Here is a 114,928-nt window from a genome sequence, read left to right as displayed (position 1 = left end):
ACGGTGGCGGCGAGGGCACAACAGCTCAGGGAGGCGGCAGCGGCCGCGCGCAGCAGGGTTTTCATGGTGATTTCTCTTCCGGCAGGTGTGGTGTTGTCCGGCGATGGTAGTGAGCGCCGGGCGCGCCGGCATGCGGCTTTGGCAATGCGGGTTGCCATTTCGGCAATGGGCCGGAATGGTGCAGTTGGACGCACAAATGTGGGTCGAAAATCGACGGAGTTCGCTCCCGATTCTGCGCGCGAATCGACAGCTAAGACGCGTCCTAATCCGCCCGCTGCGCCGCCGCCCGCCAGAACGCCTCCGCCAGCGCGCGCATCGACGCCCGGGGCCGGTAGAGGCGGATGTCGAGGGCGAGGTCGGAGGCGTCGCCGCCGTCCAGATCGGCCCGCACCAGACGGCCCGTGTGGAGGTCGTCGGCAATCAGCCGGGCGGGCAGCCAGGCCAATCCCATCGACTGGCGCACCATCTCATGCACCGATTCGGCGAAATCGCTCACGGCGATCACATCGAGCCGCGCAGCCAGCTTCCGGCGTGCGATTTCCTGATTGACCATGCGGCCCATGGTCAGCGTCTCGGCGTAGGCGATCATCGGCACGGGCGCGGTACGCGCGGCGGTCTTGGCCCGGTGCAGCCGATAGGCCGGGCCGCCGCGCGCGTCGGCGGCGGCCACGCAGACCAGCCGCTCCACGCCCACCGGGTGGAAGGTGTAGCGCGCGTCGTCCAGCATCACGGGCAGGTCGTGCGGGCTGTAGCAGAGCAGGAAATCGACGTCACCTTCGGTGAACAGCGCGAGGGCGTCGTGCGTGGCATGGGTGGAGATGCGCGTGCGGAAGCCGGCGCCGGCCGGGTCGTCGCGCAGCGCGTGGCGCAGGCCGGCCAGCCACGCCGGCACCATCGAGCGGGCCAGCGTCTTGCCGGTGGCGATGGTCAGCGTTTTGGCATCGGCGCGATGCGCGGCCCGCAGCGACAGGCGCGCTTCGTCGAGCGTGCGCAGCGCGGCTTCGGCGGCTTCAAGGAACTGGCGGCCCTCGGCGGTCAGCCGCACGGGAAACGCGCTGCGGTCGATCAGCGGCGCGCCGGCCCAGACCTCCAGCGCCTGCATGCGCCGGCCAAACGCCGGCGGCGTGACATTGCGCAACTCGGCCGCGCGCGCCAGGCTGCCGGCCTGCGCCAGGCAGACGAAGTCTTCGAGCCAACGGATGTGCATGGGGGGCGGCGGGCGGGGCAGGCGGGAGATCGGGCATTGTAGCGCCGGCCCCTGCGCGACTCGGTTAGAATTTTCCCCCATGGCCACCGAACCGCGCGGCGCCAAGCCGCCGCATCCCGAATACACGATCGACGAACTGGCGCGCGCGGCCGGCACCACGGTGCGCAATATCCGCTCGTACCAGGATCGCGGCCTGATCGATCCGCCCGAGCGGCGTGGCCGGGTCGGCATCTACACGCCAACCCATCTCGGGCGCCTTCGCCTGATCCATCACCTGCTGGCGCGCGGCTACACGCTCGCCAACATCATGGAGCTGCTCAAGGCCATCGTCGAAGGCCACGACCTGCGCTCCATCCTCGGGCTGGAGACGGCCATCAGCAGCCCGTGGAACAGCGAGGCGCCGCGCCATTATTCCTACCTCGCACTGGCCCGGCTGTTCGGCCGTGCGGTGTCGCGCCCGGCGCTGGCCAAGGCCATCGCGCTGGGGCTGCTGGAGCCGGACGGCTTCGGCTACCTCGCGCGCAGCCCGCGCGCGCTGATGGCCGGCGCGGAGATCGCCCGGGCCGGCTTCGGGCTGGAAGACGTGCTGGACATCATCGAGCATTCCCGCAGCCACTTCCAGGCCGTGTCCGACCGCATCGTCGGCATGGTCGTGCGCGAGCTGGACCGCTTTGGCGAAGGCCAGCTGCCGCCGCCGGCCGAGGTGCCCCGGCTGGTGGACATCCTCTGGCGCATCCGCCCGCTGGCGATGGTGGCCGTGGAGACCGAGATGATGCGTGCGCTGGAAATCTCGGCCAACAAGTACCTCGGGGACCGCGTCGCCGCGATCCTTGAACACCTGCACGATCCCGCCGCGCCTCCCTCGGAACCTCCCGCCGAGCCCCGCAGCTAGGCCGCGCTGCGGATCGACGGCGCGCGCGTGCTGGCCCCGGCCTGCAGCGCGGTCTGCTCGATCTCCTCGATCAGCGGCCCGATCCGGTTCAGTTCGGCCCGGTTGTCCTCGTCCCACGGATGGAAGCCCGGCCGGAAGTAGTCGAACCATTCCGGGATCATCTTGCGCAGCACACCCGGCGCGCCCCAGAGGAAGTTGACGACCTTGCCGAAGCCGGGCAGCTTGTGGCGGCAGGTCTTGTCCGCCATCACCAGCCGCACGTGGAAGACGAAGACCAGCGCCCAGAACGTGACCGTGGTGGTCAGCATGGTGAACGCGCGCAGCAGGTAGCGGTACGGGCCGGGCTTCATCACGGCGTTCCAGACGTCATAGGCCACGGCCTTGTGCTCGGTTTCCTCGAGCGCGTGCCAGGTCCACACCTGCCGGTAGCCCGGCTCCGAACGGCCCATGTGGCGCGGGTCGGACAGCATGCCGCCGGCCAGCATCGCCGTGTAGTGCTCCAGCGCGATGGTGTGCGCGAGCTGCCACGAGTGCGGCAGGATCTTGCGCAGCAAATTCAACAGTTTTGATACGAAGTTGTCGAGCTGGCTCGCCGGCAGGCCCGCGTCGTCGAGCAGCCGGTTATAGAGGATGTGCTCGCGCGTGTGCATCGCCTCCTGGCCAATGAAGCCGGCCACGGCGCGCTTCAGCTCCGGGTCGGTGAGCTGGTCGCGGTAGTGGCGCACGCTGTCCATGAAGAAGCGCTCGCCGGCCGGGAAGAAGATCGACAGCGCGTTGATGAAGTGGGTGACGTGGGGGCCGCGCTCGTGCCAGTCGCTGATGCGGGCTGGCGGGAGGTGCGGATGCACGTCGCGACGGACTGGCATCATGATGTGAGCTCCTTGATCGAAAGCGGACGGCCTGCGCCGGCGGCGTCCAGGAACGGCAGGAGGTCGGTCGCCACGCGGTGCGGGTCTTCCTCCATCGGGATATGGCCCAGGCCGGCGTAGCGGCGCAGGGTGGCGTTGGGCAGCCGCGCCAGGAAGGCGTCGGCGTGCGCGGGCGGAATCCAGCGGTCGCGGTCGCCCCACAGCACCAGCGTCGGCGCGCGCACGCCGGCCAGCAGGTCGGTGGCGAGGTCGGCGAAATCGAGCTTCGGCACCATCCGGCCGATGGCCTCGCGGCTGCCCTCGGCGTAGAAGAAATCGACATAGCGCCGGAAGGTGGCCTCGGGCACGCGCGAGGCATCGCCGTACACATCGCGCGTGGCCGCCCGGATGATCCACTCGGGCAGCAGGCGCGGCGCCGACCAGCGCACCAGCGCGTGGCGGAACAGATCTATATAGATAGGGAGTTGCATCGGGAAACCGGCCGCATCGATCAGCACCAGCCGGTTGACCAGCGAGGGGCGGCGCACGGCCAGGTCCCAGGCGATCAGCCCGCCCAGCGAGTTGCCGATCAGCGTGGCGCGCGAGACCTGCACGGCGGCCAGGAAGGCGTCGATGAAGTCGCGGTAGACGTGGATGTCCATCGTCACCACGCGGCCGCGTGCGTCGCGCAGCGGTCCGGTCAGGCCGAACGGGGCGATGTCGAGCCGCAGCACGCGGTAGCGCTGGCGCAGCGCGGGCATCAGCCCTTCCCAGGTGTGCAGGGACGCGCCGAAACCATGGATCAGCACCAGCGGCTCGCCCTCGGGCACGCCCTCCTCGGTGTAGTGGACCAGCGCGCCCATCACCTGCACCCAGCGCGAGGCCGGCAGCGCGTAGCGGCGCGCCAGCGTAGCGCGGGACAGGCTGAAGAAGCCCACCCGCCCCTGCCCGAACCAGCGCGTGAACGCGCCCGGCGGCGCCTGCAGCGCGGCTTCCCGCGGCAACGCGGCGCGGGTCATGCGCGCTCTCCTTCGCTGGCCGCCGCCGGCGTGCCGTCCGGCATCAGCGTCTTGCGCTTGCGGCGCGTCTCGCGCACCACCAGCGACTGGTACGCCGCCGGCAGCAGGCGCGCCATGGCGTCTGCCGCGTACGCATCGGGCCCCACCAGCACGCGCCGCTTGTTGGCGCGCACGCCGTCCAGGATGATGCCGGCGGCCTTCTCGGGCGTGGTGATGAAGAACTTCTCGAACTCTTCACGGCCCTGCTGGGCATCGCGCACAAGCAGGCCGTTCACGCTCGGCGAGACGCGGCTGTCGCGCGCGATATTGGTCTTGATGCCGCCCGGGTGCACCGTGGTGGCCGAGACGCCGCAGTCCATCAGGTCGAGTTCCTGCCGCAGCGACTCCGTGAAGCCGCGCACCGCGTACTTGCTGGCGTTGTACGCGCCCATGCCGGGCTGCGCGAAGAGGCCGAACACGCTCGAGGTGTTGACGATGTGGCCCTCGCCGCTGGCCTTGAGATGCGGCAGGAAGGCCTTCGTGCCATGGACCACGCCCCAGAAGTTGATGCCGATGATCCAGTCGAGATCGTCGTACTGCATGCCGTCCACGGTGCTGGACAGCGCCACGCCGGCGTTGTTGAAGATCAGGTTGACACGGCCATGCGCGGCGGCCACGTCGTCTGCCCAGGCGTGGACGGCGGCGCGGTCCGCCACATCGACGAGGTGCGCCGTTATCGTCACACCCGGCGCATGGCGCGCGACCTGCGCAGCGGTTTCCGCCAGCCCCGCCTCGTTGCAATCGGAAATCGCCACGTGGCAGCCCTCCTGCGCGAGCTGGATCGCCAGGCATCGGCCCATGCCCGAACCGGCGCCGGTGATGGCGGCCACCTTGTTTCGAAACACCTTCATGCGGGTCTCCTCTTTTATTTGGCGTGTGGGGCTAGACGCGGATCGCGTCGGCGTCCTCGGGCTGCGGCATGCCAGTCGGCTGCCGTGCCGGCCATCGCTCGTAATCGGCCGGTTGGAAAGCCTGCGTGGCGCGGCGGAACTGCCAGGTGAAGCCCGGCCACAGCGTGGTGTTCTTGCCGTTGCGTGGGTCGATGTACCAGCTGGCGCAGCCGCCGGCGCTCCAGATGGCGTGGCCGAGCTTCTGCTGGACGTTGCGGTTGAAGGCGGCCTGCACGGGCGGGCGCACGTCCACGGCCTGGAGGCGGGCCTGGCGCATGTGGCGCAGCGCGTCCAGCACGTAGTTCACCTGCGACTCGATCATGAACACCATCGAGCTGTGGCCCAGGCCGGTGTTTGGGCCGACGATCAGGAACAGGTTCGGGAAGCCGGCCACGGTGGTGCCGAGGTAGGCCTGCGCGCCATCGCGCCAGGCATCGAGCAGGTCTTCGCCGTCGCGGCCGACGATCACGCCGCGCGGCAGCGGGTCCGTGGCGTGGAAGCCGGTGCCGAGGATGATGCAGTCCGCCGGGCGGCGCGTGCCGTCGCGCATGACGATGGCGTCTGCCTCGACGTGGTCGATGCCGGTGGTCACCACGTCCACGTTGGGCCGCATCAGCGCCGGGTAGTAATCGTTCGAAATCAGCACGCGCTTGCAGCCGATGGTGTAGTCCGGCGTCAGCGTGGCGCGCAGGGTCGGGTCCGGCACCTGCCGCCGGAGATGGCGGCGCGCGATGCGCTCCACCGCCTTCATCAGCTTCGGATGGAGCACGAAGCCGAGCACGCGCGATTCGAGCATCCAGTAGATCCCCGTGCGCGCCAGCGCCTGCGTGAACGGCAGGTGACGGAACAGCCAGCGCTCGGTGGCGGAGACCGGCCGGTCCGGCTTCGGCATGATCCACGGCGGGGTGCGCTGGTAGAGGTCGAGCTGATCGACGAGCGGCGCGATCTGCGGCACGAACTGGATCGCGCTGGCACCGGTGCCGATCACGGCAACGCGCTTGCCGGCCAGCGGCGTGTCATGGCGCCACTGCTGCGAGTGGAACATCGCGCCCGCAAAGGTATCGAGGCCGGGAATATTGGGGATCGATGGCCGGCTCAGGCCGCCCATCCCCGACACCAGCACCCGCGCCCGCACGCGCCGGCCATCGGCCATGCGCAGGCGCCAGCAGCCTGCCGGGGCGTCCCAGGTGGCCTGCTGGAGCGAATGCCCAAGGCGCAGGTGAGGGCGCAGGCCGAAGCGGTCCGTGCAGTGTTCCAGGTAGGCGCGGATTTCCGGCTGGGTCGAGAACATGCGCGACCAGTCCGGGTTCGGCGCGAACGAGAACGAATAGAGGTGCGATTGCACATCGCAGGCACAGCCGGGGTAGTGGTTGTCGCGCCAGGTGCCGCCCACCGCCTCGGCCTGCTCGAAGATCAGGAAATCGTCTTCGCCAGACTGCTTGAGGCGGATGGCCATGCCCAGCCCGGCAAAGCCGCTGCCGATGATGGCGATGTCGCAGGTGACTTCGGTGCCAAGACCGGCCGGCAGGTCCACGGGTGCGTTCATAGAGGGCGTTCCGGTGGGTGCGCTGGCGGCGCCGGCTGGCGGCGGTTCGTTAGCGACACCGTTTATTGTGACATTGGTCGATGTCATCATAGGTAGCGCTTCCGGGGCCGGTCAATCCGATGGCTTGAAGGATTGCTCTATTTTTGGGGGATTTCCAGTGTCGTAGCCGTCACATAAAACGACGGCACGGCGATGGGCGCAGCAGTGGGTACGGTTGTCAGCCGCGCGTTTGAAACCGAAGTGGAAGTCGAAATTATTCTCGGGCGCTTAGGCAGAATCGCAACGCCGTCATCCCAAGAACAAAAACGGAGACACCGCATGCCCCGACCAGCTTCCCTCGCCCCACCCCAACGACCCGCGCGTCGCGCATTCCTGAAGGTTGGCGCCGGCTTCTCGGCGGCCATCGCCTGCTCGGCGCTGTTCCCGGGGCTGACCGGCTGCACGCCCGCCGATGCGCCGGAGGCCGGCATGGCGTTCCTGCGCCCGGCCGATGTGACCCTGTTTCGCGCCCTGCTGCCCGCCATCGCCAGCGATCTGGCCACGGTGGACGCCGCCACGCACGAGACGCGGCTGGCCGCCGCCGTAAGGAACATCGACGGAACCATCGCCGCGATGGATCAGAACGGGCGCGGGGAACTACGCAAGCTGCTTGACCTGCTGGCCAGCACGCCGCTGCGCTGGGCCGTGGCGGGCGTTCGGTCGCCGTGGGAGCAGGCCACGCCCGATGCGGTGCGCGCCTTCCTCGCGCGCTGGCGCGCCAGCCGTTTCGAGACGCTCAACGCGGGCGGCGTGGTGCTGGTCAAGCTGGCCAGCGTCGCCTACTTCGTGCTGCCGGGCACCTGGGCTGCGAGCGGCTATCCCGGCCCGAATCCCGCGGTCTATCGCGCCCTCCACAGCTAAGGCTCCCGCTCATGGCCATCGACGATATTTACAGCGCCGGCATCGCGTCCGGCTGGAAGGTGCTGGACGCCGCCACATTCACCGCGCCGCGCACGCTCGACACTGACGTGGCCATCATCGGCACCGGTGCGGGCGGCGGCATGGCCGCCGAAATCCTCAGCGAAGCGGGCCTGCGGGTGCTGCTGCTCGAGGAAGGCGGGCTGCATACCTCGAACAGCTTCCGGGACATGGACGAGGCGCGCGCCTATCGCGATCTCTACCAGGAGGCGGCCGCCCGGGCGACGTCGGACGGTGCGATCGCCGTGCTGCAGGGACGCTCGGTGGGCGGCAGCACCACGGTCAACTGGTCGTCCAGCTTCCGCACGCCGTCCCGGACGCTGGCGCACTGGGCCAGCGAACACGCGGTGACGGGCCACAGCGAGGCCGAGATGGCGCCGTGGTTCGCGCGCATCGAGGCCCGGCTCGGCATGGCGCCATGGGCGATGGCACCGAATCCGAACAACGCGGTGCTCAAGCGGGGCTGCGACCAGCTCGGCTGGGAATCGCACGTGATTCCGCGCAATGTGAAGGGGTGCTGGAACTCCGGCTATTGCGGCTTCGGCTGCCCGGTCAACGCCAAGCAGTCGATGCTGGTGTCGACGATTCCTAACGCGCTCGCCCACGGCGCCACGCTGATCCACCGCGTGCGGGTACGCAAGCTCGACCATGACGGCAAGGCCGTGCACGGGCTGACGGGCGAGGCCCTCGGCTTCGACGGCTATACGCCGACCGGCGTGACGCTGACCGTGCGGGCACGCCATGTGGTGGTGGCGGGCGGGGCCATCAACTCGCCGGCGCTACTGCTGCGTTCGGGGGTGCCGGATCCGCACGATCTTGTCGGTCGTCGCACGTTTATTCATCCGGTGAATTTGAGCATTGCGGAAATGCCGGAGCTTATCGAACCGTACTATGGGGCGCCCCAATCCATCGCCTCGGACGAATTTCAGTGGCGCAATGGCGCCACCGGCCCGATGGGCTACAAGCTGGAGGTCCCGCCGATGTTCCCCGGCATCAGCGCTGGCGTGCTCAACAATTTTGGCGATGCGCTGCGCCGCGAGATGGCCGCGTTGCCGCACACCAACGCCATGCTGGCGCTGTTGCGCGACGGCTTCGTGCCGGATAGCCCCGGCGGCCGGGTGCGCGTGGCCGACGACGGCAGCCCGGTGCTGGACTACGCGCTGAGCGACTACGTCTGGGACGGCGTGCGCCGCGCCTGGCTGAGCATGGCCGAGGCCCAGTTCGCCGCTGGCGCCAAAAAGGTGCGTCCCGCCCATCTGGACGCCGCCTGGTACACCAGCTGGCCGCAGGCGCGCGACGCCATCCAGACCCTGCCCCTGAAGCCGTTCCGTGCCCTGCTGTTCACCGCCCACCTGATGGGCGGCTGCGCGATGAGCGACGACCCGGCGCACGGCGTGGTCGATAGCCAGGGCCGGCATCACCATTTGTCCAATTTGTCTGTGTGCGACGGGTCAGTGTTTCCTACGAGCATCGGGGCGAATCCCCAGTTGTCAGTTTTCGCATTGACGGCGCAAAATGGTATGTCGCTAGCAGCTCGCATCACGGCGTGATGGGATCGGCGGCGGCCCGCTCGGGGGGGCGGTAGCGTTGGGTTGGGGATCGCGCAGCGGAGGCAAACCGCCGCCAGGCTTGGCATCACAAGGCATGGCGGAGGCCCGGCGACTGTGGCGACCCTACGGATTCGCGTAGGTTTTCTGCCTGGCGGATCGGTACTCGCGGTCTAGAGGAACTCTTCGAAAATTGCACTTGTGAAACAGTCGAGGCGGTGAAGTAGGCTTCGTACAACCGTTTCAAGCATCCGTACGCCGACAGAGCAACGGAGCCACAGTGGTAGTGGATATTTGCAGGGGTCCACAGCAGTAATTTTGCGAGAGACACCCCATGAAGACCGGCAAAAGCACGGCAGGCGATACCAAGGCGCGGATCCTGGATGCGACCGAGAAGCTGTTCATCGAAGTGGGCTACGAAGCGACCTCCCTGCGGCAAGTCACGTCGCGGGCGATCGTCAATCTCGCAGCCGTCAACTACCACTTCCGCAGCAAGGAAATGATGATGCAGGCGGTGCTCGGCCGCCGGCTGGATCCACTCAACACGCGGCGACTGGCGCTCCTCGATGCCTGCGAGGCCCGCTGGCCCGGCCACGCCATCCGCTGCGAACACGTGATGGGCGCGCTGTTCGTGCCCGCGCTGCAGATGGCACGCCAGCCCGAGATCGGCGGTCCGTCCTTCCTGCGCCTGCTCGGGCGGGTGTACTCGGACACCTCGCCATTCATCCAGTCCTACCTGATGGGGCACTACGCTCCGGTGTTCGGGCGCTTCTTCGAAGCCTTCGCCCGGGCGCTGCCGGACGTGCCACGCCAGGAACTCGGCTGGCGCCTGCATTTCGCGCTCAAGGCGCTGGCCGGCGTGCTGGCCGGCGACGAACTCGGCAACCTGATGCCGGCGTTCACGCAGGGCAAGAGCATGAGCGATGCGCACGTGCTGGCCCAGCTGACGTCGATGGTGGTGGCAGCCCTCAAGGCGCCCTCGCCCGAGACGCAGGAGCTGGGCGCGCTGCAGGACGTGTTCGACATCGGCGATGCTCAGCAGGCCGATGAGCAGGCACATATGGCGGCCCTGGCCGCCACCGTGGAGGACGAGGCCCACCAGGCCGCCGTTGCCACGGCCGCCGCCGTGAACCGTGCCCGACGCGGCACGCGCACGGTACGCAACGAAGGGGCCACGCGCGCGGCCACCGCCAGCCTGGCGGTACGCCGCGAGATGTGTCCCGCTTTCCCCAGCAATCCGCTCGACGACTGGATGCGCACCCGCTCCAGAAACTAGCCGTGCGCGGCGGTCTCCATCGGGACCGCCGCCCTGGCACCGAGCGCGCGACGACCCGCGTCGCGCCGGGATTGCCCTGATTCGAGATCGATTCTTTTCGCCACGCCACCGCGAGGCGTGACGCCCTGCGCGCCCCGCACGGGCGCCCTGCTGCCCGCCATTTGCCCACGCCTTGCACAACAACAGACAAGAGACACGCGATGAAGCCATTACATCTGGTCGCCGCCATCGGCGCCGTCATCGGCCTGCTGGCCACGCAACACGTTGGCCTGCCGCTGGCCCGCGCCCAGACCGCGCCGCCGGCCGCCCCAACCATGAGCGCCCCCGCCGCAGCACCGGGTACGCGCGCCGCCACGCCCTATGACGGCATCCCGGCCGCCCAGCAGTCGGCGCTGTTCTCGAAGCAGGTTGCCAGCGGCGAGCTGGCCGCGCTGCCCGATGCGCAGCTACTGGCCACCTTCGACGCCCTGCAGCCCGAGACCCTGCTGATGTGGGCGCGCGCCGAGATGAGCCGCTATCCCGAATACGAATACTGGATGACCCGCCAGGAGCGCCTCAATGGCCAGTGGCAGGACACCCCGGCGCGGATGATGATCCGCTACCGCCACCAGCCGCGCCAGCTCTACGCCAAGTGGCTGCCCAACGGCGTGCAGTCCGGGCAGGAAATTCTCTATGACGAGACCCGCCGCAAGGACGAGATGTACGGCCACCTGGGCGGCATCATGGGCTTCACGTCGATGTGGATCTCGCTCGATGGCACGCTCGCCAAGTCTCAGTCGAACCATACGGTCCGCGACTTGGGCTTCCAGTTCGTGCTGTCGATGCTCGAACGCGACGCGCGCTCGCTGCGCGCCGCCGGCCTCTCCGAAAAGTACAACCGGGCCGAGATCGTGCGCGAACAGGGCGTGCGCATGGTGGCGCTGACCTGGGACCTCCCCGAGGGCGCGCCCAAGTACTACGCCAAGAAGGTGCAGCTGATGCTGGATCTCAAGCACCCGTGGCCGCGCGTGGAAACCGCGTGGGATGCGGACGGCAACATGGTCGAGAAGATCGTGTTCGAGCGCGCGGTGAAGAAGACCTTCGACGCCGCCACGTTCGACCCCGCCAACAGCGAGTACAAGTTCTGACCGCCGCGCGAGTGCGTACGCCGGGCGTTTGAATGTGGACGCAGGGGCCTCCGCACACGGTTTGAACGCTGGGCCCCCGCGCTTGCACGGCAACGCTGACAGACCGGCCACCGGTGTTTGGAACGAGCGCTCTATTGACGCTCAAACGCGCCAGACGCGAGAGTCCGACCCACCGCGAGAGATCCGCAACAAGCGGACCGCCGGTCATAACAACATGGAGACAAGTCATGTCCGAGCTGCACCTTCGGCCCGCGCCACATCGCGCCCCTAACAGCGCCCTTAGCTTCGCCGCCACCCTGGCTGGGGTAAGCCTGACGCTCACGCTGGCCGCTTGCGGCGGCGGGGGCGATGACCCGGGCACCGCCGCGCCCGCCGCCGCCCAGCAGTGCGGCGCCACCAACAGCTGCCCCGCCACCGGCCCCACGCAGAACCAGCCCGTGGCCGCGCTGTGCCCGGACACGCTCGACTACAACACCACCTACACGGGCGGCTCCGGCGCTGGCGAACTCGTGAAGATGCAGTTCGACTCCACGCAGGGCACCTACCGCATCCAGATCCTCGAATCGGCCGTGCCGAAGGCCACCAACGACATCTACCCGACGCGCGGCGGCGTGACGCTGACCGGCACGATGGCGCATCCCACGCGCCCGCTGCCCACCCCGGCGCAGAACCAGTGCGCCTACGAGCTGAAGACGGCCACGGCCTCCGACGGCGTCTCCCAGGCGCTGATCGACCCGGCCAACCCGCCGATCATCTTCGTCGGCAACGGCGTGGCGGGCGGCGGCATTCCGGGGGCGACGATCGAGTACGCCGGCATCTTCGGCATCGGCGCGATCCCGAAGACCACCTTCCCGATGTACCCGGTGCTGGCCTTCGCCCAGACCGAGACCGACTTCGCCAAGGTGGCCGGCACCTACAACGTGCTCGGCTACCACCTCGTGCCGTCCGGTGGCGAGCTGTCCCCGGCCGGCTACTTCCTGCCTGCCACGGCGCAGACCGTGGAGACGCTCAATGCCGATGGCACCTGTCACGCATCGAGCGGCAACTGCGTGACCACGGGCCAGCCGTGGAAGCTGCGCGGGGGCACCGACGGCGCGTTCGACAGCGACAACGCCAATAGCACCCAGCCCTACCCGCATTTCTTCGACAAGGCCTTCCTGCAGGACCCCAACAGTCTCGCCAAGGGCGTGCTGGTGGTCGGCAAGCTCGACGGCGCGCAGGTGCCGCTGCTGATCCGCGTCGGCTATGCCCGCATCGACCTGGCGGCGAACATCCTCAGCGTGGATGACGAATCGGGCCTGGCGCTGCTCTCGCCCACCACCGCCACCACGCAGGCGGCGATGCAGGGCAGCTACATCGGCTCGGGCAGCGACTTCAAGTACCTCTCGTCGATCGTCCACGACAACCTCGTCGCGCTGATCGATCCGCAGGACTCGTCGCTCAAGCCGGTGGGCGGCTTCCAGATGGACTTCACGCAGGCCACCCAGCCCGGCGTAGTGGCCACCACCGACAACAGCGGCGTCACCGGCAAGCTGATCACCACCGGCCCGGTCTACGCGCACCTGTTCGGCACCGCCGCGAGCCCCACGTTCCGCGTGAGCGCGCTGGCCAGCCGCTGATTCCGCACCCCACACCATAAGAAAGACCAAGGAGACGCCTCATGCCCCAACTGCCCTCCCCGCTTCCTGACTCGCTCCCCGTCCCCCGTCGCCAACCGTGGCTGGGCCGGCTCGCGCTGGTACTCGGCGCCACCGCCCTGCTCGCCGCCTGCGGTGGCGGCGGGGACAGCGGCGGTGGCACCGCCACGCCGGCCGCCGCGCCGGTGCGGCTGTGCCCGAGCGCCATCGACTATTCCACGCCCTACATCGGCGGCACGGGTTCGGGCGAACTGGTCAAGGTGCAGATCGATACCACCCAGCGCACCTGGGCTGTCACCTTCCTCGATTCATCGGTGCCGCGCAACACGGGCACCATCAAGCCGACCCGCTCCGACCCCACCGGCGGCAAGAACGTGATGACCGGCACGCTGGCCAAGGAAACCGGTCTGCCGACGGAGAAGCTCAACCAGTGCGCGTTCCAGCTGCTCGGCGCCAGCCTCGACCCGGCCCGGCCGGCGCGGCTGTTCATCGGGCAGGGCGTGATGGGCGGCACCATCCCGGGCGCGCGCATCCAGTTCAACGGCATCGCCGGCGCGGGCTCGGTGCCGGATACCACCTTCCCGTTCTTCCAGTTCATCGGCTTCGCGCAGACCGAGACCGACCTGACCAAGATTGCCGGAAGCTACAACGGCTCGGGCTTCCATGAGGTGCCATCGAAGAAGTTCCAGATGGTGGCGCAGGACTACCGCATGGCGCTGGCGGCCGATGGCTCGTTCACGGTGTGCGACAACAAGGCCGGTGGCACCTGCAAGCAGCGCGGCGACAAGTTCGTGCCGCAGGACAACGGCACCCTGCTCTCCACGCGCTACGAGGGCGAACTGCCGCCGACGCTGGGCGCCGTGCTGGGCCGCGCCTACCTGATCGTCGGCAAGCTGGCCGGGCACCTCGTGCCGATCATGATCCGGGTGGGCTTTGCCAACGACGACTTCACCCAGTTGCCGGTGGGCGCCGATGACGAGATCGGCATCGGCATGATGGCGCAGGCGGTCTCCGCGCCGCAGGGCACCTACAACGCCGAGTACGTGGGGGTGGACAGCAACTTCGAGTACCGCGTGACGGCACTGGTCGATGGCGACGCGGCCATGCTCGACCCATTCCGCGCCTCGGACGCCACGCTGGCCACGGCGATGAAGCTCGACTTCTCGCAGACGGTGCCCGGCGTGGTCACCACCACTCGCAAGGACGTCGGCGCCAGCGGCCCCAAGGGCAAGTTCATGTTCACCGGCCCACGCGGCGTGTTCGGCTTCGTCGAGGACCGCAACGGCTCGCCCTACTTCACCGTCGGCGCGTTTGTCGAATAACGGACAGGAGACACAACATGACCCTGCACCGCCTGTTCGCCCGCCTCGCCACCATCGCCACGCTGGCCGCGTGCGCCGGCATGCCGACCGCCCACGCCCAGAAAGCCGGGGACAACGTCGTCTCGGCGGGCTGGTTCCATATCCAGACCCACGGCACGAGCCCGCCGCTGACCACCAGCGTGGTGGACGTGCCGATCAACTACCCGCTCGGCCTGCCCTCCACGTTCACGGCGCCGGGCAGCGGCCTGTCGACGTCGAATGCCGATACGCTGGGGCTGACCTTCAGCCACTTCGTCACGGACAATATCGCCGTGACGGCCGTGGGTGGCATTCCGCCCGAGTTCAAGCTGTACGGCCACGGCGAGCTGATCCCGCCGGGGCCCGCCGGCGCACTGGGGCGGCAGAGCCTGGGCGATCCGTCGCTGAACCCGATCATCACGCGCGCCCGCCAGTGGAGCCCTGCCGCGATGGTCCAGTATCACTTCCTGGAGCCGGGCACGCGCTTCCGGCCGTTCCTGGGGGTGGGCGTGTCGTACAACTTCTTCACCGATATCCGCGTGAATCCGGCCTTCGCGGAGTCGGTCAACAACAACCTCGGCGCGGTGCTGGCGGCCGGCGCCGGTATCCCGGGGCCGACTTCGGTCCATGCCGATGCCTCGTCGTCGTGGGCGCCGGTGTTCAACGTCGGCGGCACCTACAACTTCAACGAGCACTGGGGCGTGACGGCGGCGGTGACCTACATCCCGCTGAAGAGCACCTCGACGATGACCATCAAGGCGTCTGACGGCACCACGCTGTCCACCTCGAAGACGAAGCTCGAACCGAATCCGATCATCTTCTTCCTGGCGGCGACGTACAAGTTCTGATCCGGCGCTCCCAAGCAAAAAGGGCGAAGCTCGCGCTTCGCCCTTTTTGCATCTGCGTTGCCGCAGTCCTTACTGTGCCGAGGTGCCCGTCGGCGGCGTGGTGGCCTGCGCCACTGCACCCGTCTCGGTCAGCCCGCCGCCCAGCGCGCGGTACAGGTCGATCGAGTTGACCAGACGCAACTGCCGCGCCTGGATCAGCGCCTGCTCGGCGGAGAACAGCTGGCGCTGCGCGTCGAGTTCGTCCAGATAGCTCGCCACGCCGCTGCGGAAGCGCAGCCGGGACAGCTCGTAGCGCGCCGATTCCGCGTCGCGCTGCTGCTGCTGGCCGGCCACCTGCTCTTCAAGCGTGCCGCGCGCCACGAGGGCGTCGGCCACTTCGCTGAAGGCCACCTGGATGGTCTTCTCGTAGTTGGCCACCTGGATGTTCTTGCGCACGTTCGCCAGGTCGAGGTTCGACAGATTGCGGCCGTAGTCGAAGATCGGCAGCACCAGCTGCGGCGAGAACGACCAGATGTTGGCGCCGGAGTCGAACAGGTTGGTGAACGAGGTGCTGATGTTGCCGGCGCTCGCGGTCATCGTGATGCGCGGGAAGAACGCCGCCCGCGCCGCGCCGATGTTGGCGTTAGCCGACAGCAGGGCCTGCTCGGCCTGGCGGATGTCCGGACGCTGCGTCAGCAGATCGGACGGCAAGCCTTCCGGGATGTCGCTGATGATGTGCTCGTCGGACAGCTGCATCGGTGCCGGCAGGTTGGCAATCTCGCCGATCGGCTTGCCCACCAGCACTTCCAGCGCGTTCTGCGCCTGCGCACGCTGGCGCGCCAGCTGCGCGGCGGCCACGCGGGCCTGCGCCACGAGCGACTCGTTGTCGCGCAGATCCAGGGCCGAGGTGGCCCCCGCATCGAAACGCCGCTTCGCCAGCTCGAACGTGCTCTGGCGCGCTTCCAGCGTGTTGCGGGCCAGGTCGTACTGCTCGGCCGCCGCGCGCTCGGCGAGATAGGCCTTGGCGACTTCGGACACCAGCGAGATGTAGGCGGCGCGATGGGCCTCCTCGGTGCTCAGGTACTGGGCCAGCGCGGCGTTCGACAGGCTGCGGACGCGCCCGAAGAAGTCCAGCTCCCACTGGGTCACCGACAGGCCCACCTGGTAGATGTTGCCCGTGAACGATTGATCGACGCCCGAGGTTGCCCCGGAGAACCGGCCGCGCTGGAAGCTCGCGTTGCCGTTCAGGGTCGGCAGCAGGTCCGCGCGCTGGATCCGATACTGCGCGCGCGCTTCCTCGATACGCAAGGCCGCCGTGCGCAGGTCGCGGTTGTTCTCCAGCGCCGTGGCGATCAGCCCCTGCAGGCGCGGATCGGTGAAGAAGTCGCGCCAGCCGATGTCCGTGGCGCGGCGGGTCTCGCCGCTCTTCACCTCGGCCGATGCGTAGCCCTCCGGCGCCGCCGGAAAGCCAGCCGCGACCGGCGCGGCCGGACGGTCATAGTGCGGCGCCAGCGTGCAGCCCGTCAGCACGCCGGCCACCAGCAGCAGTGTGGTCAGTGTCTTGGTCATGTCAGTTTTTCTCCTGGGCTTCTTCCAGGCGCGCGCGTTCCCGCTCGTGCTGGCTCGCGCTGCCCTTGAAGCGGCCGCGCACCACCACGAAGAATACCGGCACCAGGAAAATCGCCAGCACCGTGGCCGTGATCATCCCGCCCATCACGCCCGTCCCGATGGCGCGCTGGCTGCCCGAGCCCGCGCCGGTGGCAATCGCCAGCGGCAGCACGCCCAGGATAAATGCGAACGACGTCATCAGGATCGGCCGGAAGCGCAGGTGCACCGCCTCGAGCGTCGCCTCGACCAGCCCCTTGCCCTGGGCCTGCAGGTCCTTGGCGAACTCCACGATCAGAATGGCGTTCTTCGCCGAGAGGCCGATCGTCGCGATCAGGCCCACCTTGAAGTACACGTCGTTGGGCATGCCGCGCAGCGTCACGCCGAGCAGCGCGCCGAGCACGCCCAGCGGCACCACCAGCAGCACCGCCACCGGGATCGACCAGCTCTCATACAGCGCGGCCAGGCACAGGAACACGATCACCAGCGACAGCGTGTAGAGAATCGGCTCCTGCGAACCGGCCAGGCGCTCTTCATACGACTGGCCCGACCACTCGAAGCCGAAGCCCGGCGGCAGCTTGGCGAAGTTTTCCTCCATCACGCGCATGGCCTCGCCCGTGGACTTGCCCGGCGCAGCCTGGCCAGCCAGCTTCACGGCCGGCATGCCGTTGTAGCGCTCCAGGCGCGGCGAGCCCATGATCCACTGCGACGTGGCGAACGCGGCAAACGCCACCATGTCGCCATTGGCATTGCGCACGCGCAGCTTGGTCAGGTCGTCCGGCAGTTGCCGGTCCGCGCCCTCAGCCTGCACGATCACGCGGCGCACGCGGCCTTCGTAGATGAAGTCATTCACGTACGAGGAACCGAAGGCGATGGTCAGCGTGGCGTTGATATCCGCCACCGTCACGCCCAGCGCCCGCGCCTTTTCGCGGTCGATGTCGATGCGCAGCTGCGGCGCGTCTTCCTGGCCCTCCGGGCGCACGCCCTGGAGCACCGGATTCTGCGCCGCCATGCCGAGCATCTGGTTACGCGCTTCCATCAGCTTGGCGTGGCCCTGCCCCGTGCGGTCCTGCAGGCGGAAGTCGAAGCCCGACGAATTGCCGAGTTCCGAGATCGCAGGCGGGTTCAGCGGGAAGATGATCGCATCCTTGATGAACGACAGCGCGCCGAATGCCCGGCCCACCAGCGCCTGGGCGGTCTGGTCCGCGCCGGGGCGCTCCTTCCAGTCCTTGAGCCGCACGAAGGCGATACCGCCGTTCTGGCCACGGCCGAAGAACGAGAAGCCCGCCACCGTGATCATCTGGTCGACGACCTTCGACTCCTTCTGCAGGTAGTAGTCCTCGATCTGCTTGAGCACGCCGATGGTGCGCTCCTGCGTGGCGCCCTGCGGGAGCTGCACGACCGTGATCATGTAGCCCTGGTCCTCATCGGGCAGGAACGACGACGGCAGGCGCTGGAACAGCAGCACCACGCCGGCGATGATCAGCGCGTAGATGATCAGGTAGCGGCCCGAGCGCTTCAGGATGCGCGCGACCATGCCCTGGTAGCCGGTGGACGCCGTGGCGAACGTGCGGTTGAACCAGCCGAAGAAGCCCTTCTTCTCTTCGTGATGGCCGGCCTCGACCGGCTTGAGCAGCGTGGCGCACAGCGCCGGGGTCAGCGTCAGCGCCAGCACGGCCGAGAACGCCATCGAGGCGATCAGCGACAGCGAGAACTGGCGGTAGATGTTGCCGACCGAGCCCGAGAAGAACGCCATCGGGATGAACACGGCGGTCAGCACCAGCGTGATGCCGACGATGGCGCCCGTGATCTGGCCCATGGCCTTGCGGGTGGCCTGGCGGGGCGAGAGCCCCTCCTCGCTCATGATCCGCTCGACGTTCTCGACGACCACGATGGCATCGTCCACCAGGATACCGATGGCCAGCACCATGCCGAACATCGTCAGCACGTTGATGGAGAAGCCGAAGGCCAGCATCGCCCCGAACGTGCCGAGCAGCGCCACTGGCACCACCAGCGTCGGGATCAGCGTGGCGCGGAAGTTCTGGAGGAACAGGTACATCACCAGGAACACCAGCACCACGGCTTCGAGCAGCGTCTTGACCACTTCCTCGATCGAGATCTTCACGAAGGCGGAGGTGTCGTACGGCACGCTGAACTCGTAGTCCGGCGGGAAGTAGCGTTGCAGCTCTTCCATCTTCGCGCGCACGGCGGTGGCCGTGGCCAGCGCGTTACCCGTGGGCGCGAGCTTGATGGCGATGGCCGACGCCGGCTTGCCGTTGATGCGGGCCAGCGTGGAGTAGTCCGCGCCGCCCAGTTCCACACGGCCTACGTCCTTGATGCGCACCGACGACCCATCCGGGTTCGTGCGCAGCAGGATGTTGGCGAACTGCTCGGGCGTGGTCAGCCGGCTTTCCGTGCTCACCGTGGCGTTCAGCTCCGTGCCCCGGGGCGACGGCGTGCCGCCCAGTTCGCCCACGGCGACCTGGATGTTCTGCTCGGAAACCGCCGCGGTCACGTCCAGCGGCGTCAGGTTGTAGCCGGTCAGCTTGGCCGGATCCAGCCAGACGCGCATGGCGTACTCGGTACCGAACAGGTCGGCCGAGCCCACGCCGGGCACGCGGCGGATGGAGTCCACCACCTGCGCGGAGACGAAGTTACCGAGTGCGATCGCATCCGTATTGCCGGACTTGGACGAGACCGTGATGAACATCATGTAGTTGTTGCCGGCCTTGTCCACCTTCACGCCCTGCTGGCGCACCTCCGCCGGCAAGCGCGCTTCCACGCGCTTGAGGCGGTTCTGCACCTCCACGGAGTTCAGGTCGACGTTCGAGCCCGGCGCGAACGCGATGTTGATCGACGCCAGCCCGGACGCCTCGCTTTGCGACTCGTAGTACAGCAGGTTCGGCGCGCCGTTGAGTTCCTGCTCGATCACGGACACCACCGAGTCCTCGATGGTCTTGGCGGACGCACCGGGGTAAGTCGTGGTCACCGAAATGATCGGGGGGGCGATGTTGGGGTACTGGGCGATCGGTAGCTGCAGGATCGCCAGCACCCCGCCGAGCGCGATGATCAGCGCGAGCACCCACGCGAACACCGGCCGGTCGATAAAAAACTTGGCCATGAATCTGGCTCCCTATCTATTACTTATGGTGCGATGGCGCGGGTCAGCCTTGGGTGGCCGGGGTCGACGCGGTCTTCGGCGCCTGGAACGGCACGGCCTTGGCGGGCGCGCCCGGCTGCACCTTCTGCAGCCCTTCCACGATCACCTTCTCGCCGCCCTTCAGGCCTTCGGTGATGATCCAGCGGTCGTCGATCGCCTGCGGTGCCTTGACCGGCACCACGGCCACCTTGCCGTCGGCGCCCACCACCATCACGCTGGCGCCCTGCGCCGTGCGGATCAGCGCGCGCTGCGGCACGGTCAGGGCGTTCTCGTCCACGCCCTGCTCGATCTTCACGCGCACGAAGGTGCCCGAGAGCAGTTCGCGCTTGGCGTTCGGGAACTCCGCGCGCAGCGTGATCGAGCCGGTGGTCGGGTCCACGGTCATGTCCGTGAACAGCAGCTTCCCGGTCTGGCTGTACTCGCGGTCGCCCGCCTCGGGGAACAGGTGCACACGGGCACCGCCATTCACACCCTTGACCTGACCATTCTCGATGGCCCGGCGCAGGCGTGCCACTTCGGCGGCAGGTTGCGTGAACGTCACCCAGATCGGATCGACCTGCTCGACCACCGTCAGCTTGGTGGCTTCGCCCTTGCCGACCAGCGCGCCTTCGGTGACCAGCGCGCGGCCCACGCGGCCGGAGATCGGCGCGGTGACCGTGGTGTAGCCCAGGTTGATCTGGGCCGTGGTCACGGCAGCCTTGGCGGCGGCGATGTCGGCATTGGCCTGGCCGGCAGCGGCCACGGCGTCATCGAACTCCTGCTTGCTGACCGCGTTGGCGGCCACCAGCGGCTTGTAGCGCTCGGCCTTCTGACGCGCGGAGACGGCGTTGGCCTCGGCCCGCTCCAGCTGCGCCCTGGCGGACGCCAGCTGGGCCTGGTACGGGGCCGGATCGATGCGGAACAGCACCTGGCCAGCCTTCACTTCGCCGCCTTCGGTGTAGTTGCGGGACAGCACGATGCCTTCCACGCGGGCGCGCACTTCGGCGGTCCGCACGCCTTCCAGGCGGCCCGGCAATTCATTGATGACGGCAACAGCGGACGGTGTGACGGTAACCACACCCACTTCGGCCGGCGGCATGGCGCCGCCCTGCGGGGCCTTCTGGCCGCAGGCGGACAACGCCAGGACCGCCACGGCGGCGGCAACGCAATGGATACGTTGGGACTTCCTCATCGATAACCCCATGATGATGTTTGAGATCTGCCGCACTGGCCGCATGTGACGGCCGGACGGGCGCGCCACTGCGTGGCGAGTGCGGAAAAGCGTAATGCGCACCGCAAGCCGGCCCCCTTGAGCGGGCGCATGGCTAGCGGCGTTGGTGCGTTAAAACTGGCAGGTTGGTGCCCGGCGCGTCGGCCGTGACGTCACTTTGCGTGCAGGGCGTCACTGGATCTTGGGCTGGCCGACGATCGAGCAAGCGCGTAGTATATATACATTCAAGCATGTATGTTAAGTCCGGCACGCAAACAGCGCCTTTTACAACACTTTGAAGCGCAGCCTTTTTGACGCAATCTTGACGATTTGCGTCAACAGTGAGCACGAATATTGCGGGCAGGTTAGGATGCGCCCCGCCGATGGCGGTGTCGCCATGAACAAATGAGAGGTTGTCGTCACAATCGTGTGGCACAACGGAGACCTGGGCGGATAAGCGTCCGCTGGCAGGAAAGAGGAAATGGTCAGACGTACCAAGGAAGAAGCGCAGGAAACCCGCAACCGGATCCTGGATGCCGCCGAGGCGGTGTTCCACGCCCGTGGCGTGGCGCGCCCGTCACTTGCAGATATTGCCGAAGCGGCCGGCGTCACGCGCGGCGCCATCTACTGGCACTTCAAGAACAAGAGCGATGTCTTCGCGGCCATGTGCGACCGCGTGAACCTGCCGGTGGAGGCGCTGATCGCCCCCGAGCGGCGTGCGCTGCGCGAGGATCCGCTGAACAGCATCCGCGACATCTGCGCCTTCGTATTCAAGCAGACCGTGGTGAACCCGCAGTGGCGCCGCGTCTTCGAGATCATCTTCCACAAGTGCGAGATGGTGCAGGACAACGGCGCGATCTTCGAACGCCAGCGCCAGTCGCACAAGGAAGGGCTGGTCAAGATGCACGAGCACCTGCGCATGGCCGTGGAATGCGGCCAGCTACCGGAGGATCTCGACATCCCGCTGGCCGTCAACGCCTTCCACGCGGCCATTGGCGGCGTGCTGGCGCACTGGCTGTTCTCGCCCGAGGATTTCGAACTTAATCACGAAGCCGAGCGGCTGGCCGACGCCATGATCGACATGCTGCGTTTCTCCACCGCGCTCCGGAAAGGCTACGTGCCGCGCCCGATGGGGCCGATCGACGCCGAAATGGCCACGTTCTGCGGGTCGTCCACGCCACAGGCCCTGGCCGAATAAGCCTCCCCAGCCCTATCCCCGCAGCGCCTCGCGCCAGCGCGCCAGGAACGCCCGCTTGCGCAGGGCGTCCTGCGCGGCCAGCAGGCCGGGGCCCACGCTGATCGGCTTGAGCGCATAGCCGAGCCGCTCCGCCAGCGTCTGGGCCGTGTAGGCGCTGTCAGTATCGGTGCGAATCGTATAGAGCTGGGAAGTCGACTTGCCGAGCTGCGCCTGCCCCTCGCGCGAGAGCACGAAGTCCAGCCACAGCCGCGCCGCATTGGGCCGGGGCGCCTGCCGGGCGATAAACGCCACGCGCGACATCACCAGCGTGTAGTCGCGCGGCGCGATCACGCCGATGCTGGCGCCGCGCTCCATCAGCGACAGCGCGTACGACCCCAGCAGGTTGTAGCCGAGCACCAGCTCGCCGCTGGCGATGCCTTCGATCATGTCCGCCGTCGAGGCCGACAGCTTCACGCCCGCGCGACCCAGCGCCTGCGCCAGATACCAGAACTCGCTGCCCATGCGCGCGTCCTGCTGCGCAAGCAGGTAGCCCACCCCCGAACGCTCCACGTCATAGGTCACGATGCGCCCGCGCCACTGCGGCCCGCGCTCCTGCAGCAGCCGCGCCAGCCCGCTGCGGCTGCCGGGCACATGCGCGCCATCGAAATACTTGCGGTTGTAGACGATCACGGCCGGCTCGAAGGTCGTGCCCCAGGCCTCGTCACGCCACACCGCCCAGCTCGGCAGGCCGGCGCGCTCGGGCGAGTTGTAGCGCTGGGCATAACCGTCGTTGACAAGCTTGATCTGGAGGTCCATCGCCGTGCTCCACAGCACATCGGCGAACGCCGCGTCGCGCGGCGCGCGCGTGGCGCCCAGCGCGGCGCTCTCGGCCAGGAATCGATCGTTCAGCTCCACCGTGTTCAGGTCCGCGTAGCGCACGCGCACGCCGGGGTAGCGCGCTTCGAAGGCGGCGATCAGCGGCTGGACCACCGCGAGATCCGTCGACGCGTAGACCGCCACGGCGCCCTCACGCTGGGCCCGTTCGATGATGCCGGCGTACTCGGGCGGATAGCCGTCCGGCACGCGCGGCGCGGCCTGGGCCAGTGCGGGCAGGGCGGCCATCGCGGCACCCGCGCGCAGCAGGTGCCGGCGCACCGGCGATGCGGGCGCGGAGGACGGCGTCGGCAGGGGCGATGTCAGGACGCGATTCGGCAAGGCGGAACGGAGGGCGATGAGGGACAGGCCGCCGACACCGGCGGGCAGGGCGGAGGTATTATAGGCGCCCTCGGGACGCGCCCGCGCCCTCGATTCCCGATCCGGCAGAGGAGGTCCGGCATGCGTATCCTGCTGGTAGAAGATGAGGTGGAACTGGCCCGCTGGGTGGCCCGCGCGCTGGAGCAGGGCGGCTTCGTCATCGAGCACGTGGCGGACGGCCTGCAGGCCGAAGCCCGGCTGATGGCCGAGGAATACGACGCCGTGGTGCTCGACCTGCGCCTGCCCGGCAAGGACGGCCTGGCCGTGCTCAAGGCCATGCGTGGCCGCGACGACCGCACGCCGGTGCTGATCCTGACCGCCCAGGACACCCTCGACGAACGTGTGCGCGGCCTGAACCTCGGCGCCGACGACTACCTGCCCAAGCCCTTCGCCATCGCCGAACTCGAGGCGCGCATCCTCGCCCTGATCCGCCGCAGCCGTGGCCGCGCTCATCCCCGCCTGCAATGCGGCACGCTGGTATTCGATGGCGAGACGCGCAGCTTCACCCTCGGCGGCGCCCCGCTGGCGCTCACGCCACGCGAATCCACGCTGCTCGGCGCGCTGCTGGCCCGCAGCGGCCAGCCGCTGACCAAGGCGCAACTGCTCGACAAAGTCTTCTCGCTCGATGCCGACGTGAGTCCGGACGCCATCGAGGTGCTGGTCTACCGCCTGCGCAAGAAGCTGACCGGCCATGGCGTGACCATCGTCACGCTGCGCGGCTTCGGCTACCTGCTGGAACCCGAGGCCGAGGCCTGACATGAGGCGCCGCCGCCCGCGCACGCCAACGCCGGCGCGGCCCTGGCTGCGCGGCAGCCTGCGCCGCCAGCTACTGATCCTGCTCGTGCCGGCGCTGGCGCTGATGATGGCGGTGGACAGCTGGTTCACCTACGGCACGCTGCGCCACGCCGCCAACACCGCCTACGACCGCTCGCTCTACGGCTCCGTGCGCACCATCGACAACGCCATCGGCATGGCCGGCGAGAGCGTGCAGCTGACGCTGCCGGATGCCGCGATGGAGATGTTCGAGACCGCCGCGCAGACCCACGTGTTCTACCGGGTGTCGATGGAGCGGGCAGGGCGCGTGGAGACCGTGACCGGCTATGACGACCTGCCGCTGCCGGCGGGCACCCTCGTCAACAATCAGACCCGCTTCTACGACGCCACCTATCGCGGCGAGCCGGTGCGCATTGCGGCGATGGCCCGGCCGGTCTACCGGCCCGACGCGCGCATCCGCGTGATCATCCAGGTGGCCGAGACCGCCGAACCCCGCTCGGCGCTGATCGCCAATGTCTGGCGCAGCGCGCTGCTGCGCGACCTGGCGCTGATTGTGCTGTCGGCCCTGATCCTGGTGGGCGGCGTGACCTATGTGCTGCGTCCGCTGCAGCGCGTGCGCGACGATGTGCGCGCGCGCTCGCCCCAGGACCTGACGCCGCTCGAATTCGACCGCGTGCCGGTGGAAGTGCGTCCGCTGGTGGACGCGGTGAACCTGCACGTCTCGCGCTCCGAGACCATGGCGCAGTCGCAGGCCCAGTTCATCGCCGATGCCGCGCACCAGCTGCGCACACCGCTGGCCATCCTCAAGACGCAGGCCGAGTTCGCCCAGCGGCAGCTGGCGGCCCGCCACAGCGAGGCCGGGCGCGAGGCGGCTGGCGAAGCGGTGGGCGGCATCGTCACGCAACTGGAGCAAGCCGCGCGGCTGACGAACCAGCTACTGGCGCTGGCGCGTGCTCGGCAGCCAGTGCGCGAGGGCGGCGGGCCGGCCGAATTCGTGGCCGAGATCGACGCGGTGACCGTGGCAGAACAGGTGGCACTCGACTACCTGCCGCTGGCGCGCGGCAAGCAGCAGGACTTCGGCTGGGAACGGCCGACGGACCTGACGCTGCCGGTGCGCGCCGACGCCGCGCTGCTGCGCGAGGCACTGGCCAACCTGGTGCACAACGCGATCCAATACTCGGGGCGCGGCAGCCGCATCACGCTCTCCGCCGCGCGCGTGGGCGGCGATGCACTGCTGGTGGTGGAAGACGACGGCCCCGGCATCCCCGAAGCCGAGCGCGAGAAGGTGTTCGCGCGCTTCTATCGACGGGTGGAAAACACCGAACCGGGATCCGGCCTGGGCCTCGCCATCTCGCGGGAAATGGCCGCACGCTTCGGCGGCACCGTGGTGCTGCGCGAAGGCGTACAGGGCAGGGGGGTGCGAGCGGAGTTGAGATTGCCGATGGCTGGCGACGCGTAGACGCGACAGCGATTTTTCGAACTAGTACGATTGTAGTGCCCACTTCGACGCTTCTAGCATGGCCCCTACGCAACTTTTCCGGGCTGCGCGGGCAACGGAGCGAGAATCATGGCGCGGCAGTCGTATTTCCTGAAAGTCCCCGGTGCGACAAGCGCCGCAGGGTTGTCGGTGGTGTCATTCGAGGCGGTGGAGCGGCTAGGCGAGCCCTACGAGGCCATCGTCCAACTGACACACCCTCTTGAACTGGACCGCGCCGATTATCTCGGCAAGCCGGCCACATTCCTGATCGACCCCGGCGATGAATCCGAGCCGCGCACCTTTGCCGGCTGCATCACCCGCTTCTCCAAGACGGCGCAAACACCGGACTTCCATGCGTATGAGATGGTCGTGGAACCGCTGGTCGCCCGCCTGTGGCTGACGCGCTCCACCCGCATCTACCAGCACCAGACCGCGCCAGAGATTATCGAGGCGATTCTGCGGCGGCATGAACTGGTCGGGCATCAGTTTTCCTTCAGGCTTCGACGCCAATATCCCCAGCACGCGTTCCGCTTCCAGTATCAGATGTCCGATTGGGAAACCATCCGCCTGCTGATGGAGCAGGAGGGGTTGTATTCCTATTTCCTTCCCGGCAAGTTCGGCGAGATGGTGGTGTTTGGCGATGACATCGACCATTACCTCTACCAGCCTGAACTGCGGGTGCCGTACCGGGAGACGGCGGGGCTGGAAGCGGGCATCGAAGCGGTCTTCGCCCTTCGTACTATTGCGAAAACCGTCCCCGCATCGTTTCTTGTGGCGGACTACAACCCCGATCTGGCATGGGAGCCGCTGAAGGGCGAAGCCAATGTCGCGAGGAAGGACAAGACCACCTACGGCCAGCCTTATGTCTTCGGCACTCATCATCTGGATTTCGAAGGCGCCAAGTGGGAGGCGCAGCTTCGGCATGAGGCGGCGGTGGCTTCGCAGGTGGTGTATGAGGGCGAAAGCAACGTGCTGGAACTGCGTCCGGCGCGGATTCTGCGGATGGATCTTGCGCTGGCGGATGCGCCGAATGGGCAGGTCATCACCGAGGTCATCCACACCGGCGCACGCGACGCCGCGTATCGCAATACCTTCAAATCGATCCCTTCGGATCGGCGCTTCCGGCTACCGCTGGACGAGGCCAACTGGCCGAAGATTCAGGGCACGCTGAGTGCGCGCATTACCTCCCCGAGCCAATATCCATATGCCTACCTGACCCAGCAGGGTTATTACACCGTCCGCTTTGACTTCGATTTCGAGGACTGGCCGGGCGGTGGGGAATGCGTGCCGCTGCGGCTGGCCAAGCCATTCGCCGGGGCACTGCAAACGGGATTCCACTTCCCGCTGATCGACGGCACCGAAGCGGCTATCGCATTTCGGGACGGTAATCCCAATAAGCCGTATATCGCCCACGTTCACCATAACAGTCGTCAGACGGATCTGATTACTAATCAGGATCGCTGGCTGTCCCGCAACGTCATCCGTACGCAGAGCGATAACAAGCTCGAATTCGAGGATTGGGAGGGGCAGGAGCACATCAAGCTGTCCACCGAGCATTCGGGGAAGAGTCAGCTGACGCTTGGCCACATGGTGGATGGGAAGTGGAAGCGACGGGGTGAGGGCTTCGAACTCAGGACTTCCGGCTGGGGGGCGATCCGGGGCGGCAAGGGGCTGTTCATCACCGCCGACGATCAGCCAAAGGCCACAGGACAGCAACTCGACATGGCCCCAGCCCAGCGCCTGCTCGAACAAGCGCTCCAGCAAAGCCAGGCACTGGCCGAGACCGCCAAGACCGCCCAGGCCCTCGCCGCCGACTGCGAGCGCCAGCAGGCCTTGCTCAATGACAGCCTCAAGCAACTGCGCGCCGCCGGCCTGCTCGCCAGCGCCCCCGCCGGTATCGCCCTGGTGTCTGGCGCGGACCTGCAAACCAGCGCGGCGAACCATCTCATCGCCACCGCCGGGGGCAGCGCGGACATCGGCGTGATGAAGCGCTTCACCGTCGCCGCCGGCGACGCCGTGTTGCTGTTCGCGCAGAAGCTCGGCATGAAACTGTTCGCGGCGCGCGGCAAGGTCGAGATCCAGGCGCAGGGCGATGAATTGCAGTTGGCGGCACTTAAGGACGTCACCATCAGCAGTACCGACGGGAAGCTTGTTCTTACCGCAGACAAAGAGGTCTGGATCGGTGCCGGAGGATCCTACATCCGCATCACCGGGGAGCGCATCGAGAACGTCACGCTGGGCGACATCTACGAAAAGTCGGCGTACTGGAGCACCCAGGAACGCGCGTCGATGACCGTTCCGCTGCCTCAATTCCCCCGTACCACATGCAGAAGCTGCCTGCTCGACGCCATGCGCCGGGGTACGCCTGGCGTCATTCTCAAATAGGGAATTCCGATATGGACTATCGATTTGCACTGATCGACTCGAGCCAACAGATGCGATTTCACCGAAGACTGGACCGCTCGGGCGCCACGTACCAGTCCCTCTTTGCCGGCTATCCGGAAGAATCGTTGCTAGACATGGCGCCGCTCCTGATCGATTTGAACCGAGATGACGAACTCCGCAAAAACCTACTCGCGGCAGCCGAGCACCTGGGCAAACTGAAGCCCTGCGTCAGCCTCCTCATCGCCTCGGTGCCATTTGACGAGCTTGCCGAGCATCTTCGCCAGTTCCATCTGACCGAGATACCCAACGGCCGGGAAATGATCGTGCGCTGGTACGACGGCCGCATCCTTCCAGCCTGGCTGGAGATTCTGGGGGCTGACCAGCGCGCCCTTTTCACGCGGCACGTCTCGGCATGGACCTACTTCGACCGTTTCGGCGAGCCACAACAACTACCCTTGCCTGCAGCGGGCGCGACGGAACCGCCGCCAGCCCCTATCCGCCTCGATGACAACCAGCTTTCAGCGCTAATGAGCGCATGCGAGGCCGACATGATGATCGTGGATCTACGCGAGGTAAATCGGGACGAACTCCGGTCCGTACCGTATCGCACGCTCTATCCGTTCGTCCAGGAGCACCTGCTTGTCGCGCGGCAGCACGGACTAACCGCGAGGCCAGACCGTCTGCAACTCCTGACCCTGGCGCTCCATACGTCCGGACGTTATGTCGACCATCCTCGGGTTGCGCAGCGCCTGTCGATGCCTGCGCCCGCCCACGAGGAAGCCTTCAAGGACTGGCTGGCTGGCCTTGGGGACGACATCTTGGATATTGCAAGACCGCTGTGGGACACGATCGATGACAACCGAGGAGCAAGCCATGAACCATAACGCCATCTCAATGACAAGCACTGCCACTGCCGGTTGGCGCCCGAGGTTTCGAACATTTCTGGTGGTAATGCTGGCAGCAGGGTCTGTCGCACTGTCCGGCTGTGGCGAAGACCCTATGACACTGGAAGTGGTTGGCTACAACCATACCGACGAAGGCATCTACAGCTTCTCGGTGAACGGCTATGGCGGTGCGTACCTAGGTCCGCACTCGGGGGGCGGGAAGTTCACGTGTTGCGCCAGCATTTCGCGAATTTATCGGCCCGGCATGACACTGAACGTCGAATGGGTCAACAACGTTAAGGACACTCCGAAGCAACGTAAGGTGATGGTGCCGTCCTATCGGCCCGAAGACGGAGGAATGCTGTCCGTACATTTTCTGCGCGACGGGAACGTCAAGGTCTTTGTGACGATGGTCGGACCCCGCCACCCTGCCTATCCCCTACGAGGGGACGAAACCCGCCTGTAACACGCTGGATGGAGAAAAAACTTGCCTTACAGCATCTCGCCACCCTCACCAATGCCTAATAGCGGCATGCGCAAGCTCACCGTACGTGAATCGCTGCAGCGCTGCCGAGCAATCACGTGCCCAGAAGAATGCCGCCCTGTTCAATGCAACGGGCAGGTGTATGTCAATCTATTCTTCGATGGTACCGGCAACAACAAGGACTGGAAGGAGCCCGGCCTCAACGGCACTCAGACATCCGTCGGTAAGCATAGCAATGTTGCCCGCCTGTATAACGCGAGCATTGATAGGTTCGAAGATGGATTCTTCTCCCACTACGTACCGGGACTCGGCACTCCGTTCGAGAAAATCGGCGATCCCGGCGGACACAAGGGCATGGCGGGGGGCTACATGGGTGCGGACCGCATTAACTGGGCGATCACGCGCATTCTGAATTCGGTGCACTACTACCTGACCGAGGCGCTCCTTCTCGATGACGAAACGGCAAGAACCGTCGTCAACAACGCAAGTTCCCTCTTCGCGAATATGGGCCTCGAGGGACCATACCGCCGCATGGTGCTAACCGCCTGGGAGCAAAAACTCGAAGCCATCATAAGAAGCAGCCAGCGTCAGGTCACCCGGATCAACGTTGCAGTGTTCGGCTTCTCACGTGGCGCGGCCATAGCGCGGGTATTCGCCAACTGGCTGCTCCAGTTGATGGAGCAGAAGGATGGCGCCTATCGGCTGGCCAGCGTCCCGATCCGGATCTACTTCATGGGCCTGTTCGACACCGTAGCGTCGGTCGGCGTGCCAGACATCGTGCCGGGATTCAATGGCCATCTGGACTGGGCCGAGGGCTACATGGATATCAGCCCTGCGGTAGATCAGTGCGTGCACTTCGTTGCGCTGCACGAGCAGCGTGCAAGTTTCCCTCTCGAACTCGCCGCGCGTGCGCGGCAGGTCGGCTATCCCGGCATGCATTCCGACGTCGGTGGCGGCTATCGCCCCGGGGAGCAAGGCAAGGCAATGCCCGAATGGGGCGCATCGCCACATCTGTCCCAGATTCCATTGATCGACATGCATCACGCCGCCTTCAGCGCCGGGGTGCCGTTGATGACCATGGCGGAAATCAGGCAAGCGCCCAACCTCGCCGTCGACTACCACTGCTCACCGCGGCTCGTCAGCGCGGCGAACGACTTCTTCAAGACCTGCGGCATCGACACCACGGCAACAGGCAAGGCTGGAGTCACCGGGGTGCTCAAGTCTCACACGCTGCAATACCTGCAGTGGCGCGGGGAACTGATGGCGTACAAGGATCCGCTGAAGACGCGGCGCTTCTACCTGGACGCGAAGCTGGGCGCGGACCGGGCCAGACTACAGGAGGGCGTCGATGATTTCGCCGAGCACATTACGGCCCTGCGCCGCCGCTTGCAGCATGCCGGGTCGTCGCAGACTGACCTCGTCGGCACCCTTAACCCCATCGGCGCTGCCGTCCTGCGCGTGTTGCAGGATGACGTAACCGAGCCCGTGGACGCCGAGACTCGCCACATGCTCGAGCATGCCACCCATTCGCTCGCCGTGCCCCCGGCGGTTCGCACCTTGATGGACGACTACGTCCACGACTCCCGATGCGGATTCCGGATGGGTGGGCTCATGGAGCCCCGGCGCGTAACCAACGGCTACTTCCGCTACCGACAAGTGTATTGAGCCCCAAGTTAACCCAAAGTTGTCCGATTCCTACACCGATATCAGCCTTAGCTCGCCTTGGTTGTGCCGCCTGCGGTGCCAGCCCTCATCGACGGCGGACCGTGGCCGATGAGATCAGCCACGAATCAAACGCCTACCGCGGCTTCGCCACAGCCTCCTTGCACGGATCCTTCCGCTCGACGGGGGCCACGCGCACCACCTCGTCGAAGCCTTCGGCGCGGCTGCCGTCCTCCAGATAGCCCACGCTGAGCACCTTTGCGGCGTCGCCGTGGAGCCAGCGGGGCACGCCGAGGTCGCGCCGTACGTGGCCGTTGCCGGCGATCAGTACCGCGCCGCGGCTGGCGTAGGGGGCGAGCGTGCGGGCCATTACGGCGTCGCGGGCGGCCTGGGCGTTGAGCATGCCGGGCAGCATCGCCTTGGGGAAGTTGCCGCAATGGCCGGCATCGAGCGTCGCGGTCTGCGCGGCCACGACTTCCATCGGCAGCGGCTTGTCCAGCCCCAGCGCGGCCTGCTGGTCCGGCGGGAAGACCGCGCCGAGCCCGCCGCGGACGATCTTCGCGGCATCGGCGCGCGAGAGGTTCGCGGCCAGCAGCGGCAGGTCATATTGGAGCGCCAGCGCCACCACGGGCCGGTACAGCGGCCACTGCCAGCCGGCCGCGCTGCCGGCCTGGGCGATCAGGTAGTCGGCATCGCCCGGCCGTTCCTTGCGGGCGCGGTCGATGTCGGCCTGCCGCTCGCGGTCGAACTGCTCCATCGCCACCGCCGGCCGCCAGCCGGCTTCCACGGCGCGGGTCAGCGCCTGGAGGCGCGCCGCCTGCGCCGCGCCGTTGTCGTGGACCTCGCCCAGCAACACGTACTGGCGGCTGGGGAAGGTGGCGCCGATGGCCGCCGGCGACGGCGGCTGCGTCGCGCAGCCGGCCAGCATCGCGAGCGCCATGCCAAGGATCGTCGCGCGCATCATGGCTTCGCTCCGGACGTGGCTTGTTGGGACGCCTGTTGTGACTCCGGCACGTACACCATCGACCCATCCTTCAGCCGGTAGGCCACGCCGGCCTTGATGCCGTCGCCGCTGCCCACCTGCCCGCTGGCCTGATAGCGCACGATCTTCTCCCCCTGCCGCGACACGATTTCCATATTGGGCTTGCCCGGGTTGGTGATGACCGTTACGTCGTCGTGCGTGAACGGGTTCATCGGATTCTGGGCGATGGCCACCAGCAGGGCGGCAATCACCACCAGGAAGACGTCGATCAGGTTGACGACCGACAGGATCGGGTCGTCGGCCTCGCTTTCGTCCAGGAATCTCATCGGGCCGCCTCGCGCGCCTGGCCGAGCCAGACCAGTTCCTCGGCCAGCCAGCGGCGGCGCACATTGACCACCCAGAAGGTGATGCTCGCCGCGATCAGCGCCAGGATCACCGCCGAGAACGCGATGGTCAGGTTCTCGCCCACATTGGCGAGGTTGCCGCCGGACAGGCTTTTCAACGCCGGCCCCATCGGGATCATGGTGGCCACCAGCCCGAGCATCGGCGCCACGCGGGTGGCAATGCGCAGGCGCTCCAGTAGCCGGTGCGCGGCCACGTCCAGCGCGTCCGGGTGGCTGACCCCGTTGGCGTGCGCCCAGGCCACCAGCAGATAGCCGCGCCCCGATTCGATCCCATGCCGCCGGCGCAGCCACGCCTGCATGGCGAACTGGCCCAGCGCCCAGAACGCGTAGAGAAACAGCAGGCCGATCATGGCCAGCGTGGGGTACAGGAACAACTGGCCGATGTCATACATCAGCGTTTCGAGGACGGTGGGCGTCATAAATATCGTCGCGATGAATAATGAAGCGATAAATCTAACTACGTTGATTCTTCATGGCGATGACTATCCAATGATCGCCGCTGCCAAGCCACGCATAGTACCGGCACCGGTCCCAAGCGCCCTCCTATTCCATATGCGCGGCGAAGCCTTTGCGGTCAGGCGCGATATCGTCGCGCAGCGTCAGGGCCGGAATCTCGTATTGCCCCGAGTTCTGCGGGCGATAGGGGATCGGCGCCGTCTCGAACAGCGTATCGAGCCGTGCGCCCAGCGCCTCGCGGATCGACGCGAAGCGCGCGTCATCCATCTTCCCGCTGCGATAGGAGACGAAGGGCGGCAGCACGTCGAAGCCGGGGTAGTACAGCACGCCGTGCTGGATCGGGAACAGCAGATCGTCGATGGGGCCGTTGATACCGCGCGCGCTGTAGTGCGAGTCCCAGCCGCCCGTGGTCACCACCAGCATCGCCCGCTTGCCCTTGAGCGAGCCTTCGCCGTAGCGGTCGCCCCAGCGCGCGTCCGAGTGCTCGCCCACGCCGTAGGCGAAGCCATAGGCGTACACGCGCTCGACCCAGCCTTTCATGATGGCCGGCATGGAGAACCACCAGAGCGGGAACTGGAAGATCACGGCGTCGGCCCAGCGCAGCTTGTCCTGCTCGGCGGCGATGTCGGGGCTTTGCCAGCCGCCTTCGAACGCGCGCTTCGAGTCGAGCGAAGGATGGAACGGCGTACCGGCCTGGCGCTCGAGCGTGTCGCCGGCGTCGAGCTGCGGCTTCCAGCCCATCGCATAGAGGTCCGAGACCTGCACCGCGTGGCCGTTGGCCGCGAGCCGCTGCATCGCAAAATCCTTGAGCGAACCGTTCAGCGAGGTCGGTTCGGGGTGGGCGTAGACAATCAGCACGTTCATGGCGGGTCTCTGTCGATGGGAAGGGATGCCCCAAGGATGGACGGCCGTCCGGTATATTGGAAATGAATTTCCAATATCCTAGGTATTGCGATGACTAATCTCAGGCGTCTGGACCTGAATCTGCTGCTGACGCTCGATGTGCTGCTGGCCGAGCACAACGTCACGCGTGCGGCAGAGCGGCTGCATTACTCGCAGCCCTCGGTGAGCGTGCATCTGGCCAAGCTGCGCGAGATCTTCGGCGATCCGCTGTTGCTGCCCGGGCCGCGCGGCATGCGGCCCACGGCCCGCGCCGAGTCCTTGCGCGAGCCGCTGCGGCAGGCGCTGGCGGCGCTGGAAGCCGCCGTGGCGCCGTCCAGCCCGTTCGACCCCGCGCAGGCGGACCACACCTGGCGCGTGGCCGCCACCGACTATGGCGAATCGACCATCGTGCTGCCGGCGCTGAGCACCATCCGCGCGGCGGCGCCGGGCGCGCGGCTGGCGGTGCTCGACATGGTGCCGGCCAGCATCGCCCGGCAGGCGGAGCAGGGCGAGATCGACCTCGCCTTCCACACCTCCGATGGCGCGCCGCCCGGCCTGCGCCGCCGCGCGCTGTTCACCGAGCGCTACGTGCTGGTGGGCCGCGCCGGCCATCCGCGCCTGAAGCGGCGGCCCACGCTGGCGCAGTTTGCCGAACTGGAGCATGTGATGGTGTCGCCCGATGGCGGCGGCTTCTTCGGCGTGACGGACACCGCGCTGGCGGCGGCCGGCGCCACGCGCCGCGTGGTGTTATCGGTGCCGCACTTCCTGTTCGTGCGCGCGGTGCTGGAGCGCACGGACCTCGTGGCGATGCTGCCCGAGCGACTGCTGCGCGATACGGTAACGCTGGAGGTGGTAGAGGCGCCGGTGGAGGTGCCCGGCTATGAGATGTCGATGTTGTGGCACGAGCGCGCCCATCGCGACCCCGCGCACCAGTGGCTGCGCGAATGCATCGCGCAGGCCACCAGTGTCTAGCAGGATCAGTGCGTGACCGCCGCCGGCTCGCGTTCCGCGAGCGGGTTGCCTTCCGAATCGATCTGCAGCGGACCCGTGCCGGAGAACCGGTCGAGCGCGAGGTAGATCACCGGCGTGATGAACAGCGTGATGACCTGCGAGAACAGCAGGCCGCCCACCACGGCCAGACCCAGCGGCTGGCGCAGCTCGGCACCGGCGCCCAGGCCCAGCGCCAGCGGCAGCGCGCCCATCACGGCCGCGAAGGTCGTCATCATGATCGGCCGGAAGCGCAGCAGGCAGGCCTGCCGGATCGCCTTGGCCGGCGCCATGCCGTGGTCGCGCTGCGCCGCGAGCGCGAAGTCGATCATCATGATCGCGTTCTTCTTGACGATGCCAATCAGCATCAGCACGCCAATCGTCGCGATCAGCGACAACTCCACGTTGAACAGGAACAGCGTCAGCAAGGCGCCGATGGCCGCCGACGGCAGCCCGGCCAGAATGGTCAGCGGGTGGATGTAGCTCTCGTACAGCACGCCCAGCAGCGTATAGATCACCGCAATAGCCGCCACCAGCAGCACCACCTGCGTGGCCTGCGACGACTGGAACACCGCCGCATCACCGCCCCAGCTGGTGAAGATGGCTGGCGGCATGTCGATCTCCTGCTTGTAGCGGTCGATCTTGGCCGAAGCGTCGCCCAGCGCCGCGCCCGGCGCGAGGTTGAACGACACCGTCACCGACGGCAGTTGCCCCTGGTGGTTCACCGCAATCGGCCCCACCCGGCGCTCGGTCGTGGCAAACGCCGACACCGGCACCATCTGCCCGGTCTTGCTGCGCACGTAGAGCTTGGAGAACGCCGTCTCGTCCACGCGATCCACATCGGCGGCGGTCAGGATCACGTAGTAATTGTCGATCGGCGTGTAGATGGTCGACACCTGCCGCTCGCCAAACGCCGTGTACAGCGCCGTGCGCACGTCCTGCATCTGCACGCCCAGCGCGTTGGCCTTGTCCCGGTCGATGGTCAGCTGCGCTTCCAGGCCCGATTGCTGGGAATCGCTCGTCACATCGCGGAAGATCGGCTCGGCGCGCATCTTGGCCATGATCTTGTCGCTGTACTCCTGGAGCTGGCCCGCCTTCACGCTCTGCAGCGTGTACTGGTAGCGGCTCTTGCTCTGGCGCCCGCCCAGCCGCAGGTTCTGCACCGGCGAGAAGTACACCGCCAGCCCCGGCACGCTGGACACGTCCTTGCGCAGCGACTCCACCACCTGCGGCATCTTCGGCCGCTCGTCCAGCGGCTTCAGTTCCACGAACATCCGGCCCGTGTTGATGGCCGGCGAATTGCCGCCGCCAATCGACGCCACCACGCTCTTCACCGCCGGATTGGCGCGGATCCGCTCGGCGGCATCGCGCAGGCGGTCGGACATGGCATCGAACGAGATGTCCTGCGGCCCTTCGGCGTTGACCTGGATCTGGCCGATGTCTTCCTCGGGGAAGAAGCCCTTCGGAATCTTGACGAACAGCACGGCGGTCAGCACGAAGGTCAGCCCCGCCACGCCGAGCACGAAACGCCGGTGCGCCAGGCACCAGTCCAGGCCGGTAGCGTACTTATGGAGCGTCCACTCGAAGAGGTCCTCGAACCACTGCGTGCTGCGCATGCCAATGGTCTGCTTCTGCTGCACGCGCGGCGCGGCGGCGCTGGCCGCACCGGAGGCGTGGTCGCCATGGTCGCCATAGGCGTGCTGCGACTCGTCCACCGGCACGTTCTCGGCCGAGAGAAAGCGCGCGCAGAGCATCGGGATCAGCGTCAGCGAGACCACCGCCGAGACCAGAATCGACAGCGACACCACTGCGGCGAACTCGTGGAACAGCAGCCCGATCACGCCCGGCATGAAGAAGATCGGGATGAACACGGCCACCAGCGAGATCGAGATCGACAGGATCGTGAAGCCCATCTCGCGCGAGCCCACCAGCGCGGCCTTGAGCGGCGGCACGCCTTCCTCGATGTGCCGCACGATGTTCTCAAGCATCACGATGGCGTCGTCCACCACCAAGCCCACCGCCAGCGTGATGGCCAGCAGGGAGACGTTGTCCAGGCTGTAGCCGAACGCCTTCATCAGCGCCACCGTGCCGATCAGCGAGATCGGCAGGGACACCGTCGGTATCAGCGTGGCGGCGGCGCGGCGCAGGAACAGGAAGATCACCATCACCACCAGCCCCACGGTCAGCGCCAGCGTGAACTGCACGTCATGGATCGACTCGCGGATGGAGCGCGAGCGGTCGTTCACCACGTTCACGCTGACCGAACCGGGCATCTGCTGGATCAGGCGGGGCAGGGCGGCCTTGATGGCATCCACCACGGCCACGGTGTTGGCGTCCGGCTGGCGCAGCACGGCCAGCACGATGGAGCGCTCGTTGTTGAGCCAGCTACCGGTCTTGATGGTCTCGACGCCGTCTTCCACATCGGCCACGTCCGAGAGCCGCACCACGGCGCCGCTCGGCTGGCTGGCCACGATGATGTTGCGGAACGCCTCGGCGCTGGTCATCTGCCGATTGGCCTGGATGGTCAGGGTCTGGCGTGCGCCGTCCAGCGTGCCGACCGGCGTATTGGCGTTGGCGCGGTTCAGCGCGGTGGCCAGCTCGTCGAGCGTGAGCCCGCGCGCCGCCAGCGCGTCCGGGTGGGCGCGCACGCGCACCGAAAAGCGCTTCTGGCCGAAGATCTGCACCTGCGCCACGCCGGGCAGCGTGGCCAGCGTCGGGGAAATCAGGTTGTCGCCGAACGCGTTCAGCTCCGCCAGGCTCATCGCGGGCGAGTTGATCGCCAGCAGCAGCACCGGCGCATCGGCCGGGTTCACCTTGCGGTAGGACGGCGGCACGGTCATCTCGATCGGCAGCGAACGCTGGGCGCGGAACAGCGCCGCCTGCACGTCCACGGCCGCATCGTCGATGTTGCGGTCGCTGTTGAACTCGATCGTGATGCTGGAATTGCCCAGCGTGTTGGACGAACTGATGACGGTGACGCCTGGAATCGTGGCGAACTGCTTCTCCAGCTGCGTGGCCACCGAGGCGGCCATGGTCTCGGGGCTCGCCCCGGGCAGCGTCGCCGTGACCTGGATCACCGGCGAGTTGAAGCTGGGCAGCGCCGCGATGGGAATCGTCGGATACAGCACGATGCCCGTCACGATGACGGCCAGGCACAGCAGCACCGTCATGACGGGCCGGCGGATACAGAGTTCGGACAGCGTCATGGTCTAGTGCTTGTCTGCCACGGCCGCCGGGGCAGCCGGGGATGAGGCGTCGCGCGGGCGGGCCTCGCGCACCAGCGCGCCGGGGCGCAGGTTCTGCGCGCCCTCGGTCACCACGCGGGCGCCGGGCTGCACGCCCTCGACCACGGCGGCGGCGGCGGTGGTGGCCACCACGGTCACCGGCACGCGCGTCACGGTGTGGTCCGCGCCCACGGTGTAGACGAAGCGGCCTTCCGGGCCGGTGATGACGGCCTGCGGCGGCACGCTGAGGGCGCCCCGAAGCACCTGCACCGTGGCGCTGACGTTGGCGTAGGTGCCCGGCCAGAGCCGCTGCGCCTGATTGTCGAACATCGCCTTCACGCGGATGCTGCCGTACTGCGGGTCCACGGTGTTGTCGACGAAGGTGATCTTGCCGGTCACGGGGGCCTTGTTGCCGTCGTTGGGCACGGCGGTCACCTCGACCGGGCCGGCGTGCAGCGCCTCGCGCAGCGCGGCGAGCTGGCGCTCGGGCAGCGTGAAGCTGACGGTAACCGGCGAGATCTGCGCCACGGTCACCATCGGCGTCACCGTGGCGGGGGTGACGAGCGAGCCCGGGAAGACGTTGATCACGCCGGTGCGGCCGCCAATCGTCGCGCGGATGGCGCCGTAGCTGATGGCCACGCGGCTGGCCTCGATCGCGGCCTGGTCGGCGCGGATGGTGGCCTCGAAGCCGTCCAGCTTGGCCTGGGCCGTATCCACGGCGCTCTTGGAGACGAAATTGCGCTCCAGCAGCTCCTGGCTGCGCGAGAGCGTGCGGCGGGCATCGGACAGGTCGGCCTGGTCGCGCATCAACTGGGCGCGGGCTTTGGCCAGGTTTGCCTCGTCCATGCGGGTGTCGAGCGAGAACAGCAAATCGCCCGGCTTCACAGTCTGGCCTTCCTTGATATGCACGGTCTGGACGGTGCTGGACACCTGCGGCCGCACCTCCACGGTCTGCATGGCCGTGACGGTGCCGTTGGCGGTGACTTCCAGCGGTACATCGCCCTGCTGGACGATGGCCGTGGCCACCGCCGTGACGGTCGGGCCCTTGGCCGCCGGCTTGGGCGCGAACCACGTCTTGTAGCCAAACCAGCCCGCCCCGGCAATGACGATCACCGCCACGATGGCGATCCAGGGCGAAGTGCGGCCGCGCCCCGTGCTGGTGGACGCGCTCCAGTTGCCATCGACGAAGCCCTTGGGCCGGTCGATCCCGTCTGTTTTCATGTGAGGACCCTCAAACACCGCATGGCGCGCGCCCGCTCCCCGGCACCGGCTTCTTGGAACCGGTTTGCCCGCGCAAACCACTACTAGTACCGCGCCTTGGCTTTTCAGGCCAGCGCGTCGTATTACAACCTGTTACAGCGCCAATAGGGGATAGGCGGGCCGGGGGAGGGAGATCTGGCCCGAAGACGCTTGTATCTGACTTAAAACATTAGCAGAAAAGCACGGTCGGGCCACTCCGGACTAACGCTGGAAGGGGGTGGAACGTCGATTTCGTTACGGATTGGTGCGCCGATTGATGTTTTCCACCGACACTTCACGCGGCCCCGGGATCACCACGGCGGCATCGCCGGCCCGGATCACCCCCGGCGTGGCCACGCTCAGGTACACGCCCGAATAGCCGCTGCGCACCATGTCGCGCACCGCCTGGGCATAGCCGAGGATGGCGTTGAGCTTGTAGCAGGGCTGGCGCGGTGCGCGCACCACCAGTTCCACCTCGCCCACGCGCAGCTGGTCACCTATCCACAGGGCGGATTCGAGCAGCCCCTGCAGGGTCAGGTTCTCGCCCATGGCGCCGAAGGCCAGCGGGCGCTCGGCCTCTTCGACACCGGCCTCGCGGCGGCGCGCGTTCCACCAGGTGTAATGCTCGATCGGGTACGCATAGACCGCCCGGTCCCGCCCGCCGTGAACGGTCAGGTCGGCCTGCTCGTCGCCGGCCAGCCCGCGCAGGTGCACGCCGACGGCAATCGGATGATGCAGCGTACTGAGCGGATGCTTGCGGATGGCGGAGAGCACTACGGCTTCGGTGCCGGCCCCGGCCACCACCAGCGGCAGGCGGATGCCGACATTGACGGCCAGCACGCGGCCGGTGGCGCCACCGCCCGAGGCGGCTGGGTTGGGACGGGGATCGGTCTCGGCCACGGTACGCCCTCCTTGCGTGTGCGGGGCCGCGCGGGCTCGTGGTCCCGCGCTGCTTTGGGACTGCTACGACATCTGCTACGCGCTGCGCGGTGTCCAGTGGCAGCCGAGCGCCCGCGCCCGCTGCGAAATCGCCAGTCCGAGCGCGATCAGCACCGCCGCACCCCAGTGCAGCGCATCGGGCCCGGCCAAGGTATAGATGGCCGCCCCGGCCATGGCGCCCAGCGCCTGGCCCAGGTAAATCGAAGAGGAATTGAGCGAGATGGACGCCGCGGCCTGGTCCGGCCCCAGCAGCACCAGCCGGGCCTGCTGGGCGCTGTTGGTGGCGAATCCGCCCACGCCCCAGAGCATGAACAGCGCCACCAGCGCGCCAACATGCCAGCCGGCCAGCGGCCACAGCAGCATGGCGGCCAGCGAGGTGGTCAGCGCCACCTGCACGATGCGGCTCGGCGTCACGCGGTCCATGCGCGAGGCGGCCACCACGTTGCCGGTCACGCCGCAGATCCCGTAGGCCAGGAACATCAGGCTCAGCGCGCCGCCGCTGATACCGAAGCGGTCCCGCATCAGCGGGGCGATGTAGGTAAACATCGTGAACATGCCGGCCGACTGGATCATCGTGGTGGTCACCACCAGCATGATCGGCTTGTGGCGCAGCACGGCCGCCCACGCCTTGCGGCCCACCGGCGCCACCTGAAGCCCGGCCGGCAACGCGCGCCAGACCGCCATCGACACGATCAGCGACAGCCCGCCCACCAGCCCCATGCTGACGCGCCAGCCCAGCGTGCTGGAAATGAACGTGCCCAGCGGCACGCCCACCACGCTGGCCACGCTCCAGCCCAGAAAGACAAAGCTGATGGCCCGCCCGCGCGTGCGGGCATCCACCAGCAGCGGCAGCGTGGCGGCGGCCTGCGGGGTGTAGATGGCGGCGCCGATGGCCGTGACGAAGCGGATCGCCATCAGCATGGCGAAGCTGGGCGCCAGCGCGGCGGCGAGGTGCATCGCCCCGTAGACCAGCAGCGCCCCGGCCAGCAGCAGGCGGCGGTCGATGCGGGAGCCGATCGTGGCGAACAGCGGCGCGCCCACGCAGGTGGCGATGGCGAACACCGAGATCAGCTGACCGGCCGTGGCGGCGCTGAGCGCGAAATCGGCGGCAATGTCGTTGAGCATGCCGGTGACGATCATCGCGCCGGTGCCGATGACGAAGTTGCCGACGCACAGCGCCAGGAGCCTGGGATCCATGAAATTTAGGGGGATGGGGCGACAGATTGCCCCGAGTGTAGCGGCTTTGGCGCAATCCGGACCGGCGCCAATGTGGGGAAGGAGACGCTCGCCGAGCGTCTCCTTGGGGGCTGCGGCCCCCGGCCGCACTGTCTAATAACTTAGCGCGACAGGGTGGGCGTCAGCGCCTTGGGATTGGCCACGCTTTCGTGATTGCCGTCCAGCACGTCGAGGATGTTCTGGAACGCGGTGCGGAAGTACAGCTCGTAGCTGTCGCGCTCCACATAGCCCAGGTGCGGCGTGCAGATGCAGTTCTCCATGCGCAGCAGCGCGTGGCCCTGCAGGATCGGCTCGGACTCGAATACGTCCACGGCCGCCATGCCGGGGCGGCCCCGGTTCAGCGCGGCGACCAGCGCGCCATCCTCGATCAGCTCGGCCCGGCTGGTGTTGACGAACAGCGCCGTGGGCTTCATGCGCTGCAGGTCGGCCAGCTTGACGATGCCGCGCGTCTCGTCGTTCAGGCGCAGATGGAGCGACAGCACGTCGCTCTCGGCAAACAACTGCTCGGCGGACGCGGCCACGTTCAGCCCGTCCTCACGCGCAGCCTGCTGGGAGGCCTCGCGGCCCCAGACCAGCACGTTCATGCCGAACGCCCGCCCATAGCCGGCCAGGAGCCGGCCGATCTTGCCGTAGCCCCAGACACCCAGCGTCTGGCCGCGCAGCACCTGGCCCAGGCCGAAGTTGGGCGGCATCGTCGTCGATTTCAGCCCCGACTGCTGCCAGGCGCCGTGCTTCAGGCTGGCCACGTACTGGGGAATGCGGCGCTGGGCCGCCATGATCAGCGCCCAGGTCAGTTCGGCCGGGGCCACTGGCGAGCCCACGCCCTGGAGCACGGCCACGCCGCGGTCGGTGCAGGCGTCGATATCCACATGGCCGCCGGCGCGGCCGGTCTGGCTGATGATCTTCAGGCGCGGCAGCTTTTCAAGTAACTGACGCGTCACACGGGTGCGCTCGCGGATCAGGACCACGGCTTCCACATCGGAGAGGCGCGCGGCCAGCTGGCCCACGCCCTTGACGGTGTTGTTGAACACCTTGACGTCGTGGCCTTCCAGCAGGGCGAAGCACGGCAGCTTGCGCACCGCGTCCTGGTAATCGTCGAGAACGGCAATCTTCATCGGTGACTCTTTGGCTTGAGGAGCGACATCGGGGCGGCGGCTTGGTGCGCACGGCAACAGAATCAGCGCGCGCCCGACAGTATTGTGGGCCGACCTGACGCAACATTGAACCCAGACATGGCTCGTTCCGCATCCGCGTGCGCCCTTGCCGACCCGCCAAAACGGGGCGCCGGATGCCTCGGCACAATGTTGCGCAGCAAAAAACAGGCGGAGTTTGCGGTGGTATCCTTGCCCGCTTCTGCGACGCGGCGGGCCGGATGCGACGGTAGAGCCACGCTCCCGCCCATCGCCCCGCGCCGCCGGACAAAGCCCGACCGGCCCCTGCCGCCCGCCATATGCGGGCGAAGCGCAACTGTAGCGCAGCCGCAGGGACCGCTGCGACCCTTGGGCGGATTTGCTTGTTGCGTAGTTGTAACGGGATGTGACGATTGCGTGCCCGAGTGCCCCATGTCGAACATGGCGCACCGGGCCTCTCATTCCCTCACGCTATGGACGGCGCCGCCCCGGGAGCCTGACACGGTACCCGGCAGGGCTTTGCCAAGGTTTCTTTCTCGCTTTGGAGTAGCTGTATGAACCACCCCACAATGCAAGGCACCCCGGCACTGAACGTGCCGTCCTGGGTCAAGAACCAGAAACTGGTCGCATGGGTTACCGACATCGCCACACTGACCAAACCGGACAGCATCTATTGGTGCGACGGTTCCCAGGAGGAGTACGACCGCCTGTGCGAACAGATGGTCGCTGCCGGTACCATGCGCCGCCTGAACCCCGCCAAGCGCAAGAACTCCTTCCTGGCACTGTCCGATCCGTCCGATGTGGCGCGCGTGGAGGATCGCACCTTCATCTGCTCCGAGAAGAAAGAGGACGCCGGCCCGACCAACAACTGGACTGCCCCGCGTGAGATGCGCCAGACGCTGTCCGGCCTGTTCGACGGCTGCATGCGCGGCCGCACGCTGTATGTGGTGCCGTTCTCGATGGGCCCGCTGGGCTCGCCGATCGCCCATATCGGCGTGGAACTGTCCGATTCCCCGTACGTGGCCGTCAACATGCGCATCATGACCCGCATGGGCCGCGCCGTGTATGACGTGCTGGGCGCCGACGGCGAGTTCGTGCCGTGCGTGCACACGGTCGGCAAGCCGCTCGCCGCTGGCGAGAAGGACGTGCCGTGGCCGTGCAACCCGACCAAGTACATCGTCCACTTCCCCGAAACCCGCGAGATCTGGTCGTTCGGCTCCGGCTACGGCGGCAACGCGCTGCTGGGCAAGAAGTGCTTCGCGCTGCGCATCGCCTCGACCATGGGCCGCGACGAAGGCTGGCTGGCCGAGCACATGCTGATCCTCGGCGTGACCTCGCCCAAGGGCAAGAAGTACCACGTGGCCGCCGCGTTCCCGTCGGCCTGCGGCAAGACCAACTTCGCCATGCTGATCCCGCCCAAGGGCTTCGAGGGCTGGAAGGTCACCACCATCGGCGACGACATCGCCTGGATCAAGCCGGGCCAGGACGGCCGTCTCTACGCCATCAACCCGGAAGCCGGCTACTTCGGCGTGGCCCCGGGCACGAGCGAGAAGACCAACTTCAACGCCATGGCCACGCTCAAGGAGAACGTGATCTTCACCAACGTGGCGCTGACCGATGACGGCGACGTGTGGTGGGAAGGCATGACCAAGGAAGCCCCGGCGCACCTGGTCGACTGGCAGGGCAAGGACTGGACGCCGGCCATCGCCCGCGAAACCGGCGCCAAGGCGGCCCACCCGAACGCGCGCTTCACGGCGCCGGCCTCGCAGTGCCCGTCGATCGACGAGAACTGGGACAACCCGGCCGGCGTGGCCATCGATGCCTTCATCTTCGGCGGCCGCCGCAGCACCACGGTGCCGCTGGTGACCGAGGCCCGCAACTGGACCGAAGGCGTCTACATGGCCGCCACGATGGGCTCCGAAACCACCGCCGCGGCCGCTGGCCAGCAAGGCGTGGTGCGCCGCGACCCGTTCGCCATGCTGCCGTTCTGCGGCTACAACATGAGCGACTACTTCGGCCACTGGCTGGCACTCGGCAAGAAGCTCGAAGCCGCCGGCGCCAAGCTGCCGAAGTTCTACTGCGTGAACTGGTTCCGCAAGGACGCCGACGGCAACTTCGTCTGGCCGGGCTTCGGCGAGAACATGCGCGTCCTGTCGTGGATGATCGACCGCGTGGAAGGCCGCGGCCAGGGCGCCGAGCACGTCTTCGGCACCTCGCCCCGCTACGCGGACCTGAACTGGAGCGGCGTGGACTTCTCGGAAGCGCAATTCCAGCAAGTCACCTCGATCGACCACGCCGCCTGGCAGCAGGAACTGGCGCTGCACGACGAACTGTTCACCCAGCTGCAGCACAACCTGCCGCAGGATTTGGTGGAAACGAAGGACAAGCTGGCCAAGCGGCTGGCAGCCTGAGGGTTCGGGTTGGAATGAAGAAGGGCGCCGCAAGGCGCCCTTTTTTATAGGCTATCGTGAATGAGACGCTCGACTTTGCCGAGGAACGCCTCGTGGCTGATTCCCCAGTCGATTTCTTCACGAAACTCCCTGCGATAGGCTTCCTCGAAGTCTCCCGCGTGCTTCGACCTGAATGTCTCGATGTCGCGGAGCACCCGCCTTCGTGTCGCCCCGTCCGACTCGAAAATGTACAGATCCGTCAGGTCTTCGATGCTGTTTCCGAACAGATCAAAATCCTGGTTGAAGTAAGCGCCTAGCAACTGCCATAAATCGGGATACCGGGTTTTGCTCATGGTCGACAATCGGATATGCGGTCAGGATGAAATACGGCATGCCGTTATAGGGCTCGCGGCACAGCACGACAGCGAGTTTGTTCCCATCGCGCGTTGTCCCGGTTTTCCGGGAGGCGACCTTGCCAGTGGATCTGGCCGTGGTTTGCTCTAGTGCGAATCGCGTCGCGCCATAGCCTTCTGCCCATTTCGCTATCCGGCGCCTGTTCGCATGCACGGCCGCGGTGATGGCCAACTCCGCCGTGTCGCAATCCAAAAATGACGATGCCGCTCGCAACCTGGGTTCTTGCGAAAGCCTTTCCCACAATTGCGCTTCCGTGTGGCCGACATGTTCGCGCAACGTATGGCCACCTTGCTGGCCCATGCGGAGCGGCTCTCCCGCCAGCACCGCCTCTAGTTGCTCCGCGCTCATGACAATGCGTAGGCCATCTATCTCGTCTTCTTGCGTCATCGGCGAATCTCGATAAAGGAGAGGCCAGACCCTACCGTTCTACCGTATGTGGGGGATTGAGATGACGCAACGTCAGGCGGGAACAAGGAAATTGCGAGATGGCCACCCACGATGGAGCGGGCGCCGGTTGTCTCCCCTCTCCCACTGAGGGGAGAGGGAGCAAACCTCGTGGCAGGGAACTGCCACTTGGGCGTCGTTTGCGGCGTCGCCGCCGTACCTACCGATACAACACCTGCGGCAGCCACAGACCAATCCCCGGGAAGATATAGAGCAGCGCCAGCGCCAGGATCTGGATCGCCATGAACGGCAGCATGCCGGCGAAGATCTGGTTCAGGGTGACGTGGGGTGGGGCCACGCCCTTGAGGTAGAACGCCGCCATCGCCACTGGCGGGGAGAGGAAGGCCGTCTGGAGGTTCAGCGCCACCAGCAGGCCGAAGAACAGCGGGTCGATGCCGAAGTTGTCGAGCAGCGGGATGAAGATCGGCATGAAGATGATGATGATCTCAGTCCATTCCAGCGGCCAGCCGAGCAGGAAGATGATGACCTGCGCCAGGATCATGAACTGCACCGGGGTCAGGTTCAGGGACAGTACCCACTCCTCGACCAGCGCCTGGCCGCCCAGCAGGGCGAAGGCGGCGGAGAAGATGGACGAGCCGACGAACAGCCAGCACACCATCGCGCTGGTCTTGGCCGTCAGGAACACCGAGTCGCGCACCACGCCGTAGTTGAGCTGGCCGTACGCCAGGGCCAGCAGGGCGCCGCCGAGCGAGCCGACCGCCGCCGCCTCGGTGGGCGTGGCCAGGCCGAAGACGATGGAACCCAGCACCGCCAGGATCATCACGGCCAGCGGGAAGAACGACGACAGCAGCATCTTGAAGATCTCGAGCCGCGCGAAGTCGAACCGCCAGTAGAAATACACCAGCAGCAACGCCACCACGGCCAGCGTCACCCAGAACCACGTGGGGGCGGGTCGGGATTCGGCGGTGGCATCGGCTGCCCCATCGGCGGCTGGCTTCGCCAGCGTCGGCTTGGCCTCGGCGGGTGCCGGGGCCGGCATCTGGGCGATGGGCGGGGCGGCGGGCGTGGCCGGCGTCAGCGCATCGGCCGCCGGGCTGGCTTCTTCGGGAGGGGCCTGGAGACTGTCGAACGATGCCTCCCCCTCGGAAGATGACGATGACGACGACACCGCGCCCATCTCCTCGAGCCCGCCCGCGCCGGCGGCCACCAGCGGCGAGGTCACGGCCGCGTACATCAGGCTCATCGACACCGCCACGAAGACCGCCGGCATCAGCGTCACGCCGAGCTGGCGCGCCACGTCGCGCATCGGCACATCGACATTGCGCCGGCCCTTGAGCCCCACCATCAGCGCCGGCAGGGCGCGCCGGCTCACGGTGTCGCGCAGCGTGGTGGCCATCGGCGAGAGGCGCACCACGCGCTCCTCGGCCGACAGCGGCGGCGCCAGCGCCGGCCGCAGCTTCGCCAGCACAATCACATAAACGATATAGAGCCCCGCCAGCAGCAGCCCGGGGAAGAATGCGCCCGCGTAGAGCTGCACCACCGACACCCCGGCCGTGGCGCCATAGACAATCAGCAGCACCGATGGCGGAATCAGGATGCCCAGGCACCCGCCCGCCGTGACCGCGCCGGCCGAGACCGACGTGCTGTACCCCGCTCGCAGCATGGCCGGGAACGCCAGCAGCCCCATCAGCGTGACCACCGCCCCGACGATGCCTGTGGCCGTGGCAAACACCGCGCAGGTGATCAGCGTGGCCACCGCGAGCGAGCCCGGGATCCACGCCAGCGCCAGGTGCAGGCTGCGGAACAGCTTCTCGATCAGGTTCGCGCGCTCCACCAGGTAGCCCATGAACACGAACAGCGGGATCGAGATCAGCACGTCATTGGTCATCACCGCGTAGGCCCGCTGCACCATCAGGTCCAGCGTCTGCTCCACGGCGATCTCGGGATTGGCGTGCCGGTACGCGAGCCAGGCGAACAGCACCCCCATGCCCATCAGCGTAAAGGCGGTCGGGAAGCCGAGCATGATCGCCACCACGATCAGCGCCAGCATCAGCAGCCCGAGATGGCCGTTCGTCCAGTCCGCGGGCGATGGCATGAACACGAACACGGCGCCGACAATCAATATCATCAGCGACAGGCCGAACCACAGTTCCTTTCTCATCGCGCGATGCCCTCGTATTTTTCCGAAGTCTTGGCCGGTGCGGGCTCGACTGGCGACGCGGGTGTCGCCAGCACGTCCTCGCTGCTCACCATCTGGCGCAGCTTGTCCACATCCACTTCCTCCACGTCATCCTCGCGCGCCGGCCAGCGGCCCTGCTTCAGGCAGACCACGCAGCGGATCACCTCGGCCACGCCCTGCAGCAGCAGGAAGGCGCCTGCCACGGGAATCATGGCCTTGAACGGGTAGATGGGCGGCCCGTCTGCCGCGATCGACGAATGCTCGTTCTGCGCCAACGAGACCTCGAAGAAGTCGATACCGGCCCAGGCCAGTGCGATCACGCCGGGGAAGAAGAAAAGACAATAAAGTACGAGGTCGATGCCTGCCTGCGCGCGTGGCGAGAGAAAGCCGTAGAGGATGTCGCCGCGCACATGACCGCGCTTGGCCAGCGTGTAGGCGCCGGCCAGCATGAACAGCGCGCCGTAGAGCATGTTGCTCACGTCGAACACCCACGCATGGGGAGTGCCCAAGGCGTAGCGGGAGAAAACCTCGTAGCTGATGATCAGTGTCAGCGCGACGATCAGCCACGACGCGGTCTGGCCGACGAAGGTGCTGATCCTGTCGATCCCGAACAGGAGCTTTTGCACGGAGATGCCTTTTCAGGGAACGGTGAGGAAGACGGCCGCCGGCGGGCCCGCGCCATCATGCGCGCCCGCCGCCTGCCTTGTAGCGTGGACCCAGCCTCGAACTCAGCCTTTCTTCGGCGCGAAGTAGTAGGAAGACGCCATCCGATAGTCGACGTTGGTGTCGTTCTGCCAGCGCGTGCTGCGCTGCGCGAACGCCTTCATCGAATCGTTCACCTTCTTGAACATCGGATTCTCCTTCTCCTTCCGCGCCACGATGTCGTCCCAGACCTTGAGCTGCGCCTGCAGCACCGAGTTGGGCGTGGCGTAGAACTTCACGCCCTGTTGCTGCAGCGCCAGGTAGTCCTTCGAATAGCGGTCGATGGCCTTCATCGACATATCGGCGGAACTCGCGTCCACGGCGTTGGCGATCAGCGCGCGCAGCTTCGGGTTCAGGGCGTCGTAGCGCTTCTTGTTGAAGATGATCTCAAACTGCTCCGAGCACTGGTGGAAGCTGCGCAGCATGCAGACCTTCGACACATCCTGGAAGCCCAGCGCGCGGTCCGAACTCGCGTTGTTGAACTCGGCGGCGTCCAGCAGGCCACGGTCCAGTGCCGGCACGATCTCGGCGCCGGGCAGCGCGTTCACGGCCGCGCCCAGCCCGGTGAAGATGTCGATCGACAGCCCCACGGTGCGGAACTTGAGCCCCTTGAAGTCTTCTGGCTTGGTGATCGGCTTCTTGAACCAGCCCAGCGGCTGCGTGGGCATGGGACCGTAGAGGAAGGACACCACGTCGAGGTTCAGGCTGCGGTAGATCTCCTCCTGCAGCTCCTTGCCGCCTCCGAACTTGTGCCAGGCCAGCAGCATGTTCGGGTCCATGCCCCAGGCCGGCCCCGAGCCCCACAGCGCGAGCGCCGAGTTCTTGCCGTACCAGTAGGCAATCACGCCGTGGCCGCCGTCGAGGGTGCCCTTGCTGACGGCGTCGATCAGGTCGAACGCCTTGACCACGGCGCCCGCCGGTAGCAACTCGATCTTGAGTTCGCCGCCGGACATGTCGTTGACCTTCTTGACGAAGTCACCCGCGAACTCGTGAAAAATATCCTTGGTGGGCCAGGTGCTCTGCCAACGCATCGTCACGGGGCCTTGCGCCTTGACGATGGCAGGGAAGCCCATCGTCGCGGTGCCCACGGCGGCGGCGCCGGCACCACCCATGAACTTGCGTCGCGATACCGCGCTGCCTTTCTGCCTTGCTGCCATGACTGTCTCCCCATTATCTGTATTGGATGAACCAATCGACGAACCGCACGGACACCCGCGCGCGCAGGCAAGGCGCCTGCACGCACGGTTGAGAACAGTGGAAGGAAAGAGGTAGCGCGAGGCAGTGGGAAGGGTCCGCAGCATGCACGTGCGGACAATATGAGACATTTCCCCCGACCTTCAGTTGTCTGAATGTTAGGCAACAGGCATCGCGCCAACAATGTAGGGGATACCCGATTCCGCGTGCGGCAGGCCGCAGTCGGATGGCAGGAAAGAAGCTGGGAAGGCGGAGGAAAAGCCGGGGGAGGAGGGCTAGTTGCCGTCCTGCTCGCCGGCGAGCGATTGCACGGCGTACTTCACCAGCCCGGCGCGGCCCTCGATGCCGAGCTTGCGCTTGAGGTTGAGGCGGTGGGTCTCCACCGTCCGCACCGACACGCCGAGTTGCGCGGCAATTTCCTTGTTGGCCAGCCCCCGGCCGATGCCGGCCAGGATGTCTCGCTCGCGTGGCGTGAGCGCGTCCACCGGTCCCACGGTCTGCTCGGCCATGCCGCGCGCGATCCGGGCGCTGTAGAACACGCGCCCGGCCAGCACGGCCTGGATGGCGGCCAGCAGTTCGTCGGCCGGGGCGTCCTTGAGCACGTAGCCGCGCGCGCCGGCACGCATCGCCTGACGCACGTATTCGAGGTTGTCGTGCATCGACACGATCAGCACGGCGAGTTCCGGATAGCGGTCGTGCAGCGCGCCAGCCAGCGCGATGCCGCCCATGCCGCGCATGCCGATGTCGGTGATCACGAGGTCCGGGCGCCGCCCGGGGCCGGCGGCGGCCAGCCAGCCGAGCGCCGCCTCGCCGTCATCGGCCTCGCCCACCACTTCGAGCCCCGGCTGGAGCGTCAGGTGCATGCGCATGCCGTCGCGCACCAGCGCGTGGTCGTCGATCAACAGCACGCGGGCCGGCGTGGCGAGTGCGGGGGCGGAGGGAGACGCCGGGGAGGTCGTGGCGTCGTCGTGCGAAGCGGTCATGACTGCGAAATTTCCGATACGGGGGCTGGGGCGGGCGGTTGGGCGGGCGGTTGGGCTGGAAGACGCGTGGGCAGCGTGGCCACCAGCCGGGTGCCGGCCGGCGAGGAACTCAGCACAAACTGCCCGTCGAGCGCGGCCATGCGCTCGCGCAGGTTGCGCAGCCCGATGCCGCGCTGCGGGTCTGACTGCATGCGGGCGACGTCGAAGCCCGTGCCGTCGTCACGCACCGTCAGCCGCGTGAGCTTGTCTTCAAAGGTGAGCGCCACCTCCACACGCCGCGCATGCGCGTGGCGCTCCACGTTGGTCAGCGCCTCCTGGGCGATGCGGAACAGCGCGGTGGCCTGCTCGTCGGCCAGTTCACAAGGCTGGCCGGTCTGGGTGACGTGGATCTCCAGCGTGCTGCCGGCCTGCATCTCGCGCGCCAGGTGCTGCAGTGCGGCGAACAAACCCAGGTCGTCGAGCAGGGCGGGGCGCAGGTTGCGCGCCACCCGTCGCACCTCGTTGAACACCGAGTCGAGCCGGTTCAGCGCCATGCCCAGCACGGGCGCCACCGAGGCGCCCTCGGTCGGCGCCAGCTTCAGGCGGTTCGTGGCGGCCTCGAGCACCAGCTTCACCGACACCAGCAACTGGCTGATGCCATCGTGCAGCTCGCGCGAAAGTCGCGCGCGCTCCTCCTCCTGCGACTGCACCACGCGCCGGGCCAGCTGATGGAGCTTGGCGTCCGCCTCGCGGTGGTCGCTCACATTGAGGGCGAGGCCGCTCGCCGCCACCAGCAGGATGCTGATGCCGGCAATCACGCCGATCCACGCCATGGTCTCACGGATGTCGGTCTCGGCCCGGGCATCGAGCTGACGTAGCGTACGCTCCACATCGTCGAGATAAATGCCGGTGCCGAGCATCCAGTTCCACGCCGGCACGGCCACGACGTAGCCAAGCTTCGGGGCGAGTTGCTGCGAGGACGGTTTCTTCCACTGGTAGCGCACGGCGCCGCCGCCGGCCTTGGCCGCCATGATCAACTGCTGGATGGTCAGCGCGCCCTGCGGGTCACGCATCAGCCACAAATCCTGGCCGACCAGTTCGGGCTGGCGCGGGTGCATCAGGTTGCGGCCTTGGAGGTCATAGAGGAAGAAGTAGCCGTCCGGGCCGTAGTCGAGCCGCGCCAGGGCTTCCATGGCGGCGCGGCGGGTCTCGGCATCGTTGCGGCCGGAATCGACCATCGGCGCAATGGCGCTCTGCGCCAGTTCCACGTAGTGGCGCAGCTCCACTTCCTTGCTCTGGAGGTAGGCCGCCTCCACCAGCGCGCGCTCGTGGCGGGCCAGCGCGGTGGCCTGATAGCGCACGGCCAAGGCGATGCCGAACATGGCCACCGCAAGCGGCGCCACGGCGAGCAACAGGATCTTCTGGCGGAGTTTCATCTGGATCGGGGGTAAACACCGAGGCCGGCGAGGCCGCATGGCAGCGTGGCCTTACGTAGTACTACGCAAGCCCGTTGCGTAGTTACGCGCTTGTGCCGGCTGGAGCGGGTGTCAATACTACACGCCGGATTGGCGGTGCGCCCCTGCGCTGCACAATCCGTTGCAGTCAGCGCGCCGCGCCCACGGTTCGGTGCGCTCCTGCCTGCCGACCAGATCCGGAACAGACGAGAACAGACCGGGCACGCCGCAGACATCCAGGAGACCCCCTTTCCTCGCAGGATCGTCCGCCGCCGCCCCGGCACCACCCACTCTGCCCGCCATCCGCGTCGCCAGGTTTTTCATATCCGGTCTGAGGAGACCCTTCAACATGAATCGCATCGGACAACACCTGTTGTGGCTGGCCGTCGCCGTGCTCGGCGCGTTTGCCTTCGCCACCGTCGCGCTGTCGCGCGGGGAAGCCGTCAGTGCACTGTGGATCGTGGTTGCCGCGCTCTGCATCTACCTGATCGCGTACCGCTACTACAGCCGCTTCATCGCCGACAAGGTGATGCAGCTCGACCCCAAACGCATGACGCCCGCGTGGCGCCACAACGACGGCCTGGACTACGTGCCGACCAACAAGGCGGTGCTGTTCGGCCACCACTTCGCCGCGATTGCCGGCGCCGGCCCGCTGGTCGGCCCGGTGCTGGCCGCGCAGATGGGCTACATGCCTGGCATGCTGTGGATCCTGGCCGGCGTGGTGTTCGCCGGGGCGGTGCAGGACTTCATGATCCTGTTCATCTCCACGCGCCGCGACGGCCGCTCGCTGGGCGACCTGGTCAAGTCCGAGATGGGCACGGTGCCCGGCATGATCGCGCTGTTCGGCTGCTTCATGATCATGATCATCATCCTGGCGGTGCTGGCGCTGATCGTGGTGAAGGCGCTGGCCGGCTCGCCGTGGGGCACGTTCACCGTGGCGGTGACCATCCCCATCGCGCTGTTCATGGGCATCTACACCCGCTACATCCGCCCGGGCCGTATCGGCGAGGTCTCCGTCATCGGCTTCGTGCTGCTGATGCTGGCCATCATCGGCGGCCAGTACGTGCACGAGAGCGCCACGCTGGCGCCGCTGTTCACCTACGACGGCAAGGCCCTGACGTGGATGCTGATCATCTACGGCTTCATCGCCGCCGTGCTGCCGGTGTGGCTGCTGCTGGCGCCGCGTGACTATCTGTCCACGTTCCTGAAGATCGGCACGATCATCGCGCTGGCCATCGGCATCGTGATCGTCGCGCCGGAACTCAAGATGCCGGCGTTCACGCAGTTCGCCCAGGGTGGCGGGCCGGTGTGGTCGGGCAACCTGTTCCCGTTCCTCTTCATCACCATCGCCTGCGGCGCGGTGTCGGGCTTCCACGCGCTGATCTCGTCGGGCACCACGCCCAAGCTGCTGGAGAACGAGTCGCACGCGCGCTTCATCGGCTACGGTGCGATGCTGGCCGAGTCCTTCGTCGCCATCATGGCGCTGGTGGCCGCCTCGGTGATCGAGCCGGGCGTGTACTTCGCGATGAACAGCCCGGCGGCCGTGATCGGCACGACGCCGGAAGCCGTGGCCCAGGTCGTGTCGACGTGGGGCTTTGTCATCACCCCTGACGTGCTGATCGAGACCGCCAGGAATGTCGGCGAGAACACGATCATCTCGCGCGCCGGCGGTGCGCCGACGCTGGCCGTGGGTATCGCCCACATCCTGCATCAGGTGGTGGGCGGCCAGGCCATGATGGCGTTCTGGTACCACTTCGCCATCCTGTTCGAAGCCCTGTTCATCCTGACCGCCGTGGACGCGGGCACCCGCGCCGGCCGCTTCATGCTGCAGGATCTGCTGGGCAGCTTCGTGCCGTCCATGCGCCGCACGGACTCGCTGCCGGCCAACCTGATCGCCACCGCGCTGACCGTGGCGGCCTGGGGCTACTTCCTGTACCAGGGCGTGGTCGATCCGCTGGGCGGCATCAACACGCTGTGGCCGCTGTTCGGCATCTCCAACCAGATGCTGGCTGCCGTGGCACTGGTGCTGGGCACCTGCGTGCTGGTGAAGATGAAGCGCGGCCAGTACGCGTGGGTGACCGCGCTGCCGACCGTGTGGCTGCTGATCTGCACGCTGACCGCCGGCTGGCAGAAGCTGTTCGATGCCGATCCGAAGGTCGGCTTCCTGACCCACGCGGCCAAGTTCAGCGACGCCATCGCCCAGGGCAAGGTCCTGGCGCCGGCCAAGACGATGGAGCAGATGCACCGCATCGTCTTCAACGACTACCTGGACGCCGGCCTGTGCGCGTTGTTCATGTTCGTGGTGCTGTCGATTGTCTTCTATGGCTTCAAGACGGCCATGGCGGCACGCGGCATCACCAAGCGCACGGACAGCGAGACGCCGTTCGAGCCGCTGCCGGCCGGCACCTCGGCCGCGCAGCACTGAGTACGCAACCCAATCGCCATCCACAGGAGGCCACCATGCTGGATCAAATCGGGACCATGGGCCGCTACCTCGGCCAGTCGCTGCGGCTGATGGTCGGGCTGCCTGACTACCAGACCTACGTGGCCCATATGGAGTCCACCCACCCGGACCGCGCGCCGATGACGTACGAGGAATTCTTCCGCGAACGCCAGGAAGCGCGGTACGGCGGCGGGCAGGGCAAGTGCTGCTGACGTCATCCATCATGACGTGACGAAAGCGACCCTACGGGGTCGCTTTTTTCATCCCCGGTAATCGGGTGTTGTGTTTACACCGCGATTTTTAACCAATAGATACCGTTTCTGGAGCGGGTTACAGGGCCTCACAACTGGTTACAGCAACGGCACGGCTCGTTCTCTACACTCCGGTTCCAGATGCACGACTGATAAAGGAAAACACGATGTCTCGCCATCTTCGCACCCTCACTCTGGCCCTTGCCCTCTCCGCGGCTGCGCTGCCGGCGTTTGCAGGGGGTGACCTGAACAATGCACTCGGCGGTGGTCTGGGCGGCGTGGCTGGCGCTGCCGTGGGCGGCGCGCTGGGCGGCAGCACCGGCTCCGTGATCGGCGGCGCGGTGGGCGGCGGCGCCGGCGGCGCGCTGACCTCCAGCAAGCGCGAACGCACCGGTGCCATCATCGGCGGCGCCCTGGGCGGCGGCGCCGGCACGGCGGCCGGCAACGCCATGGGCGGCCGTACGGGCGGCCTGGTGGGTGCGGGCCTGGGCGGCGCGGCCGGTGCGGCGCTGGGCGGCAACGTCTCGCGCAGCAACTCCTACGACGACGATCGCCGCTACTACAAGAAGAGCAAGCATCGCCGCCATGGCCATCGCCACGACGACTAAGTCATTGGCGGGTAACGAAAAAACGGGCCTTCGGGCCCGTTTTTCCATGGCGCGCAGCAAACATCGCGCGCATAAACAAAAAGCCCGTACCGGTCAGGTACGGGCTTTTTGGCGACTGGCGGGCTCAGATCAGAGCGCGGCGCCGTCGGTGTAGACGTCGAAGTTGCCAGCACGGGCGCCTTCGCCGAAGGAGTCGAACTTGCCAGTGCGGGCGCCTTCACCGAACGAATCGAACTTGCCGGTGCGGGCACCGTCGGTGAACGAGTCGAACCTGGTGGACTTGGCGCCGTCGGTGTACGGGTCGAACGAGGTCTTGGCGAACGCCGGGGCGGCGGAGAGGGCGGCAACCAGGGCAACGGTCAGGGCAAATTGGCGCTTCATGGCAAATCCTTTCGTTTTTCGTGGATGCCGGCGCTCGGAATGTGGATGTTGCGATGCGGCATCAGGTGATGCGATATTAGGCATTCCCCTGATATGAATAAATATTGCCATCCACAATGATTGATTGTGCTTTTCACAATAAATCCCCCGGATCGTGTAAAAGTTCACGGGTGAATCGGGAGACTATGTCATGGATCGGCTTCAATCGATGCGCGTCTTCGCCAAGGTGGTGGAACTTGGCAGTTTTGCACGTGCGGCGCAGCAATTGGAAATGTCCAATGCCGTGGTCACGCGCTATGTGGCGGACCTGGAAAGCCACCTGGGCACCCGGCTGCTGAACCGCACCACCCGCAGCCTGTCGCTGACGGACGCCGGCGAAACCTACCTCCAGCGCTGCGGCCAGATCCTCGAGGATGTGGAAGAAGCCGAATCGGTGGTCACGGCGCGCAGCCAGTCGCTCTCGGGCACGCTGCGGCTGGTGGCGCCGGTCATGTTCGGCCTCCACCTGCTGCCGCAGACCCTGGAACGCTTCCAGCAACTCTACCCGGACGTGGTGTTCGACGTGCTGCTCTCGGACCGTATCGTCGATATCGTGGAAGAAGGCCGGGATGTTGGTGTGATGCTGTCCGACCTGGGTCTCGGCTCGCACCTCGTGGCACGGCCGCTGATTTCGGCCGAAGTCATCCTGTGTGCCTCGCCCGGCTACCTGCGCGCGCACCCACCGCTGCGTAATGCCCAGGACCTCGCCAACCACCGCTGCATCGCCATGCGGCTGCCGACGGCCGAGCACGAATGGACGCTCTCCGGCCCCGAAGGCGACGTCACGGTCGCGATCCGGCCGGGCCTGCTGTGCAGCAACGCCGAACTGGCCCACCAGGCCGCGCTGGCCAATATGGGCATCGCCATGCTGTCCTCCTACCTCGCCCGGCCCAACATCGAAGCCGGCCGCCTCACGCACATCCTGCCCCAATACCAACTGCCGCGCCGCGACGTGAGCGTGGTCTACCCCAGCCGGAAGTTCCTGCCGACCAAGGTGCGCGCCTTCATCGACTTCCTGCTCGAGGAAGGCACGAAGCGGGCCGGCGAAGCCAGCGGACAGAAGTAGGGGAAATAAGAAAGGTTCGAAACCCCTCTCCGCATGCCGGGAGAGGGGTGAACGCCGTGCGCGGAATTACTCTTCGGCGTCGGCCGTCGCCTTGGTGGCGGCGCGGGTCTTCTTGGCGGCCGGGGTCTTGGCGGTGGCGGTCTTGGTCGCGGTCTTCGTTGCAGCCTTCTTGGCGGGCGCCTTCTTCGCGGCTACCTTCTTCGCCGCCGGCTTGGCCGTGGCGGCTTCGGTCTCGGCACCTTCGGCCGCTTCAGTGGCCTTGGCCCCCTTGGCGGTCTTGGCTGCGGCGCCCTTGGCGCCAGCCTTCGGCTCACGTACCTCGAACTCGAAGCCGATCTTGCCGTCCGGCTGCTTCACCAGGAACGCCTTGAAGTTGCGGCCCGTGCGGGACGACTTGAAGCCGGTCAGCAGGTCTGTCTTGCCGGCCGTCAGCAGCTTGCCGATCTGCTCGCGCGAGATTTCCTGCTGCAGGATGATCTTGCCGGTGGTGAAATCGCAGGTCTTCTCGCTGCCTACGGCATTCTCGCAGACGTACTTCATGCCGTGCTCGTAGACCGCGCCGCTGCACTTCGGGCACGACCCCACCGGGGTCTGGGCGCTGAAGTCGATCGGCTCGCCATCGGCGTCATCGTCGTTCTGGCCGAAGTCGAACTCCATCTTCCAGTTGCCGTCGTCGCCCTTGGCCAGCTTCAGGATGGCCGCGAACGGCCGGCCCATCTTGCTGCGGAAGCCCTGCAGCGGACCAATTTCCTTCTTCAGCAGCAGTTCCTCGACTTCCTCGATCTCGAACTGGCGGCCGCCCGGGATCTTGCTGATCGAGAACTCGCACGCGGTGCAGGCAAAGCGGCGGTAGTTTTCCTTGACCTGGCCGCCGCACTGCGGGCACGGGGTGTCCAGCGTGGCGTAGTCGCCCGGAATGGTGTCGCTGTCGTATTCCTTGGCGCGCTTGACGATCTGCTGCGTCATCTGCGCGATCTCACGCATGAATTCGTCGCGCTTGAGCCGGCCGCGCTCGATCTGCGACAGCTTGTGCTCCCACTCGCCGGTCAGCTCGGCCTGCGTCAGTTCGAGCACGCCCAGGCCGCGCAGCAGCGTCATGAGCTGGAACGCCTTGGCGGTCGGGATCAGTTCGCGGCCCTCGCGCACGAGGTACTTCTCGGTCAGCAGCCCTTCGATGATGGCTGCGCGCGTGGCCGGCGTGCCGAGGCCCTTGCCTGCCATGGCCTCGCGCAGCGCGTCGTCGTCGACGAGCTTGCCCGCGCCTTCCATCGCCGAGAGCAGCGTGGCTTCGTTGTAGCGCGCCGGCGGGCGCGTGGTCAGGCCGACGGACTCGACCTTGTCGGTCTTGACGCGCTCGCCCTTGTCCACCGGCACCAGGTTGGCGTCCTTGTCGTCCTTGCCCTGCGCCTCGCGGCCATAGATCACCAGCCAGCCCGGATTGACCAGGACCTTGCCCTCGGTCTTGAAGTGGTGGCCGGCCACTTCGGTGATACGGGTGGTCACCTGGAACTCGGCAGCCGGGAAGAACACCGCCAGGAAGCGGCGCACCACCAGGTCATACAGCTTCTGCTCGGGCTCGGACAGGTTCTTGGGCGCCTGCAGCGTCGGGATGATGGCGAAGTGATCGCTGATCTTGCTGTTGTCGAAGATCTTCTTGTTCGGCTTCACCCAGCCGCTGGCCAGGATCTTCTTGGCGTGGGTCAGGTAGTTGGGCGAGCTGTCGGCCAGCATGCCCATGGTCTCCTTGACCGTCTCCAGGTAGTCCTCGGGCAGCGCGCGGGCGTCGGTACGCGGGTACGTCAGCACCTTGTGCTTCTCGTACAGCGCCTGGGCCAGACCCAGCGTGTTCTTGGCGGAGAAGCCGAAACGCGAGTTGGCCTCGCGCTGGAGCGTGGTCAGGTCGAACAGTGCCGGCGACTGCTGCGTCGACGGCTTCGATTCCTCGGTGACGGTGCCCGGCTTGTCGCGGCAGGCGGCTACGATGCTCTTGGCCTCGGCCTCGCTCCACAGGCGCGCCTCGCGCGCCTCGGGGTCGAACTCGTTCTTCTTGAACTTCGGGTCGAACCAGCGGCCTTCATAGAGGCCCTTGGCGGCGATGAACTCGGCGTGCACCTCCCAGTAGTCGCGCGCCACGAAGTGTTTGATCTTCTCCTCGCGCTCCACCACGATCGACAGCGTCGGGGTCTGCACCCGGCCCACCGTGGTCAGGAAGAAACCGCCGCCCTTGCTGTTGAACGCGGTCATCGCCCGGGTGCCGTTGATGCCGACCAGCCAATCGGCCTCCGACCGGCAGCGCGCGGCATCGGCCAGCGGCATCATTTCCAGGTCGTCGCGCAACTGCGCAAACCCGTCGCGGATGGCCTGCGGCGTCATCGACTGCAGCCACAGCCGGCGCACCGGCTGCTTGGCCTTGGCCTGTTGCGCGATCAGGCGGAAGATCAGTTCCCCCTCGCGCCCCGCATCGCAGGCGTTGATCAGGCCGGTCACGTCCTTGCGCTTGATCAGCCGGTTCAGCACCTTCAGCCGCGATTCGGTCTTCTGGATCGGGCGCAGGTCGAAGTGCGGCGGTATCACCGGCAGATTGGCGAAGCTCCACTTGCCGCGCTTGACCTCGTAGTCGTCCGGCGCGGCAATCTCCACGAGGTGGCCCACGGCCGAAGACAGCACGTAGTCGTCGCTCTCGAAGTACTCGTCGTGCTGGGTAAAGCCCCCGAGGGCGCGCGCGATATCGGCGGCGACCGATGGCTTTTCCGCGATGATGAGGGCTTTAGACATTGAACGGGTCCTTGCGGCACGGCCCCCTCCAGGGGAAGCCAGCGCCTCTTGATTGGCACTGCTAATTATGTAAACAGCACGCCTGGGCTTTGAGGCGCCAATAATAAGCGCGCATCCGTCGGCGGTGCAAGCAAACGCCGCCTGAGGCTCAGGCAGCACATGGCATCAGCCGGGGTGGCTCTCGAGTAACCAGTCGAGCACTTCGGGAATTTCCGATGCGGCCGCGGGCATCGACGCCCCACGGTCCAGCATTCGCTCCAACACTTCCAGATGAGGTAGCACCGTGCCGTAAAAATGCGGATCGCTGCCGGCCACGGGCTGGATCAGCACCGTCGGAAAATTCTCAATGTCGATGTCCTCGCCGAGCCGGTCGGCGTGGGTCTCGATATCGATCCAGACAAAGCAGTCGCCGGGATAGCGCGCTGCCAGCGCCGCAAAGCCACTCATATAGTCCTTGCACGTCCCGCACCAGTCCGCGCACAGGCAGGCCACCAGCCGGCCCGCTGGCCGCGCGGCCAACGCCTGGCGCAGCGCCGCGGCGTCTTGTTCGGGAAAGTAAACGGTCATGGCAGTCGAAAACATGAGCAGCCTACGGCACCAGCCGCGGCAATTGCCGGCAGATTGTATAGAGTTTGGCGCCCCTTACCCGAGCCGCCGGTAGCGGTTGCCCGGTAATCGCTCCACCGCGCCGGCCAGTTCCAGCTGTAAAAGCGCTGCCGACGCCGCATCCGCCGACATTCCGCTGCAGGCGCACAAGGCGCACAAGGCGTCGAGTGTCACAGGATCATAGGCGAGGGCGGCGCCGAATGCGTCGGCGGGGGTCGGGCGGGGGTCGGCAACCTCCGCCCCGGCGGGTCTGGCCGATGACGGGGCGAGGTCGGGAAACTCCTCCACGATGTCCTCGAGGCTTTCCACCAGCTTGGCGCCCTGCCGGATCAACCGGTGACAGCCTTTCGAGAGCGGCGCGTGGATCGAGCCGGGTATCGCGAACACCTCGCGCCCCAGCTCCGACGCCAGCCGCGCCGTGATCAGCGACCCCGACCGCTCGGCCGCCTCGACCACCAGCACGCCCTGGCCCAGTGCCGCGATCAGCCGGTTCCGCTTGGGGAAGTGGTGGCTCACCGGCGGCGTTCCAAGGGGAAATTCGCTGAGGATGGCGCCGCCTCGGTCGACGATCTCATGCGCCAGCGCGTGATGGCGTGCCGGATACACCACATCGATACCCGTGCCGATGACGGCAATCGTGCCGCCGGCGCCGGACATCGCCCCCGCATGGGCCGCTGCATCGATACCGAGCGCGAGGCCGGACACCACCGTGAATCCCGCCCCGGACAGGGCAGCGGCAAACGCGTGGGCGTCCTTCGCCCCCTGCACGGTGGCCTTGCGCGCGCCGACGATGCCGATGGACGGCGCTGCCAGCGCATCGCGCCGGCCATTGACGTGGAGGAGGAGCGGGGGATCGGCGAGGTCGAGCAGCCGCGCCGGGTAATCGCCATCGGCGAGCGTGACGAGGTGATGGTTGGGTACGGCAAGCCATGCCTCGGTACGCGCGATCAGCGCGGCCAGCGTGGCATCGGGCGGGGCGGTCAGGATTTGGGCGATGGCGGGCGGCACCAGCCCATGCAGTCGGGCAGCGGGCTGCGCCAGCACCGCCGACGGCAGGCCGAACGCGCCCAGCAGCCGGCGCGCGGCCGCTGCGCTCAGTCCTGGCGTGGCGATCAGCCGCAGCCACGCCGCAACGTCGGCCAGCCCCGCATCCTTGCCCAGGGCCGGCCCGGAGACTTGCGCGCCCTCCGGCGCGCGCCAACCGGTCAACGTGGCGTCGTGGCGATGTCGCCAACCTTCATCAGGTTCGTGGCATCGGTGACCAGCGCGTACGAGATACCCGGGAACACGCGATACACATAGGCCAGCCCGTACCGGTCGTCGGGCAGGCGGATGGTGCGATTGCTGTCCGTCGGATCCTTGACCAGACCGCCGTCACGCGAGAGCGCCAGCACATGGCCCGGCTCGAGCCCGGCATCGGTGCCCACGTTCAGCACCACCACCTGCTTGGCGCCGCCGTACTGCACGCCGCCATATACGGCTGCGATGCGGGCATTCACGTCGGTCTCGGGCGCGTGCGGCACATAGCGCACCAGCTCGCGCGGGGGCTGGGGCAGCAGCAGTGTGCCGGGGCCCATTTCCTGCAGCGACTGAGTGGCCTGCACCGTGGTCACGGCGTCCGGGCCCTCGGGCGGACGCGAGACGCGCACGCTGCCCTGGTATTCGGCCTCGAAGCCAATCACCTTGTTGGTGATCGGATCACGCACCGGCAAGGCCGGCTTGAAGGCCTGCCAGTCGCTGCCGATGGAGGCATCGCCGGGGCCAATGCCGCGCGCGTAGCCGGTATCGCCACGGCCCATGTAGACACGGGCATCGGGCAGGGCCACGAGGCGCGCCGAGGTATCGACGGTGTCCTTGTCCACCACCAGCGGGCGGATCAGGAACGGCTCGATGTCGGCCGCCGGAATGCTCAGGATCGCGTCGCCATCGGCGCCTTCGCCCCGCATGCGCGGCGAGAGGCGGCCATCGCCACTCGCGCCGCCCGGTGCGGTCGTGCTCAGGTAGGCGCGGCCATCGCGGGTGACCAGATACAGGGTCTGGCCCGGATAGATCAGGTGGGGATTGCGGATCTGCTGCTTGTTCATGCCCCACAGCTCGGGCCAGCGCCAGGGCTGGCGCAGGAAGCGGCCCGAGATGCCCCACAGGGTGTCGCCGGAGCGCACCGTGTACTGGCCCGGCGCGCTGGGCGCCAGATCGGCAACTGGAATGCCTTGCTGTGCCGTCCGGTCGGCTTGCGCCTGCTGCGCCGGCGAGACACTGAGGTCTGCGGCCTGGACGGTCATGCCCGCCCCGGCAGTGATGCCGGCGACACTTAGCATGAGAAGGGTGAACGCGTGCAGCCTGCGGCCCGACGCCGCTTGTTCTTTGGTAAGATCGCGCATTTTCGTGAACCGGTCGGTGTAGCGACCGGATTGACCCTAGAGAGCGTGCCTGCTGCGGCCCGCCTTGATTTTTTGTACTTGCGCCCCGATTCTGCATGTAAACACCCGTCGCCGCAACGCGGCCGGGCAGTAGACAGCACCTGGCGTTGCGCCCGAGCATCATGGCAAAACTCGACATCCTCACCTACCCCGATCCTCGCCTGCACAAAGTGGCCAAGCCCGTGGAGGTGGTGGATGACCGCATCCGCACGCTGGTGCGCGACATGGCCGAAACCATGTACGAAGCGCCGGGCATCGGCCTGGCCGCCACGCAGGTGGATGTGCACGAGCGCGTGATCGTGATCGACCTCTCCGAGACGCGCGACGCCCTCCAGGTCTTCATCAACCCGGAAATCGTCTGGGCCAGCGACAACCGCAAGGTCTGGGAAGAGGGCTGCCTGTCCGTGCCCGAGGTCTACGACCGCGTGGAGCGCCCGGACCGCGTGCGCGTACGCGCGCTGAACGAAAAGGGCGAAGCCTTCGAACTCGATGCCGACGATCTGCTCGCTGTATGTATACAGCACGAGATGGATCACCTGATGGGCAAGGTGTTCGTCGAGTACCTGTCGCCGCTCAAGGTCACCCGCATCAAGCAGAAGCTCCAGAAGCGCGTCCGTTCGCGGATGTAACAGCGGTGCCGCCGCGCCGGCGCCGTCTGCTATCGTTAACCCCTCCGAAGCACCCAATGCACCCGGCCGCCACCATGCGGCCGGTGGCGTTTTTATCGCGGAACCCTGCCATGACCCAAGCCCAGCCACTGCGCGTTGCCTTTGCCGGCACCCCGGAATTCGCGCGCGTCGCCCTGGAGGCCATCCACGCCGCAGGCTTCCCGGTGGTGGCCGTGCTGACCCAGCCGGACCGCCCGGCGGGCCGCGGCATGCAGCTGCAGGCCAGCCCAGTCAAACAGTTTGCGCTCGATGCCGGCCTCGGGCCGGTGCTCCAGCCGCGCTCGCTGCGCCGCCAGGGCAAATATCCCGAGGAAGCCGGCGCGGCCGTCGATGCGCTGGCGGCCACGGCGCCCGATGTCATGGTGGTGGCCGCCTACGGCCTGATCCTGCCGGCCGAGGTGCTGACGCTGCCGCGCCATGGGTGCCTGAACATCCACGCCTCGCTGCTGCCGCGCTGGCGCGGCGCGGCGCCGATCCACCGTGCCATCGAGGCCGGCGATGCCGAGACCGGCATCACGCTGATGCAGATGGACGAAGGGCTCGACACGGGCGGCATGCTCTCCCGCGAAGCCGTGCCGATCGGCCCGCTGGACACCACCGGCACGCTCCATGACACGCTGGCGGCGCTGGGCGGGCGGATGATCGTCGCGGCGCTGCAGCAACTGGCGGCCGGCCAGCCGCTGGCCGCCACGCCCCAGCCCGAGGCCGGCGTGACCTATGCCGAGAAGATCGCCAAGGATGAAGCCCCGCTCGACCTGCGCCGCCCGGCCACGGCGCTGGCTGGCCAGGTGCGCGCCTTCAACCCCTTCCCCGGGGCCACGGTGCAGGTGGGCGACACCGTCATCAAGTGCTGGCAGGCGCTGCCGCTGGCCAGCTCGACGCCGCTGCCGCACCCGCCCGGCACTGTGCTGGCGGCCGACGCCAGCGGCGTGATCATCGCCTGCGGCGAGGGCAGCGCGCTCCAGGTCACCGAACTCCAGAAGCCGGGCGGCCGCCGCCAGCCGGCGCAACAGTTCCTGCAGGGCCAGCCGCTGCCGCCGGGCACGCGCTGCCTCGTGCCGGCGTGACGCAATCTCCACATCCGTCTGCAAAAACCCTGCTACGGACATTGAATTTCCGGCAATCGGTCCCGATCTAACCGTCAACGCGTCCCGCAGGGGCGGGTACGCGGGGATGTACGTCGATTGTCGATTTGGGAGACTTTTCCATGTTCAACTGGGTCAAGACCTTCATGCTGATGGCCGCCATCACGGCGCTGTTCATCGTCATCGGGGGCATGATCGGGGGCCGCAGCGGGATGATGTTCGCGCTGTTGATCGCGCTGGGCATGAATTTCTTTTCCTACTGGTTCTCGGACAAAATGGTCCTGCGCATGTACAACGCGCAGGAAGTGGACGCCGGCACGGCGCCGCAGTTCTACAACATGGTGCAGGAGCTGTCCCAGCGCGCCGGGCTGCCGATGCCGCGTGTGTACCTGATCAACGAGGACGCGCCGAACGCGTTTGCCACGGGGCGTAACCCCGAGCACGCGGCGGTGGCGGCCACCACGGGCATCCTGCGCGTGCTGTCTGACCGCGAGCTGCGCGGCGTGATGGCGCACGAACTGGCGCACGTGAAGCACCGCGATATCCTGACCTCGACCATCGCGGCCACGATGGCCGGTGCGATCTCGGCGTTGGCCAACATGGCGATGTTCTTCGGCGGGCGCGACGAGAACGGCAATCGGTCCAATCCGATCGCCAGCATCGCCGTGGCGATCCTGGCCCCGCTGGCGGCCTCGCTGATCCAGATGGCGATTTCCCGGGCGCGTGAATTCGAGGCCGACCGGGGCGGCGCCGAGATCAGCGGCGACCCGCAGGCGCTGGCCAGCGCGCTGGACAAGATCCACCGCTACGCGCAGGGTATCCCGTTCCAGGCCGCCGAGGCGCACCCGGCCACGGCGCAGATGATGATCATGAACCCGCTCTCGGGCGGCGGCATCGCCAACCTGTTCTCGACCCACCCGGCCACCGAGGAGCGCGTTGCGCGGCTGATGCACATGGCGCAGACGGGCACCTATCCCGCCTGAGGCCGGCCGCGCGCCCCGAGTCCGGGTAAACTGCCCGCTGTGTTCCCCGGAACCGGCGGGCTTTTTTTGTGATCGGCACGCCGTGCCGGTCACTGTCATTCATAGCATTTTCAGAATTCTCGTATTCCATGCGCCTGCAACACGATTCACTTGCCTTCCAGATGCTCGGCGCCGCCGCGGCGGTACGCGGCGTCAATGAAGGCACGGCCCTGCCGCAGGCCATCGAAGACGTCGCCACGCACCTGCGGCTCGACCGCGTGCGCGACGCCGCCACGCGCGGCGCCGTGCAGGACCTGGCCTATCGCACCGTGCGCCAGTTCGGCACCACGCGCGCGCTGGTCACCGAACTGGTCACGCGCCCGCCCGGCGCGCTCGTCGATTCCCTGCTGGCCGTGGCCCTGGCGCTGCTGCTGGAAGGCGAGGAGGGCGATGCCAGCAAGGTCGGGCGCGGTGGCTACAGCGATTTCACTGTGGTAGACCAGGCCGTCAGCGCGGCCGCATCCGAGCCGAAGACCGCCCACGCGCGCGGCCTGGTGAACGCGGTGCTGCGCCGCTTTTTGCGTGAACGTCAGCAACTGATGCAGACCGTCAACCAGGACGAGGAAGCGCGCTACAACCTGCCGTCCTGGTGGCTGGCGCAGCTGCGCAAGGCGTACCCGGACCAGTGGACTACGTTGGCGGAGAGCGTCAACGCCCGGCCGCCGATGACGCTGCGCGTGAACACGCAGCGCATGTCGGTGCCGGAGTATCTGACTGAACTGGCCAACGCCGGCATGGCCGGCACGGTCGTGGGCGAGCAGGCGGTGCGGCTGGTCCGCGCGTTCCCGGTCTCGCAGGTGCCCGGCTTTGCCGAAGGCGATGTGTCGGTGCAGGACGCCGGCGCGCAACTGGCCGCGCCCCTTTGCGAATTGTCTGATGGCATGCGCGTGCTCGATGCCTGCGCGGCCCCCGGCGGCAAGACCGGCCACCTGCTGGAGCTGGCCGACATCGACGTCACCGCCGTGGAGAGCGACGCGCAACGCGCCGCCCGCATCCACGAAAACCTTGCCCGCCTGGGCCAGCGCGCCAACGTGATCGTCGGCGACGCGAGCCGGCCCCAGGACTGGTGGGACGGCCAGCCGTTCGATCGCATCCTGGCGGACGTGCCGTGCTCGGCGTCGGGCATCGTGCGGCGCCATCCCGATATCCGATGGCTGCGCCGCGAGACAGATATCGCGCGCCTCGTCAATGAGCAGCGTCGCATCGTGTCTCAACTTTGGCCGCTGCTGAAGCCGGGCGGCATCCTGGTGTACGTGACCTGTTCTATTTTCCCAACGGAAGGCGAGGAGCAGGCGCTCTGGTTTGGTGCGCAGCTACCAGATGCGATACGATTGCAAGCGCCGGGACAACTGCTGCCCGGTACGAAGGCGCCTGAAACGGCCAGCCTGCCAACCGGTTCGCCATCGGGTCTGCCTACCGATCACGATGGCTTCTACTACGCCCGCTTCCAGAAACGCGCCTGATCCCACCGATGCCGAGCCCGCTGCGCTTGTTCGTCCACCGAGTCCCGGGCCGCGCAACGCGCGAGGCGCCGGCGCTCGCGCTGGCCAATAGCGGCCGGCGTGCGCTGGGCACCCTTGGCACACTCAGCATTTGGGCCGTCACCGCATGGCTGCTGCTGAGCCTGCTGCTAGCGCTGACGCCCCGCGCCGAGGCGCAGCTCATCGAGAATTCCGAAGCGAAGATCGAATACCAGGACGGCGGCTTCGAGCTGGCCACTTCGTTCGATTTCGACCTGCCGCCGGCGCTGGAAGACGCGCTGCACAAGGGCATTCCGCTCTATTTCGTGGTCGAATTCCAGCTCTCGCGCCCGCGCTGGTACTGGTTCGACGAGAAGCCGGTGAACACCAACCGCAGCGTGCGCCTGTCGTATCAGCCGCTGACGCGTCAGTACCGCGTTTCCACGGGCGGGCTGCAACTGCCGTTCAACCGCCTCAAGGGCGCGCTGCAGTTCATCCAGCAGGTGCGTGGCTGGCGCGTGTTCGAGCGCGGCGACGTGCGGCGCGGCGAAACCTATCACGCCGAGCTGCGCATGCGGCTCGACCTCTCGCAGCTGCCGAAGCCGTTCCAGATCAATGCGGTGAACACGCGCGAGTGGAACCTGTCGTCCGAGTGGAAGCGCTTCAACTACACCGTGCCGACCAACCTCGACGCGCCGCAGCCGCTGCCCCCACCGCCGGCCCCGATGCCGGCCTCACCGCCTGCGGCACCCCCGGCACCGCCCGCTGCGCCGGCCATCCCCGGCTCCGCGCCCGCCGCGGCCTCCGCGCCATCAGCCGATGCCCGCACGCCGTTCTCGCAGACCGTCTCCACGGTCCTGTCTCCGAGCCAATTGGTACAGCCCGCATCGAGCCCGCCATGAACGGAGCGATCTGGGACAGCCGATTCCGCCGCGTGCTCTATCGCGTCGTGGTGGGGATCATCGTCTTCCTGGCGCTGGTCCTGGTGGGCCTGCTGGCCGGGGCCTCGGCCAACACCGAATTCTTCGATCGCTATTTCACCCTGCTGTTCAAGGTCAACCTCGTCGTCGGCGCGCTGCTTGTGCTGACCGTGGGCGCGTTGGCCATGACGCTGTGGGTGCGCTACCGGCGCGGCAAGTTCGGCACGCGGCTGATGACCAAGCTGGCCGTGTTCTTCGGCGTGGTGGGCGTGCTGCCGGGCGTGCTGATCTACCTGGTCTCGCTGCAGTTCGTCTCGCGCAGCATCGAATCCTGGTTCGATGTACGCGTGGAAACGGCGCTCGAGGCCGGGCTGAACCTGGGCCGGTCCACCATCGACAGCCAACTGGCCGATCTGCAGGGCAAGGCCCGGCTGATGGCGGACCAGCTCACGGGGTCGTCGGGCATGGCCACGTCGCTGCAACTGAACCGGCTGCGCGAGCAGTACGGCGTGCAGGAGGCCGCGATCTTCACCGGCAGCGGCCGGGTGATGGCCACGGCGTCGAGCAGCTACGCCTCGCTGGTGCCGGACCTGCCGTCGGGCATGCTCGCCGAGCAGGCGCGGCTGGCCGGCGGCTATGCGGCCGTGGAGGGCGGCACCGAGCCCTCGGTAGACGGCAAGCGCACGGGCCCCATCGACAGTACCCACCTGTACCGCATCCGCGTGATCATTCCGCTCGGGCCGGCGCCGTCGCAGAACTCGACCGACGCGGAGGCGCAGGCCGCCGCCGTGGCTGCAGCCGCCGCGGTCCAGCGCGCGCAGCGCCCGCCGCGTGCCGGCATGTCCGCGCCCGGTGCCCGCTGGGCCGGGTCGGGGCTGTCCGTGGAGCGCCGCCCCGAGGACGCACCGGCTACCGGCTTCGGCCTGATGGGCGATACGGTGCGCGAGGAGCGCTACCTCCAGGTGCTGCACCCAGTGCCGGCCGTGCTCGCACGCAATGCCGACGAGGTCCAGCGCGCCTATCAGGAGTACCAGGAAAAGGCGCTGGGGCGCACCGGCCTGCGCAAGATGTACATCGGCACGCTGACCCTGACGCTGTTCCTGGCCGTGTTCATCGCCGTGATGCTGGCCCTGCTGCTGGGCGGCCAGCTCGCCCGGCCGCTGCTGATGCTGCTGCAGGGGACCAAGGAGGTGGCCGAGGGCGATCTCTCACCCAAGCGTGAACTTAAAAGCCGCGACGAACTGGGCATGCTGACGCAGCAGTTCAACGCGATGACGCGCCAGTTGTCCGAGGCCCGCATCGCCGTGGAGGAAAACCGCACCGCGCTGGAGCAGTCGAAGGCCTACCTGGAAAGCGTGCTGCAGAACCTGACCGCCGGCGTGCTGGTGTTCGACCGGCGCTTTGCGCTGCTGACCGCCAACCCCGGCGCCGAGCGCATCTTCCGCCAGCCCTTCGCCGGTGTGCTGGGCCAGCCGGCCGAGCAGATTCCAGGGCTGGGCGAGTTCACCGAGATCGTGCGCCAGGCGTTTTCCGAGCAGAACACCAGCGAGGTGCTGGGCGGCGCGCGGCACTGGCAGAAGCAGATCGAACTGCCGCAGGGCGACGAGGAACAGCCGCTGACGCTGCTGGTGCGCGGCGCCCACCTGCCGGGCGGCAGCCGCGACGAGCCCGGCTACGTGGTGGTTTTCGACGATATTTCCGATGTGATCTCGGCCCAGCGCTCGGTCGCCTGGGGCGAGGTGGCGCGCCGGCTGGCCCACGAAATCAAGAATCCGCTCACCCCGATCCAACTCTCGGCGGAGCGCCTGCAGATGAAACTTTCGCCGAAATTGGAGACAACCGATGCGGAAGTGCTAAAGCGCGGGGCCGCAACGATCGTTAACCAAGTGGCGGCAATGAAACGCATGGTTGACGACTTCCGCGATTACGCGCGTACGCCGCCCGCCGTAGTGCAGACGCTGGCGCTGAATCACCTGGTGGCAGAAGTCTTGCATCTGTATGGGATCGACGAGCCCGGGGTGCACGAGCATCCCGTGATCCATTCGGCGCTGGGGCCCGATTTGCCTGAAATAAAGGGAGATCCGACCCAGTTGCGGCAGGTGATCCACAACTTGCTGCAGAATGCGCAGGATGCGGTGGCGGACAACGTGGCGGCCGGTAGGGCGGCGCCCCATATCACTCTGCACACCGAGACTGTAGAATACAAAGATTCTGCTGGCGAAGACCGGCAGGCCGTCAAGCTGTCCATCGCGGACAATGGTCCAGGATTCGCACCCCGTATTCTCAGTCGGGCGTTCGAACCGTATGTGACCACGAAAGCCAAGGGTACGGGTCTCGGGCTGGCGATGGTAAAGAAGATCATTGACGAACACGGCGCGCGCATCGAGTTACGCAATCGCATGGACGGCGCCGAGATCATCGGGGCACAGATCTCGATCCTGTTCGTTAAACTGGCATAGTCAAACTGCGTCACCGTCCGGTGGCGCTGCGGTGGGGTTAAGAGGGGAAGTATGGCAACCATCCTCGTAGTCGACGACGAAATGGGCATCCGGGAATTACTCTCGGAGATCCTGAGTGACGAAGGCCATGTGGTCGAAGTGGCGGAGAACGCCCAGCAGGCACGCGAGTACCGTGCGGCCGGGACGCCCGATCTGGTATTGCTCGATATCTGGATGCCAGATACCGATGGCGTCAGCTTGCTCAAGGAATGGTCGGCACAGGGTTACCTGACGATGCCGGTCATCATGATGTCTGGCCACGCCACGATTGACACCGCTGTGGAGGCGACCAAGATTGGCGCGCTGAACTTCCTCGAGAAGCCCATCGCGCTGCAGAAGTTGCTGTCCGCCGTGGAGCAAGGCTTGGCGCGCGGCATCGAACGCCCGCGTACGGCGCCGACGGCGGCCAGCGCGGCGCCTGCCGCCACCTCTGCCACGGGCGAAGCCGCCGCGGCCGCGCTGGCGCCCGCCGAGATGCCCGCGGAGATCGCCGCGAACGGCAATCCGGCACGCCTGCCCGAGGCCGAGATGCACTTCTCCTTCGACATGCCATTGCGTGAGGCACGCGATCTGTTCGAGCGTGCCTATTTCGAATACCACCTGGTGCGCGAACACGGCAGCATGACACGCGTGGCCGAGAAGACCGGCCTCGAACGGACCCACCTGTACCGCAAGCTCAAGCAGCTCGGCGTGGAGCTGGGTCGCAACAAGCCCGAGCCCACCGAACAATGACCGACAGTGATGCACGGGGCGCTTGACTGGCCGGTTTCGCGCTGATATAGTTTCGCTTCTTTGGCCCGGTAGCTCAGTCGGTAGAGCAGAGGATTGAAAATCCTTGTGTCGGCGGTTCGATTCCGTCCCAGGCCACCAGATACAAGAAAACGGACGCTTCGGCGTCCGTTTTTGCGTTTGGGGTCAATGGTTTAGCGCCTACCCGAACATCTCCTCCGCCACCGTCGGATGCAGGGGCAGGGTCGTCTTCAGGTGCGAGGCCTTGAGCCCCAGCCGCAGCGACACCGCCAGCGCCTGGATGATCTCGGGCGCGGCGTTGTCCATCAAATGCACGCCGAGCACCCGGCCGCTGCGCGCGTTCAGCACCAGCTTGATCATCGACTGTTGCGAACTGCCGCCGAAGCGGTTTTCCAATGAGACGAATCGCTTGATTTCGGTGCGGATGCGCTCCGGCTTCCCCGCGTCCTCGATGGCCTGCGCCTCCGTCATGCCCACCACGCCGATGGCCGGCTCGCAGAACACGGCCGTGGGCACGATGTCGAAATCGGCCAGGTCGCCGCGCTTGCCGAACAGGCGGTCCGCGACCCAGCGGCCCTGTGCGATGGCCACCGGCGTCAGGTGCAGGTTCTCGGCCATGCAGTCGCCCACCGCGTACAGCGCGCGCTCCGCGCTGCGGAACTGGCGGTCCACAACGATGCCGCCCTTTTCGCCCAGTTCGATGCCGATGTCCTCGAGCCCCAGCCCCTCCACATTGGCCTGCCGACCGATGGCCGACAGCACCGCCTGGGCGCGCACGGTCTGGGTACGGCCCGGGTTGCCGTCCTGCGTATAGCAGACCTCGGTCGCGCCATTGGCCTGCGAGAGCAGCGTCACCTCGGTATTGAAATGCAGGCGGATGCCCTTGGCGGCCAGCGCCCCGGCCAGCGAGGCGGAGACGTCGTGGTCGAAGCGCGGCAGCAGCCGGTCCTCGCGCACGAGCAGGTCGACCTTGACGCCGTAGCGCGACAGGATCGACGCCAGTTCCACGGCGATATACCCCCCGCCGATCACCACCATCGACGCCGGCACGGTCTGCCACGTGAACACATCGTCGGACGTGCTCGCCAGCTCGCCGCCGGGCACCGGCAGTACGCGCGGCCGCGCGCCCGTGGCGATCAGCGTCTTGCGGGTGCGCAGGGTTTCGTTGCCGACGACGATCTCGGTCGGGCTCGTCAGCCGGGCCTCGCCGTGCAGGATCTCCACGCCGGCCTCGGTCAGCCGCTGGGCATAAGACGCGTTGAGACGCGCGACCTCGGCATTGACCCGCACGATGGCATCGCGCCAGTCCTCCTTGCCGCCCGTGTGAGACAGGCAATCGGACAAAATGGCCGCCCAGGTGGCACCGTAGGACAGCATCTTCTTGGGCACGCAGCCGCGATTGACGCAGGTGCCGCCGATGGCGCCACGTTCGACCAGGATCACGCGCGCGCCCAGCGACGCCGCGCGCCGGGCCGCCGCTACGCCGCCGGAACCCGCGCCGATGACGACGAGGTCCGCCTCGCGCGCCTTGCCCGGCCGGCCATTGCGCTTGCGGCGCGGCACGTTCTCCACCACGGGCGCCGCGCTGATCTCGCGCGCGCGGCGGCGCTCCTTGGCCGGTGCCGGGGTGGCGGTCTCGGGTGTTGCCTGGCGCTTAGTCATCCATGTCTCCTTGTACGCGGCGCATCGCCGCATTCAACACGACCGACCGGCGCCCGTGGGCGCAACCACTCAGGGCGCCGGCAACAATTCCTCGTCCCGGATCGTGGGCCAGTCGCGCAGAAACGCTTCCGCGTCGCGCCGGCCCAGATCGTAGGCATGTGTCATGGCCTCGGGCCGGGTGTAGTCCCAGCTCGAGATGGGTACGCGCTGCGACGGCTGCAGGTACAGCCGGCGCTGGCCGCCCTCCGCCAGCACGAAGCGGGGCGGGCGCGGGTACAGCCGCGTCACCAGCACCAGCACGTTGCCGGGGGCCGGGTCGAGCGCATCGACGGGCACGTTGTCCACCAGCCCGCCATCGAGCACCGCGCGCCCCTGGCGCTTCAGTACCGGTGTGAACGGCGGCGTGGAGGCCGACTGCAAGAGCAGATCGGCCAGATCCTCGGGCGAAGCACAATCCTGCGCGCGCACGAACTCGGGCCGGAAGCCCAGCTTGCGGCCCAGCCGCGGGTGCAGCGTCTTGAGGAGGTGCTTGTCGATGTTGTACGCGAGCAGCCCGGCGGCCACGGCCAGGCGCGGGCCGCTCCACGGCGGGATATGCGCCACGCCGATGCGGATCTCGGGCGCGGCCTGGAGCCGCGCGAGCCGGTTATCGCCGAATAGCGACAGCAGCGCGTTGCGATAGATGCCGTAATGTGGAAACACGCGCTCGCGCCGCAGCAGGTTGCCCCAGTAGGCGTTGCGCGTGTTGTTGGCCAGGATGTCGCGGTAATAGGCCATGGTCTGGTGCGAATCATGCGCATGGACCATGCACGCCGTAGCCGCCCCGGCCGAGATGCCCGCAATCACGCGCGGCCGCAGCGCCAGCTCGGGCGCCACGGTGTCCCACCAGCCGGCCTGCCACCAGCATCGGTTGCCGCCGCCGGCGAACACGATCTGGTCGAACGGCTGGGAAAGCGGCTGGGGAGGGGCGGAGGAGATTGGCGCGGCGCCAGTCATCATCGTCGGATGGTCCTGGATGTCAGAGCAGCGCGTAGGTGGTGGTGGCCTGCACCGCCAGCTTGCCGTCGGTGCCGGTCAGCTCGATCTCGCCGAACACCACGGTCTTGCCGAGCCGCAGCACGTTGGCGCGCACGCGCACGTCGCCGTCGATCACAGGCCGCATGAAGTTGGTGGTCAGGCTGACCGTGGTCATCGGGCGGAACTCCCCGAGCACCCGGGAGATGGCGACGATCATCGCCGTATCGGCTGCCGACATCAGTACCTGCCCGCACACCACGCCGCCGGCATGGCGAAAAGTCTCACTGAACGGCAGGCGCAGCGTCACGCCCTGGTCGTCCACCGCCTCGGCTCGCAGGCCAAGCTGGCGCACCCACGGGGCGAGCACGCGTTCCAGCGTGGCATCGACATCAGCCAGGGTGAAGGCGGGCGCTGCGGTCGGTGCGGAGGTCGGTTCCGGCATGGCGATCCTGTCGAGCGGGTTTCGCCAATGATACAGGGGGCCGCAGCCCCCCGTGTGATGCACTGCAAGACCCCGCCGGCCGGGGCGGGCGACGGCTACGCCGCGTTGTCGGCAGCAGCGCGGGCACTGCTGCGGCTGGCGTGCCAGCGCAGCACGCGCGGCACCACCACCACGGCCACCGTCATCGCCAGAATCGTGGCGGAGATCGGCTGCTTGACGAACAGGCTCCAGTCGCCCTGGCCAATCGACAGCGCATTGCGCAGCTGCTTCTCGGCCATCGGCCCCAGGATCAGGCCGACGATGACCGGCGCCGTGGGGAAGTCGAAGCGGCGCATGGCCATGCCCAGCAGGCCGATCACGAACAGCAGCAGCAGGTCGAACCACGACTGGCGGATACCGTACGCACCGAGCCCCGCGAAGATCAGGATGCCGCCGTACAGCAGCGGCGTGGGCACGCGCAGCATGCGCACCCAGAGGCCGATCGCCGGCAGGTTCAGCACCAGCAGCATCACATTGCCGATGTACAGCGACGCCAGCAGGCCCCAGACCAGATCGCCCGAGGTCTGGAACAGCATCGGACCGGGCTGGAGGTTGTAGTTCTGGAACGCCGCCAGCAGGATGGCGGTGGTGTTCGAGGTCGGAATGCCCAGCGTCAGCAGCGGCGCCAGCGTGGCCGTCACGGCGGCGTTGTTGGCGGCCTCGGGGCCGGCCACGCCCTCGATGGCGCCCACCTTGCCGAACTCGTCCTGGTGTTTGGAGAGCTTCTTTTCGGTCGCGTACGACAGGAAGGTCGGGATCTCCGCGCCGCCGGCCGGAATCAGCCCGAACGGGAAGCCGATCAGCGTGCCGCGCAGCCAGGCCGGCACCGAGCGTTTCCAGTCCGACTTGTTCATGTGGACGGAACTGAGCTTGTTGAACGAGCCGGCCGGCTGCGGGAAGAACGCGTTGAACAGCGCCTCGCCCACGGCGAACAGGCCCACGGCCACCACGACGATATCCACGCCGTCGTAAAGCTCCTGGATGTTCATCGAGTAACGGGTCTGGCCGGACAGCGAATCGATGCCGATCAGGCCGATGCCGAGCCCCAGGAACAGGCTGGTCATGCCGCGCAGCAGCGACGAGCCGAGCACGGCCGACACGGTCGTGAAGGCCAGCAGCATGATCATGAAGTACTCGCCCGGGCCGAACTGCAGCGCCACGTCCGCCGCCACCGGCGCGAACATCGACAGCAGCACGGTGGCGATGGTGCCCGCCACGAAGGAGCCGATCGCCGCCGTGGCCAGCGCCGGCCCGGCGCGGCCGTTCTTGGCCATCAGGTTGCCTTCCATGGCGGTGACCATGGTGGACGACTCGCCCGGCGTGTTCATCAGGATGGAGGTGGTCGAGCCGCCGTACATCGCGCCGTAGTAGATGCCGGCGAACATGATCAGCGCGGCGGTGGGTTCCACCTTGGCCGTCAGCGGCAGCAGCATCGCCACGGTCAGGGCCGGGCCAATGCCCGGCAGCACGCCGATGGCGGTGCCGAGGAAGCAGCCCACGAGGGCCCACATCAGGTTGATCGGTGTGATGGCGACGGCGAAGCCGTGCATCAACTGGTTCAGGGTATCCATGGCAATTCCTCCCGCCGGTTCAGAAGCCGGAGATCGACAAAAGGGGCAGCAGCGGCAGGTTGATGCCGAGCAAGAATTCAAACAACGCCCACATCGGCAGCGTCAGGCCCAGGCCGATCAGCGCATCGCGCACCAGCCGGCGGCTGCCGTAGCCGCGCGCCACGCAGACCATCATCAGCGTGGAGGACAGCACGAAGCCGAGCGTGCCGATCAGCGCCATGTTCAGCACCAGGCCCGCCGCTACCCACAGGAAGCCCTTGAAGTTGTGTGGCGCCTCGGGCAACTCGGCATCTTCCTCCGGCATATTGCGGAAGCCGCCGCGCACGCCCTGCCAGGTCAGCAGCGCGCCGCACACGGCCAGGCCGATGGCGACCAGGGTGGGCGCGAAGCGCGGCGACAGGCCGGCGTAGCCTTCCTCGCCCGAGATGCCGGACAGGCCGGCCAGGAAGAAGGCGGACAACGCCAGGACGGCGATGCCGATGGAGACATGCGATGGTTTCATGGTGGGCTCCCGGAGGGATGGCCACCACCCGCGCGGTCACGACGAGCGTGACAGGATTGTGATTATTGTTGGGGCGCGCGGGTGGGGCGGTGAGGCGAGTCGTGCAGTTGGCGATGAATCCGCCGGACTTACTTGGCAACGCCCAGTTCGCGCAGCGTGCCACCCAGGCGGGTCGACTCGGCATCCACGAACTTGCCGAACTCGTCGCCGGTCAGCAGGAAGGGCGTCCAGTCATTCTTCGTCAGGGCTTCCTTCCAGACCTTGTTCTCGGTGCCCTTGACCACGGCGTCGATCATCGCCTTGCGCTGCTCGGGCGTGATGCCCGGCGCGCCGTAGACGCCGCGCCAGTTATAGATCTCCACGTTCACGCCCTGCTCCTTGAGCGTGGGGATGTCGGCGGTGCGGTCCTTCGAGGTCACCGCCAGCGCGCGCATCTTGCCGCTCTTGATGAAGGGCAGGAACTCGGACACGCCGGCAATGCCCACGGTCACGTGGCCGCCCATGATCGACGCGGAGGCTTCGCCGCCGCCCGCGAACGGCACGTAGTTGATCTTCTTCGGATCCACGCCGATGTCCTTGGCGATCAGGCCGGCCAGGATGTGGTCGATCGAACCCTTCGAGCCACCACCCCAGCTCACGCTGCCCGGGTTGGCCTTGAGCTGCGCAGTCAGGTCCTTGATGGACTTCAGCGGCGAGCTGGCCGGCACGGTCAGGACCATGGTGTCGGCATACAGGCGGGCGATCGGCGTGGCGTTCTTCAGCGTCACGGGCGGATGGTTGGTCTCGATGGCACCGACCATCACCGCGCCGGTCACGATCAGCGCGTTGGGGTTGCCCTTGTCGGTGTTGACGAACTGGGTCAGGCCGATGGTGCCGCCGGCGCCGCCCTTGTTGTCATAGGACGCGGTCTTGGCGGTGCCTGCCGCGATCATCGCCGCGCCGATCGTGCGGCCGGTCTGGTCGTAGCCGCCGCCGGGGTTGGCGCCGATCATGACCTTCAGGCTGTCCACGGCGTAGGCCGGGGCCGCGGCCAGCGTGGCGGCGGCGAGGACGACATGGGCAAAGCGGGCAAGCGTGCGAGGCATCGCGGTCTCCTGTCTTTTTTTGGAATGGATAGCTAGTGATAGCTGTGGGCTGGATTCTAGAGGTCGGTAACTGTCAAAAGCCTGTCAAACCGACAGGAATTCGCATGGGGTTTACGTGGGGGTTGTCTGCTTTGTCTGGCCCCGCCGACACGCGCCGGACGGCACACGCACTACCCACTGCATGGTTTTCGCCACAGACAAGTGCGAGGAAGTCTGATCTAAACATCTTTGACTTGGCTGACGTCAGACATATCACTACGATTGACCACAGTTGCCTGCCGCACGTTGCAGTGCGGAACAGGCGACGGACAAACGATGAAAAAGGGACCCGCGCACAACGAGGCGACGGGCCTGATGGGTGTCAACTGGGGTCAACAATGGATACGACGATCAAGGCTGCCGACGTGTGGCCGCCGGAGCTGGATACGGCCGCGGGTACCGACCGTGGACTGTGGAAGAGCACCATGGCGGCGGCAAGCCAGGCGCTCGAGGCCGCCAAGGGCATGCAGGCGGCGGTGGGGCAGACACTGAAGCTCCAGCACAAGATCATGGCGCTGCGCGACGAGCTGCATCGCGCCGAAGCCGAGCGCGATCTCTACCGCGACCTTCACGCGCGTACGCTCGACGAACTCAACCACACGCTCGACCTCAGCCCCACCGAATGGCAGCGGCTGCGCGCCGAGAACGAGACGCTCCAGATCCGCCATCGCGCCTACAAGCTGCTGGTGCAGCACTACGCGCGCAGCGGCACGCCGGTGGACCCGGCCGTGTTCGCGGAGCAGCGCAGCCGCGTGCAGCAACACATCCTGTTCCAGCGCCGCAAGGGCATCCCGGTTTCGGTGATTGCCGTCGAGGACATCGCCTTCCTGCTGCGCTGACCGGGGACGCCGTCATGACCTGCCTGCACCTCACCCCGCAACCGGCGGTGCCTCTGCATTGCCGGCCCGCGCATCCTCCGCGCAAACCCGGTTTCGCCCCATTGCCTTGGCGGCATAAAGACGGCGGTCGGCCGTCGCCAACATGGCATCGAGTGTCTGGCCCCCGTCGCTCCCGGCTTCGGCCACGCCTATCGACACCGTGAAGCGGATGCGCGCCCCGGGGTCGCCCTGCGTCGCTGACGTGGGCGCGTCCGGGGCGGGCTCCACCGGCATCGCGGCCAGCGCCACGCGCAGCCGTTCGGCACTGACCGTGGCCTCGGCCAGCGTGGCGCCGGGCATCAACACGGCGAATTCCTCACCGCCCAGGCGGGCCGGCGTATCCACCGCACGCATATTTTCCCGCAACGCCGTGGCCAGCCGCTGGAGCACGTGGTCGCCGCTGGCATGGCCCCATCGATCATTCACCTTCTTGAAATAGTCGATGTCGAGCATCAGCATCGACAGCGCGCTGCCGTCGCGCGCGCGCCGCGCCGCCGCCTGCGCGAACTGGTCGCCGAAATGACGCCGGTTGGCGAGGTCCGTCAGCGGATCGCGCTCGGCCAGTTTCTGGAGCTTGTCGCCCAGCGCGAGGTAGTAGCTGAACAGCAGCGATACCAGCCGCACCGAGACCCACATCAGCAGCGGCAGCGCGATCCAGATCGGCAGCAGCGGCTTGCTGATGCGCGAGAAAACCTCGCCGTAGAGTTGGGCGGTCGAGACCGCCTCCAGCAGCATCCACTGCCCGGTGCCCAGCCGCTGGTAGAACAGGTAGCCGCCATCGCCCTTGCGCATGCCGGGGCCGTCGGTGGCGAACAGCGTCTGCGGTCCCACGTCGCGCCAGGTGTCGCCCAGCACGTCGGGCCAGCGCAGGTCCGTGCTCAGATGGTCATGGTAGGCCGCGATCAGTCGGCCGGCGCTGTCCATCAGGTAGCGGTTCAGGGCCGGGGAGTCGTCGCTCGGTGCGCCGAGCAGCGCCTGGATATGCTTCAACGAGACATCCACCGCCACCACGCCGCGAAAGCGCGACTCCACATAGATCGGCACGCTCAGCGTGGTGCGCAGCTCGGTGCTTTCGAACTGGCGATAGGGCGGCGCCCAGCGCAGGTCCTGGCCCGGATTGCGGTCGGGCAGGAGATCGCGGTAGTAGGGCATGCTCGCAAAGCGCTGCAGCAACGCGGGTGCCTTGTCGGCCGGCACCGGGGGATAGGTCACGAAGAAGCCGTTACTCGAGATGAACGTGACCGAATTGCGGATCTCGTCCACGCCCATGGTCAGCCCCAGCACATGGCTGAGCTGGCGCGCGGCGAAGAGGTCGGCGCGCAGGTCGCCCACGTGGCGCTCGAAGCCGGGCAGGCCGGCCAGGGCCTGCGGTGACACGCCGATCACGGGCGCATCGCCGAGCGGGACTTCCATCTGCCAGATCGGCTCGTCGCGCGCGGCGAAGGCCCGATCGAGGACGGGGTCCGAGACGCCACGGGCTTGCACGGCCTCCATCCGCATCAGCTGCCGCGCGTAGTCGCGCACGAACGACAGCCGGAAGCGCTCCGACGACACGGCGGCCTCCAGCCCCATCGCGCGCAGCGCGAGATTGTGCTGATGGCTGGCAATCACGCGCTCGCGCAGCGTGTAGAGGTCTCGCAGGCCAACGGCGAGCGTCAGCGCCAGCACGAGGCTGAAACACCAGATCACGACTCGCTGCGGGCGCATGACCGCCGCGCGCGGTAACCATCGCGGTTGCGGCACCAGTTTGCGCCATGGCATCGGGGGCCTCCGGGCAAGTCCCGCCTGAGCGGGCACTGCAACGAAACTGTGACGATGAAGGACAACGCTCGGCCAGTGTAGTGCAGCAAACGGGACTTCGGGAGGGGGTGGCGCCCCGAGCTTAGTGCCGGTCGGTCCGGAAGTAGAGCAGGGCGAGCGCCGGCAGCGCGAAGCCGATCCAGCTCGCCAGCGGCCAGCCGCCGCGCGCGAAGGCCCAGGCGCCCAGCCACGAGCCGGTGGCGCCGCCGACGAAGAAGATCGCCATGTACAGGCCGTTCAGCCGGCTGCGGTGCTCGGCCGAGAGCGTGAAAATGGCGCGCTGGCCGACCACAAGGTTCGCCGATACGCCGAAGTCGAGCAGGATGGCCGCCACGGTCAGCGCCAGGAGCGAGGTCATCGACCCCTCCACGCCCACCCGGCTCAACAGGAACGACCCGGCGCCGATGGCCAGCGCGATGGCGGTCATCTGGCGGCTGTGGCCCCGGTCCGCGTAGCGGCCGGCCATCGGCGCGGCGATGGCGCCGGCCACGCCGACCAGCGCGAACACGGCGATGCCGGTCTGCGACATGTGGAACGCAGGCCCGGCCAGATAGAGCGGGATGGTGGTCCAGAACAGGCTGAACACGCCGAACATGCTGGCCTGGTACAGCGCGCGCCGGCGCAGCACGGGCTGGGTACGGAGCAGGTGCGCCATCGACGCCAGCATCTGGCCGTAGGTCAGGCCCCGCGCGGGCTGGCGGCGCGGCAGCTTGCGCGCCAGCACCAGCGCCAGCAGCACCATGGCTACGGCCGAGACCGCGAAGATGGTGTGCCAGCCGCCCGTCAGGCCGGCCATCAGGCTCGACACCGGCCGCGCCAGCATGATCCCCATCAGCAGCCCGCTGGTGACGTTGCCGACCACGCGGCCCCGGATATGGTCCGGGGCGAGGTGCGCCGCGAACGGCACCAGCACCTGCACCGCCACCGAGCATAGGCCGATGGCGCAGCCCGCGATCAGGAACACGCTGGCGTGAGTGGCCAGGGCCGCCGCCATGAGCGCCACGGCACAGCCGCCAATCAGCGTCAGGACCAGCTTGCGGTTCTCGACCAGATCCCCGAGCGGCACCAGCAGCACCAGCCCCGCGCAGTAGCCCATCTGGATCAGCGTGACGATCAGCCCGGCAATCTCGGGCGAGAGTTGCAGCGACCGGGCGATCGGGCCGACCAGCGGCTGGGCGTAATAGAGATTGGCGACGATCATGCCGCAGGCCGTGGCCAGCAGCGGCGTGATCCAGGTGGCGGGCTCAGCGGCGCGCTCTGTGGCGGTGGTGGTCATGGGGACGGCCTTGGTGCTCGAAGCCGCCGATTCTAGCGGGAGATAGATAGATGCGTCGGAGGGGTCATTCCGGTGCCGCGTCAGGCATCCGGCCGCTCATCCTCGAAGCGGAACTCCTCCTGCACGGGCGCCGGGTCGTCGCCCTGTTCGTCCGCCGGGATCAGGGCGCTCACGCGCACGCCGAGCAGCCGGATGCGCCGCTCGAGCGGTATCCGCTTCAGGCATTCCGTGGCGCTGCGCCGGATCGCCGCGCCATCGGCGGTATGGGCCGGCATGGTCAGGTCGCGCGTGACCGTGCGGAAATCGTCAAAGCGCAGCTTGATGCCCACCGTGCGGCCCACGTAGCCCTTGCGGCGCAGGTCCTCGCCCACGCGCATGCAGAGCTTGGTGAACGATTCCGATAGGAGCGGGCGGTCCACGCGCGGGTGCAGGTCGCGCTCAAAGGTGGTTTCGCGGCTCATCGACTTGGGCTCGGAACTGACCACCACCGGGCGGTCATCACGCCCATGCGCCACCTCGATCAGCCAGCTCGCGTAGTTGCGGCCGAAATGGGTCTGGAGCACGCCCTGGTCGGCCTCGGCCAGGTCGCCCACGGTGTCGATGCCGATGCCGGCCAGCTTCTCGGCCGCCTTCGGCCCGATGCCGTTGACCTTGCGCGCCGCGAGCGGCCAGATACGGCGGGGGATGTCGGCGGGGGTGAGCAGGGTCAGGCCATCCGGCTTGTCGAGTTCGGACCCGATCTTCGCCAGCAGCTTGTTGGGCGCCACGCAGATCGAGCAGGTCAGGCCAGTGGCCTCGCTCACGGCCGCCTTGATGCGCGCGGCTACCTCGGCCGGCTCGCCGGGCACCTCGGTCAGATCGATATAGATCTCGTCGATGCCCCGGTCTTCCACCTGCTCGGTGAAGGTGCGCACGGCGGCCTTGAACAGGCCCGAGTAGCGGCGATAGGCGTCGAAATCGGTCGGCAGCAGGATGGCGTCCGGCGCCAGCTTGGCCGCCTTCATCATGCCCATCGCCGAGAACACGCCCAGCGCGCGGGCTTCGTAAGTGGAAGTGGTGACGACGCCACGTCCGACGTAGTCGCGCAGGCGGGCATAGCGGCGCGAGCCATCGGGCAGCGTCTCCGGGATGGCATTGCGGCCGCCGCCGATGACAACGGCCTGGCCGCGCAGGTCGGGATAACGGAGCAGTTCGACGGACGCATAGAAGGCGTCCATGTCGAGGTGGGCGATACGCCGGACGGGGGTGGACATGGCGAAGGGGGCGTGCGCGTCGTCGGTACTGTATAAACGTACAGTATAGTGCGTCGGCCCTCGCATGCCGAGCCGGTGTTAATCCATCATTCCCGGGATGAATCGATTAATCGATCCAAACTTATGCTTCATTTGTCGCGCTGATAGACTTAACGGAATTGCGGCGGGAAACCCACACCCCTTCCATCGCGTAGATCAGCAGCGACACCCAGATCAGTGCATAGCCGAGTTGCTTCTGGGCCGGGAACGGCTCGTGCCACAGCCAGATGCCGAGCAGCAGCTGGAGCGTCGGGCCGGTGTACTGGAGCAGGCCGAGCAGCGAAAGCGGAATCCGGCGCGCGCCGGCGGCGAAGAACAGCAGCGGCACCGCCGTGACCGGGCCGGCCAGCAGCAGCAAGATCTGCGTACCCGGTGCTGCGCTCCGGAAGGTGTCCTGGCCGGTGAAGACGAGCACGCCCAGCGCGGTGGCCGCAATCGGAAACAGCAGCAGCGTCTCCAGCGACAGCCCCTCCAGCGCGCCCAGCGCCCCGGTCTTGCGCAGCAGCCCGTAGCCGCCGAACGACGCCGCCAGCGCGAGCGCGATCCACGGCAGTTGCCCGGCGCTGATGGTCAGCCAGAGCACGCCCCCCGCCGCGACGGCGATGGACAGCCACTGCCCCGGCCGCAGCCGCTCGTGCAGGAACAGCACACCCAGCAGCACGCTGAACAGCGGATTGATGAAGTAGCCCAGGCTCGCATCGACCACCCGGTCGGCCGACACCGCCCAGATATAGAGGAACCAGTTGGCGCAGAGCAGGGCGGCGCTCGCCGCGAAGCCGAGGATCAGGCGAGGATTTCCCGCCACCTCGCGCAGCCAGCCGAAATGCCGCCGCCAGAGCAGGATCGCGCCCAAAAAGACCAGCGACCACACCATCCGGTGCAGCAGGATCTCGAGCGGCGCCACGCCGTGGAGGGATTTGATATAGAGGGGCAGCAGGCCCCAGATGACGTACGCGAGCAGCGCGTAGAAGATGCCGAGTTGCATGGGAGTATCCGGTAGGTGCGCGGATTCTACCGGTACGCCGTCATCGGCGTTGGAACTCGCCTCCCCCTGGCGGGAGAGGCGACAACATCACATCCAAATCACATCGATGTCTTACAGCTTGCGCGCGAAGCTGAACTGCGCGAAGCCCTGCTCGGCCACGTTGAACCAGGCGGCCTCGTTGTTGCGGAACACGCGCCAGTCGTCATAGATCTTCTTGAACGACGGGTTCTTGGCGGTTTCCTCGGCGTACGCGTCCTGCGTGGCCTTGAAGCATGCCTCCATGATCTCCTTCGAGAACGGGCGCAGCTTCACGCCATTCTCCAGCAGACGGGCCAGCGCCTGCGGGTTCACGGCGTCGTACTTGGCCATCATGTTGGTGTGGGCCTCGATGGTGGCCGTTTCCAGCGCGCGCTTGTACTGCGCCGGCAGCTTCTCGAACTCCGGTGCGGAGGCGTAGAACGACAGCTGGGCGCTCCCTTCCCACCAGCCCGGGTAGTAGTAGTACGGCGCCACCTTGTAGAAGCCGAGCTTCTCGTCGTCATACGGGCCGACCCACTCGGCCGCATCGATGGTGCCCTTTTCCAGCGCCGGGTAGATATCGCCACCGGCAATCTGCTGCGGCACCACGCCCAGGCGCTGCAGCACCACGCCGGCAAACCCGGCGATGCGGTACTTCAGGCCCTGCAGGTCCGCCACGGTCTTGATTTCCTTGCGGAACCAGCCGCCCATCTGGGCATTGGTGTTGCCGCCCATGAAGTTGACGACGTTATATTCCTTGAAGAACTCGCGCATCAGCTTCATGCCGTTGCCCTGCATCATCCACGCGGTCTGCTGGCGCGCGGTCAGGCCGAACGGGACGGTGGTGTCGAAGCACAGCGTCGGATTCTTGCCGAAGTAGTAGTAGCCGGCCGTGTGGCCGATCTGCACGGTCTGGTTCTGCACGGCGTCCAGCACCTGCAGGCCCGGCACCACTTCACCGGCGGCGAACACCTTGATGTTGAACTTGCCGTCGGTCAGCTCCTTCACGCGCTGGGACAGTAGCTCGGCGGCGCCGTAGATGGTGTCCAGCGACTTCGGGAAGCTCGATGCCAGGCGCCATTCCACCGCCGGGTTGCTGCCGATCACGGCCGGCGCGCCCGGTGCGCTCGCCGACGCCGCGGGCGCGGCGGGTTTGTCTTCCTTGCCGCACGCGGCCAGGGCCCCGGTAGCGGCCACAGCCGATGCTTTCAACAGGAAGGAACGACGTTCCATGACATCTCCTCTTATAGATATATGTGCGCTGGCTGCCCCACCCATAGGACAAGTCCAAAACAGCCGGTCGATTATAGCGGTGGCGTTTTGCGCACGACCACACTCCCGACTGCGGGTTTTCGCTAGGGATTCGCACTTCTGCAACGGTTTACGGGGAGACTGGCAAGGTGGCGCGAGGTGATCTTTTCGCAATGTGAGATGCCGCACGGTTTGATGGATTTTGTAACCCGTCTTGCGGTCAAAAAGTTCGCCTGTTAAAAAACGGAGCCCCCATCCGGCGCGCCGCGCGCCGTCACTGTTTCCCATGCTGCTGCCAGTACCCCGATTCGCTCGCCTGCGTTCCCGCCGTCTCACGTTTGCCGTCATGGCTGCTTGGGGCATGGTCGCCTGCGCGCAAACGGGCAGTCAGGTGGCGACACCGCCACAAATTTCGGCCAGCACTGTGCCACCGACGGCCATGGCGTCGACTTCGGCCCCAGCGAGCGTACCTACCGCTGCGCCGGTGGCGGCTGCCGCGCCGGCGACGGACCCGCTGTACGACCTGATCCAGCCGACCGTCGTCCCGGGTACGAGCAAGCCTGCTGCCGATGCGGCTGTGGCAATTACGGCGAAAGCGGCGAATGCGGCACCATCCGAAACCATGGCAACCGTCGCGGCGGAGAACCCCGTGGACCCCGACTTCGTCGGTCCGCCCGAGTCGGCCGCAGCCCCGCCGCCTCCGCCACCGCCATTGGTCCTCTTCCCGCAGCGGCTGGGTGAATTCCCCGCGCAGCCGGCTCAGCCCGTCCAGCCGGCACGCGCCAGTGCCGCTGATGGCACAAACGGCGGTGATCAAGTCGACAGCGCTGAAGCGGGTACGGTCTCGGATGCACCTCCGGTGCTCCGCTCGCAGTTGCCGGCCGAGGATCTCGCTGGCGATACGGTATGGCGCATGGGTTACAGCGGCCGTGCAGCGGTCGAGGACCGCGCCAGCACGCAGCGCGCCTGCCCGGGCGGTGGTACGCCGTCGGTCGGGCTCGGTGGCGGGCTGGCCTGCACCAGCACTGGCGAGGTCAAGATCCGCGAATCGCTGGCCGACATCGGCGGCGGCACCCAGGTCCAGCTCGTGGCCCAGGCCCGGGGTACCAACGCCACCTCGGTCAACGGCAACGCCGCCGCCGTGGACCCCTACGCACTGGTGCCGCAGTTCTATACCTCTGTCACCGGGCTCTCGGGTGTATCCGTGCTCGATGGCGCCAGCGTCTGGGCCGGCCGCCGCGAGAGCAATCCGTTCCTGATGTCGTCCGGCCTGCTGCCGCCCAACTCGCCCTCGATGCGATTCGGGGTGGATAACGCCAAACTGGGCGATTTCGGACTCAGTTATCAATACACCGCACGTAACGATCTGAACGGCGCCCATCTGCCCAGCTATCACAGCCTGCGCAGCGCCCCGATCGACACCAATGACAAGGGCAACGTCCAGTTGGGTTTCACGCGCGTGGAGCCGCTCTCGGCCATGGAAGACACCGGCAGCGCCTGGTGGGCCTCCGCCATGCACGAGCAGAAGAACGTGCTGATGGGCACCAACCGGCTGGGCGTGCAGTACGGGCAGGGGTCGCGCGCGGCCATGACCGGCTACACGGGCATGGGCGCTTCGCTGTCACGCGTGCGCGTGGCGGAATCGATGGAGTGGAAGGGCCGCTCGGGCATCGGCGGCTCGGTGGAATCGAGCCTGCAGCTGGACCGCTCGCCGGTCGGCACGCTGCAATGGGCGGCCACGCGCTTCCGTCCGGCCTATGTGGCCAACGACCAGTTCCGGCTCAACTTCGAAGTCGCGCACGACCAGATCTCGTCCGGGTTTGGCGTGGGTGGCCAGCGCACCGCGCTGACCGTGGCGCCGACCTTCACGCTCGGCAAGTCCACCGGCAACGCCAACCTACGCGCGTTCTACACCTACAGCCGCGCCAGCGACGTCGACGGCATCACCTTCGCCACGCCCGCCGAAGCCTGGGCGACCCAGACCAGCGGCTCGATCTTCGGCGTGCAGCTCAACCGCCGCTGGTAATCATTCTTCGGATAGATGATCGAGCGGAAATTTCAGCCCACTCGATTCGTCCCGTCACTGCAAATCGTTCCGCATCACCAGTAGCCACGGCATGTGCGAGTTGGTGAAGGCGTCGAGCTGGCCGGCATCGTTGAGGTCGATCTCGCTCATGGTCACCGACTGCTGCACATTGCCGCCGATGGCCCGCACCACGCGCGCAGCGGGGTCCACGGCTACGACGATGTCGCAGTGCATCGGCGTGGTGCCGAAGCCGATCTCCGACAGGTTCTCGAGGTACTTGTCACGTCCGCGCGGCGCGCAGATGACATCGCCAGGGCGCGGCAGCGCCGGCATCGGCTCGATATGGAAGGCGGGACGCGGCAGCTTGCCATCCCGGGCATCGACCACATACATCGCATGGGACTGACCGGTCAGGAACTGGTCGTTGTTGAGCCCAGCCTTGCGCATCACCCACGAAATGAACACGGCCGACCACGCCCACGCGCCTTGCGTCACCTGGCGGCAATCCGGCGCCTCGCCCACGATGCCCCAGTAGCGCTGGGCCATCCGGCAGCCTTGCGCGGTGGCTTCCATGCCCGTGCCATCGGGAAAACGTATGCAATCCGTTGCATTCCCGTTCTCGTCCGATTCATCGTCCGCCGACTGGGCGCCTTGCGGGGCGAGGGGGGCGAACGATTCGACTGCCACCGGGGCGGGCAGGGGACTGTGCGTCACACAGGCGCCATCGTCGCGGCCGATGCGCATGGTCTGGCTGCCCCACTTGCGCCACTCCTGCATGGCGATCTCGACAATGCGCTCACGCGGCGTGGCGCCGGGCGTGGTGGCCACGCGCTCCAGGTCGGGCAAGGGCACGGCCTGCGGACGTGCCGTGCGCGGCGGCGCGGCGGTGCAACCACATAGCACGGCGAGTGCTACCAGACTCAGAAAACGCCGAGTCAGTGCCTGTGGAGAAAGCTGTGGAGCCTTGTGTGGAAAGCGCTGTGTATAACGCTGTGGAAATCTGGGTGCGAGCGGGCTGGACGGCATGGCGAGGCCACGGATGGCGACGCCCGAGAATCCTAGTGCTGGCCACGTCCGGACGCCATTTTGAAGAGGATTGCGGCCGCCGTCTGACGGCACGGTGCAGCTGTGCGGTTTGCCGCGCACGGCGGCGGGAAACCTGTTGTGGATAACGTCCCCCGCCTGGCGCGCACCTGCGCCGGAGACGGCATCCGGTGGCGGCACGGCGGGGTCTTGCAAACCGGGCTGATTCATCGGCCCGCAAGCATCACTGGTTGACGGCGTCCTTGAACTTCTGGCCCGCCTTGAACTTCACGGTCTTGGCGGCTTCCACCTTGATTTCCTCGCCGGTACGCGGGTTGCGCGCCATGCGCTCGCCACGCTCGCCCTGGCTGAAGGTGCCAAAGCCGATCAGGCTCAGGGTATCGCCCTTGGCCACGGCGTCCATGATCGCGGTGAGCGTCACGTTGAGTGCCTGTTCCGCCTTGGCCTTGGTCAGACCGTCCACGCCAGCTGCAATCGCGTCGATCAGTTCGGTTTTCGTCATGCTTCACTCCGTCTCGAGTTGAAAAAACACTGACGTCCTGGCCGCGCCGGCTCCGCTGGAACCCGCACCGGCAAAGACGCCGCGGGCCACATCATACCGTGTCGGGGAAGGCGCACCGGGAACAGATTGTTACGCCAGCCATTGCCAGGCCTTGGCAGCAGGGGGGCTGAGGGCGATTGGGAAGCGGTATACGCGTCACGCGGAAGGGGCCTGGAAGCGCTGAGAGCCCTTCAGAGGCGTATACGCGGCTGACAGAGGGTTGGGGACGTATACGCGGCCAAAAGCGCCTGAGGGGCTTCTGGCGTGCCCGCGTGCCGGTATACGCGAAAAACGGGACCTGCTCAATTTTTCATCGACGTCCAAAACGGCCTTCCTCCCAAAGTCGGAGGGGTTCGGACGTATACCTCGCTGCGCTGCCGGCTCTCGTGCTTTCGGTTTACATCTTTCTTTTATGTATACGAATAGTAGTAGTCAATAGAGGGCGACCGTTTCTGTGGATAACCACGTATACGTCAATCGGATCAGATGTTTACGTATACCGAAAGCACAGGGAGCGGTTGTTGGCCGGCGTGGATGACTCAGCCGTCTGGAGGAGGATGGGAGGTATACCTCGTCGACTTGTTCCTGCGCCATCCCCATGTCACCCCCTTGCCGCCCACACCAAACCCGCGCGCTTATCCACAGATTTTGGCCGGTTTATCCACATGCATGACGGTATACAGGAGGCGAAAAGGGGTGTCGCGCCGACATGGTTGGCAGGTATCATCCGGGGCGCGCCGGAGTGGACCGGCAGTCATCGGTTTGACGGGGAAACAGCGACATGTCGGAACAAGGCAAGGCAAAGAAGGCGGGCAAGAAGAAGAGCGCCAGCGACCGCATCGAGGTGCGCCAGTCAGGCGTGCACGGCAAGGGCGTATACGCGATCGGCAATATCGCCGAGGGCGAGCGCGTGATCGAATACAAGGGCGAGCACATCTCGTGGAAAGAAGCGCTCAAGCGCCATCCGCATGATCCGGCCGACCCGAACCACACCTTCTACTTCAGCCTGGACGACGGCGACGTGATCGACGCCAAGTTCGGCGGCAACCGCGCGCGCTGGATCAACCATGCCTGCGAGCCGAACTGCGAGGCACGTGAGAAGAAGGGGCGCGTGTTCATCCACGCGCTGCGCGACATCGCCCAGGGCGAAGAGCTGTTCTATGACTATGGTTTGGTAATAGACGCGCGCTATACCAAGAAGCTGAAGAAGGAATACGAGTGCCGCTGCGGCAGCCCGAACTGCCGGGGCACGATGCTGGCCCCGAAGGAACGGAAGTAAGCAGTCGGAAGAAGTCAGCCGGCAGCCGTGCCGGGCGCCTCGCAGGGGATGCGGATCACGAACCGCATCGACGCGCGCCGGGGTGCCGGGTCGCGCTGCTCCCCATGGTCGCCGTGATCCCCGTGGCCAGCCACCACGGCTGACAGCGCGGACGGCGCCGGCACAGGCGCCGGGGAGGGCGCGGGCACGTCCTCGATACGGATGGTGCCCTGGTGCAGCGAGACGATTTCATGCACGATGGCCAGCCCCAGGCCGGCGCCGCTCGGCGCGGCCTGCTGCACCGCCTGGGCGCCGGGTGTGTGATCGCCCCGGAAGAAGCGCTTGAAGACTTCCTCGCGCCGCGCTGGCGCAATGCCCGGGCCGTTGTCTTCCACCATCACCACGGCCATGCCGCGATGGCCCATGGTCTCGCCACCCGCGCGCACCGTGATGCGCCCGCCGGCCGGCACGTATTTCACGGCATTGTCGATCAGGTTCGAGAGCGCCTCGCGCATCAGCAGCCGGTTGCCGCGCACCGTGGCCGGCGCGCTGCCGGTGAAGGTGGGGCCAGGCAGGATCTCGAAACCCAGGTCCACGCGGCGGGCCAGCGCCTGCGGCACCCATTCCGCGCCAATCTCGAAAGCCAGTTCGGCCAGGTCGAAATGTTCCACCGGCCCCAGCCGCTCCAGCGACAGCCCCGGCTCGGCCCGCGCCAGCGACAGCAGCTGGTTCGACAGCCGCACCGCGCGGTCGGCAGCGGTCTGCACCTCGCGCAGCGCGTGGCGGGCCACATCGGGGGAATCGGCATCGAGCGCGCGGTCCGCATGGAGCTTCACGGCGGTCAGCGGCGTGCGTAGCTGGTGCGCGGCATCGGCGATGAACTTGCGCTGGGCGTCCAGCGCATCGCGCAGGCGCGCCAGCAGCGCGTTCAGGCCGCGGATCAACGGTTCGACTTCGGCCGGCACCTGGGTTTCGTCCAGCGCGGCCAGCGAGCGGGCGGTCTGGCGGTTCAGCTTGTCGGTCAGGATCTGGAGCGGCACCAGTTCCTCCTTGAGCACGTGCGACAGGATCAGGCTGCCCACCAGCAGCAGCAGGATCAGCGGCACCGACACCGACAGCAGGATCTCGTTCGCCGCCGTCTCGCGGCGGTCTAGCAGTTCAGCGACTTCCACGACGATCGGCCCGCGCGACAGCGTGCCCTCGCCACTCGTGCCGAATTCGTCCGAGGCGGGGCTCGGCAGCGTCACCGGCAGCCGCACGGCGCGTACCTGGCGACCGCTGAACCACGCGTAGAACAGCCGTGCGTCGTGGAGCGTGGTCTGGCCCGTGCCGTAGCCGAGCCAGGTGTCCATGCCGCCGATCAGCCCGTCCGGGCCGTGGATACGCCAGTAGATGCGGTCGGAGCCTTCGGCCTCGACCAGCGTCTGGGCAATCATCGGAATATCTTGATCGAGGCGCGGCCCGGCGATGCGGATCTGCTGGGCGATGTTGTTCGCCACGCCATACAGCGCGCGGTCGAAGACCTGGGTGGTGTAGTGCGCCGCGAGCCAGTAGGAGAGCGAGCCGCTGACCAGCACCAGCGCGAACAGCGGCGTGGCCAGCGCGCGCAGCAGGTGGACACGCAGGCTCGGGTTCGAAGCGCGGACCAGCCGCGAACGCGAGGGGGAGGGAGAGTCAGTGTCCGCCACGAATCTGGAGCAGGTAGCCGAAGCCCCGCACGGTGACGATCTCGACATCCGCTTCCTCGAGCTTCTTGCGCACGCGGTGCACGTAGACCTCGATGGCGGTGTCGCCGACGGTATCGCCGCCCTCGCCAGCCGGATGGGCGAAGGTGGCCAGGTGGTCCTGCATCTGCGCCTTGCTCACCACGCGGCCCTGGCGCTGGAGCAGCAGTTCCAGCACGGCGAACTCGCGCGGCGACAGCTCCAGCGGCTTGCCGTCGACGAACATGCGGCGGTCGTTGCCGGACAGGCGCAGGCGGCCCAGGCGCACGTCGCGCTCGGGCGCGGCCTCGCCATGCTGGCTGCGGCGCAGCAGCACGCGCACGCGCGCTTCCAGCTCGGGCAGCGCGAAGGGCTTGACGAGGTAGTCGTCGGCGCCGGCGTTGAGGCCGGAGAGCTTGTCTTCGAGTTCGTCGCGGGCGGTCAGGATGATGACCGGCGTGGTGCGGTTGCGGGCGCGGTAGCGGGCCAGCAGCGTCATGCCGTCGATGCCGGGCAGGCCCAGGTCGAGGATGACGAGGTCGTGCTGCTCGCGCAGCAGGTGATCCGTGGCATACACGCCGTCATGGACCACGCGTACCTGATGGCCGGCACGGGTCAGGCCCGCCTCCACGCCACTGGCGATTTGACGGTCGTCCTCGATCAGCAGGATACGCATGGCAGGGGGCTCGGCGGCGTTGTGGGGCAATGCCGCCGATTGTACAGGGCAGCCTTGCGCGCTGCCTTTCAGTTGCCCTTCAGCTGGCGACAGTTATCTATAGCGCGACTTCAACGCGCCGGCGGGCCGCTGAAAGCCTGCTCGATGAAACGCGCCAGGTCGATATCGCGCTGGGTCAGGCCGTTGGCGTCGTGGGTGGACAGGGTGATGTCCACGCGGTTGTAGACGTTGAACCATTCGGGATGGTGATCGACCTTGTCGGCATGCAGCGCCACGCGCGTCATGAAGCCGAACGCCGCGTTGAAATCGGCGAACTTGAAGGATTTGTGAATGGCGTCGCGGTCCTGGACCGGGGTCCAGCCGGGTAGCCCGGCCAGCAGGCTGGCGCGGGCGTCTTGCGAAAGAGGGGTCATGATGGCCTCGGTGTTATGAATGTTCTGCGGCTCGGCTGTCGTCGTCAGATGTCGTTGCTGTCGGCCCAGCCCTCGCGGGTGCCGATGTTCAGCACACGGTCGCCCTCGGCGACATCGCCGGCGCCCAGCGTCGGCAGCGCGCGCAGTTGCGGGTACAGGTCCGAGAAGTCCGGCCGCGTGGCGTCGAACAGCTGTTCGAAGCTGTCGATCACGAAGTAGGTCTTCTGGAAGGTGTCGATCCGGTACCGCGTGCGCATGATGCGGTGCAGGTCGAAGCCGATCCGGTTCGGGCTGTCCGAATCCAGACTGTAGATCGATTCGCCCTGGCTGGACAGGATGCCCGCGCCAAAGATGCGCAGCCCGGCCGGGGTCTGGATCAGGCCGAATTCCACGGTGTACCAGTACAGGCGCGCGAGCATGTCCAGCGCGCCGAGCTTGGCCGCCTTCAAGCCACCCTTGCCGTACGCCTCCATATAGTCGGCGAAGATCGGGTTGATCAGCAGCGGCACATGGCCGAACACGTCGTGGAAGCAGTCCGGCTCCTGGAGGTAGTCCAGCTGCTCGGGCTTGCGCATCCACCAGCTCGCCGGGAAGCGGCGGTTGGCCAGGTGCTCGAAGAACACCTCGTCCGGCACCAGGCCCGGCACGGCCACCACCTGCCAGCCCGTGGCGCGCATCAGCGTCTCGTTGAGCTGGTCGAACTCGGGCACGCGGTCGCGCTCCATGCCCAGCGTGCCCAGCCCTTGCAGGAACTCGTCGCAGACCCGGCCTTGCAGCATCGAGGCCTGGCGGTCGTAGAGCTTGCGCCAGATGGCGTGGTCGGTGCTGGTGTAGCGGTGCACCGGCTGGGCGATGGTGAAGTCGGGACGCAGTTCCTCGCCGGACAGCAGGCCGGCTTCGAATTGTTCCCTGAGCTTGGCGGTCATCGTGCCGGCAAAGTCGGCCGTGGTGTCCGGGGTGGCGTTCATCTGTGTGTCTCCAGCGATGCGGAATTTATGCACAGTGTAGGCGTGTGGACGTGCATTCAGGCCGCATAAACGGCTTGGTTTCGTCGGCGCATGCAGGTAACCTGCATCTTTCAGATCCTGGATGCGGATTTTCTGCGTGCCATGAACACTGCCAGCCTCGACCCCTACGACCTCGCCCTGCTGACTGCCCTGCAGGCCGACGGCCGCTCTACCCACCAGCAACTGGCCGAACGGGTGCACCTCTCGCCCAGCCAGGTCGGCCGCCGGCTGGCCAAGCTCGAGGCCGATGGCGTGATTACCGGCTACCGTGTGAATCTTTCGCCACAAGCGCTGGGTCTGGGCGTGCTGGTATTTATTAGTGTGAAACTGGCCCACCACGGCGACACCATCATCGAACGCTTCCGGGAGGAAATCCTGCTGCTGGAAGAGGTGCAGGAGTGCTACTCGGTCGCCGGCGAGGCCGATTACCTTGTCCGCGTGGTGGTGCCGGACCTGCCAACGCTGGCCGAATTCACCATGAAGCGCCTGATGCGCGTGCCCGGCGTGGAGAGCGTGCGGTCCAACATCGTGCTGACCGCCCTGAAGCGCGAAGGACCGCTGCCGCTGTCACATTTGCGCTGAATCAGCCATACACAAAATCCAAAATGTGCAGAGGCTTGCGCTTGCCATCCGCGCATGTCACCCTCGCCCCGAGCCAAATCCAACAAGGAAAGGATGATGGGGACGATTGTCACCTCGGGTCGCAGCGGCGGGTACGCCACCACGTTTGGGAGGCTGGCCGTGCTGGGCGCGGGACTGGCGCTGTGGGCCGGCGCCGGCGATGCGCACGCGGCGCAGATCGCGCGTTTCTCGCCCGAAGGGGTGGTGCCCCAGGTGCGCCAGGTGGCCATCCGGTTCGACGAGCCGATGGTGCCGATGGGCGACCTCAACGCCGCGCCACCCGCGGCGGTGTCCTGCACCGGCGGTGCGGCGGCCGGTAGCGGGCGCTGGGTCAACGCCACCAACTGGGTATTCGACTTCGAGCGTGACCTGCCGCCCGGCATGCGCTGCACGGTGCGCATTGCCGGCGGGCTCAAGAGCGTGGCTGGCAAGGCCTACGCGGGCAAGCCGGAATACCGGTTCGAGACCGGTGGGCCCACGGTGGTATCGGCCCGGCCTTCCGGCGGAGAGGTGGAGGAAGACCAGGTCTTCGTGCTGCGCTTTAACGGCGCGGCCACGGCCGGGTCGATCCGCGAACACGCGTGGTGCCAGGCCGAGGGCCTGGGCGAGCGCATTCCGGTACGGCTGCTGGCCGGCAAGGAACGCACGGACGTGATTGCGGCGGTCGGCTGGAACGAGATCGTCAAGCGGGAAGGGGAGGCGGTGCACTTGCTGGCCTGCCAGCAGAAGCTGCCCGCCGGCGCGCGGATGCAGCTCGTGCTCGATGCGGGCATCGCCACACCCTCCGGCATTGCCACCACGGCGCCGCGCCGCTTCGACTACACGGTGCGCGAAGCCTTCGCCGCCGGCTTCACCTGTGAGCGCGAACGGGCCGAGGCGCCCTGCACCCCGCTGCGGCCGATGACGGTGACCTTCACCGCCCCGATTCCGCGCAAGGTGGCCGAGCACATCGTCCTGAAAACCCCGTCCGGCCCGCGCGCGCCGGCCTTCGACCCGGACACGCCGCCGGACGCCCCGGTGGAGTCGGTCCGCTTCACCGCGCCGTTCCCGGAGCGCGCCAGCCTGACCATCGAGGCCCCGCGCGACATCAAGGACGACAGCGGCCGCCCGCTGACCAATGCGGACCTGTTCCCGATCAAGCTGACCACCGGCGCGCTGCCGCCGCTGGCCAAGTTCGCCGCCGCGCCGTTCGGCGTGGTGGAACGTTTCGCCGATGTGCCGCGCGGCAAGTCCCCGGCCGACTATCCGCCGCTGCTGCCCGTGACGCTGCGCAACGTGGAGGCCGACCTGCCCGCCACGTCCGTGCGCGCCCAGGCGGGCACTGTGGCGCGGCTCAAGGTCGATGACGACACGGCCATCCTGCGTTGGTTCGGCATGGTCAAGCGCATGCACGAGAACACGTGGACCAAGGAACAGATCGACGCGATCCGTGCCGGCCAGCCGCCGTACCGGGCCAAGAGCCCGCGCGACGCCCCGGCCATCGAGACGCGCGCGGTGCCATTGCTGCGCGGCGTGGCGGGCGCGCAGACGTTGGCGATTCCGAAATCGTCGGACACCTCGCCCCGACCCTTCGAGGTCGTCGGCATTCCGCTGCCCGAGCCGGGCTTCCACGTGGTGGAGATTGCCTCGCCGATGCTGGGCGCCGCGCTGCTCGGCAAGTCCGAGCCGATGTACGTGCGCACGGCGGCGCTGGTGACCAACCTCGGCGTCCATTTCAAGCTCGCGCGCGGCACTGCCGAGGGCGAGATGAGCGGACTGGCCTGGGTGACCGGCCTCGACGACGGCAAGCCCGTCGCCAACGCCCGCATCGCGGTGCGTAGCTGCGAGGGCGCCCTGCTGGGCGAAGGGACCACCGACGCCACCGGCGTCGCCCGCTTCGCCAAGCTGCCGGACCAGCGCTACCAGGACTGCGGCAACGGCATGGAGGGTTACTTCGTCTCCGCACGGATCGCCGCCGACCACCCGAAGGCGCGCGGCAAGGCCGACATGGCCTTCGTGATGTCGAACTGGAACCGTGGCATCGAGACGTGGCGCTTCAACGTGCCCACCGACATGAGCCCGAAGCAGACCGTGCGCGCGCACACCATCTTCGACCGCACGCTGCTGCGGCTGGGCGAGACGGTGTCGATGAAGCACCTGCTGCGCAGCGAGACGGCGCAGGGCTTTGCGCTGCCGGCATCGATGCCGGAGAAGGCCGTCGTCACGCATGACGGCAGCGGCCAGACCTATGAACTGCCGCTGGCCTGGCGTACCACGGCCACGGGCGGGCGCAGCGCCGAGAGCACCTTCCAGATCCCGCAGGCAGCCAAGCTGGGCGTCTACACCGTGGGGCTGGTCTATGTCGATGGCCGCACGCTCGACGGCGGCAGCTTCCGCGTCGAAGCATTCCGCCTGCCGGTACTGTCCGGTACGCTGAGCACGGCCAAGGACCCGAAAGCCAAGGGCAACGCGCTGGTCGCGCCGGGCGAGGTGCCGGTCGGCGTGGAAATCCACTATCTGAACGGCGGCGGCGCGGCCGGCCTGCCGGTGCGCCTGTCGGCGCTGCTGCGCGAGAAGCCGGTCAACTTCGCCGATTTCGACGAATTCTCGTTCCAGCCGCCGCGCGCGCCGGACGAGAAGGCCACCGTCGATGACGAAGACAGCGAGGACACATCGGGCGAAAGCCGCGAGAAGCTCGTCGCCGACAAGCTGCCCGTCACGCTGGACAAGGACGGCAACGGCAAGGTCACGGTCAAGGACATGCCGAAGATCACTACGCCGGGCGACCTCGTACTGGAGGCCGGCTTTGCCGACCCGAACGGCGAGATCCAGACGCTGCGCCAGACCGTGCCGGTGTGGCCGGCCGCCGTGGTGGCGGGCATCCGCGCGGCCAACTGGGTATCGGTGAGCCAGAAGCTGTCGGTACAGGGCGTGGTGCTCGACACCCAGGGCAAGCCGGTGGCTGATACGCCGGTGCAGGTGAAGGCGCGCGCGCGCATCACCACGTCTGCCCGCCAGCGCGTGGTTGGCGGCTTCTATCGCTATGACAACCGTACCGAGAGCAAGGACCTGGGCGTGGTGTGCGAGTCGCGCACCGATGCGCAGGGCCGCATGCGCTGCGACGTGTCGCTGGCGCAGGCGGGGCAGGTGGAGCTGATCGCCAGTGCGCGCGATACGGACGGGCGTGTCTCGCAGGCTTCCACCACGGTCTGGGTCACACGCCAGGGCGAACTCTGGTTCGGCGGCGAGAACCACGACCGCATGGACGTGCTGCCGGAGAAGCGCGCCTACGCGCCCGGCGATACCGCCGTGTTTCAGGTGCGCATGCCGTTCCGCCATGCCACGGCGCTGGTCGCCATCGAACGGGAAGGCATTCTCGAAACGCAGGTGGTGGAGCTGAACGGCACCGATCCCACGGTGCGGCTCAAGGTGAAGCCGGAATGGGGGCCGAACGTCTATGTGTCTGTGTTGAGCGTGCGCGGGCGCCTCCGCGACGTGCCGTGGTACTCGTTCTTCACCTGGGGCTGGCGCCAGCCGGTGGACTGGTGGCGCGCGTTCCGCAGCGAGGGGCGCGACTACGTGGCGCCATCGCCGCTGGTGGACCTGTCCAAGCCGGCGTTCCGGCTCGGGCTGGCCGAGATCCGCGTCGGCAATGAAGCCCATCGGCTCGACGTGACCGTGACGCCGGACAAGGCCACCTACCCGGTGCGCGGCAAGGCGCGCGTGGTGGTGCAGGTGAAGCTGCCCGACGGCAAGCCCGCCGCCAACGGCGAGGTGGCGCTGGCCGCCGTGGACCAGGCGCTGCTCGAACTGATGCCGAACACGAGCTGGAACCTGCTCGACGCGATGCTGCAACGGCGCAGCTATGGCGTGGAGACCTCGACCGCGCAGATGGAGATCATCGGCAGGCGCCATTACGGCCGCAAGGCCGTGCCGGCCGGCGGCGGCGGGGGCAAGAGTCCGACGCGCGAACTGTTCGACACGCTGCTGCTGTGGAACCCGCGCGTGCAGCTCGACGCCGAAGGGCGTGCCACGCTCGACGTGCCGCTCAACGACTCGCTGACGAGCTTCCGCATCGTCGCCGTGGCCGACCTCGGCGTGGGCCGTTTCGGGTCCGGCAGCGCCACCGTCGCCGCCACGCAGGATCTGCAGATGATTTCGGGCCTGCCGCTGCTGGTGCGCGAGGACGACAAGTATCGCGCCATGTTCACGCTGCGCAACACCACGCAACGGGCGATGACTGTGGAGGCCACCGCGCGCGCCACGCTCGTCGATGCCCAGACGCTGCCGGCGCAGACCGTGGAGTTGGCGGCCGGCGCCTCGCGCGAGATTGGCTGGGACGTGACCGCGCCGGCGCTGCTGGCCTACAGCCGCAGCGGCACGGTAATGTGGGAGGTGGCGGCGACCGAGAAGGGCGGTAGCAATGCGGCCGACCGGCTCAAGCTCTCGCAGCAGATCGTCCCGGCGGTGCCCGTCACCGCGCAGCAGGCGATGCTGGCGCAAATGACGCCGACGGTCTCGGTGCCGGTGCAGGCCCCGGCCGGCGCGCTGACCGATCCGTCCGGCAAGCTGCGCGGCGGCATGCAGGTGACGATGCAGTCGTCGCTGGCGGGCGGGATGCCTGGCGTACGCGAGTGGTTCCGCCACTATCCCTATAGCTGCCTCGAACAGCGCACGTCGAAGTCGCTCGGCCTGGGCGACACGGCGGCGTGGGATGCACTGATGGCGCAACTGCCGTCCTACCTCGACAGCAACGGCCTGGCCGCCTACTTCCCGCTGCAGAGCGATGCGAGCGCGGGCAGCGAGGTGCTGACGGCCTACCTGCTGTCCGTGGCCGATGAGGCCGCACGGGCCGGTCTGCCGATGCGCCTCCCCGAGGCGCAGCGCGCGCAGATGGAGCGTGGGCTGACGTCGTTCGTCGAAGGGCGCATCACGCCGCCGCGCTGGGCGCCGGCATCCGCGTCGATGGACCTCGACGTACGCAAGCTGGCCGCGCTCGAGGCACTCTCGCGCACCGGCCACGCCCAGGCGCGCATGCTCGGCAGCGTCCAGATCCTGCCCGCGCAGTGGCCCACCTCGGCGCTGATCGATTGGCTGGCGCTGCTCTCGCGCGTGACGGACATCCCCGAGCATGAAAAACGCCTCGCCGAAGCCCAGCAACTGCTGCGCAGCCGGCTCACGGTGCAGGGCACGCGGCTGGTGTTCTCGACCGAGCGCAGTGACGACTGGTGGTGGCTGATGGCCAACGGCGACGTCAACGCCGCCAAGCTGCTGGCGCTGGCCACGCAACTGCCGGGCTGGAAAGATGATGTGCCGCAACTGGTGACCGGCCTGCTGGGCCGCCAGACGCGCGGCGCGTGGGGCACCACCACGGCCAACGCCTGGGGCGTGCTGGCCGTGCAGCGCTACGCGCAGGCGTTTGAGAAGACACCGGTGGCCGGCGGCGCGCGCGTGACGCTGGGCGATGCCTCGCGCACGTTCGACTGGTCGGGCGCGACCAAGAAGGATGGCGTGGCGAGCGGCGCGGTGGAACTGCCGTGGCCCGCTGCCGGCACGACTGGCACCTTGCAGGTCGAGCAGCAGGGCTCGGGCCGTCCCTGGGCCACGGTGCGGGCGATGGCCGCCGTGCCGCTGCGCGATCCGGTGGCGGCGGGGTATCGCATCAAGCGCACCGTGACACCGGTGGAGCAGGCCGTGGCGGGCAAGTGGTCGCGCGGCGACTCCTATCGCGTGCGGCTCGAAGTGGACGCGCAGGCGGACATGACCTGGGTCGTGGTGAATGATCCGGTGCCGACCGGCGCCACCATCCTCGGCAGCGGGCTGGGCCGCGATTCGCAGATCGCCACGAGCGGCGAGAAGAAGTCGTCGGCGACCTTCACCGAACGCACGCCCGAGTCGTACCGCGAGTACTTCGGCTACTTGCCCAAGGGCAACGTGGCGGTGGAGTACACGGTGCGGCTCAACAACGCCGGCGAGTTCGCGCTGCCGCCCACGCGCGTGGAGGCGCTCTACGCACCCGACGTGTTCGGCGCCGCCCCCAACGCCAAGGTGACCGTGGGAGCGCGCCCATGAGCTGGCTCGCGATGCGGATGCCGCCGCGCGTGCGCGAGTGGTGGATCGCGGGCACGCTGGCCGCCGTGGTCTATGGCGTGCTGCTGCTCCAGGCGTCGATGGAGTTGCCGCCCGGCACGCCGCTGACCGGCCAGATCGCCTACCAGCCGGCGTGGAAGACGGCGATGGCGATCATGCTGGCGCGCGCCGCGTGGTTCCATCGCCCGCTTGGCGAGCGCCGCTGGCTGGTAGTGGCGCTCGTGTTCTCGGCGATCGGCGATTTCCTGCTCGCGCTGCCGGGCTTGAAGATCTCGTTCCTCGGCGGGCTCGGCGCCTTCCTGCTGGCGCACCTGGCCTACCTGCGCCTGTTCGTGCCGATGGCGCGTGATCTCCGGCCGCAGCGACTGCTGGGCTGCGGGCTGGTGATCGGTGCGGCGGGCGCGCTGCTCGGCCGCTTCTGGCCCAATCTTGGCGAGATGGCGCTGCCGGTCACGGTCTACATCGGCGCGCTGGCGGCCATGGCCTGCGCGGCGCTGTTGGCGCAGTTGCCAACGCCGCTCGCCGCGCTGGGCGCGCTGTGCTTCGTCGCCTCGGACGCGATGATCGGCATGGCCAGGTTCCTGTCCCCGTTCGATACCTACCAACTCGGCATCTGGTGGACCTACGCGCTGGCGCAGGTGCTGCTGGTGGCGGGGGTGGTGTCGGAGCGCGGGGAGGCCGGGGGACGATGACGATGCCGCGCCGCTTGTTTGCCCCACTCGTCCTGCTCGCGCTGGCCGCAGCCACGTCCTCGGCGGCGGCGGTGCCCGCCTTCCGCGACGTGCGCGACAACTGGCGCAGCGCCGACATCGTCGTGATGGATCGCCATGGCGAACCCGTGGCGCGCGTGCGGGACGACTTCCGCGCGCGGCGTGGCGACTGGGTGACGCTGGCCGACACCTCGCCGGCCCTGCGCACGGCCATCGTGCTGTCCGAGGACCGGCGCTTCTACGCGCACAGCGGCGTGGACTGGCAGGGCGTGGCCGCCGCCGCGTGGGCCAATATGTGGAACACGCGCACGCGCGGTGCCTCCACGCTGACCATGCAGCTGGCCGGTCTGCTCGATGAAGACCTGCGTGCCGCGCGCGGGCGCAGCTTCGGCCAGAAGGTAGGGCAGGCGGTCAGCGCCGCCTCGCTCGAACACGGCTGGAGCAAGGACCAGATCCTCGAGGCATACCTGAACCTCGTGCCGTTCCGGGGCGAGCTGGTGGGGCTCTCGGCGATGTCGCAGACGCTGTTCGGCAAGGTGCCGAGCGGCCTGAATGCGCGCGAGGCGGCACTGGCCGTGGCGCTGGTGCGCGGCCCCAACGCCGCGCCGGGGCAGGTGTCGGTGCGGGCGTGCCGCATCCTGCGCGAGATGAAGCAGCCGCGCGAGTGCGACGGCCTGGATGGCTTCACGGCGCTGGCCCTGGCGAAGTCGGCCAGCGTGCCGGACGCGAGTTTCCGGACCAATCTGGCGCCGCACCTTGCGCGCGCCGTGATCGCCCATACGCGCGAGACGCTGCCGGCAGGGCGGCCGGTGCCGGCGCGCATCGCTTCCACGGTCGATGCCGAGGTGCAGCGCGTGGCCGTGGACAGCCTCTCGCGCCATCTGCGCGAACTGGCCGGGCGCAATGCCGAGGACGGCGCCGTGGTGGTCATCGACAATGCCAGCGGCGATGTGCTGGCCTATGTGGGCTCCTCAGGCGCGCTGTCGTCGGCCGCACAGGTCGATCACGCCGCCGCGCCGCGTCAGGCCGGCTCGACGCTGAAGCCGTTCCTGTACGCGCAGGCCATCGAGGAACGACGGCTGACGGCCGCGTCGCTGCTCGATGACCGTCCTGTCAACCTGCCGACCGGCGGCGGGCTCTACATTCCGCAGAATTACGATCATCGCTACGCGGGCTGGGTCAGCCTGCGCGCGGCGCTCGGCTCGTCACTGAACGTGCCGGCCGTGCGGACGCTGGTGATGGTCACGCCGCATCGCTTTCATCGGCGGCTGGTGGCGCTGGGCCTGCCGCTCACCGAATCGGGCGATTACTACGGCTACAGCCTCGCGCTGGGCAGCGCCGATGTGTCGCTGCTGTCGCTGACCAATGCCTATCGGAGTTTTGCGAACCAGGGCGCCTACGGCCCGGTGCGGATGACCGTGGACGGCGCGACGGTGCCCCGCCAGCCCGTGATGAGTCCGGCGGCCAGCTATGTGATTGGCGATGTGCTGGCCGACCGCCACGCGCGGGCGCGAACCTTCGGCCTCGACAGCCCGCTGACCACGCGCTTCTGGACCGCCGTGAAGACCGGCACCAGCAAGGACATGCGCGACAACTGGTGCATCGGCTGGTCGCAGCGCTACACGGTGGGCGTGTGGATCGGCAACGCCAGCGGCGCGAGCATGCACGATGTGTCGGGGGTCTCCGGCGCGGCGCCGGTGTGGCACGACGTGATGGCGGCGCTCCATCGGCAGTCGTCCAGCCGCGCGCCCGCGATGCCGGCCGGCGTGGAGCGGGTGCCGCTGACCTTCGCCGACAACCTCGAGCCGGCGCGCGAGGAAGTGTTCCTGGCCGGCACCGCCGTGACGCGCATCAACGTGGGCGCGGCGCCACCGTCGAGCGGCACGCCGGCCATCGCCAGTCCCAGGGATGGCACGATCTTCGCGCTCGATCCCGATATTCCGCCCGATGCGCAACGCGTCTGGTTCCATGCCGATGGGCTGACCGGGCAGACGGCGCGCGCGGTGAGCTGGCGCATCGACGGCAAGCCGCTCGGCAAGGGTGGGCAGCTGGCGTGGCTGCCGTGGCCGGGCCGGCATCGCGTGGAACTGGTCGATGCGGCGGGCAAGGTCGTCGATGACATCGGCATCGAGGTGCGCGGCGCCAGCGTGCGCGAGGCCGGGCCGCAGCGCACGTCGATGCGGCGCTAGGCCGTTGCCGGCAGGCCGCGCGCCTTGAGGAAATCGACGAATACGCGCAGCTTGGGCGGCATCAGCGCGCGGCTCGGGTAGTAGAGGTAGAAGCCCGAGAACGGCGGCGTCCAGTCTTCCAGCACGGTGACGAGCTGGCCTGCCGCCAGCGCGGCCTGGATGTGGTGCGGGAACTCGTAGATCAGGCCGAGCCCGGCCACCGCAGCCTGATGCAGCATGGTCTTGTCATTGGCGATCAGCGCGGCGCGCGTATCGACCGTGAACGGCCGCCCGCCGCGCGCGAACTCCCAGCGATACACCGAACCTATCGGCCCGAAGCGGTATTGCAGGCAGGCGTGCTGATGCAGTGCGTGCGGCGTCTGCGGCGTGCCGTGGCGGGCGAGGTAGTCGGGCGAGGCCGCCACGAACATCCGCAGCGGGCCGGTCACTGGAATCGCCACCATGTCCTGGTGGAGTGCCTCGCCCAGCCGCAGGCCGGCGTCGAAACCTTCGGCGATCAGGTCGACGAAGCGGTCGTCGGTGACCAGATCGACGCAGATCGACGGATAGGCGCGCATGAAGTCCGTCAGGATCGGCCGCAGCGCGATGACCACCGCCGAGTGCGAACTGGTCAGCCGCAGCGTGCCGACCGGGGTGTCGCGCTGGGCGCGGGCGTCCTCGGTGGCCGCCTGGATCTCGGCCAGCGCCGGCGCCACGCGGGCCAGCAGTGCCGCGCCGGCCTCGGTCAGGCCGACATGGCGCGTGGTCCGCTGCAGCAGCCGCACACCCAGCCGGTCTTCCAGGTGCCGGATGGTCTGGGAGACCGCCGAGGGGCTGACGCCCAGCGCGCCGGCAGCGGCCGTGAAGCTGCCAAGCCGCGCCACGCAGGCGAAGGCGGCCAGCGAGGGCAGGGAATCAGGATCGATTGTGAAGTCGGGCTTCATGATGTTTGCAGCGTAGCATGCTGTTTCCGATCGCGCGGGATGGGGATACTGGGCGCCAGTTTCCAACCCCGTCACAAGGAGTCTCACATGACCGCAATGCGCAAACTGGGCCGGGTCGGCCCCGACGTCTTCCCGCTGGGCCTCGGCTGCATGGGCATGAGCGACTTCTACGGTGCGCACGACGACGCCGAGTCGATCCGCACGATCCACCATGCCATCGAGCGCGGCGTGAACCTGCTCGACACGGCCGACATCTACGGCCCGCACACCAATGAGCAGTTGCTTGGCCGCGCGCTGGCCGGCGGGCGGCGCGACAAGGTGGTGCTGGCGACCAAGTTCGGCATGGTGCGCGACCCGGCCAATCCGGCGGCGCGCGGCGTGAACGGGCGGCCCGAGTACGTGCGTGCCGCCTGCGATGCCAGCCTGAAGCGGCTGGGCCTCGACACCATCGATCTCTATTACCAGCATCGCGTGGACCCGACCGTGCCGATCGAGGACACCGTCGGCGCGATGGCCGAACTGGTCCAGGCGGGCAAGGTGCGCTGGATTGGGCTGTCAGAGGCGGGCGCGGAGACCATCGAACGCGCCCACGCGGTGCATCCGCTCACCGCGCTGCAGACCGAGTACTCGCTGTGGACGCGTGACGTGGACGAAAACGGCATCTACGCCACGTGCGAGCGGCTCGGCATCGGCTTCGTGCCGTACAGCCCGCTCGGGCGCGGCTTCCTGACCGGGGCCATCCGCACGCCAGACGACTTCGATGCGGACGACTATCGCAAGACCAATCCGCGCTTTATCGGCGAGAACTTCGCCCGCAACCTGGCGCTGGTGGACAAGGTCCGTGCGCTGGCCGATGCCCGCGGCTGCACGCCGGCTCAACTGGCGCTGGCCTGGGTGCTGGCGCGCGGCGAGCATGTGGTGCCGATTCCGGGCACGCGCCGCATCGCCAATCTCGATGACAACCTTGGTGCGCTCGATGTGCGGCTCGGAGCGCAGGATCTTGCCGACATCGAGGCCGTATTCCCGGCCGGCGCAGCGGCGGGTACGCGCTACGCGGCGGCGGTGATGGGGATGCTGTCGCGCTGATCCCGGGGGCGCGGCATGGGGGACAATGGCGGATTGCCTTCGGCCCACCTGTCACCCATCCGTCGCCCGATGCCCAACGCCTTCGTCCCACTCGACGCCGCCGCCACGGCGGCCCGCCTGCCGTATCCCGAACTGGCCCAGGCCATCGCCGCCATGCTCGCTGAACTGCGGGATGGCAGCGCGATGGCGCCGCCGCGCATCGCGCTGCCCGTGGGCGACGCCGCGAGCGGCGCCGGGACGCTGCTGGTCATGCCTGCGCGCAACCGCGACCTGGTGATGACCAAGAACATCACCGTCCATCCCGACAATCCCCGGCGCGGCCTGCCGACCATCCTCGGCGAAGTGCTGGTCGCCAATGCGCAAACGGGCGAGCGGATCGCCATGCTCGATGGCCCCACGGTCACGGGGCGGCGCACGGCGGCGGTCACGCTGCTGGCGGCGCAGTCGTTCGCGCCCGAGTCCGATGGCGAGCTGCTGATCGTCGGCGCCGGCGTGCAGGCGCAGACCCACCTCGAGGCCTTCGTGGCCGGCCTGCCGGTACGGCGGGTCTGGCTGCAGTCGCGCACGCGCGACAAGGCCGAGGCGCTGGCCACCCAGGCGCGCGCCCTCGGCGTGGAAGCGAGGGTGATCGACGATGTGGCCGAGGCACTTCCACATGTGTCGATGGTCGTCACGGTGACGTCGAGCCGCACGGCGGTGCTGCCCGACCTCGACAGTGGGTTGTGGGCAGATCGGCACTTCGTCGCAGGCGTCGGCGCATTCCGCCCCGATATGTGCGAGCTGCCGCCCGTGCTCTGCCAGACCGCCTCCGCCCGAGGCAGGCTGCTGGCCGACACCCTGTTCGGCATCGAGGACGAGGCGGGCGACCTGCTCCAGGCCGGCATCGACTGGGCCACGGTCCAGCCGTTCGAAACCGCCATTCTCGATGCCGACGCCCTGCGCGCCCGCACCGGCTGCCCGCTGGTCTTCAAGAGCGTGGGCTACGCGCTCTGGGACCTCGCTGCCTGCGTGCTGGCGAGCCGGAGTGACGCCGGCTGACCTTCGTCCTCAGCGGAAAAACCACGCTGTTCGAATGGATTATCGTTTTGTGAACAGAACCGTTGCGCGAAAGCCGCGTTTTGAGGCGAATTCGACCTCGATTTGTGCGAGGTTCTTGGGTTAACCCTGCCTTTAGGGCAATTCTTCTACCTCCCGGTATCACGTTTGAAACAGCTTGCCGTCCGTGAGACGGATAATGCGTGCCAGCAGTGAGTTGAGACAGAACGAGGATGAGGAGTAAGAGGAATCATGAAGAACACCTATAAGAAGATGCTCGTGGCCGCCGCCGCAATGACGCTGGCGGGCGTGGCACAAGCACAATCCGCGGGCAGCAATATCGTCAGCCTGGGCTGGTTCCGGGTGATGCCGCAGGGCCACTCGGAATTCCTGACGATCGACTCGGTCGCGGGCCGTCCCACCGGTGGCCTGCAGCGCCAGAACACGGGCGCCACGATCGACTCGGCCGACACGGTCGGCCTGGCGTTCAGCCACTTCTTCACGGACAACATCTCCACGGAATTCGTGGCCGGCATTCCGCCGGAGCACGACGTGAGCGGTGACCGTGGCTACGAGAAGTACGGCAAGCTCGGCAAGGTGCGCCAGTGGAGCCCGGCCATCGTCGCCAAGTGGCACTTCTTCGACGCCAAGACGAAGTTCCGCCCGTACGTGGGCATCGGCGTGAACTACACGTGGTTCACGGGCGAAACGGTCACCAACCAGACCTTCGTGCAGAGCGAATTCGGCCCGGGCTCGACCATGACCGCCTCGGCCAAGCCGTCGTGGAACCCGGTGTTCAACGTCGGCGCCAACTATGCCGTGACCGACAACTGGTTCGTCGGCCTGTCGGTGTCCTACGTGCCGATCTCGACCACCGCCAACTTCACCACCACGCTGGCCAACGGCGCGCAGGTGCAGTCGCACACCAAGATCAAGATCGACCCGATCGTTACCTTCCTGAATGTGGGGTATCGGTTCTGATCGGTTTGATCCGGACGTGATGTGACAAGAAGGGCACCCTAGGGTGCCCTTTTTTCATGGTTCGCGCGATACCGTCAGGAACTGAACCTGAACAAGAGCCGTGAACCGAGGGTGCCGTCAGGATTGAGGGTCCGCCATTTCCCCTCATGCAGGACCAGAGGGCGACGGCCAAACGTTCGGAATCTACTGAAACTTGCGCCCTGGACATCCTGTGCGGCGGCATTGACCAGGCGATATTCCAGCGGTCCACCGCGACGCCGCCTCAAGACCAGAGAGCCGTCTTCATAACGAAAAACGATGGTGCCGTCGATATTCGCGGCGGTCGGAAGCAGCAGACCTTCGGGACCGGCAAGTTCCTTGCGGTATATCCGACTCTGTTCCGCCGTGTCGGTGAATGCGAAGCTGGAGTATTCCTTGAAATACTCAGCCGGACATTTGCCGAAAACGTCGAGCGGCATGGGTGTGCGGAGCAGCGGCCGGAAACCCATGCTGTAGAGCATGCAGGTTTTGGCCTGCAGATCCGTTGTTTTCCACAGCATCAGACCGGGGCGCAGGGAAACGAAGAAGTCGTGCAGGACCTCGATCCTGTCAAACGGCGGGACATCGACGGGCTCGCCGGACAAGGTGAAGAGCTGCATGCGCACCTTCGTTGCCAGCAGGTAGGCCGGGACAGGGGGCGCCACGGCGGGGCTGGGGTGCCTTGCCTGAATGATCTCGACGGCCTTCCAATTAGGCCGCAGTATCTCGCGCCGCGTCGACGGGTCCCTGACACCGTAAGAGCCTGATCTGGCCCTGACCACTGCCACGCGTCCTTCCCACTCTTGCATCGAGGAATAGGGGAGGTTTGGGGCCGACACATAGCGTGTCGGCAATTCATCAGGCTCCTGCGGAGAGGCGGTGGCCCCGTTGGACAGCGTAAAAGTGCCGATGAGAACGAGCAGGCATCGCAACGGTTTCATATCGATGGATCGCGGTCGAGGAAGCTTGGACCGCGGAATCTATATGACGGGTTGCGCTCCGGCTATGGCCATACGCTGAAATTGCGATGATTCAGGCGCAACACAAAATGGCGCCAGATTCACTCCGCCTTCACCGGATACCCCGCCCCCTCGATCGCCTGCCGCAGCGCCTGTCGATCCGCGCCCGATTCCACCTTCACCGCCTGCGTCGGCACATCGGCCGTGACGCGTGCCGCAGGATCAACGGCCTGCACGGCCTGGGTGATGGCGCGGACGCAATGGTTGCAGGACATGCCTTCGACTTGGAACTGGATCATCTTGGAACTCCGGGATTAATGACGATAGCCTGCAGTGTGAACCTTCCCACCATGGGAAGCGCAAGCGCTTTCCGCGTCGCGCAAAGACCTTGACCTTCCAATCATGGTAGGGTTCACAGTGCAGTCATCGCTATCGATGGCTCCCGTGGAGTTTTCCTGTCATGTCCAGTACCCCCGCCCTGATCGCCGCCGAAGGGCCGCGCGACACCATCGACCTGAACATCGCCGACATGACCTGCGCGTCATGCGTGGGCCGGGTGGAGCGTGCGTTGCGCGCGGTGCCCGGCGTCGAGGATGCCCAGGTCAACCTCGCCACCGAGCGCGCCGCCGTCACCGTGCAGCGTGGCGCCGTGGATGCGGCGGCGCTGGCCGATGCCGTCACGCGCGCCGGCTATGCGGCCACGCCGGTTCCGGCGGACGAGGCATCGGTGTCGGCGGAGGCGGGGCATGCCGATTTCTGGTCCGGCCCGTGGCCCGTGGCGATCTCCGCCGCGCTGTCCGTGCCGCTGGTGGCGCCGATGGTGCTCGCGTGGTTCGGCATCCACGCGATGCTGCCCGGGTGGGTCCAGTGGCTGCTGGCTACGCCGGTGCAGTTCGTGTTCGGCTGGCGCTTCTACAAGGCCGGCTGGAAGGCCGTGCGCGCCGGGGCCGGCAATATGGACCTGCTCGTGGCGCTCGGCACGTCCGCCGCGTATGGGCTGTCACTGTGGCAGATGGCGATGGCGCACGACGTCATGCCGCACCTCTACTTCGAGAGCGCCGCCGTGGTCATCACGCTGGTGCGGCTCGGCAAGTGGCTGGAGACGCGCGCCAAGCGTCAGACCGCCGCCGCCATCCGCGCGCTGGCCGCGCTGCGGCCGGATACCGCACAGGTGCGTCGGCACGGCGTGGAAGCCACCGTGCCGCTGGCCGCCGTGCGCGTGGGCGACGAAGTCATCGTGCGTCCCGGCGAACGTATTCCGGTGGATGCCGAGGTGATCGAAGGCAGCAGCCATGTCGATGAATCGATGCTGACCGGCGAGTCCGTGCCGGTGCCGAAGCGCGCCGGGGATCGCCTCACCGGTGGCGCGATCAATGCCGAAGGGCTGCTGGTGGCGCGCACCGTGGCGGTGGGCGCGGAGACCGTGCTGGCGCGCATCATCCGCATGGTGGAGCACGCGCAGGCCGCGAAGGCGCCGATCCAGCGGCTGGTGGATCAGGTCAGCGCGGTGTTTGTGCCGGTGGTGCTGGCGCTGGCGGCGGCCACGCTGCTCGGCTGGGGGCTGGTGGGCGGCGACTGGACCGCCGCGATGCTCAACGCGGTGGCCGTGCTCGTCATCGCCTGCCCGTGCGCGCTGGGGCTGGCCACGCCGACCGCGATCATGGCCGGCACGGGCGCCGGCGCGCGCGCGGGCATCCTGATCAAGGATGCGGAGGCGTTGGAGGTGGCGCATCGCGTGTCGGTGGTCGCCTTCGACAAGACTGGCACGCTCACCGTCGGCAAGCCCGATGTGGTGGCGCTGATCGCCACCGATGGGGACGAAGCCGCGCTGCTGGCGCGTCTGGCGGCGCTGCAGTCCGGCAGCGAGCATCCGCTGGCCCGTGCCGTGCTGGCGGCTGCCGCCGCGCGTGGTATCGCGCCCCTGCCGGCGAGCGAGGTGCGTGCGCTGCCGGGGCGTGGCATCGCCGGGGTGGTCGATGGCCAGCCGCTGCAACTGGGCAGCGAGGCGTTGCGCGCCAGCCTGCACGCCGACGCCGGTCCGCTCCAGGCCGAAGCCGAGCGGCTGCGCGCCGAGGGCCGCACGGTGTCCTGGCTGATGGCGGACGGACGCGTGGCGGGTCTCGTCGCGTTCGGCGATGCCGTGAAGCCGGGCGCCGCACCGGCCATCGCACGGCTCCGCGCGGCGGGCATCCGCACCGTGATGCTGACCGGCGACAACCCCGGCGCCGCCGCGCAGGTCGCCCGCGCGCTCGGTCTGGACGAGTTCCAGGCCGAGGTGCTGCCCGAGGACAAGGCCGCGCGCGTGACCGCGCTCAAGCGCGACGGCGCCGCCGTGGTGGCGATGGTCGGCGACGGCATCAACGACGCCCCCGCGCTGGCCGCCGCCGATGTGGGCATCGCCATGTCCACCGGCACCGATGTGGCGATGCACGCCGCCGGCATCACGCTGATGCGCGGCGACCCCGCGCTGGTGGCCGATGCGCTCGCCGTGTCGCACCGCACCGTGCGCAAGATTCGGCAGAATTTGTTCTGGGCGTTCATCTACAACGTGATCGGCATTCCGCTGGCCGCCGCCGGCTTGCTGAACCCGGTGGTCGCGGGCGCGGCCATGGCGTTTTCGAGCGTGAGCGTGGTCGGCAATGCGCTCTTGCTGCGCCGCTGGCATCCGGCGGGTGCTGGGGCGGCGAGTGCCCGATCGACTGATGAGGAATCACGATGAATATCGGAGAAGCCGCAGCGGCCTCTGGCGTCACGGCCAAGATGATCCGCCACTATGAATCGATCGGCCTGGTGGACGCGCCGCCGCGTTCCGAGGGCGGCTACCGGCGCTACGACGACCGCGCGGTGCACACCTTGCGCTTCGTGCGGCGGGCCCGTAATCTGGGATTCTCGCTCGACGAGATTCGCGGGCTGCTGTCGCTCTGGCACGACCGCGCGCGGGCCAGCGCGGACGTCAAGGCGCTGACCCTGAAGCACGTGGCGGATCTCGAAGTGCGCATTGCCGAACTGGCTGCGATGCGAGACACGCTGCGTGCGCTGGCCGAGTCATGCAGCGGCGACGATCGCCCCGACTGCCCGATCCTGGCGGACATGGCGAGCGCCGCCGGCGAGGATTCCAAGGATTGTGCGAGCTGTCACCGCTGACCGCGCGCCGCAAGCATTCCCACAAGAAGAAGCAGGCGTACCAATCAGGAGACCAGCGATGGACGAACCTCTCATCGGCACGGACGACGTGGGCGGCGTGGACGAACGGCCCGGCACCGAAGCCGCCGCCCGCCCCAGCATCGCCCCAGCCGAGACCCGCCAGCGCATGCGCGACGGCACCGAGCTGCTGGTGCGCACCTGGCTGCCCGATCCGAACCGCTACCCCGAGCCGCTCGGCACGCTGCTGTTGGTACACGGGCTGGCCGAGCACAGCGGGCGCTACCCGCATGTGGCGGCGCTGCTGTGCGGGCTCGGCCTGCGCGTGCGCGCCTATGATCATCGCGGCCATGGCGCCAGCGGCGGCCCGCGCATGGCCGTGCCGCATGCGGACATCTATGTGGATGACCTCGCCGAGATCCACGACGCCACCGTGCGCCAGTGGAACGAATTGCCGATCGTGCTCGGCCACAGCATGGGCGGGCTCGTGGCGGCGCGGCTGGCCACGGCACGCGTGCGGCCGATTCGCGCGTTGATCCTGTCCTCGCCGGCACTTGCGCTGCGCATCTCCAGCGGCATGATGACCGTGCACCGGCTGCTGCTGGCGCTGGCGCCACAACTGCGCGTGCCGAATCCGATCGACGCGCGGCAGCTGTCGCACGACCCCGAGGTGGCGCGCGCCTATCGCACCGATCCATTGGTGCAGGGCACCATCAGCGCCGGCGTGCTGGAGACGTTCCTCCACGGCATGGCCCAGGCGCAGGCCGACGCGCCCCGGCTCGAGGCGCCCACGCTGATGCTGGTGGGCGGCGCGGACCGGATCGTCGATGCCGCCGGCAGCCGGACCTTCCACGACAACGCGCCCGAGGACCTGCGCGAGATGGTCTGGTTCGACAACGGTTATCACGAGATCTTCAACGAGGCCGAGCCGCTGCGCAGCGAGGTGTTCGCGGCGCTCTCCGGCTGGCTGCGGGCGCATCTGGGGGCGGCACCCGTGGCGGGGACGGGTGCGGGGGCTCAGGCAAAGCCCTGACGGCGGCAGGGTCCGAGTCGTGCGATGATCCGTGGCATTCCGATAATAAAACCGATGTGCCGGGGCGCATTGAAGGACTAGCCAGGGACTATGGAGACGTACGACTACATCATCGTGGGCGCCGGTTCGGCCGGCTGCGTGCTGGCCAACCGCCTGACGCAGGACACCGACGTCAACGTGCTGCTGCTGGAGGCGGGCGGCAAGGACGACTATCACTGGATTCATATTCCGGTGGGCTACCTGTACTGCATCGGCAACCCGCGCACGGACTGGATGTACCGCACCGTGGCGGAGCCGGGGCTCAATGGCCGCTCGCTCGGCTACCCGCGCGGGCGCGTGCTCGGCGGCAGCTCGTCCATCAACGGCATGATCTATATGCGCGGCCAGCGCGAGGACTATGACGAGTGGGCGCGCATCGCCGGCGACGACGGCTGGCGCTGGGACAACGTCCTGCCGCTGTTCCGGCGCAGCGAAGACCACTATCGCGGCGCCAACGCCTTCCACGGCGCGGGCGGCGAATGGCGCGTGGAGGCCCAGCGGCTGCGCTGGGACATCCTCGAGCGCTTTATCGACGCGGCCGAGCAGGCCGGCATCCCCCGTACCGAGGACTTCAACCGTGGCGACAACTTCGGCGTCGGCTATTTCGAGGTCAACCAGCGGCGCGGCATTCGCTGGAACACGGCCAAGGCCTTCCTGCGACGCGCCTCGGACCGGCCCAACCTGACCATCGTCACCGGGGCGCAGGTCAGCGCGCTGACCTTCGACGGCCCCGACGGGCGCCGCTGCACCGGCGTGCAGTTCGTCGGCGGCGGGGAGAACCGCGAGGCACGCGTTACTGAGGAAGTGATCCTGGCCTCGGGTGCGATCAATTCGCCCCAGCTGCTGGAGCTGTCCGGCATCGGCCAGCCGGAGCGGCTGCAGTCGCTCGGTATCCGCGTGCGGCAGGCGCTGCCGGGCGTGGGCGAGAACCTGCAGGATCACCTGCAGCTGCGCGCGGTGATGAAGGTGGATGGCGTGCGCACGCTGAACACGCGCGTGGCGCGCTGGTGGGGCAAGCTCGGCATCGGCCTCCAGTACGCGTTCAACCAGAGCGGGCCGATGAGCATGGCGCCGTCGCAACTCGGCGCGTTCGCGCGCAGCGACCCCAGCTACACACGGCCGAACCTCGAATACCACGTGCAGCCGCTGTCGCTCGACAAGTTCGGCGATCCGCTCCACGCCTTCAACGCCTTCACGGCCAGCGTGTGCAACCTGCGGCCCAGCTCGCGCGGCAGCGTACATATAGAAGACGCCGATTTCCGGCGCGCACCGGCCATCGCCCCCAACTACCTCGCCACCGAGGAGGACCGCAAGGTGGCGGCCGATTCGCTGCGCCTGACGCGGCGCATCGTCGCCTCCCCGGCGCTGGCGCCGTACAAGCCCCAGGAATGGCTGCCCGGCGCCGCTTTCGAGACGGACGAGCAGCTGGCCGAGGCTGCTGGCGCCATCGGCACGACCATTTTCCACCCGGTGGGCACCTGTCGCATGGGCACCGCCGACGATCCGGACGCCGTGGTGGACAACCGCCTGCGCGTGCGGGGCATCGCCGGCCTGCGCGTGGTGGATGCGTCCGTCATGCCGCTGATCACGTCGGGGAATACCAACTCGCCGACGATCATGATCGCCGAGCGCGCCAGCGACATGATCCGCGAGGATCGCAAGCTGCGCGCCAGTGGCGCCGCCGTGGTGCAGGTGCTTGCTGACACGCCTTCGGGTATTCCCGTGGCGTGATGTGCCGGGTCGGCAGCGGGAGCCCCCAACCCGCCGCCAACCCGCGCCAGCGTTGACCAGACAAGGCGAAACATGACGACTCCTGCATGTCTTATGCCTAGTGCAAACCCCGATGTTTTGCGACGCAGCAGACGCACACAATAGTCGCCGGTATACGGTGCTCCCGCCTGCACTTCAGGGCGGTTGAGCCACCCGGATATCGCGGCAGCCGCGCCGCTTCCAGACACCTATAACGCGGCAAACATGGCGACAAAGCCGGAGTTCGAACCATTGTCAGTGCCGGGCACAACCCGGTATCGCAGCAAGAGGGCGGGCAGGAGACTATGACTCAGGAAATCATCCTGGAAACAAAGAACCTCACGAAGGAATTCAAGGGGTTCACGGCGGTTAGCGACGTCAACCTGCAGGTGCGACGCGGCTCGATCCACGCATTGATCGGCCCCAACGGCGCGGGCAAGACGACCTGCTTCAACCTGCTCACCAAGTTCCTGGAG

The 114,928-nt window shown here is 67.5% G+C and carries 94 protein-coding genes and 1 tRNA gene (1 of these 95 cut by a window edge); 44 read left to right on the top strand and 51 right to left on the bottom strand.

Features of this window, described 5'->3' with window-relative positions:
* Positions 1–65: the 5' end (the start) of a Bug family tripartite tricarboxylate transporter substrate binding protein gene (locus BM115_RS04500; protein WP_092291088.1), read on the bottom strand. The gene continues 916 nt to the left of window position 1, outside the view; the window shows 65 of its 981 coding nt (coding positions 1–65); its start codon is at positions 63–65; its stop codon lies off the left edge, out of view.
* A 197-nt stretch (positions 66–262) separates the two neighbouring features.
* Positions 263–1,207: a LysR family transcriptional regulator gene (locus BM115_RS04495; protein WP_092291086.1), complete on the bottom strand. Its 945-nt coding sequence runs from the start codon at positions 1,205–1,207 to the stop codon at positions 263–265.
* 79 nt (positions 1,208–1,286) lie between these two features.
* On the opposite strand from BM115_RS04495, the gene BM115_RS04490 reads away from it, so the two are divergent.
* Complete coding sequence (locus BM115_RS04490) at positions 1,287–2,099, top strand: MerR family transcriptional regulator (protein WP_092291084.1); 813 nt, start codon at positions 1,287–1,289, stop codon at positions 2,097–2,099.
* Here BM115_RS04490 and BM115_RS04485 read toward each other — a convergent pair.
* The 4 genes from BM115_RS04485 to BM115_RS04470 are packed head-to-tail and all read right to left on the bottom strand — an operon-like array spanning position 2,096 to position 6,441.
* The gene (locus tag BM115_RS04485; protein ID WP_092291082.1) at positions 2,096–2,968 is read right to left on the bottom strand and encodes a metal-dependent hydrolase; all 873 of its coding nucleotides are present in this window, start codon (positions 2,966–2,968) and stop codon (positions 2,096–2,098) included. The genes BM115_RS04490 and BM115_RS04485 overlap by 4 nt on opposite strands.
* A complete protein-coding gene (locus BM115_RS04480; protein WP_092291080.1) occupies positions 2,965–3,966 on the bottom strand; it encodes an alpha/beta fold hydrolase in 1,002 nt (333 codons plus the stop codon). The genes BM115_RS04485 and BM115_RS04480 overlap by 4 nt, the downstream gene beginning before the upstream one ends.
* Positions 3,963–4,856 (bottom strand): SDR family NAD(P)-dependent oxidoreductase, encoded by an 894-nt coding sequence (locus BM115_RS04475; protein ID WP_092291078.1) that lies wholly within the window; start codon positions 4,854–4,856, stop codon positions 3,963–3,965. The genes BM115_RS04480 and BM115_RS04475 overlap by 4 nt, the downstream gene beginning before the upstream one ends.
* Positions 4,857–4,887: 31 nt before the next feature.
* On the bottom strand, positions 4,888–6,441 hold the full coding sequence (locus BM115_RS04470; RefSeq protein ID WP_092291076.1) for a flavin-containing monooxygenase: 1,554 nt from the start codon (positions 6,439–6,441) through the stop codon (positions 4,888–4,890).
* A 318-nt stretch (positions 6,442–6,759) separates the two neighbouring features.
* Between BM115_RS04470 and BM115_RS04465 the strand changes: the two genes are divergently transcribed.
* The 7 genes from BM115_RS04465 to BM115_RS04435 all read left to right on the top strand — a co-directional run bounded on the left by BM115_RS04465 (position 6,760) and on the right by BM115_RS04435 (position 15,173).
* A complete protein-coding gene (locus BM115_RS04465; protein WP_092291074.1) occupies positions 6,760–7,341 on the top strand; it encodes a hypothetical protein in 582 nt (193 codons plus the stop codon).
* An 11-nt stretch (positions 7,342–7,352) separates the two neighbouring features.
* Positions 7,353–8,948 (top strand): GMC family oxidoreductase, encoded by a 1,596-nt coding sequence (locus BM115_RS04460; RefSeq protein ID WP_092291072.1) that lies wholly within the window; start codon positions 7,353–7,355, stop codon positions 8,946–8,948.
* 331 nt (positions 8,949–9,279) lie between these two features.
* Complete coding sequence (locus tag BM115_RS04455) at positions 9,280–10,221, top strand: TetR/AcrR family transcriptional regulator (RefSeq protein ID WP_092291070.1); 942 nt, start codon at positions 9,280–9,282, stop codon at positions 10,219–10,221.
* A 200-nt stretch (positions 10,222–10,421) separates the two neighbouring features.
* Complete coding sequence (locus BM115_RS04450; protein WP_092291068.1) at positions 10,422–11,348, top strand: DUF1571 domain-containing protein; 927 nt, start codon at positions 10,422–10,424, stop codon at positions 11,346–11,348.
* 227 nt (positions 11,349–11,575) lie between these two features.
* Positions 11,576–12,967, top strand: coding sequence for a DUF2957 domain-containing protein (locus BM115_RS04445; protein ID WP_092291066.1), 1,392 nt, complete (start codon positions 11,576–11,578; stop codon positions 12,965–12,967).
* A 41-nt stretch (positions 12,968–13,008) separates the two neighbouring features.
* Positions 13,009–14,307 (top strand): DUF2957 domain-containing protein, encoded by a 1,299-nt coding sequence (locus BM115_RS04440; protein ID WP_092291064.1) that lies wholly within the window; start codon positions 13,009–13,011, stop codon positions 14,305–14,307.
* Positions 14,308–14,387: 80 nt separating this feature from the next.
* Positions 14,388–15,173 (top strand): OmpW/AlkL family protein, encoded by a 786-nt coding sequence (locus tag BM115_RS04435; protein WP_255370723.1) that lies wholly within the window; start codon positions 14,388–14,390, stop codon positions 15,171–15,173.
* Positions 15,174–15,242: 69 nt separating this feature from the next.
* On the opposite strand, the gene BM115_RS04430 is transcribed toward BM115_RS04435, so the two are convergent.
* Genes BM115_RS04430 through BM115_RS04420 form a run of 3 tightly spaced genes read right to left on the bottom strand, consistent with a single transcriptional unit; the run spans position 15,243 to position 21,088 of the window.
* Positions 15,243–16,721: an efflux transporter outer membrane subunit gene (locus BM115_RS04430; protein WP_092291060.1), complete on the bottom strand. Its 1,479-nt coding sequence runs from the start codon at positions 16,719–16,721 to the stop codon at positions 15,243–15,245.
* A 1-nt stretch (position 16,722) separates the two neighbouring features.
* Positions 16,723–19,878 (bottom strand): efflux RND transporter permease subunit, encoded by a 3,156-nt coding sequence (locus BM115_RS04425; protein ID WP_092291058.1) that lies wholly within the window; start codon positions 19,876–19,878, stop codon positions 16,723–16,725.
* Between the two features lie 43 nt (positions 19,879–19,921).
* Complete coding sequence (locus BM115_RS04420) at positions 19,922–21,088, bottom strand: efflux RND transporter periplasmic adaptor subunit (RefSeq protein WP_092291056.1); 1,167 nt, start codon at positions 21,086–21,088, stop codon at positions 19,922–19,924.
* Between the two features lie 499 nt (positions 21,089–21,587).
* Between BM115_RS04420 and BM115_RS04415 the strand changes: the two genes are divergently transcribed.
* Positions 21,588–22,304, top strand: a complete 717-nt coding sequence (locus BM115_RS04415) for a TetR family transcriptional regulator (protein WP_092291054.1) — start codon at positions 21,588–21,590, stop codon at positions 22,302–22,304.
* 12 nt (positions 22,305–22,316) lie between these two features.
* Here the strand turns inward: BM115_RS04415 and BM115_RS04410 are convergent, their stop codons facing one another.
* On the bottom strand, positions 22,317–23,405 hold the full coding sequence (locus BM115_RS04410) for an ABC transporter substrate-binding protein (protein ID WP_092292071.1): 1,089 nt from the start codon (positions 23,403–23,405) through the stop codon (positions 22,317–22,319).
* A gap of 213 nt (positions 23,406–23,618) precedes the next feature.
* Here BM115_RS04410 and BM115_RS04405 point away from each other — a divergent pair, with 213 nt between their 5' ends.
* The 6 genes from BM115_RS04405 (at position 23,619) to BM115_RS04380 (ending at position 31,206) form a co-directional block, all read left to right on the top strand.
* Positions 23,619–24,293 (top strand): response regulator, encoded by a 675-nt coding sequence (locus BM115_RS04405; protein WP_092291052.1) that lies wholly within the window; start codon positions 23,619–23,621, stop codon positions 24,291–24,293.
* A 1-nt stretch (position 24,294) separates the two neighbouring features.
* Positions 24,295–25,770 carry a sensor histidine kinase gene (locus BM115_RS04400; RefSeq protein WP_092291050.1) on the top strand — a complete coding sequence of 492 codons (1,476 nt, stop codon included), beginning with the start codon at positions 24,295–24,297 and terminating at the stop codon, positions 25,768–25,770.
* Positions 25,771–25,878: 108 nt separating this feature from the next.
* Positions 25,879–28,173, top strand: a complete 2,295-nt coding sequence (locus tag BM115_RS04395; protein WP_092291048.1) for a type VI secretion system Vgr family protein — start codon at positions 25,879–25,881, stop codon at positions 28,171–28,173.
* An 11-nt stretch (positions 28,174–28,184) separates the two neighbouring features.
* Complete coding sequence (locus BM115_RS04390; protein ID WP_177219850.1) at positions 28,185–29,057, top strand: DUF4123 domain-containing protein; 873 nt, start codon at positions 28,185–28,187, stop codon at positions 29,055–29,057.
* On the top strand, positions 29,047–29,523 hold the full coding sequence (locus BM115_RS04385) for a DUF3304 domain-containing protein (RefSeq protein ID WP_255370695.1): 477 nt from the start codon (positions 29,047–29,049) through the stop codon (positions 29,521–29,523). The genes BM115_RS04390 and BM115_RS04385 overlap by 11 nt, the downstream gene beginning before the upstream one ends.
* A gap of 66 nt (positions 29,524–29,589) precedes the next feature.
* Positions 29,590–31,206 carry a T6SS phospholipase effector Tle1-like catalytic domain-containing protein gene (locus BM115_RS04380; RefSeq protein ID WP_177219849.1) on the top strand — a complete coding sequence of 539 codons (1,617 nt, stop codon included), beginning with the start codon at positions 29,590–29,592 and terminating at the stop codon, positions 31,204–31,206.
* Between the two features lie 133 nt (positions 31,207–31,339).
* Here the strand turns inward: BM115_RS04380 and BM115_RS04375 are convergent, their stop codons facing one another.
* The 4 genes from BM115_RS04375 to BM115_RS04360 all read right to left on the bottom strand — a co-directional run bounded on the left by BM115_RS04375 (position 31,340) and on the right by BM115_RS04360 (position 33,909).
* Positions 31,340–32,167, bottom strand: a complete 828-nt coding sequence (locus tag BM115_RS04375) for a ChaN family lipoprotein (RefSeq protein ID WP_255370694.1) — start codon at positions 32,165–32,167, stop codon at positions 31,340–31,342.
* Positions 32,164–32,511, bottom strand: a complete 348-nt coding sequence (locus tag BM115_RS04370; protein ID WP_092291040.1) for a DUF2149 domain-containing protein — start codon at positions 32,509–32,511, stop codon at positions 32,164–32,166. Before BM115_RS04370 ends, BM115_RS04375 begins: the two co-directional genes overlap by 4 nt.
* On the bottom strand, positions 32,508–33,008 hold the full coding sequence (locus tag BM115_RS04365; RefSeq protein ID WP_255370693.1) for a MotA/TolQ/ExbB proton channel family protein: 501 nt from the start codon (positions 33,006–33,008) through the stop codon (positions 32,508–32,510). Before BM115_RS04365 ends, BM115_RS04370 begins: the two co-directional genes overlap by 4 nt.
* A gap of 124 nt (positions 33,009–33,132) precedes the next feature.
* A complete protein-coding gene (locus BM115_RS04360) occupies positions 33,133–33,909 on the bottom strand; it encodes an NAD(P)H-dependent oxidoreductase (protein WP_092291038.1) in 777 nt (258 codons plus the stop codon).
* 90 nt (positions 33,910–33,999) lie between these two features.
* Here BM115_RS04360 and BM115_RS04355 point away from each other — a divergent pair, with 90 nt between their 5' ends.
* A complete protein-coding gene (locus BM115_RS04355) occupies positions 34,000–34,899 on the top strand; it encodes a LysR family transcriptional regulator (protein WP_092291036.1) in 900 nt (299 codons plus the stop codon).
* Between the two features lie 5 nt (positions 34,900–34,904).
* Here the strand turns inward: BM115_RS04355 and BM115_RS04350 are convergent, their stop codons facing one another.
* The 5 genes from BM115_RS04350 to BM115_RS04330 all read right to left on the bottom strand — a co-directional run bounded on the left by BM115_RS04350 (position 34,905) and on the right by BM115_RS04330 (position 42,667).
* The gene (locus BM115_RS04350) at positions 34,905–38,120 is read right to left on the bottom strand and encodes an efflux RND transporter permease subunit (protein WP_092291034.1); all 3,216 of its coding nucleotides are present in this window, start codon (positions 38,118–38,120) and stop codon (positions 34,905–34,907) included.
* 3 nt (positions 38,121–38,123) lie between these two features.
* Positions 38,124–39,359, bottom strand: a complete 1,236-nt coding sequence (locus tag BM115_RS04345) for an efflux RND transporter periplasmic adaptor subunit (protein WP_092291032.1) — start codon at positions 39,357–39,359, stop codon at positions 38,124–38,126.
* A 273-nt stretch (positions 39,360–39,632) separates the two neighbouring features.
* Positions 39,633–40,277, bottom strand: coding sequence for an MOSC domain-containing protein (locus BM115_RS04340; RefSeq protein ID WP_092291030.1), 645 nt, complete (start codon positions 40,275–40,277; stop codon positions 39,633–39,635).
* A gap of 75 nt (positions 40,278–40,352) precedes the next feature.
* Entirely contained in the window at positions 40,353–41,513 is a 1,161-nt protein-coding gene (locus BM115_RS04335; RefSeq protein ID WP_092291028.1) for an MFS transporter, read from the bottom strand.
* Positions 41,514–41,653: 140 nt separating this feature from the next.
* Positions 41,654–42,667, bottom strand: coding sequence for a D-2-hydroxyacid dehydrogenase family protein (locus BM115_RS04330; protein WP_092291026.1), 1,014 nt, complete (start codon positions 42,665–42,667; stop codon positions 41,654–41,656).
* 569 nt (positions 42,668–43,236) lie between these two features.
* Here BM115_RS04330 and BM115_RS04325 point away from each other — a divergent pair.
* Positions 43,237–45,093: a phosphoenolpyruvate carboxykinase (GTP) gene (locus tag BM115_RS04325; protein ID WP_092291024.1), complete on the top strand. Its 1,857-nt coding sequence runs from the start codon at positions 43,237–43,239 to the stop codon at positions 45,091–45,093.
* Positions 45,094–45,137: 44 nt separating this feature from the next.
* Here BM115_RS04325 and BM115_RS27570 read toward each other — a convergent pair whose 3' ends face one another.
* From BM115_RS27570 to BM115_RS04295, 7 genes are all read right to left on the bottom strand, one after another.
* Positions 45,138–45,425: a contact-dependent growth inhibition system immunity protein gene (locus BM115_RS27570; protein WP_177219848.1), complete on the bottom strand. Its 288-nt coding sequence runs from the start codon at positions 45,423–45,425 to the stop codon at positions 45,138–45,140.
* Positions 45,361–45,873, bottom strand: a complete 513-nt coding sequence (locus tag BM115_RS27030; protein ID WP_143093852.1) for an RNase A-like domain-containing protein — start codon at positions 45,871–45,873, stop codon at positions 45,361–45,363. The genes BM115_RS27570 and BM115_RS27030 overlap by 65 nt, the downstream gene beginning before the upstream one ends.
* 217 nt (positions 45,874–46,090) lie before the next feature.
* On the bottom strand, positions 46,091–48,052 hold the full coding sequence (locus BM115_RS04315) for a TRAP transporter large permease (protein WP_092291020.1): 1,962 nt from the start codon (positions 48,050–48,052) through the stop codon (positions 46,091–46,093).
* The gene (locus BM115_RS04310) at positions 48,049–48,696 is read right to left on the bottom strand and encodes a TRAP transporter small permease subunit (RefSeq protein WP_092291018.1); all 648 of its coding nucleotides are present in this window, start codon (positions 48,694–48,696) and stop codon (positions 48,049–48,051) included. Before BM115_RS04310 ends, BM115_RS04315 begins: the two co-directional genes overlap by 4 nt.
* A gap of 102 nt (positions 48,697–48,798) precedes the next feature.
* Positions 48,799–49,929: a TRAP transporter substrate-binding protein gene (locus BM115_RS04305; protein WP_092291016.1), complete on the bottom strand. Its 1,131-nt coding sequence runs from the start codon at positions 49,927–49,929 to the stop codon at positions 48,799–48,801.
* Positions 49,930–50,241: 312 nt separating this feature from the next.
* On the bottom strand, positions 50,242–50,949 hold the full coding sequence (locus BM115_RS04300; protein ID WP_255370692.1) for a response regulator: 708 nt from the start codon (positions 50,947–50,949) through the stop codon (positions 50,242–50,244).
* Positions 50,946–52,364, bottom strand: a complete 1,419-nt coding sequence (locus BM115_RS04295) for a cache domain-containing protein (protein ID WP_092291014.1) — start codon at positions 52,362–52,364, stop codon at positions 50,946–50,948. Before BM115_RS04295 ends, BM115_RS04300 begins: the two co-directional genes overlap by 4 nt.
* 367 nt (positions 52,365–52,731) lie before the next feature.
* On the opposite strand from BM115_RS04295, the gene BM115_RS04290 reads away from it, so the two are divergent.
* From BM115_RS04290 to BM115_RS04280, 3 genes are all read left to right on the top strand, one after another.
* Positions 52,732–54,807, top strand: a complete 2,076-nt coding sequence (locus BM115_RS04290) for a carbon starvation CstA family protein (RefSeq protein WP_092291012.1) — start codon at positions 52,732–52,734, stop codon at positions 54,805–54,807.
* Between the two features lie 35 nt (positions 54,808–54,842).
* On the top strand, positions 54,843–55,037 hold the full coding sequence (locus tag BM115_RS04285) for a YbdD/YjiX family protein (protein WP_092291010.1): 195 nt from the start codon (positions 54,843–54,845) through the stop codon (positions 55,035–55,037).
* A 206-nt stretch (positions 55,038–55,243) separates the two neighbouring features.
* Positions 55,244–55,684 (top strand): hypothetical protein, encoded by a 441-nt coding sequence (locus BM115_RS04280; RefSeq protein WP_092291008.1) that lies wholly within the window; start codon positions 55,244–55,246, stop codon positions 55,682–55,684.
* Between the two features lie 129 nt (positions 55,685–55,813).
* Here BM115_RS04280 and BM115_RS04275 read toward each other — a convergent pair whose 3' ends face one another.
* Positions 55,814–56,065: a hypothetical protein gene (locus tag BM115_RS04275; protein WP_092291006.1), complete on the bottom strand. Its 252-nt coding sequence runs from the start codon at positions 56,063–56,065 to the stop codon at positions 55,814–55,816.
* Positions 56,066–56,255: 190 nt separating this feature from the next.
* Here BM115_RS04275 and BM115_RS04270 point away from each other — a divergent pair, with 190 nt between their 5' ends.
* A complete protein-coding gene (locus BM115_RS04270) occupies positions 56,256–57,170 on the top strand; it encodes a LysR family transcriptional regulator (RefSeq protein WP_092291004.1) in 915 nt (304 codons plus the stop codon).
* Between the two features lie 66 nt (positions 57,171–57,236).
* Here the strand turns inward: BM115_RS04270 and BM115_RS04265 are convergent, their stop codons facing one another.
* From BM115_RS04265 to BM115_RS04250, 4 genes are all read right to left on the bottom strand, one after another.
* Complete coding sequence (locus tag BM115_RS04265) at positions 57,237–59,945, bottom strand: DNA topoisomerase III (protein WP_092291002.1); 2,709 nt, start codon at positions 59,943–59,945, stop codon at positions 57,237–57,239.
* A 165-nt stretch (positions 59,946–60,110) separates the two neighbouring features.
* A complete protein-coding gene (locus tag BM115_RS04260) occupies positions 60,111–60,512 on the bottom strand; it encodes a thioredoxin family protein (protein WP_092292063.1) in 402 nt (133 codons plus the stop codon).
* Between the two features lie 75 nt (positions 60,513–60,587).
* Positions 60,588–61,760, bottom strand: coding sequence for a DNA-processing protein DprA (gene dprA / locus BM115_RS04255; protein WP_369823448.1), 1,173 nt, complete (start codon positions 61,758–61,760; stop codon positions 60,588–60,590).
* Positions 61,757–62,932: a LysM peptidoglycan-binding domain-containing protein gene (locus BM115_RS04250; protein ID WP_092291000.1), complete on the bottom strand. Its 1,176-nt coding sequence runs from the start codon at positions 62,930–62,932 to the stop codon at positions 61,757–61,759. Before BM115_RS04250 ends, dprA begins: the two co-directional genes overlap by 4 nt.
* Before the next feature lie 161 nt (positions 62,933–63,093).
* Here BM115_RS04250 and def point away from each other — a divergent pair, with 161 nt between their 5' ends.
* The 8 genes from def (at position 63,094) to BM115_RS04210 (ending at position 71,494) form a co-directional block, all read left to right on the top strand.
* Positions 63,094–63,600, top strand: coding sequence for a peptide deformylase (def, locus tag BM115_RS04245; protein WP_092290998.1), 507 nt, complete (start codon positions 63,094–63,096; stop codon positions 63,598–63,600).
* Positions 63,601–63,710: 110 nt separating this feature from the next.
* Entirely contained in the window at positions 63,711–64,706 is a 996-nt protein-coding gene (fmt, locus tag BM115_RS04240; RefSeq protein ID WP_092290996.1) for a methionyl-tRNA formyltransferase, read from the top strand.
* A gap of 140 nt (positions 64,707–64,846) precedes the next feature.
* Positions 64,847–65,707, top strand: a complete 861-nt coding sequence (gene htpX, locus BM115_RS04235) for a zinc metalloprotease HtpX (protein ID WP_092290994.1) — start codon at positions 64,847–64,849, stop codon at positions 65,705–65,707.
* Between the two features lie 128 nt (positions 65,708–65,835).
* Positions 65,836–67,209: a 16S rRNA (cytosine(967)-C(5))-methyltransferase RsmB gene (gene rsmB / locus BM115_RS04230; RefSeq protein WP_092290992.1), complete on the top strand. Its 1,374-nt coding sequence runs from the start codon at positions 65,836–65,838 to the stop codon at positions 67,207–67,209.
* Between the two features lie 8 nt (positions 67,210–67,217).
* Positions 67,218–68,108: a DUF4390 domain-containing protein gene (locus BM115_RS04225; RefSeq protein ID WP_092290990.1), complete on the top strand. Its 891-nt coding sequence runs from the start codon at positions 67,218–67,220 to the stop codon at positions 68,106–68,108.
* Complete coding sequence (locus tag BM115_RS04220) at positions 68,105–70,585, top strand: sensor histidine kinase (RefSeq protein ID WP_092290988.1); 2,481 nt, start codon at positions 68,105–68,107, stop codon at positions 70,583–70,585. Before BM115_RS04225 ends, BM115_RS04220 begins: the two co-directional genes overlap by 4 nt.
* Positions 70,586–70,636: 51 nt before the next feature.
* On the top strand, positions 70,637–71,356 hold the full coding sequence (locus BM115_RS04215) for a response regulator (protein WP_092290986.1): 720 nt from the start codon (positions 70,637–70,639) through the stop codon (positions 71,354–71,356).
* 62 nt (positions 71,357–71,418) lie between these two features.
* A tRNA-Phe gene (locus BM115_RS04210) sits at positions 71,419–71,494 on the top strand.
* A gap of 60 nt (positions 71,495–71,554) precedes the next feature.
* Here the strand turns inward: BM115_RS04210 and BM115_RS04205 are convergent.
* The 6 genes from BM115_RS04205 to BM115_RS04180 form a co-directional block, all read right to left on the bottom strand.
* Positions 71,555–73,036 (bottom strand): dihydrolipoyl dehydrogenase family protein, encoded by a 1,482-nt coding sequence (locus BM115_RS04205; RefSeq protein ID WP_092290984.1) that lies wholly within the window; start codon positions 73,034–73,036, stop codon positions 71,555–71,557.
* Between the two features lie 69 nt (positions 73,037–73,105).
* Positions 73,106–74,035 carry a patatin-like phospholipase family protein gene (locus BM115_RS04200; protein WP_255370691.1) on the bottom strand — a complete coding sequence of 310 codons (930 nt, stop codon included), beginning with the start codon at positions 74,033–74,035 and terminating at the stop codon, positions 73,106–73,108.
* Between the two features lie 19 nt (positions 74,036–74,054).
* The gene (locus BM115_RS04195) at positions 74,055–74,495 is read right to left on the bottom strand and encodes a PaaI family thioesterase (protein WP_092290980.1); all 441 of its coding nucleotides are present in this window, start codon (positions 74,493–74,495) and stop codon (positions 74,055–74,057) included.
* Between the two features lie 95 nt (positions 74,496–74,590).
* Positions 74,591–76,105, bottom strand: coding sequence for a tripartite tricarboxylate transporter permease (locus tag BM115_RS04190; protein ID WP_092290978.1), 1,515 nt, complete (start codon positions 76,103–76,105; stop codon positions 74,591–74,593).
* A 19-nt stretch (positions 76,106–76,124) separates the two neighbouring features.
* Positions 76,125–76,607 carry a tripartite tricarboxylate transporter TctB family protein gene (locus BM115_RS04185; protein ID WP_092290976.1) on the bottom strand — a complete coding sequence of 161 codons (483 nt, stop codon included), beginning with the start codon at positions 76,605–76,607 and terminating at the stop codon, positions 76,125–76,127.
* Positions 76,608–76,735: 128 nt separating this feature from the next.
* Positions 76,736–77,692 (bottom strand): Bug family tripartite tricarboxylate transporter substrate binding protein, encoded by a 957-nt coding sequence (locus BM115_RS04180; protein ID WP_092290974.1) that lies wholly within the window; start codon positions 77,690–77,692, stop codon positions 76,736–76,738.
* A 377-nt stretch (positions 77,693–78,069) separates the two neighbouring features.
* Between BM115_RS04180 and BM115_RS04175 the strand changes: the two genes are divergently transcribed.
* Complete coding sequence (locus BM115_RS04175) at positions 78,070–78,570, top strand: hypothetical protein (protein WP_092290972.1); 501 nt, start codon at positions 78,070–78,072, stop codon at positions 78,568–78,570.
* A 30-nt stretch (positions 78,571–78,600) separates the two neighbouring features.
* Here the strand turns inward: BM115_RS04175 and BM115_RS04170 are convergent, their stop codons facing one another.
* The 5 genes from BM115_RS04170 to BM115_RS04150 all read right to left on the bottom strand — a co-directional run bounded on the left by BM115_RS04170 (position 78,601) and on the right by BM115_RS04150 (position 85,213).
* Positions 78,601–80,370, bottom strand: a complete 1,770-nt coding sequence (locus BM115_RS04170; protein WP_092290970.1) for a diguanylate cyclase — start codon at positions 80,368–80,370, stop codon at positions 78,601–78,603.
* 121 nt (positions 80,371–80,491) lie between these two features.
* Positions 80,492–81,685 carry an MFS transporter gene (locus BM115_RS04165; RefSeq protein WP_092290968.1) on the bottom strand — a complete coding sequence of 398 codons (1,194 nt, stop codon included), beginning with the start codon at positions 81,683–81,685 and terminating at the stop codon, positions 80,492–80,494.
* A gap of 80 nt (positions 81,686–81,765) precedes the next feature.
* Positions 81,766–82,938, bottom strand: a complete 1,173-nt coding sequence (gene dinB, locus BM115_RS04160; RefSeq protein WP_092290966.1) for a DNA polymerase IV — start codon at positions 82,936–82,938, stop codon at positions 81,766–81,768.
* Positions 82,939–83,059: 121 nt separating this feature from the next.
* Complete coding sequence (gene rarD / locus BM115_RS04155) at positions 83,060–83,962, bottom strand: EamA family transporter RarD (RefSeq protein ID WP_092290963.1); 903 nt, start codon at positions 83,960–83,962, stop codon at positions 83,060–83,062.
* Between the two features lie 111 nt (positions 83,963–84,073).
* Entirely contained in the window at positions 84,074–85,213 is a 1,140-nt protein-coding gene (locus BM115_RS04150) for a TRAP transporter substrate-binding protein (protein WP_092290961.1), read from the bottom strand.
* A 304-nt stretch (positions 85,214–85,517) separates the two neighbouring features.
* Between BM115_RS04150 and BM115_RS04145 the strand changes: the two genes are divergently transcribed.
* Complete coding sequence (locus BM115_RS04145; RefSeq protein ID WP_092290959.1) at positions 85,518–87,257, top strand: carbohydrate porin; 1,740 nt, start codon at positions 85,518–85,520, stop codon at positions 87,255–87,257.
* Between the two features lie 54 nt (positions 87,258–87,311).
* On the opposite strand, the gene BM115_RS04140 is transcribed toward BM115_RS04145, so the two are convergent.
* Together BM115_RS04140 and BM115_RS04135 are read right to left on the bottom strand one after the other, a co-directional pair.
* Entirely contained in the window at positions 87,312–88,283 is a 972-nt protein-coding gene (locus tag BM115_RS04140) for a DUF2272 domain-containing protein (protein ID WP_092290957.1), read from the bottom strand.
* 241 nt (positions 88,284–88,524) lie between these two features.
* Positions 88,525–88,803 (bottom strand): HU family DNA-binding protein, encoded by a 279-nt coding sequence (locus tag BM115_RS04135; RefSeq protein ID WP_092290955.1) that lies wholly within the window; start codon positions 88,801–88,803, stop codon positions 88,525–88,527.
* 820 nt (positions 88,804–89,623) lie between these two features.
* Between BM115_RS04135 and BM115_RS04130 the strand changes: the two genes are divergently transcribed.
* Entirely contained in the window at positions 89,624–90,121 is a 498-nt protein-coding gene (locus BM115_RS04130) for an SET domain-containing protein (RefSeq protein ID WP_092290953.1), read from the top strand.
* Between the two features lie 14 nt (positions 90,122–90,135).
* Here the strand turns inward: BM115_RS04130 and BM115_RS04125 are convergent, their stop codons facing one another.
* The 4 genes from BM115_RS04125 to phhA all read right to left on the bottom strand — a co-directional run bounded on the left by BM115_RS04125 (position 90,136) and on the right by phhA (position 93,860).
* Positions 90,136–91,836, bottom strand: coding sequence for a sensor histidine kinase (locus tag BM115_RS04125; RefSeq protein ID WP_092290950.1), 1,701 nt, complete (start codon positions 91,834–91,836; stop codon positions 90,136–90,138).
* Positions 91,775–92,479 (bottom strand): response regulator transcription factor, encoded by a 705-nt coding sequence (locus BM115_RS04120; protein WP_092290948.1) that lies wholly within the window; start codon positions 92,477–92,479, stop codon positions 91,775–91,777. The genes BM115_RS04125 and BM115_RS04120 overlap by 62 nt, the downstream gene beginning before the upstream one ends.
* Positions 92,480–92,589: 110 nt before the next feature.
* Positions 92,590–92,913, bottom strand: coding sequence for a 4a-hydroxytetrahydrobiopterin dehydratase (locus BM115_RS04115; protein ID WP_255370721.1), 324 nt, complete (start codon positions 92,911–92,913; stop codon positions 92,590–92,592).
* Between the two features lie 23 nt (positions 92,914–92,936).
* Positions 92,937–93,860, bottom strand: a complete 924-nt coding sequence (gene phhA / locus BM115_RS04110; protein ID WP_092290944.1) for a phenylalanine 4-monooxygenase — start codon at positions 93,858–93,860, stop codon at positions 92,937–92,939.
* Positions 93,861–94,001: 141 nt separating this feature from the next.
* Here phhA and BM115_RS04105 point away from each other — a divergent pair, with 141 nt between their 5' ends.
* The 4 genes from BM115_RS04105 to pbpC all read left to right on the top strand — a co-directional run bounded on the left by BM115_RS04105 (position 94,002) and on the right by pbpC (position 103,488).
* Complete coding sequence (locus BM115_RS04105) at positions 94,002–94,481, top strand: Lrp/AsnC family transcriptional regulator (protein ID WP_092292059.1); 480 nt, start codon at positions 94,002–94,004, stop codon at positions 94,479–94,481.
* A 93-nt stretch (positions 94,482–94,574) separates the two neighbouring features.
* A complete protein-coding gene (locus tag BM115_RS04100; protein WP_092290942.1) occupies positions 94,575–100,571 on the top strand; it encodes an alpha-2-macroglobulin family protein in 5,997 nt (1,998 codons plus the stop codon).
* On the top strand, positions 100,568–101,281 hold the full coding sequence (locus BM115_RS04095; protein ID WP_092290940.1) for a lysoplasmalogenase: 714 nt from the start codon (positions 100,568–100,570) through the stop codon (positions 101,279–101,281). The genes BM115_RS04100 and BM115_RS04095 overlap by 4 nt, the downstream gene beginning before the upstream one ends.
* Positions 101,282–101,283: 2 nt before the next feature.
* On the top strand, positions 101,284–103,488 hold the full coding sequence (gene pbpC, locus BM115_RS04090) for a penicillin-binding protein 1C (protein WP_092290938.1): 2,205 nt from the start codon (positions 101,284–101,286) through the stop codon (positions 103,486–103,488).
* On the opposite strand, the gene BM115_RS04085 is transcribed toward pbpC, so the two are convergent.
* On the bottom strand, positions 103,485–104,411 hold the full coding sequence (locus BM115_RS04085) for a LysR family transcriptional regulator (protein WP_092290936.1): 927 nt from the start codon (positions 104,409–104,411) through the stop codon (positions 103,485–103,487). The genes pbpC and BM115_RS04085 overlap by 4 nt on opposite strands.
* Before the next feature lie 87 nt (positions 104,412–104,498).
* Between BM115_RS04085 and BM115_RS04080 the strand changes: the two genes are divergently transcribed.
* The 3 genes from BM115_RS04080 (at position 104,499) to BM115_RS04070 (ending at position 107,513) form a co-directional block, all read left to right on the top strand.
* Positions 104,499–105,497: an aldo/keto reductase gene (locus BM115_RS04080; protein ID WP_092290933.1), complete on the top strand. Its 999-nt coding sequence runs from the start codon at positions 104,499–104,501 to the stop codon at positions 105,495–105,497.
* 69 nt (positions 105,498–105,566) lie between these two features.
* The gene (locus BM115_RS04075; RefSeq protein WP_092290931.1) at positions 105,567–106,535 is read left to right on the top strand and encodes a delta(1)-pyrroline-2-carboxylate reductase family protein; all 969 of its coding nucleotides are present in this window, start codon (positions 105,567–105,569) and stop codon (positions 106,533–106,535) included.
* 249 nt (positions 106,536–106,784) lie between these two features.
* Positions 106,785–107,513 carry an OmpW/AlkL family protein gene (locus BM115_RS04070; protein WP_092290929.1) on the top strand — a complete coding sequence of 243 codons (729 nt, stop codon included), beginning with the start codon at positions 106,785–106,787 and terminating at the stop codon, positions 107,511–107,513.
* A gap of 74 nt (positions 107,514–107,587) precedes the next feature.
* Here the strand turns inward: BM115_RS04070 and BM115_RS04065 are convergent, their stop codons facing one another.
* Both BM115_RS04065 and BM115_RS04060 read right to left on the bottom strand, forming a co-directional pair.
* Entirely contained in the window at positions 107,588–108,472 is an 885-nt protein-coding gene (locus BM115_RS04065; protein ID WP_143093851.1) for a hypothetical protein, read from the bottom strand.
* Positions 108,473–108,591: 119 nt separating this feature from the next.
* A complete protein-coding gene (locus BM115_RS04060) occupies positions 108,592–108,789 on the bottom strand; it encodes a heavy-metal-associated domain-containing protein (RefSeq protein WP_092290925.1) in 198 nt (65 codons plus the stop codon).
* Between the two features lie 161 nt (positions 108,790–108,950).
* On the opposite strand from BM115_RS04060, the gene BM115_RS04055 reads away from it, so the two are divergent.
* The 5 genes from BM115_RS04055 to BM115_RS04035 all read left to right on the top strand — a co-directional run.
* A complete protein-coding gene (locus BM115_RS04055) occupies positions 108,951–111,209 on the top strand; it encodes a heavy metal translocating P-type ATPase (RefSeq protein WP_092290923.1) in 2,259 nt (752 codons plus the stop codon).
* Positions 111,206–111,634, top strand: coding sequence for a Cu(I)-responsive transcriptional regulator (cueR, locus tag BM115_RS04050; RefSeq protein ID WP_092290921.1), 429 nt, complete (start codon positions 111,206–111,208; stop codon positions 111,632–111,634). Before BM115_RS04055 ends, cueR begins: the two co-directional genes overlap by 4 nt.
* 166 nt (positions 111,635–111,800) lie before the next feature.
* Complete coding sequence (locus tag BM115_RS04045; RefSeq protein WP_255370720.1) at positions 111,801–112,664, top strand: alpha/beta hydrolase; 864 nt, start codon at positions 111,801–111,803, stop codon at positions 112,662–112,664.
* Between the two features lie 90 nt (positions 112,665–112,754).
* Positions 112,755–114,434 (top strand): GMC family oxidoreductase, encoded by a 1,680-nt coding sequence (locus BM115_RS04040; protein WP_092290917.1) that lies wholly within the window; start codon positions 112,755–112,757, stop codon positions 114,432–114,434.
* 323 nt (positions 114,435–114,757) lie between these two features.
* The coding region (locus BM115_RS04035; protein ID WP_143093850.1) for an ATP-binding cassette domain-containing protein at positions 114,758–114,928 on the top strand (171 nt) is incomplete at its 3' end.

This window comes from Cupriavidus sp. OV096 (assembly GCF_900115455.1).
Lineage (GTDB): Bacteria > Pseudomonadota > Gammaproteobacteria > Burkholderiales > Burkholderiaceae > Cupriavidus.
This window is presented reverse-complemented; position numbering and strand designations above follow the sequence as displayed.

What these genes read in the sequence shown, in the direction of transcription:
- cueR (WP_092290921.1), top strand. Translation starts at nt 111,206, where the DNA reads ATGAATATCGGAGAAGCCGCAGCGGCCTCTGGCGTCACGGCCAAGATG.
- BM115_RS04345 (WP_092291032.1), bottom strand. Translation starts at nt 39,359, where the DNA reads ATGAAAACAGACGGGATCGACCGGCCCAAGGGCTTCGTCGATGGCAAC.
- BM115_RS04325 (WP_092291024.1), top strand. Translation starts at nt 43,237, where the DNA reads ATGAACCACCCCACAATGCAAGGCACCCCGGCACTGAACGTGCCGTCC.
- BM115_RS04195 (WP_092290980.1), bottom strand. Translation starts at nt 74,495, where the DNA reads ATGCCGGAACCGACCTCCGCACCGACCGCAGCGCCCGCCTTCACCCTG.
- rarD (WP_092290963.1), bottom strand. Translation starts at nt 83,962, where the DNA reads ATGCAACTCGGCATCTTCTACGCGCTGCTCGCGTACGTCATCTGGGGC.
- BM115_RS04415 (WP_092291054.1), top strand. Translation starts at nt 21,588, where the DNA reads ATGGTCAGACGTACCAAGGAAGAAGCGCAGGAAACCCGCAACCGGATC.
- BM115_RS04085 (WP_092290936.1), bottom strand. Translation starts at nt 104,411, where the DNA reads ATGAAGCCCGACTTCACAATCGATCCTGATTCCCTGCCCTCGCTGGCC.
- BM115_RS04060 (WP_092290925.1), bottom strand. Translation starts at nt 108,789, where the DNA reads ATGATCCAGTTCCAAGTCGAAGGCATGTCCTGCAACCATTGCGTCCGC.
- BM115_RS04185 (WP_092290976.1), bottom strand. Translation starts at nt 76,607, where the DNA reads ATGAAACCATCGCATGTCTCCATCGGCATCGCCGTCCTGGCGTTGTCC.
- htpX (WP_092290994.1), top strand. Translation starts at nt 64,847, where the DNA reads ATGTTCAACTGGGTCAAGACCTTCATGCTGATGGCCGCCATCACGGCG.
- BM115_RS04120 (WP_092290948.1), bottom strand. Translation starts at nt 92,479, where the DNA reads ATGCGTATCCTGCTGATCGAGGACGACCGTCAAATCGCCAGTGGCGTG.
- BM115_RS04075 (WP_092290931.1), top strand. Translation starts at nt 105,567, where the DNA reads ATGCCCAACGCCTTCGTCCCACTCGACGCCGCCGCCACGGCGGCCCGC.
- BM115_RS04465 (WP_092291074.1), top strand. Translation starts at nt 6,760, where the DNA reads ATGCCCCGACCAGCTTCCCTCGCCCCACCCCAACGACCCGCGCGTCGC.
- BM115_RS04100 (WP_092290942.1), top strand. Translation starts at nt 94,575, where the DNA reads ATGATGGGGACGATTGTCACCTCGGGTCGCAGCGGCGGGTACGCCACC.
- BM115_RS04290 (WP_092291012.1), top strand. Translation starts at nt 52,732, where the DNA reads ATGAATCGCATCGGACAACACCTGTTGTGGCTGGCCGTCGCCGTGCTC.
- BM115_RS04385 (WP_255370695.1), top strand. Translation starts at nt 29,047, where the DNA reads ATGAACCATAACGCCATCTCAATGACAAGCACTGCCACTGCCGGTTGG.
- def (WP_092290998.1), top strand. Translation starts at nt 63,094, where the DNA reads ATGGCAAAACTCGACATCCTCACCTACCCCGATCCTCGCCTGCACAAA.
- BM115_RS04225 (WP_092290990.1), top strand. Translation starts at nt 67,218, where the DNA reads ATGCCGAGCCCGCTGCGCTTGTTCGTCCACCGAGTCCCGGGCCGCGCA.
- BM115_RS04430 (WP_092291060.1), bottom strand. Translation starts at nt 16,721, where the DNA reads ATGACCAAGACACTGACCACACTGCTGCTGGTGGCCGGCGTGCTGACG.
- BM115_RS04295 (WP_092291014.1), bottom strand. Translation starts at nt 52,364, where the DNA reads ATGAAACTCCGCCAGAAGATCCTGTTGCTCGCCGTGGCGCCGCTTGCG.
- BM115_RS04145 (WP_092290959.1), top strand. Translation starts at nt 85,518, where the DNA reads ATGCTGCTGCCAGTACCCCGATTCGCTCGCCTGCGTTCCCGCCGTCTC.
- BM115_RS04410 (WP_092292071.1), bottom strand. Translation starts at nt 23,405, where the DNA reads ATGGCCGCCCTGCCCGCACTGGCCCAGGCCGCGCCGCGCGTGCCGGAC.
- BM115_RS04435 (WP_255370723.1), top strand. Translation starts at nt 14,388, where the DNA reads ATGCCGACCGCCCACGCCCAGAAAGCCGGGGACAACGTCGTCTCGGCG.
- BM115_RS04275 (WP_092291006.1), bottom strand. Translation starts at nt 56,065, where the DNA reads ATGAAGCGCCAATTTGCCCTGACCGTTGCCCTGGTTGCCGCCCTCTCC.
- BM115_RS04395 (WP_092291048.1), top strand. Translation starts at nt 25,879, where the DNA reads ATGGCGCGGCAGTCGTATTTCCTGAAAGTCCCCGGTGCGACAAGCGCC.
- BM115_RS04450 (WP_092291068.1), top strand. Translation starts at nt 10,422, where the DNA reads ATGAAGCCATTACATCTGGTCGCCGCCATCGGCGCCGTCATCGGCCTG.
- BM115_RS04300 (WP_255370692.1), bottom strand. Translation starts at nt 50,949, where the DNA reads ATGACCGCTTCGCACGACGACGCCACGACCTCCCCGGCGTCTCCCTCC.
- BM115_RS04265 (WP_092291002.1), bottom strand. Translation starts at nt 59,945, where the DNA reads ATGTCTAAAGCCCTCATCATCGCGGAAAAGCCATCGGTCGCCGCCGAT.
- BM115_RS27030 (WP_143093852.1), bottom strand. Translation starts at nt 45,873, where the DNA reads ATGACGCAAGAAGACGAGATAGATGGCCTACGCATTGTCATGAGCGCG.
- BM115_RS04380 (WP_177219849.1), top strand. Translation starts at nt 29,590, where the DNA reads ATGCGCAAGCTCACCGTACGTGAATCGCTGCAGCGCTGCCGAGCAATC.
- BM115_RS04105 (WP_092292059.1), top strand. Translation starts at nt 94,002, where the DNA reads ATGAACACTGCCAGCCTCGACCCCTACGACCTCGCCCTGCTGACTGCC.
- phhA (WP_092290944.1), bottom strand. Translation starts at nt 93,860, where the DNA reads ATGAACGCCACCCCGGACACCACGGCCGACTTTGCCGGCACGATGACC.
- fmt (WP_092290996.1), top strand. Translation starts at nt 63,711, where the DNA reads ATGACCCAAGCCCAGCCACTGCGCGTTGCCTTTGCCGGCACCCCGGAA.
- BM115_RS04175 (WP_092290972.1), top strand. Translation starts at nt 78,070, where the DNA reads ATGGATACGACGATCAAGGCTGCCGACGTGTGGCCGCCGGAGCTGGAT.
- BM115_RS04260 (WP_092292063.1), bottom strand. Translation starts at nt 60,512, where the DNA reads ATGACCGTTTACTTTCCCGAACAAGACGCCGCGGCGCTGCGCCAGGCG.
- BM115_RS04355 (WP_092291036.1), top strand. Translation starts at nt 34,000, where the DNA reads ATGACTAATCTCAGGCGTCTGGACCTGAATCTGCTGCTGACGCTCGAT.
- BM115_RS04285 (WP_092291010.1), top strand. Translation starts at nt 54,843, where the DNA reads ATGCTGGATCAAATCGGGACCATGGGCCGCTACCTCGGCCAGTCGCTG.
- BM115_RS04425 (WP_092291058.1), bottom strand. Translation starts at nt 19,878, where the DNA reads ATGGCCAAGTTTTTTATCGACCGGCCGGTGTTCGCGTGGGTGCTCGCG.
- BM115_RS04495 (WP_092291086.1), bottom strand. Translation starts at nt 1,207, where the DNA reads ATGCACATCCGTTGGCTCGAAGACTTCGTCTGCCTGGCGCAGGCCGGC.
- BM115_RS04190 (WP_092290978.1), bottom strand. Translation starts at nt 76,105, where the DNA reads ATGGATACCCTGAACCAGTTGATGCACGGCTTCGCCGTCGCCATCACA.
- BM115_RS04455 (WP_092291070.1), top strand. Translation starts at nt 9,280, where the DNA reads ATGAAGACCGGCAAAAGCACGGCAGGCGATACCAAGGCGCGGATCCTG.
- rsmB (WP_092290992.1), top strand. Translation starts at nt 65,836, where the DNA reads ATGCGCCTGCAACACGATTCACTTGCCTTCCAGATGCTCGGCGCCGCC.
- dinB (WP_092290966.1), bottom strand. Translation starts at nt 82,938, where the DNA reads ATGTCCACCCCCGTCCGGCGTATCGCCCACCTCGACATGGACGCCTTC.
- BM115_RS04305 (WP_092291016.1), bottom strand. Translation starts at nt 49,929, where the DNA reads ATGGCAGCAAGGCAGAAAGGCAGCGCGGTATCGCGACGCAAGTTCATG.
- BM115_RS04445 (WP_092291066.1), top strand. Translation starts at nt 11,576, where the DNA reads ATGTCCGAGCTGCACCTTCGGCCCGCGCCACATCGCGCCCCTAACAGC.
- BM115_RS04130 (WP_092290953.1), top strand. Translation starts at nt 89,624, where the DNA reads ATGTCGGAACAAGGCAAGGCAAAGAAGGCGGGCAAGAAGAAGAGCGCC.
- BM115_RS04215 (WP_092290986.1), top strand. Translation starts at nt 70,637, where the DNA reads ATGGCAACCATCCTCGTAGTCGACGACGAAATGGGCATCCGGGAATTA.
- BM115_RS04140 (WP_092290957.1), bottom strand. Translation starts at nt 88,283, where the DNA reads ATGCCGTCCAGCCCGCTCGCACCCAGATTTCCACAGCGTTATACACAG.
- BM115_RS04375 (WP_255370694.1), bottom strand. Translation starts at nt 32,167, where the DNA reads ATGATGCGCGCGACGATCCTTGGCATGGCGCTCGCGATGCTGGCCGGC.
- BM115_RS04390 (WP_177219850.1), top strand. Translation starts at nt 28,185, where the DNA reads ATGGACTATCGATTTGCACTGATCGACTCGAGCCAACAGATGCGATTT.
- BM115_RS04135 (WP_092290955.1), bottom strand. Translation starts at nt 88,803, where the DNA reads ATGACGAAAACCGAACTGATCGACGCGATTGCAGCTGGCGTGGACGGT.
- BM115_RS04330 (WP_092291026.1), bottom strand. Translation starts at nt 42,667, where the DNA reads ATGAAGATTGCCGTTCTCGACGATTACCAGGACGCGGTGCGCAAGCTG.
- BM115_RS04470 (WP_092291076.1), bottom strand. Translation starts at nt 6,441, where the DNA reads ATGAACGCACCCGTGGACCTGCCGGCCGGTCTTGGCACCGAAGTCACC.
- BM115_RS04405 (WP_092291052.1), top strand. Translation starts at nt 23,619, where the DNA reads ATGCGTATCCTGCTGGTAGAAGATGAGGTGGAACTGGCCCGCTGGGTG.
- BM115_RS04365 (WP_255370693.1), bottom strand. Translation starts at nt 33,008, where the DNA reads ATGACGCCCACCGTCCTCGAAACGCTGATGTATGACATCGGCCAGTTG.
- BM115_RS04150 (WP_092290961.1), bottom strand. Translation starts at nt 85,213, where the DNA reads ATGGAACGTCGTTCCTTCCTGTTGAAAGCATCGGCTGTGGCCGCTACC.
- BM115_RS04460 (WP_092291072.1), top strand. Translation starts at nt 7,353, where the DNA reads ATGGCCATCGACGATATTTACAGCGCCGGCATCGCGTCCGGCTGGAAG.
- BM115_RS04280 (WP_092291008.1), top strand. Translation starts at nt 55,244, where the DNA reads ATGTCTCGCCATCTTCGCACCCTCACTCTGGCCCTTGCCCTCTCCGCG.
- BM115_RS04370 (WP_092291040.1), bottom strand. Translation starts at nt 32,511, where the DNA reads ATGAGATTCCTGGACGAAAGCGAGGCCGACGACCCGATCCTGTCGGTC.
- BM115_RS04200 (WP_255370691.1), bottom strand. Translation starts at nt 74,035, where the DNA reads ATGATGACTGGCGCCGCGCCAATCTCCTCCGCCCCTCCCCAGCCGCTT.
- BM115_RS04420 (WP_092291056.1), bottom strand. Translation starts at nt 21,088, where the DNA reads ATGAGGAAGTCCCAACGTATCCATTGCGTTGCCGCCGCCGTGGCGGTC.
- BM115_RS04475 (WP_092291078.1), bottom strand. Translation starts at nt 4,856, where the DNA reads ATGAAGGTGTTTCGAAACAAGGTGGCCGCCATCACCGGCGCCGGTTCG.
- BM115_RS04400 (WP_092291050.1), top strand. Translation starts at nt 24,295, where the DNA reads ATGAGGCGCCGCCGCCCGCGCACGCCAACGCCGGCGCGGCCCTGGCTG.
- BM115_RS04180 (WP_092290974.1), bottom strand. Translation starts at nt 77,692, where the DNA reads ATGCCTCGCACGCTTGCCCGCTTTGCCCATGTCGTCCTCGCCGCCGCC.
- BM115_RS04045 (WP_255370720.1), top strand. Translation starts at nt 111,801, where the DNA reads ATGCGCGACGGCACCGAGCTGCTGGTGCGCACCTGGCTGCCCGATCCG.
- BM115_RS04055 (WP_092290923.1), top strand. Translation starts at nt 108,951, where the DNA reads ATGTCCAGTACCCCCGCCCTGATCGCCGCCGAAGGGCCGCGCGACACC.
- BM115_RS04125 (WP_092290950.1), bottom strand. Translation starts at nt 91,836, where the DNA reads ATGTCGAGATCGTCACCGTGCGGGGCTTCGGCTACCTGCTCCAGATTC.
- BM115_RS27570 (WP_177219848.1), bottom strand. Translation starts at nt 45,425, where the DNA reads ATGAGCAAAACCCGGTATCCCGATTTATGGCAGTTGCTAGGCGCTTAC.
- BM115_RS04315 (WP_092291020.1), bottom strand. Translation starts at nt 48,052, where the DNA reads ATGAGAAAGGAACTGTGGTTCGGCCTGTCGCTGATGATATTGATTGTC.
- pbpC (WP_092290938.1), top strand. Translation starts at nt 101,284, where the DNA reads ATGCCGCGCCGCTTGTTTGCCCCACTCGTCCTGCTCGCGCTGGCCGCA.
- BM115_RS04080 (WP_092290933.1), top strand. Translation starts at nt 104,499, where the DNA reads ATGACCGCAATGCGCAAACTGGGCCGGGTCGGCCCCGACGTCTTCCCG.
- BM115_RS04040 (WP_092290917.1), top strand. Translation starts at nt 112,755, where the DNA reads ATGGAGACGTACGACTACATCATCGTGGGCGCCGGTTCGGCCGGCTGC.
- BM115_RS04220 (WP_092290988.1), top strand. Translation starts at nt 68,105, where the DNA reads ATGAACGGAGCGATCTGGGACAGCCGATTCCGCCGCGTGCTCTATCGC.
- BM115_RS04070 (WP_092290929.1), top strand. Translation starts at nt 106,785, where the DNA reads ATGAAGAACACCTATAAGAAGATGCTCGTGGCCGCCGCCGCAATGACG.
- BM115_RS04490 (WP_092291084.1), top strand. Translation starts at nt 1,287, where the DNA reads ATGGCCACCGAACCGCGCGGCGCCAAGCCGCCGCATCCCGAATACACG.
- BM115_RS04065 (WP_143093851.1), bottom strand. Translation starts at nt 108,472, where the DNA reads ATGAAACCGTTGCGATGCCTGCTCGTTCTCATCGGCACTTTTACGCTG.
- BM115_RS04440 (WP_092291064.1), top strand. Translation starts at nt 13,009, where the DNA reads ATGCCCCAACTGCCCTCCCCGCTTCCTGACTCGCTCCCCGTCCCCCGT.
- BM115_RS04350 (WP_092291034.1), bottom strand. Translation starts at nt 38,120, where the DNA reads ATGACGCTGTCCGAACTCTGTATCCGCCGGCCCGTCATGACGGTGCTG.
- BM115_RS04095 (WP_092290940.1), top strand. Translation starts at nt 100,568, where the DNA reads ATGAGCTGGCTCGCGATGCGGATGCCGCCGCGCGTGCGCGAGTGGTGG.
- BM115_RS04335 (WP_092291028.1), bottom strand. Translation starts at nt 41,513, where the DNA reads ATGGATCCCAGGCTCCTGGCGCTGTGCGTCGGCAACTTCGTCATCGGC.
- BM115_RS04205 (WP_092290984.1), bottom strand. Translation starts at nt 73,036, where the DNA reads ATGACTAAGCGCCAGGCAACACCCGAGACCGCCACCCCGGCACCGGCC.
- BM115_RS04165 (WP_092290968.1), bottom strand. Translation starts at nt 81,685, where the DNA reads ATGACCACCACCGCCACAGAGCGCGCCGCTGAGCCCGCCACCTGGATC.
- BM115_RS04485 (WP_092291082.1), bottom strand. Translation starts at nt 2,968, where the DNA reads ATGATGCCAGTCCGTCGCGACGTGCATCCGCACCTCCCGCCAGCCCGC.
- BM115_RS04480 (WP_092291080.1), bottom strand. Translation starts at nt 3,966, where the DNA reads ATGACCCGCGCCGCGTTGCCGCGGGAAGCCGCGCTGCAGGCGCCGCCG.
- BM115_RS04360 (WP_092291038.1), bottom strand. Translation starts at nt 33,909, where the DNA reads ATGAACGTGCTGATTGTCTACGCCCACCCCGAACCGACCTCGCTGAAC.
- BM115_RS04270 (WP_092291004.1), top strand. Translation starts at nt 56,256, where the DNA reads ATGGATCGGCTTCAATCGATGCGCGTCTTCGCCAAGGTGGTGGAACTT.
- BM115_RS04170 (WP_092290970.1), bottom strand. Translation starts at nt 80,370, where the DNA reads ATGCCATGGCGCAAACTGGTGCCGCAACCGCGATGGTTACCGCGCGCG.
- BM115_RS04250 (WP_092291000.1), bottom strand. Translation starts at nt 62,932, where the DNA reads ATGCGCGATCTTACCAAAGAACAAGCGGCGTCGGGCCGCAGGCTGCAC.